The sequence below is a fragment of the Pantoea phyllosphaerae genome (assembly GCF_051025595.1).
Lineage (GTDB): Bacteria > Pseudomonadota > Gammaproteobacteria > Enterobacterales > Enterobacteriaceae > Pantoea.
The window spans coordinates 1-113,709 of the sequence record NZ_JBPFDE010000009.1 but is presented as its reverse complement, the minus strand read 5'-3'; the positions used below and the strand labels follow the sequence as shown (position 1 = coordinate 113,709).

Here is a 113,709-nt window from a genome sequence, read left to right as displayed (position 1 = left end):
CACGTTGACGGTCGAGAGGGACTCGAAGATCTGGCGCGCCAGCGTACAGGCGGCAAAGGCGACCGACACCGCGCTGGCGCCGATTTCCGTTTCGGTGCGCACGCGTTTGGCGACCGAGAAGGTTTTCTGGAACATCCGCTCCAGCTCGCTGCTCAGCGCATGGCCGCGCTGCGAGTCGGCGAAGGCTTTTTTCACCTGGCCGAGAATTTGCGGTTCGCCCAGCACCAGCGAGTCGAGGCCGCTGGCTACGCGCATTAAATGGCTGACCGCCGCGTTGTCCTGATGCCAGTAGAGACTTTGACGCACGTCCTCTTCATTGAGATGGTGATAGTCACACAGCCAGCGCACCAGGCGCTCCTGCAGATCCGCCTGCTGCTCTACGCTCAGGTAGAGTTCAGTGCGGTTGCAGGTAGAGAGAACGACGCCGCTCTGCACCATCGGCTGGGAAAGCAGGCTGTCGAGCGCCTGTTCCAGCACGTCCGGCCCGAACGCGACGCGTTCGCGCAGCGCGACAGGTGCAGTTTTATGATTGATTCCGAGAGCGAGCAGCGTCATGGCGATAAAAGTTGGGATGTCCCAATAATGTCAGGGTTTTGTGATGCGCATTCTACAAGATGCGGCAGATCATGAAAAGCCATACAAAGGCTATGACTGTAATAAGATTAAACTGATCGTGCGCAATTTTACTCTTATCACCATTGACGGTTTATAAGCGGATCGCTAGCGTTAACCGTTACGAATTAAAAACGTGTCCGAGGAGATGACCACGTGATGACCTGTTCCCCACGCACTATGCTGCGCCTTTTGCCGCTGGCGAGCGTTCTGCTCACCGCCTGCGCCGTTAATCAGCCGCAGGGCCCAGGCCCGAGCACGACCGCGCCGCAGTGGCAGCAGCATCAGCAGGAGGTGGCGAAAGTCACGCACTACCAGACACGCGGCGCCTTCGCCTATCTTTCCGACAAGCAGAAAGTCTACGCGCGCTTCAACTGGCAGCAGACCGCCCCGGACCGCTATCGCCTGCTGCTGACCAACCCGCTCGGCAGCACCGAGCTGCAGCTCGACGCGCAAGGCGACACCGTACAGATCGTGGATAACAAAGGCAAACGCTACGTCAGCAACGACGCGGAGAAGATGATCTCTCAGCTGACCGGCATGGATATCCCGCTCGCCAACCTGCGTCAGTGGATGATGGGCCTGCCGGGCGACGCCAGCGACTATCAGCTCAACAGCAACTATCAGCTTAAAAGCCTGAACTACAGCAGCAACGGCCAGAAGTGGCAGGTGGCGATTCAGGATTACGACAGCAAATCCACCCCGCCGCTGCCGGCGAACCTCGAGCTGCGCGAAGGCGACCAGCGCATCAAACTGCGTATGGATAGCTGGACCCTGCAATGATCACCACCTGGCCTGCACCGGCAAAGCTCAACCTGTTTCTCTATATCACCGGCCGTCGCGCAGACGGCTACCATAACCTGCAGACGCTGTTTCAGTTTCTCGACTACGGCGACAGCCTGCATATCACGCCGGACAGCAGCGGCCGCGTTAGCCTGACCACGCCGGTCGAGGGCGTCGCCCATGACGACAACCTGATTGTTCGCGCGGCGATGGCGCTGCGTCAGGCGGCGCAGGCGCAACAGCGGCTGCCAGCCGACGCCGGGGCGCAGATCGCCATTGAAAAGCGGCTGCCGATGGGCGGCGGGCTGGGCGGCGGCTCCTCGAACGCCGCCACCGTGCTGGTGGCGCTGAATCACCTGTGGGGCGTCGGTTTCTCTCTCGAGGCGCTGGCGGAGCTAGGGATTAAGCTTGGCGCGGACGTGCCGGTGTTCGTCAGAGGTTTCGCCGCTTTCGCGCAGGGCGTCGGCGAGCAGCTCCAGCCCGCCGATCCGGCGGAAAAATGGTACCTGGTGGCGCATCCCGGCGTAAGCGTGCCGACGCCGCGGGTGTTTAACGATCCGCAGCTTACGCGCGATACGCCGGTGCGTTCGCTGGCGGCGCTTTTATCGACACCCTTTCACAATGATTGTGAGGCAGTGGTAAGAAAACGTTTTCGTGAGGTTGATGAGCTTGTTTCCTGGCTGCTAGAATACGCGCCGTCGCGCCTGACTGGCACTGGCGCTTGCGTGTTTGCCGAATTTGACACCGAGTCAGCCGCTCGTCAGGTGCTGGAACTCGCCCCGAAATGGGTATGCGGATTTGTCGCGCGAGGCGTTAACGTCTCGCCTCTGCATCGCACCCTTTCCGGGCTGTAAGCGCATGTGTGACAGTGTCACCCTGTTCCAGACGCTGCACGCTGTGCATTAACACACCCGTATGAACATGCGCTGCGGTATGCGCCGGTTACCGTAACGCCGTTCATTCTCTGGACGCCAAGCCTGAGGTTCTTCTCGTGCCTGATATGAAGCTATTTGCTGGTAACGCCACCCCGGAACTAGCACAACGTATTGCCAACCGCCTTTACACCAGCCTCGGAGACGCCGCAGTGGGCCGTTTCAGCGATGGCGAAGTGAGTGTACAAATCAATGAAAATGTACGCGGTGGTGATATTTTCATCATCCAGTCCACCTGTGCTCCCACCAATGATAATCTGATGGAACTGGTTGTGATGGTCGACGCGCTGCGTCGAGCTTCTGCTGGTCGTATTACCGCGGTTATTCCCTACTTCGGCTATGCCCGCCAGGATCGCCGCGTGCGCTCCGCTCGCGTGCCGATTACCGCTAAAGTGGTCGCGGATTTCCTTTCCAGCGTTGGCGTCGATCGCGTTCTGACGGTCGATCTTCACGCCGAGCAAATCCAGGGCTTCTTTGACGTCCCGGTTGATAACGTTTTCGGCAGCCCAATCCTGCTGGAAGACATGCTGCAAATTGGTCTGGAAAACCCGATTGTGGTTTCCCCGGACATCGGCGGCGTCGTGCGTGCTCGCGCGATTGCCAAGCTGCTCAACGATACCGATATGGCTATCATCGACAAACGTCGTCCGCGCGCGAACGTTTCTCAGGTGATGCACATCATCGGTGACGTGGCGGGCCGCGACTGCGTGCTGGTCGACGATATGATCGACACCGGCGGCACGCTGTGCAAAGCGGCGGAAGCGTTGAAAGAGCGCGGCGCGAAACGCGTCTTCGCCTACGCGACCCACCCGATTTTCTCCGGCAACGCAGTGGAGAATCTGCGTAAATCGGTTATCGATCAGGTTATCGTCTGCGACACCATCCCGCTATCTGAAGAGATGAAGTCGCTGCCGAACGTGCGTACTCTGACGCTCTCCGGCATGCTGGCTGAAGCGATCCGCCGTATCAGCAACGAAGAGTCTATCTCGGCGATGTTCGAGCACTGATTTTCGTCTAATAAAAAACCGGGCCAGGCGCCCGGTTTTTTTATGGCTGCAAAAGCGGATCAGTGGTGCGGCGTGCGGCGGCAGCGCTCGTCATAATGGCGGTGCCAGAAGTAGCGGTCTTCGATTTTTTCGCGCCCGCTGACGCGCGCACCGGCGAGCCACAGCAGCGCCCCGATAAAGATGCCGAGGATGGCGCCCTGTGCCAGCAGCGCCGGCATCTGAATGCTCGGCAATTGATTCAGCACGGAAAAGATGATGCTGGAGACCATCACGACCAGTCCCACGATCATCAGGGCGTTTCCTGCTTTGCGACAATGTTGATGTTTCATCATTCACCTCTGTCCATATGAACAAGCCAGACAAACCGCACATAATGTTAACTTGTCATAAGTTTAAGCAATGACCCGCGGACAAATTGCGTCCAGGATCACAAACTCTACTAAATGCTGGCCTGCATTCACCTTCAGAAGCTTGATTTAAATAACAAAATAGTTAATCACGCGACGTAACCATATCGCTTTAGCTAAGTTTGTTCTCTTCCCTGCCGCGAAGTACACTAACGCCTTTTCACCACCTGAGCAGGATAATCATCGTGAGCAGCATTAAACTGATTGTGGGCCTGGCCAATCCCGGCGCGGAGTACGCCGCCACGCGGCATAACGCAGGCGCCTGGTATCTCGATTTACTGGCGGAGCGTCATAATCAGTCGCTAAAAGAAGAGGCGAAATTCTTCGGCTATACCGCGCGTATCAGCCTGGCGGGCGAAGATGTGCGTCTGCTGGTGCCGACCACCTTTATGAACCTCAGCGGCAAGGCCGTGGCGGCGATGGCGACCTTTTTCCGCATCGCGCCGGAGGAGATTCTGGTGGCGCACGATGAGCTCGATCTGCCGCCTGGCGTCGCGAAGTTCAAACAGGGCGGCGGTCATGGCGGCCACAACGGCCTGAAAGACATCATCAGCAAGCTGGGCAACAACAATAACTTTCACCGCCTGCGCATCGGCATCGGCCATCCGGGCGATCGCAACAAGGTGACGGGATTTGTGCTGGGCAAGCCGCCCGCCAGCGAGCAGAAGTTGATTGACGACGCCATTGATGAAGCGGCGCGCTGTACCGAAGTGTGGCTGAAAGAGGATCGCCTGAAGGCGATGAACCGGCTGCACGCGTTCAAGGCGAGCTAAACGCCCTGCCCGCGCGATTTCTGTGTATAATGCGCCAAATTTTTCGTTTCCGGCAATGCCTGCAGCAGGCGTTGCACCTCAAGTTAGAAGGGTAACCAACCATGGGATTCAAATGCGGTATCGTGGGCCTGCCGAACGTCGGTAAATCCACCCTGTTCAACGCGCTGACTAAAGCGGGCATCGAAGCGGCTAACTTCCCCTTCTGCACCATTGAGCCCAACACCGGCGTGGTGCCGATGCCGGATCCGCGCCTTGATCAGCTGGCGGAGATCGTCAAACCGCAGCGCCTGGTGCCGACCACCATGGAGTTCGTCGACATCGCCGGCCTGGTAAAAGGCGCGTCGAAAGGTGAAGGCCTGGGCAACCAGTTCCTGACCAACATCCGCGAAACCGAAGCGATCGGCCACGTAGTGCGCTGCTTTGAGAACGAGAACATCATTCACGTCGCGGGCAAAGTGGATCCGGCGGAAGATATCGACGTCATCAACACCGAACTGGCGCTCTCCGATCTGGAAACCTGCGAGCGTGCCATTCAGCGCGTGCAGAAAAAAGCCAAAGGCGGCGATAAAGACGCGAAGGTCGAGCTGGCCGCGCTGGAGAAGTGCCTGCCGCATCTGGAAAACGCCGGTATGCTGCGCGCGCTGAAGCTGGACGCCGATGAGAAAGCGGCAATCCGCTACCTGAGCTTCCTGACGCTGAAGCCGACCATGTATATCGCCAACGTCAACGAAGACGGTTTCGAGAACAACCCTTACCTCGACCAGGTGCGCGCCATCGCCGAAGCGGAAGGCTCCGTGGTGGTGCCGGTTTGCGCCGCCGTTGAGTCCGACATCGCCGAGCTGGACGATGAAGATCGCGCCGAGTTTATGGCCGAGCTGGGTCTGGAAGAGCCAGGCCTGAACCGCGTGATCCGCGCCGGTTACGCCCTGCTGAACCTGCAGACCTACTTTACCGCGGGCGTGAAAGAAGTGCGCGCCTGGACCATCCCGGTTGGCGCGACCGCGCCGCAGGCGGCGGGCAAGATCCATACCGACTTCGAGAAAGGCTTTATCCGTGCGCAGACCATCGCGTTTGAAGACTTTGTCGCCTATAAAGGCGAACAGGGCGCGAAAGAAGCGGGCAAGATGCGTTCTGAAGGGAAAGAGTACATCGTTAAAGATGGCGATGTGATGAACTTCCTGTTTAACGTCTGAGCCGCGGTTGTCTGATGAGGGACTAGTGCCTCTCAGGACAAAATGGCCGCTTTAAAATCCACGCGCATGCGTGGATTTTTTATTTCAAAATACCTCAAGTTGTAGCGCGTTAGCGCCAACAGAGCTCCCTTTCTTCTTGCCTATGTCATAGTCCTTAAAGGCTACCGGCTTCGCGTTTTTCACACTCTGCGCATCAATGATCAAGAACACACTTGAGGCGTTTCGCCCTACCTCCCTACTACCGGGACGAGTTCATGTTCACACCTTCATTCGCCCGCTATACATTTCATCGGGTGCATCACAGCGTTTATTGCTGGGTTACTCTATAAAGAGTTTGCTTCATCATCTTGTTTACTTGGGGGACCAGAGGCATATCCCCAGCCAAAAATGAACGGATCGCACTGTCGATTATCTCGCGAGTGAGCACCGACTCCTCCACGATGACTTGCAAACCAATGCCGCTACGATAGCCAGATTGAATACGATAGCCAGGAGTAACTACAGGCGGATTGTCGCGCATGACTTCGGCTGAGCGTTTATCGATGTAGTCGAAATAGGTTAATCCACCGAATTGAGGATAAGAAACGCGGGTACGTTCTACCACCGTATAGCTAACCACCTTCCCTTTCGCATTGTAGTTTGGGGTTGTATCCATGCGGGCTTCATCTTGCTGCTGGTTTGGGCTCAACATGGCATGAGCTTCTTCAAACACCAGATTTTCCACAACATCCGCACGCGCTACGTCAAGGGTAATAATCTCCGCGTTCCAGTACACATCTGGCGAATTACCCAAGAATAAAACATCGCTCCAGGTCCACACCCAACCCGCAGCAATGGCCTCTGCATTTTCAGAATCGCAATCATCATAATGCACTCCTCCGCAGCGGTGACGCTCGCGGTGGATCAGATTCTTGACGTGTTGTGTCCGGGCACGACGCCGACGGCGGGAAAGAGTATTAAATGGTTTGTCTCTGCGGATCATGGTTCGCTCTGCGCGTGCTCGCTGGGAGGAATCCAGCCGCACAGTTTAGCTAATGGGAATAAGGAAATCTATTCCGCCATAAGCAATGTGTTCAGGACAATCTCTTTTGTCATGCGGGGTTGCATTGACCAGACGATAATTTTGGGGAAAACAGGTCAACCACCACGGCCAGATACAGCCAGCCTTCGTGGGTTCGGATGTAGGTTATGTCTGTAGTGGTCAACTAAAACTGGCCAACGATTTAGAGTTTTTCCAGTATCGGTTTTTCGATTCGTCTGGGGGTAACCTACCGTTATAGCCATGCGGCCTTAGCGAGTTGTAAACCCGACGATATAGTCTGTAATCGCATGAGCAGCCTCGCTAAAGTTTATATAACCTGTCGCTGACACCCACTCGTTTTTAAAACTTCTGAAGAGGCGTTTTATCGGGCTATTGTCCCAACAGTTTCCCCGTCGACTCCTACTCTGCCTGATCTGGCAACGCTACAGTAACTGCCAGATCTGTCTGCTTGTATAGTGGCGACCCCGGTCACTGTGGAAAATCACTCCGGTTGGTTTATTGCGAGCTCCTACGCCATTTCCAGCGCTCTGATGATCAGCTTGCTATCTAGCGAAAATGACATTGCTCAGCCCACAAGTTTTGTTGCGAACAGATCGGGAACAACATTTTTACGGTTTAACGTCTGAGCCGCGGTTGTCTGATGAGGGGCCAGCGCCTCTCATACAAACCGCTCGATATAAAAATCCACGCCTGCGCGTGGATTTTTTTGCCCGCAAAAGAGACCGACCAATCAGTATGCTGTAACTAAGTAGAGCTATACTCTATCCCCCTCACCCCGCTTCGCGCTAAAACCCTTTGCAAAGCCCACCAGAAAGGGATAATACCCCACCGCTTTCCGACAAAGGACCGACGATGCGCGATACCCCGCAAGGCTACCGGACCCGCAAAAAACCTATGAAGCTCAGCACGCTGGTGACGCTGATGATCGGCGCGGTCGTCACCTTCGTGCTGCTCAGCGTGCATCTGCTCTACTTTTTTCAGATCGGCAACGCCACGCAGAAGCAGCTGGAGGACAAGGCGATGGCCGTGGCGCGCACCCTGGCGGACGTGCCTGCTATTCAGCAGGCGCTGGGCGGGCCGCCGGACGCTGGCATCATTCAGCCCATCGCCCGCGCGGCGCAGCAGCACAATAATCTGCTGTTCGTGGTGGTGACCAATATGCAGGGCATCCGCTACTCTCACCTTAATCCGGCGCTGATCGGCCAGCACTTTATCGGCGACGACATCAATCCGGCGCTGCAGGGCAAAGAGAACGTCTCGGTAAATCGCGGCTCGCTGGCGGAGGCGCTGCGCGTCTTTACGCCGGTCTATAACGCGCAGCAGAGGCAAATAGGCGTGGTGTCGATAGGCATCTCGCTGGAGGCGGTCAGCGATCAGATCAACCAGAGCCGCTGGAGCATTATCTGGACCATCCTGATCGGCGCACTGGCGGGCACGCTGGGCACGCTGGCGCTGGTGAAAACCCTGAAGCGCATCCTCTTCGGGCTCGAACCCTGGGAGATCTCCTCGCTGTTCGAGCAGCGCCAGGCGATCCTGCACTCGGTCAAAGAGGGCGTTATCGCGGTGGATGCCCAGGCCGAGGTGTCGCTGATCAACGAGGCGGCGCAAAAGCTGCTGACGGAAGAGAGCTCCGGCAGCATGGAGGAGGCCAGCGTTATTCACGCTCAGCTGCAGGAGACGCTGGCCACCGGCCGCGCGCGGCGCGACGAAGAGCTGAATATCAACGGCCACGTGCTGCTGAGCAACACCGTGCCGGTCTACAGCCAGCAGCGGCTTATCGGCGCGGTCTGCACCTTCAGGGATAAAACCGAAATCACGCGGCTGCTGCAGCGGCTGAGCGGCATGGTAAACTACGTCGACGCGCTGCGTGAGCGCTCGCACGAGTTTATGAATAAGCTGCACGTGATCCTTGGCCTGCTGCACATGAAAAACTATGCGCAGGTCGAAGCCTATATTTTAAAAACGGCGAACAACTACCAGACCGAAATCGGTTCGCTGCTCGACAAAATCAAGTCGCCGGTGATCGCCGGCTTCCTGCTGAGTAAAATCAATCGCGCCTCGGACAGCGGCCATCGTCTGACGCTGAGCGACGCCAGCTTCCTGCCCGATATCGGCAACGAGCAGCAGATCGCCGTGCTGATCACCGTGCTCGGCAATCTGATCGAGAACGCGCTCGACGCGCTGGGCAGTGAACACAACGGCGATATCCATGTGATGCTGCACTACCAGAACGGCTGGCTGGCGTGTGAGGTCAGCGACGACGGGCCCGGCATCCCGACCAACCAGCTGGATGCTATCTTTGATAAAGGCTTTTCAACCAAAGGTGAGGAGCGCGGCGTCGGGCTTTATCTGCTGAAGCAGCAGACGGAAAGCCTCGGCGGCAGCGTCAGCGTGGAGTCGGAACCCGGCGTATTTACCCAATTTTTTGTACAACTTCCCTGGGATGGAGGCAACAAAACCGCATGATCAATGTGTTAGTGGTCGATGATGACGCTATGGTCGCCGAGCTGAATCGCGTTTACGTCGGGCAGGTGCCGGGCTTTCACTGCGTCGGCACGGCGTCGACGCTGCAGCAGGCGAAAGAGATGATCCTTCACAGCGAGCCCGCCGTGGATCTGGTGCTGCTCGATATCTACCTGCAGCATGAGAACGGGCTGGATCTGCTGCCGGAGCTGCGCGAGGCGAAGCAGCCTGTCGAGGTGATCATTATTTCATCCGCCGCCGACGCCGCCACCATCAAAACCTCGCTGCACTACGGCGTAGTGGATTACCTGATCAAACCCTTCCAGTTCCCGCGTTTTGAAGAGGCGCTCACCAACTGGCGGCAGAAGAAGTCGCTGATGGATAACCATCTCTACTACCAGCAGGCGGAAGTTGACCAGCTGATCCACGGCAACCCGCCCACCACCAACGACAGCAAGCGGCTGCCGAAAGGGCTGACGCCGCAGACGCTGCGCACCCTCTGCCAGTGGATCGACGCCCATCCCGGCAGCGAGTTCTCCACCGACGAGCTGGCGGCGGAGGTGAATATCTCGCGCGTCTCCTGCCGCAAGTATCTGATCTGGCTGGCGCAGATCAATATCCTCTTCACCAGCATTCACTACGGCGCGACCGGCCGTCCGGTCTATCGCTACCGCCTGCAGCCGGAATACCATTCGCTGCTCAGGCAGTACTGCCAGTAGTCAGCCGGTAGCGGCGGTCGTGCAGACGAAACGCGAACTGACGCGACGAGGAGCAGAGCACCTGCTGGTCGCGCGTCACGAATATCGCCTCAATGTGCGGCGCGTCGCGCAGCGCCGCGAGGCTCTGCTCCACCCCCAGCCCGTAGAGCAGCGTGGTGTAGATATCGCCATCTATCGAGCGGTCGGAGATCACCGTGACGCTCAGCAGTTCATTGTCGAGCGGATAGCCGCTGCGCGCGTCGAGGATATGGTGATAGAGGCGCCCGTCCAGCTCGAAGTAGCGCTCATAGACCCCAGAGGTCACCACCGATTTTCCCGCTACCTCGATCACGCCGATTAACTCGTCAGCCTGGCCGAACGGCGCTTTCAGGCCGACAGCCCATCCGGCGGCCTGCGGCGGCGCGCCGAGCGTCTGCACGTTGCCGCCGAGGTTAATCAGCGCCCTTTCCACCCCCTGCTGGCGCAGAAAACTGCGCACCAGGTCGGCGATATAGCCTTTGGCGATGGCGCCCAGGTCGATCTCCATGCCCGGCTGGCGCAGAAACACGCTGCGCCGCTCAGGATCCAACACCACCTCGCGCGGATCGGTCAGCGCCATCAGCGTTGCCAGCTCGCCCTGCGGCGGCACGCTGCGCCCCTGAAAGCCGATCTTCCAGCGCTTGACCAGCGGTCCGATGGTGAAATTGAACAGGCTGTGCGGCAGCAGGCTCACCTGGTGCGCGCACTGGATGAGGTCGAACAGGTCGCGGCTGACGCAGACCGGTTCTTTGCCAGCGGCGTGGTTAATCGCCATCACCTCGGAGTGGGCGCGGTTGACGGTGAGGATATTCTCCTGATGGCGGATAAGGCGGAAGACCTGCGCGGCCAGCGCCGCATTATCCTCGAAAAGCTTAAGCAGAATGGGCGAACCCATCAGAACTGCGGAATAGGCGTAAACGCCTTCGTCGGCTGACATACTCGCCTCGACTGTTGAAGTGGGCCGGCAACGGCGTGCCGGAGCTGTTACCCGGTGCGCCGTCACCGACAGCGGACTAGCCGCGCGCCAGCGCCGCCGCGTTACGTCCGGCAAGGATACCAAAGATGATAATATCCGCCACGGCGTTGCCGCCGATACGGTTGGCGCCGTGGATGCCGCCGACCACTTCCCCCGCCGCCCAGGCGCCGCGAATCACCTGTTTGTTGCTGTCGAGCACCGCGGTGTCGGTATTAATGGTCACGCCGCCCATGGTGTGATGCACCCCAGGCGCGATGCGGATGGCGTAGAACGGCCCCTGATTTAGCGGATGACGCAGCGCGGTGGTGCGGCCGAAATCCTCATCCTTCTGATCCACCACGAACTGGTTGTAGCGCGCCAGCGTCTCCTCAAGGGTGGTGTGCTCCATATTCAGCTTCACCGCCAGCTCGCCCACGGTCGGCGCGCTGATCACAAAGCCTTTGGCGATATACTCATCGGCCGCTTTGTTGTTGGCCCGAACCTGTTCGTCGAAGACTACCCAGGCGCTTTTCTCCGGCAGCGCGATAATCTGCGCGGAAACCTTGTCGCGGGTCTCCATCTCGTTGAAGAAGCGCCTGCCCGCCTGCGACACCAGGATGGCACCGCCGCCGCGAATCGATTCAGAGATCAGATAGGAGGTGGTCTGCTCCACGGTCGGATGGATCTGGATTTCGCCCATATCCACGGTATCCGCGCCCAGCTTCTGCAGCATGGCGATGCCGCTGCCGGTCGCGCCTTTGTGGTTGGTGGTCACGAAGCCATCCAGCTCAGGGCGGTATTTCACCACCATCTCGCGGTTGGCGCTGAAGCCGCCGGTGGCGACAATCACGCTTTTCGCATAGAGGATGCGGCTGTCGTAGTACTCATCCACCACCTTCACGCCGGTTACCGCGCCGTTCTCGGTGAGGATTTCAGCGACCGAGGTATCCAGCAGCACCTCGATATTGCGCTTGTTGATGTTTTTCACCAGCCCGCTGATCAGGTAGCCGCCTACCGCCGAACGGTCCGCAGGGCGGTGGGTGCGGTCGATGCTCATGCCGCCGGTGATGGTGATATCGTTCAGCTCGATGCCGTGATCCGCCAGCCAGTCGATCGCCTCCGGCGCCAGCTCGACGAACTCGCGCAGCAGCACCGGGTTATTTTTATGCTGGCCCCCTTTCAGCGTCTCCTGATAGAAGAGCTCTTTGCTGTCTTTGATGCCCTTCATCGCCTGGAAGCGGGTCTCCGCCGCGTTCATGCCCACCGAGGCTTTGATGGTATTGCCGCCGATAGTCGGCATCTTCTCGATGATCACCACGCGCGCGCCTTCGTCGTGCGCCTGAATCGCCGCCGCCAGGCCAGCGCCGCCGCTGCCGATCACCACCACGTCGTAGTTCTGCGGCGCAGCGGGGTTGCCGCCCTCTTCAATCACATACTCTTTGCTGGAGGTGGAGAGCGCGCGCGATACCGCTTTTTTCAGCGCCTCGCTCTGGGTGGTGGCGCCGCTGATGGCGTCGACGTGCGGGCTGTTAGCCACCAGAATACGGTTACGCAGGCTTTCAAAGGTCTCGGTAAAATCGACGTCCAGCGTATCGTCCGGCACCATCGAAATATCGGTGATGCGGTCGGTGTCGAGGGTAACGTTGATTTTGAGCTTCAGCGCTTCCGCCTCGACTTTCTCCTGATAGACGCCCGCCTTGTATTTGCGGCCCGGCGCGCTGACTTCGCGGATCATCGCGTCCACCAGCGAGAAGCGCCACAGCGGCTCCGGGATCATCAGCGCTTCGCGCTGGGTGCTGTCGATATAGAGGTCGAGATGCTCGTTGTTCAGCACGCGATCCGCCCAGTCCGGATAGGCGATGCAGGCTTTGCCGATCGCCACTAAATCGTAGCCGTGCTCCAGCGCCCCCTCTACGTCGGCTTTGTTCACCACGCCGCCGACGCCGATCACCGGCACCTTCGCCAGGCGTTCGGAGCGCTGCGCAATATATTTATCGATCAGCGGCGTCGGGTCGCGGGTATCGACGATAGAGGGACGCAGCAGCTGGCCCATGGAAAAGTGCACGTAGTCGAGGCCGCGCTCCGCCAGTTTTTCCAGCAGATAGAGCGTGTCGGCAAAGCGAATGCCGGGCACTTCGATCTCTTCCGGCGAGAAGCGATAGCCGATGATAAAGGTGTTGTGCGCGATGCGCTCCGCCATTTTATGGGCGATATCCAGCACCGCCAGCGGGAAACGGGCGCGGTTTTCGCGGCTGCCGCCCCACTTGTCGTCGCGCTGGTTAGAGTTGGGGGAAAAGAACTGCTGGATCAGATAGGTGTTGGCGCCGTGCAGCTCAACGCCATCGAAGCCCGCCTTGATGGCGCGGTTTACCGCGTCGCCAAATTTGGTAATCATCACCTCGACGTCATCGGCGGTCAGCGCCTGTGGCGTGGTGGCGCCTTCGCGCGGTGCGGCAATGGCGCTGGGACCCACCGGCGTTTTGCCGCCGATCAGCCCCGGTTCCACCATACGACCGCCGTGGTAAATTTGCAGGATAGCGGTTGAGCCCTGCGATTTAATCGCGTCGGCGATTCGCGCAAGCCCAGGGATCTTGTTGTCGCTGTCGATGCCGATAGCGCCGGGAAAAGCGGGACCTTTGTTATCGATAAAGCAGGACTCGACGATAACCGTACCCAGCGTGCCTGCGCGTGCGCGATAGTACTCCACAAGCTCGCTGGTCACGGTGCCGTCGTAGAATCCTGTACAGGTAGTCATTGGCGCCATGACCAGCCGATTTTTTAATACCGCGCCGTTGGGCAACGTCAGCGGATTTAAAAGCGGGGTGCGAGTATTCATTTAGATTAACTCCGGAAATTAAAAGCTGAGGAATTCTGCGGACGGGGCACTCTGGCGATAATTAAAAGGTCCGGCTTGATGCCACTAATATACCAGTAACTTTGGCTACAAAAGTAATGAATATAGTTTTAAAACTTTTTGAATTAGCAGGGCTATTTATTTTGCAAAGGCGACTATTTTAGTTATAGTAATGTTAGCGAAAGCGCTGAAAAAATCAAATTAGTGTTAAATAAAAAAATTAACCTATACTTTTCAGCGAGGTAAAAGGCGCAGGATTTGCAGAAAAAAGCGCCAGCAACGTTATTTTTCACTTAGGAACCTTCTTAAGAGCTCAGAATGAATTTTAACGTCGTTAATGCAATTAAAAGCCAGACTCACTCTTTGATCTAGATCAAAATTTACTATTATGGCTGGCGCATCATATAGCCATTAAGCAAAGGTTTATTTAATAAAGTTGTCACATGAAGACGTTATTCAATAAGGTTTTGCTGAGGCGTTCTCCGCGCGAGAATAATAAACAGCGCATCAACAAAGCCGACACCCTCTTCTTTTTAACTTGCAGACCTTCACTATGAACATGAAAACGACGCTGAACGAAGCCGCGCAACCTGCGCCCGTCCCGCCGCCGGGACAACATAAACGCTGGATCATGCTGGCCCTGCCTGTCGTGGTCGCCGCCCTGCTGCTGCTGGTGCCCACACCCGCCGGACTTGAACCTTATGCCTGGCACTTTTTCGCCATTTTCGTCGGCGTGATTGTCGGCCTGATCTTCGAGCCGCTGCCGGGTGCGGTCATCGGCCTGACCGGCGTGGTGGTCATCGCCCTCTTCAGCCAGTTTGTGCTGTTTAGCCCCGCCGAGCTGGCAAAGCCAGGCTTTAAGGTCGCCACCGAGGCGTTTAAATGGGGCGTCAGCGGCTTCGGCAACTCCACCGTCTGGCTGATTTTCGGCGCCTTTATGTTTGCCGCCGGCTACGATAAAACCCAGTTCGGCCGCCGCCTGGCGCTGATTCTGGTGAAGTATCTTGGCCGTCGCAGCCTGACGCTCGGCTACGCCATTACCTTCGCCGATCTGCTGCTGGCGCCATTTACCCCGTCGAACACCGCGCGCAGCGGCGGCACCATCTACCCGATTATCGCCAACCTGCCGCCGCTCTACGGCTCTAAACCCAATGACCCGAGCGCGCGCCGCATCGGCTCCTATCTGATGTGGGTCGCCATTACCGCCGCCTGTATCACCAGCTCTATGTTCCTGTCGGCGCTGGCGCCGAACCTGCTGGCGCTGGCGCTGGTGAAAAGCGTCGTGGGCTTTGATATCTCCTGGGGCATGTGGTTTCTCGCCTTCCTGCCGCTCGGCGTGCTGCTGATCCTGACCATGCCGCTGCTGGCGTACTGGCTCTATCCGCCGGAGGTGAAGGTCAACGACGAAGTGCCGCGCTGGGCCACCGCCGAGCTGCAAAAGCTGGGCAAACTGTCGCGCAACGAGATTCTGCTGCTGATTTTCGTGGTGTGCGCGCTGCTGATGTGGATTTTCGCCACCGCCTGGATCGAGCCTGCAATGGCTGCGCTGCTGGTTATCATACTGATGCTCTGGACTGGCGTGCTGAACTGGAGCGACATCACCAGCAACAAAGCGGCGTGGAACACCTTCGCCTGGTTCGCCACGCTGGTGGCGCTGGCGGATGGCCTGGCGCGCGTCGGCTTTATCGCCTGGCTGGGCAAAGAGGGCGGCATGCTGCTGCAGGGTTACGACCCACAGGTCTCCGCGGTAGTGTTGCTTATCGCCTTCTATCTGCTGCACTACCTGTTCGCCAGCACCACGGCGCACACCACCGCCCTGCTCCCCGCGATGCTGACTATCGCCGCGGCGATCCCAGGCATCAATATGCCGGTGTTCTGCCTGATGCTCTGCACCTCGCTTGGCGTGATGGGGATTATTACCCCTTACGGCACCGGCCCCAGCCCGATTTACTACGGCAGCGGCTATCTGCCGACCAAAGACTACTGGCGTCTGGGGACCATTTTTGGCCTGCTGTTCCTGGTGCTGCTGATGCTGATCGCCTACCCGTGGATGGTATTGATGTTCTAAAGCAGGCGACGAAACAGGTTAATAAAGTGTAAAATCCTTTCCCTGCAGCTTACGCCAGCCGCGTTCCGCGCGGCTGGCGGAATAAAAACCAACAATATTTGCGGCTGTCTGCCTCGCGCTGCGCGAGTCGTCGCCGCCGCATAAGTGAGCCGAGATGTCGAACAAACCTTTCTACTATCAAGAGCCCTTTCCGCTGTCCCACGATGATACCCAGTACTATCTGCTGACGCGCGAGCACGTCTCCGTCGCCCGCTTTGAAGGCGAAGAGGTGCTGAAGGTCGATCCCAAAGCGCTGACCCTGCTGGCGCAGCAGGCATTTCACGACGCCTCTTTTATGCTGCGTCCGGCGCACCAGCAGCAGGTCGCCGCTATCCTCGCCGACGATGAAGCGAGCGAGAACGATAAATATGTCGCCCTGCAGTTTTTGCGCAACTCAGAGATCGCCGCCAAAGGGGTGCTGCCGACCTGCCAGGATACCGGCACGGCGATTATTATGGGCAAAAAAGGCCAGCGCGTCTGGACCGGCGGCGGCGACGAAGCCGCCCTGTCGCAGGGCGTCTATAACACCTTTATCGAAGACAACCTGCGCTATTCGCAGAACGCCGCGCTCGATATGTATAACGAGGTGAACACCGGCACCAACCTGCCGGCGCAGATCGATATCTACAGCACCGACGGCGACGAATATAAGTTCCTCTGCATCGCCAAGGGCGGCGGCTCAGCCAACAAAACCTATCTCTACCAGGAGACGAAAGCGCTGCTTTCGCCCGGCAAGCTGAAGAACTATCTGGTGGATAAGATGATGTCGCTCGGCACCGCCGCCTGTCCGCCCTATCACATCGCGTTCGTGATCGGCGGCACCTCGGCGGAGGCGACGCTGAAGACCGTGAAGCTCGCCTCGACGCACTACTACGATAGCCTGCCGACCAGCGGCAACGAGCATGGCCAGGCGTTCCGCGATCTGGCGCTGGAGCAGGAACTGCTGGCGGCGGCGCAGCAGCTCGGCCTCGGCGCGCAGTTCGGCGGCAAATATTTCGCGCACGATATCCGCGTGATCCGCCTGCCGCGCCACGGTGCCTCCTGCCCGGTGGGCATGGGCGTCTCCTGTTCGGCGGACCGCAATATCAAAGCGAAGATCAACCGCGACGGCATCTGGATTGAGAAGCTGGAGGACAACCCGGCGCAGTATATTCCGGAAGCGCTGCGCCAGCAGGGCGAAGGCGGCGTCGTGAGCGTCGATCTTAACCGACCGATGAAAGAGATTCTGGCGCAGCTCTCCGCTTATCCGGTCTCGACGCGTCTGTCGCTGAGCGGCACCATTATCGTGGCGCGCGATATCGCGCACGCCAAACTGAAAGAGCGTATCGACAGCGGCGAAGGGCTGCCGCAGTACGTGAAAGATCACCCGATCTATTACGCCGGTCCGGCGAAAACGCCAGAAGGCTACGCCTCAGGCTCGCTCGGCCCGACCACCGCTGGCCGCATGGATTCCTACGTCGATCTGCTGCAGTCGCACGGCGGCAGCATGATTATGCTGGCGAAGGGCAACCGCAGCCAGCAGGTGACGGACGCCTGCCATAAGCACGGCGGGTTTTATCTCGGCAGTATCGGCGGCCCGGCGGCGGTGCTGGCGCAGCAGAGCATCAAAAAGCTGGAGTGCGTGGAGTATGCCGAACTGGGGATGGAGGCGATCTGGAAGATTGAGGTTGAGAATTTCCCGGCGTTTATCCTGGTGGACGACAAAGGCAACGACTTCTTTAAGCAGATTCAGGACAGCAGCTGCGCGCGCTGCGTGAAATAGCACTGAAGCAGACTCTTAAAAACCGCACCACGTTTTGATAAGCGGGCGGCAGGGTCTGAAGAGCAAAGCGTCCCGCGACAAGGATGTCGCGGGCCGAGCGAGCATGGATGCCTTGAGCGACTTTGCGATCAGACCCTGCCGCCCGCGTCTGCGCAACGGCCAAAGGCGCCCTTACAGCAAACTATTTTTACCAGAAACGCGGCACTTCCGCCGCATCGCTCGCTTCTCCCGCCCGCAGTCGAGCGGCGGCATCGCCATCGCGCAGCGAAACCGGCAGATTAACCGCAATAATGCTGTACTCCAGCCCGTCCAGCACCTCGTCATATTCAGTCAGCACGTTATAAAATTCGTTCATCAACATTCCTTATTCAGTTCGGCCTCAGGCCCGTCAGGAACCACCGTCCTGACCATGCCATTGCAATCTTACAGGGCGATGACAGTTAACAATGGGTCGAAAAAACGCGAAATGCGCCGGGATTAATATGAAACAAAAACGGCGCGTTGCCCAGAGAGCAGCGCGCCGCAGATTGCGAAATCAGAAGAAACCGAGCGGCTGAACGCTGTAGCTCACCAGCAGGTTTTTGGTCTGCTGATAGTGGTCCAGCATCATCTTGTGCGTCTCGCGTCCGATGCCCGATTTTTTATAGCCGCCGAAAGCGGCGTGCGCCGGATAGAGGTGATAGCAGTTGGTCCAGACGCGCCCCGCCTTGATGGCGCGACCGACGCGGTAGGCGCGGTTGATATCGCGCGTCCAGACGCCGGCACCCAGCCCGTAAATCGAGTCGTTGGCGATAGCGATCGCTTCCGCCTCATCCTTAAAGGTGGTGATGCCGACCACCGGCCCGAAAATCTCCTCCTGAAAGACGCGCATGCTGTTGTCGCCCTTCAGCAGCGTCGGCTGAATGTAGTAGCCGCTGGCGAGCGAGCCTTCCAGCGTCTCTACGCCGCCGCCGGTCAGCACCTCTGCCCCTTCCTGACGCGCAATCTCCAGATAGGAGAGGATCTTGTCGAACTGCTGCTGCGACGCCTGCGCGCCGACCATGGTTTCGCTGTCCATTGGATCGCCGCGCTTGATGGTTTTGATGCGCTTCATCACCGCCGCCATAAAGGGCTCGTAGATGGACTCCTGCACCAGCGCGCGCGACGGGCAGGTACACACCTCGCCCTGATTCAGGAAGCCGAGCACCACCCCTTCAGCCGCCTTCTCGATAAAGCTCTCCTCCGCCTGCATGATATCTTCGAAGAAGATGTTCGGCGATTTGCCGCCCAGCTCGACGGTCGAGGGGATCATGCTCTTCGCCGCCAGCTCGAGAATATGGCCGCCGGTCGCCGTGGAGCCGGTAAAAGCTACTTTGGCGATGTCGGGATGAGAGGCCAGCGCCTCGCCCGCCTCTTTGCCGTAGCCGTGCACCACGTTCAGCACACCGGGCGGCAGCAGATCTTTGATCAGCTCGACAAACAGGGTAATGCTCAGCGGCGTCTGCTCGGCGGGCTTCAGCACCACGCAGTTGCCCGCGCCCAGTGCTGGTGCCAGCTTCCATGCCGCCATCAGCAGCGGGAAGTTCCAGGGGATAATCTGCGCCACCACGCCGAGCGGCTCATGGAAATGGTAGGCGGCGGTAAACTCGTCGATCTCGGCGGCCGTGCCCTCCTGGGCGCGCACGCAGCCGGCGAAATAGCGGAAATGATCCACCGCGAGCGGCATATCGGCGGCCAGGGTTTCGCGCACCGGCTTGCCGTTATCCCAGGTCTCATTCACCGCCATATATTCCAGATTTTGCTCCAGCCGATCGGCGATCCTGAGCAGCGCCAGCGATCGCTGCTGCGGTGAGGTTTTACCCCAGGCTTCGGCGGCGGCGTGCGCGGCGGCGACCGCTTTATCCACATCCGCCTTGTCCGAGCGCGGGAATTCCCCCGCCACCGAACCGTTGACCGGCGACGTGTTGGTAAAGTAGTTGCCGTTCACCGGCGTCACAAATTCGCCGTTAATGAAGTTGCCGTAGGTTTTCTGCAGCTGAATCAGAGAACCCTGTTCCCCGGGAGAGGCGTAACGCATGGTGAATCTCCTTAACATGGCTGGAATTGAAACAACGATGAAACTTATTGTTAACAATGAATGAACAAACCTAGCCTGTCAGATGTTGCAGTCGGAAACTGTGACCGCTGCAAAGGAAAAGCGCGCCGCCCGTGCGCACGGATAATTCTGAGAATAAGCCGAGGCGGCAAAAAAAAGCGAAACCTCAGGCCGAAACAGGGTCAACAGAAAAGGTTAATCACAGGAGAGAGTGACATGCTGGCTTCGGCTTTTACCCTTATGCGCGCAAAAGCAGACTTTATACATCAGTTTATTCGCCATCCGCGCAAGATGGGCAGCATTACGCCCTCGTCGGCGGCGCTGTGCCGCGCCATGAGCGACAGCGTCTGCTGGCGCAGTGCCCTGCGCGTCGCCGAACTTGGCGCGGGCGACGGCGTGCTGACGCGTCATCTGCTGGCGCGTATGCAGCCGCAGGCGACACTGGATGCGTTTGAGATCAACGCGCCGCTGGCGGATAAGCTGCGCGCGCTGGAGGATGCGCGCCTGCAGGTGCGCAACTGTTCGGCGGCCTCTCTGACCGGCGAATATGACGCGATCTTTTCCGGCCTGCCGCTGCTGTCGCTGCCGCCGACGCTGCGCGACGAGATTCTGCGCGCCGCGTTCAATGCGCTCGGCCCGGACGGCCTCTTCGTGCAGTTTCAGTACACCTCGATTACCCAGCCCGATCTCTCGCGCTACTTTATCTGGCAGCGTCAGCGGGTGCTGAAAAACGTGCCGCCCGCCTGGGTTTATCGCTGTCGGCGCAGCTACGCGCCCTGAGCCTGGCTCGCCTGCGGGCGCGTCTGCAGCCAGAACGCCGTCAGCAGCTGCCGCGCCCAGTCCGCGCCCTCAATATCCGCGCCGCTGTCGCTGACGCCCGGAGGCAGGCAGGCGCTCATAATGCGGCGTGAGAATTCCGGGTGAAACTGCACCGACAGCGCCTGCGGCGAGTAGCGCAGGATCTGACAGGGATCTTTCTCCGAGGTGGCCAGCACCTGCGCCTGAGGCGGCGGGGCGATCACCGACTGACGATGCGACAGCCAGGCGCTGAAGCGTGCCGGCAGCGCCGAAAGCAGCGCATCGCGCTGCATCGCCGGGTTGCACGTCAGCGGCAGCAGGCCGCGCTCCCAGCCGTTGGGGTTGTCCGCCACCTTCCCGCCCAGCGCATAGGCCATCAGCTGGTGTCCGTAGCAGACGCCCAGCAGCGGCAGCTCAGCCTCGATCGCTGCCCGCACCCACGCCGCGCTACGCTCGCTCCACTCGGCGTGGTCAGTCACCATCGCCCAGGAGCCGCTCAGGATAGCACCGCTGATCTGGTCAAACTGCGGCAGCGATTCGCCAAGGTGCGGGCGTACAATGAGGTACTCATCAGGTTGCAGATCAAGCGCGTCAATAAACCAGCGCGGCTGCTCGCCGATACGTGCGGCAACCTCGGCAGGCGGGACTTCTAACTGAATCAGGGCAAGGGGCAAAACGGAAGTGGATGTCATACCGAATCGGATCCTCTACGGGTGAACGTCTCGGTGAGTCAGTCTGACAGCAAAGCGGCGCCCTGTCTTATGATTTTCCTGCTGCTGTCATAACAGAAAAATATTTGTCATCGCCTGTCGGCCTCTTCCCCCTTCGTGCCATCATTAGAGCGTGGCGAAAAACAACAGCGAAGGACGGGATTGTGGCTCTGCGGCATTTTTTTCTTATCTTGATGGTGGTTTCTATCTGGGCATTCAATAACGTGGCGGTGAAGTGGGGCCTGCTGGAGCTGCCGCCGCTGTTTCTCACCTGCATGCGCTTTGTGGTGGTGGCGATTGTGCTGATCCCCTTCTGCCGCATCACCCGCCAGCAGCTTCCCTGGCTGCTGGCGCTCGCCTTTACCTTCGGCTTTATGCACTTCTCGCTGCTGTTCGTCGGCATGCGCTATACCGACGCCGGCACCGGCGCGATTGTGGTGCAGCTCGGCACGCCGATCGCCATGCTGCTGGCGATGGCGGTGCTGAAAGAGCGGCTGAGAGCGATTCAGCTGGTCGGCATCGCTATTTCCCTGTGCGGCGTGGCGGTGCTCTCCGGCAGCCCGACCATCCCCGCCTGGTGGGTGCTGGCGATCCTGCTCTGCAGCGCCACCGGCTGGGCGGTCAGCAACCTGATTGTGAAAAAATCGCCGCCGATCAAGCCGCTGACCATGACCGGCTGGATCGCCTTTCTGGCGGTGCCCATCGTCGGCCTGTCGAGCTTCGTGATGGAGTCGCACCAGTTCTACGCTCTGAGCCAGGCGGGATGGCGCGGCTGGTTCGGCATTCTCTACAGCGCGCTCGCCTCGTCGATTGTTGCCTATACCCTCTGGTATGGGCTGCTGAAGCAGTACAACGTCAATCTGATTATGCCCTACTCGCTGCTGACGCCGGTGCTGTCGGTGCTGATGGGCATCGTGGTGCTGGGCGACAGCCTCAACAGTTTTAAAATCATCGGCGCCTCGCTGGTGGTGTGCGGCACGGCGATAGCGGTTATCAATCTGCGCAGCCTGCGCATGCACGCGCGCTTTCCGCGTCTGCGTCGCCGCTGAAAAAGCGGTGCTATGCTCTGGATACCGTCTGTTTCTGGAGAATGCTTATGGATTATCAGCTTGCCGCGTCGCTGTGGCAGCAGCTGTGGCAAGGATTGCGTGGCCCCGGCGACGCAACCGCCCCACCTACCTTTCTTGATACCGCGACCTTCTCATCCGCTTTCGCCGTCAGCGAGCTGGCGGCCGCCAGCATCGGGCTGGCAACCCAGGCGACGGCGGATTTTATCGGCGCCCGCCAGCCGGTGAGCGTCAATGTACGCCTCGCCTCGCGCTGGTTTCAGACCAGCTTCTTTCCCCGCAATCGCCCTGCGCCCGCGCTGTGGGACGCCTTTGCCGGCGACTATCGCAGCGCCGACGGCTGGATCCGCCTGCACACCAACGCGCCGCCGCATCGCGCGGCAATGGAGCGCGTACTGGGCCAGCATCCTGACCGCGATGCGCTGGCGCGGCAGGTGGCGCGCTGGCAGGCTGACGCGCTTGAGCAGGCGGTGGTCGACGCAGGCGGCTGCGCCGCAACGATGCGTGGCGAACAAGCGTGGCGGCAGCATCCGCAGGGCCAGGCGGTGCGCGAAGAGCCGCTGATCGCCTGGCGAAAGGGCGCCGCTGCGCCCGCGCGCAGCTGGCCGATGCTCGCTGCGCGACCGCTGCTCGGCGTGCGGGTGCTGGATCTGACGCGCGTCATCGCCGGGCCGGTAGCGACCCGCTTTCTCGCCAGCCTCGGCGCGCAGGTGCTGCGTCTCGACCCGCCCGGCTGGCGCGAGCCGACGCTGGATGAAGAGATCGCCTGCGGCAAACGGCGCGCCGTGGTGGATTTTAAAACGGCGGCGGGCCGCGAGACGCTGCGCGCGCTGCTGCAGCAGGCGGACGTGCTGGTGCACGGCTATCGCGCCGATGCGCTGGAACAGCTGGGATTCGACGCTGAGGCGCGCGCCCGGCTGGCGCCCGGCCTGGTGGACGTGAGCCTGAACGCCTGGGGCTGGCACGGCCCGTGGCGCAACCGCCGCGGCTTCGACAGTCTGGTGCAGATGGCGTGCGGCATCGCCGAGAGCGGTATGCGCTGGTCGCAAAGCGAGAAGCCAACGCCGCTGCCGGTACAGGCGCTCGATCACGCCACCGGTTATCTGATGGCCGCCGCGGCGCTGGAGGGACTGCGCCAGCGCCACACGACCGGCCACGGCGTGGAGGCGCGGCTGTCGCTGGCGCGTACCGCCCTGCTGTTGCAGCAGCATCCCAGCCGGGGCGCGGCTCTGTCAGCGGGAATTCAAGCGCATGCGCACGATACGCTGCCGACGGTGGAGCTGACGCCCTGGGGCATCGGAGAACGGCTGCGCGCCGCTGCGCGGCTGCCCGGCACGCCGCAACTCTGCGCCACGCCAGGCTACGAGGCTGGCACGCACCCGGCGTGCTGGTAAAGGAGCGGGCGGGGTCAGGCTTCGCCGCCCTCTTCGCCGCCCTCTTCGTCGGCCTCGTTCAGCTCATCCCACATCGCCTGGATAGCCTCACGGCTGAGCATCGCCAGCGTGCGGTAGAAGGCGGTGGTGGCGTGCGCCTCGACCTTGCCAAGAAAGGCGCCGCACCAGGGGAGCAGATAGCTGTCGAACAGGGCGCACTGCGCCGCGCTCTCATCTTCCGCCGACTGATCTTCCAGCCAGGAGGCCGCCAGCATCAGCACGCCGAAGTGGTCGGCGGGCGCGTCGCTGAGCGGCATGCCGCGCGAGGCGAGAAAGGCGCGCACCTCCGGCTCCGGCTTGCCTTCCGGCCACTGTGAGGCGTAAGGCGGCACCTTACAGTCGGGGCCGACGAACAGCGCGTTGTAATCCGCTGCCAGCGCCTGCGGATCGCTGTTCTGCTGCAGGCGCTGCAGCAGCTCCTCCTGCTCAAGCGGCCACTGCGCGCCAAGTTTGCCCTCGCGCAGCAGCGTAAACAGCGGAACCAGCAGCGGATCCTGCGGCTGACGGTTAAACAGGGAGCCGATCACGCGGCAGAGGATGGAAAACTCGTTCATGCACTATTCCAGAGGCAAAAGGGTTAGAAATCCGCCAGTTCGGCAATCTGCTTGCCGGTACGCTGCTCCAGAAAATCGAGCAGGCGGCGCGGCGTGACATTTAACACGCGATCCTCGGGAAAATCCACTGCGCGCGTGATGCGCAGGCAGTGCTCGAAGTCGCCCAGCGTAAACGCGGTGTGGGAGTCGGAGCCGAAGGCCAGTTTGCCGCCCGCGTCGCGCACCGCTTCGGCGATGGCGCGGCAGTTCGGCTCGCTGCCGGGACGTGAGGTGGTAAAGAGGCAATTATTGATACATCCCGTTCCAGGCGCACGCGGAAATACCATTAAATAAACCGTCTTATCTCTGATTTCTTATGCACAAGACTAAGGCACAGAGCAATCATCATCCTTACTTCCTGATATTTCCTGTTGAACAATTTAAGTCTGCCTGGCCGATCAGACAATGGGCAGGGATATGTTCATTTATTTTGCAATTTTGGTAGAAAGCACTTTTGAAATCGTCTCATCGGGGAGTAAGAAAGCCTGCTGATTGGTATCTTGTATCTTCAGTTTACTGAATATTACCGAAAAATAATCTGGACTCACAATAACTCTTATTAATTGTGTGGTTATTATTTATAAAATAAACTAAATTGGCTTTTTCAAGAACTTACCTGTCTATCAGCAAAGGATTATGCAAATGGATATCTGTTTTCCTGCCAAAAAAGCAAACGACGACCATTACTCCACAGTCGATGAAATTATGGCCCGTATACTTCAGGAGCCTCATGGTTCCTGGCTTGCCGGGACAAATGCCATGTGGCATGGCGGACTTCATATTACAGATGTAAGTGCGCCCGAATCGGTACTCACTCGCGAAACAGCAGATACCGCCGTCCCGCTTCAGTTTATGGCAGGAGGCGAGGTGGTGGCCTGGCGACTGAATCAGGACTATCTCTCCAGCGATTACATGGGGAATGCGTTGCAGTATTCCAGCACTTTTGTACTGGTTAAATCCACCTGCACGCCGGATACTGAAAAACCGGAAAATGCCCTGGATTTTTACGCGCTCTACATGGGGCTTGCCCCGCTGTCTGCCTTTCCTGTGCATCAGATATATCAGGTCACGAAGCGGGGAAATAAACTGCGGAAACGCCAACAAATCGGGCAGGAAAAAACGGGAGAGCACTCTCTCGAGCCATCCGTAGGGCATCTTAAGACAGGTGATCGCGTGGTGGTGCTGCGGGAAAACACGTTTGAACTGGACGGCGTGCACCAGCGGTTCGGGCTTGCCCGGAAGCTGAACAGTAAGTCAGAGATGAACGGCGCGGCATTCTGGGTATCGCTTAATCCAGCGTTTATGCGCCCGGATGGCCAGCAACGGTCGCACTTGCCCGCGTGGATGCAACAGGCTATCGCGGAGGGAGCTTATGATAAAGCGATCACGCTCACCACTAAATACACTGTTGCCGCCGGGGATGCTGTGGGATATCTGGCGGAGGACATTGCGCCGAATGGGATGCAGGGGGTGGAAAAAAGCAACTTTGTACATATCGAACTCCTGAGCACCGACAGCCGTATGCGGGATTTTCTTAACAACACCGCCCGAGTAAAACGTGGTCAGACATATATGCATATCCAACCGGGGAGCTACCTGTACCAACGCAGCGGCGACACGTTTATCCGTACAGCCGTACAGGTAAAAAAAGATATTCACAAAATCATGCCGCAGGAAAAATGCCATTCGTTCAACGACAACAGCGGGAAACGCTGGTTTGAGATCGAGGAAGGTGCCTGGCTGAGTGAGGCGGATGTTGATGTAGACATTGCTCAGTACGATCTGATAAAGCTCGGTTTCTCGGCTTTTGAAGAACCACCTACGGCTGACATGACACAATCCCTGCGTGAGGGCTGGATAAAATCAGCATTTACGCACCTTGCGGAGTGGGTGAGGCCTGAACGCAGCATTCAGGAAAAACAGGTTTCCACCTGGTATAAGGCTATCCTCCGAAAAATGGACGGTGACAACAGTGACGACCTGTCCGGGGCGGAGCTGTATCACGCGGTCCACTTTCCGGAGATGGATGTAAGGGATATCGCGGCGCGGATGGTAGTGAAACATGACAGTGAATGGTTTGGCGGCAGTCAGCATCATCGCTGGAAAACCTTTCTGCAACGCATCGATCGCCTGTATGTGGAGTATGTGCGCCAGTGGTTTGACAATATGGAATGGATGAAACAAGTAGCAGCGTTTAGCAGTGGTGAGCCTGTCTGGCATATGCACCCGGTTGTGTTTTTGGACGCGATAAAGTTTTCTGCACTGTCTCTCGCAGAAGCAAGGGTAAGAGCATTCATGCGTATGCTTCGAGTTAGAGAAGGAACTGTTGGTGAATCTGGCTATGAAACTTTGTTCGGTGGACAGTCGTTCATTAGTGATTACCATAAAAACTTTAGCAATCACCCGCAAATTTCTATTACCAGGGGCAATCTAACCTCATCAGCAGCAGGAGCATACCAGGTAATGGGATATACCTGGAGTGATCCCACAATGGTTTCTCGTCGGGCCGATAGGGACATTACTGATTTTACACCTAAATCCCAGGATGAATTTTGTGTTTTGATTTTTAAATATAAAAGAAAACACGCTTTAGACAAAATCATGTCTGGTGATATAGAAGGGGCGTTAGATATACTGAGCTACGAGTGGGCGAGCCTTCCTCCGGGTAGATATGGACAGCCTGCAAAATCAGAACAAGAAGCACTTTCATTGTACAACCATTACCTTGAGGAAGAATTAGCAGGACGGTCAGACCTTCATCTTGATATTGGATTTATTTCAACCATTGCGGAGTCTATACAATGAAACGCTGGACAATTTTTCTATTATTCATTTCTATGGCAACACATGCCAGCCCAGGCTTGGGTTTGTGGGGTACCACGTGTGACGGAAAAGGCTTCTCTATAGAGATTAACAATAAGCCTAATACACTTATTATTAATGACAATCAAATAGTTATTAATTTTCACTTAAAAGAAGTCGATAATAATAATTTTAATATTTTTTATGATGGTGTTGCAGACCTCGGTAGAGGAGGTATGAATCTCGACTGGAGAAATATAAGCCTCATAAAACCAGTCGCAGAACTCAGTATTATCAATCAACATGGCAAGTTGCACTGGAAAGGCTTTTACGATGATAAGAAAATGAAATATTTTTGGACCAACGATCCCGATTTTGTGCAGTCTTATGCTGAAGATGGCGTTATTAATTTACATAAATGTGAAAAATAATTTTCACCTGGCCTTAGCCTTACAACTGCAACATTTCTCAGGACTACCGATAAAAAACTGGCACGTCAGATATTTTTATATCTCAGTGGAGCTTTTCTTTTTTTGGATAGGGATACCCTATGGTATCCCCTCTTCTACTTTCCAAATTTATGTCATTGGCTTTGAATCTCACCTTTACCAGTCATAATACCAGCAAGGCATCACTCTTCCTTAAACGCCTTCCTGCACCGCTTATCAGGCTTGCCCTGGGGTACTCAGACAATCACAGCAGCACTGACCACTCCTTTATTCCCATCGCCCTTTTGCCTGATCTTGCCTCTCTGCCAAACGTAACGCCCTTGCAGTAAGGGTCAGAAATCCGCCAGTTCGGCAATCTGCTTGCCGGTACGCTGCTCCAGAAAATCGAGCAGGCGGCGCGGCGTGACATTTAACACGCGATCCTCGGGAAAATCCACTGCGCGCGTGATGCGCAGGCAGTGCTCGAAGTCGCCCAGCGTAAACGCGGTGTGGGAGTCGGAGCCGAAGGCCAGTTTGCCGCCCGCGTCGCGCACCGCTTCGGCGATGGCGCGGCAGTTCGGCTCGCTGCCGGGACGTGAGGTGGTAAAGGAGGAGTTATTGATCTCCAGCGCCACGTTGTAGTGCGCGGCCGCTTCGGCGACGGCGCGGATATCGACCGGGAACTTCGGGTTGCCCGGATGGCTGATAATATGCGCCACGCCGTTCGCCATGGTGGCGATCATCGCATCGGTGTGATGGCTCTTGTCGCGCGGCGCGTAAACCGGCTCATGAAAACCGGCGATAATCAGATCCAGCGAGCCGAGCATCGGGCCGGAGCAGTCGATTTCGCCCTGCTGATTTTTAATATTGGCTTCGATACCGCGCAAAATGCCGACGCCGTCGATGACGCGCGGCCAGATTTTCATATTGACGAAGTGCCAGTAGTGCGGCGCGTCGGCCATGTCGGGGCCGTGGTCGGTAATGGCGAACAGCCTGATGCCGTTATTTTTCGCCTGCGCGACGTAGTCGTGCAGCGTGCTGTAGGCGTGGGTGCTGGCGACGGTATGCATATGCAAATCAACGGGGTACATTATTTTCTCCTCTCTGCCGTCCGCTCGAACGGCCAGTCAGTTAACCGGAATTCAATAGCCGCGCTGGCGATCGACGCAGCCTGAGGGCCGTTCGCCCGCCTCGATGGCGCGGATGGCGCGGGTAATGGTGTCCATCGCCTCATCTGCCAGGGTCAATGCCGCAATATGCGGGGTGATGGTGACGCGCGGATGACGCCACAGCGGATGCTCCTGCGGCAGCGGCTCCTGCTGAAACACATCGAGCGCGGCAGCGCGCAGCTGCCCGCTCTCCAGCGCCGCCAGCAGATCCGCCTCCACCACCTGCGCGCCGCGCGCCATATTGAGGAAGCAGGCGTGCTGAGGCAGCTGGCTCAGGGTGCGCGCGTCAAACAGGTTGAGGGTTTCCGGCGTGGTGGGCAGGAGATTGATCGCTACCTGCGCGCCGCGCAGAAAGTCGTCAAGGCTTTCGCGTCCGGCAAAGCTCTCGACGCCCGGGATGCGCTTCGGCGTTCGGCTCCAGACGCGCAGCGGGAAGCCCCAGGGCCGCAGCGCCTCAATAACGCTCTGCCCCAGCACGCCTGCGCCGAGCACGCCGACGCTGAACCTCTCGCGCGTCGTCGGCGGCAGAGGGTGCCACTGCGCCTGCTGCTGCTGTCTGGCGTAGTCGTCGAAGCGGCGGAACCAGCCCAGCACGCAGCAGAGCGCATACTCCTGCATCTGCCGCGCCATACCGCTATCCTCCAGGCGAACCAGCGGCACCGACGGCGGCAGCATATCGGGATAGCGCGCCAGCCGGGTGAGCATATCGTCAACCCCGGCGCCCATCACGAATACGCCCCGCAGTCCGGCGCGATGCGCCAGCATCTCGCGCGGCGGCTGCCACAGAATAGCGTAATCGGCGGGTGCCTCGTCACCGGGCTGCCAGCGCCGCACCTGCGCCTGCGGCAGACGCCGCCGCAGACCCGACAGCCAGATTTCGCCGTCCTGCGTCGGGTGATACCAGATAATATCCATCTCAATCCTCGTTTTTTGCCCTCAGCCTCCGGCAAAAGCGCCGCCAGGGCAAGCAAAAACCACCTCTTCGCCCTCACGCTTACGCCTGGTCTGCTTCACATTTCCGCAGCGTCGCCGCGCCACGTTGTCAGATTGCGACTAAAGTTGTTTGAGTGGTCAATGCGTTACGCGCGGCCGCCTTTCGGACAAGGAGAAAAACCGATGAAGAAAACTGTCGTAACCGCGCCTGTCGGGCGTCATGGAGTCGCGCCAGTGCTGCTGACGCTGCTGCTGGGTCTGCCTGCGCTGACGGCGCACGCAGAGGATAACTCACGCATGCTCAGCAGCCAGCCGCAGCCGCCGGACGTTCGGCTGGGTCCGTTGTTCAACGCGGTGCAGCAGGCGCAGTTCTATCCCGACCAGAAAACCTTTGCTGACGCGGTGCCGAAGTTCGATCCCGCGTCGATTCTGGCAGACTGGCAGATGCAAAAAAATCAGCGCAACTTCGATCTGAAGCGCTTTGTCGACAGCAACTTTACCCTGCCCGCCGCGGGCGAAAAATATGTGCCGCCCGCCGGTCAGAGCCTGCGCGCACATATTGACGGCCTGTGGCCAGTGCTGACGCGCACCGCCAAAAGCGCCGGGCGCTACGATTCGCTGCTGCCGCTGCCGAAACCCTATGTGGTGCCGGGCGGCCGCTTCCGCGAGGTTTACTACTGGGACAGCTATTTCACCATGCTCGGCCTGGCTGAAAGCGGCCACTGGGATCGCGTACAGGATATGGTGGATAACTTCGCCTGGGAGCTGGATACCTACGGTCATATTCCCAACGGTAACCGCAGCTACTACCTCAGCCGCTCGCAGCCGCCGTTCTTTAGCCTGATGGTCGATCTGCTGGCAACGCACGCAGGCGACGCGGCCTACACCAAATACCTGCCGCAGCTGCAGAAAGAGTATGACTACTGGATGGCGGACAGCGATAGCGTCGCCGCTGGTCAGGCGAGCAAGCGCGTGATGAAGCTGGCGGACGGCACCGTGCTTAACCGCTACTGGGACGCCCGCGACGCGCCGCGCACCGAATCCTGGCTGGATGACGTCAAAACCGCGAAGAACGCGCCGCAGCGCGACAAAGGCGAACTCTATCGCGATCTGCGTGCCGGCGCCGCGTCCGGCTGGGATTTTAGCTCGCGCTGGTTCAGCGACGCGCATAATCTCGCCTCAATCCGCACCACTCAGCTGGCACCGGTGGACCTCAACAGCCTGATGTTCCATCTGGAACAGACGCTGGCCAAAGCGTATCGCCTCGATAAGCAGCAGGATAAGGCGAAGCAGTTCGCCGATCGGGCGGAGAAGCGCCAGGCGGCGGTCAACCGCTACCTGTGGGATGAGAAGCAGGGCTGGTACGCCGACTACGACAGCAAAACGCGCCAGGCCAGCCCGCAGCTGACCGCCGCAGCGCTCTTCCCGCTCTATATGCAGCTGGCCAGCGACAAGCAGGCTGACCGCACCGCCTCGGCGGTAGAGAAACAGCTGCTGAAAGCGGGCGGTCTGCTCACCACCACGGTGAACAATGGCCAGCAGTGGGATGCCCCTAACGGCTGGGCGCCGCTGCAGTGGGTGGCGGTAGAAGGTCTGGAGCACTACAACAAGCCGCAGCTGGCGCAGCAGGTCGGCATGCGCTTCCTGCAGAACGTTCAGACCACTTACGACAAAGAGCATAAGCTGGTTGAGAAATATGTGGTTGATGGGCCGAATCTCGGCGGTGGCGGCGGCGGCGAATATCCGCTGCAGGACGGCTTCGGCTGGACCAACGGCGTGACGCTGATGCTGCTCGATAAATACTGTCCGAAAGAGAAAACCTGCAACAGCGCGCAGGATATTCCTCAGGCCGCGGCAACAGCGAAGTAACCTCCCCCCAGACGAAGGGCTGCTCTCGGCCCTTCGTTCTCTTTTTTACCTGTTCCTGTACAACAAACCTTGAAACACTTTTCACATATCGATAATAATTCTCACTCTGATTCTGAGACGCTTTATCAACATGTGCCGCCTGCTGAGGGCGGACCGAACAAGGACAGGACATGACGCTGCCGTTTCCCACTCACCGCTGTGCGCTGCTCTGCGCGCTGGCGATTGCTCTGCCCGCCGCCAGCCTGGCGGCCGACACGCTGACGGTGACCGCCTCGCCACAGGAGCGCGCCGACGGCCCGACGCAGGGCTATCTCGCCACCACCAGCGCAGGCGCCACCAAAAGCGATCGCCCGCTGGTCACCACGCCGCAGTCGGTCTCGGTGATTACTCGCCAGCAGATCGACGATCAGGGCGCAATCGATCTCAACCAGGTGCTGAACTATACGCCAGGGGTGTTCTCCAACTTTGGCGGCGCGGCGACCCGCTACGACACCGTTTCGCTGCGCGGCTTCCACGGCGGCGACGTGGATAATTCCTTCCTCGACGGCCTGCGCCTGATGAGCGATGGCGGCAGCTATAACGTGTTGCAGGTCGATCCCTGGTTTCTGGAGCGCGTCGACGTGATCAAAGGCCCCTCCTCTGCGCTGTACGGCCAGACGGTGCCGGGCGGGCTGGTGAACCAGACGACGCGCCGCCCGCAGTTCAGCGAGGCGGGCCACTTCCGGCTGACGGCGGGCAGCCAGGATACGCGCGGCGCGGCCTTCGACTACACCAACGCCATTAACAACGAGTGGGCGTTTCGCCTGACCGGCATGACGCGCAACAGCGATACCCAGTATGACCACACGCGCGAGGAGAAGTACGCGCTGATGCCGCAGCTGCTGTGGCAGCCTACGGAAGATACGCAGCTGCTGCTGCGCGCCTATCTGCAAAAAGATCCGTCAGGCGGCTACCACGGCTCGGTGCCGGGAGACGGCGCGCTTAGCGCCCACAACGGCGCGAAACTCAGCACCGGTTTTTACGATGGCGATCCCTCCCTTGACCAGTTCAAGCGGCGCGAGCAGATCTACAGCTACGATTTCCAGCACCGCTTTAGCGACGTCTGGTCGTTTTCCTCGACCGGCAGCTACAGCCACTCAAACGTCGATCTCGACCAGGTTTATCAGGTCGGCTGGCAGGCGCCCAACAGCACTATCCTGAATCGCTACTACTCCGGCGAACGCTCGTCGCTTTCCGCGTGGGCGACGGATAACCGCGTCACGGCGGAGTTCGACACCGGCGAGCTGGCGCACCGCCTGTCGCTCGGCGCCGAATATCATCGCTATAAAAATGATTTAAGCGACGCGGGCGGCGCAGCCAGCGCGCTCAACGCCGATACCGGCGCGGCGCTCGGGCCGATGCCGGACTATAGCTGGACGCGCAAGACGCGCCGCTACTACCAGACCGGCCTCTACCTGCAGGATGAAATGAGCTGGGATCGCTGGCATCTCGATCTCTCCGGCCGCTACGACCGCATCGTCGCCGACAACAGCGGCACGGCGCGCCGGCAGGACGATCACGTCAGCGGGCGTGCGGCGCTGCTCTACGCCTTCGACAACGGCGTCTCGCCTTACGTGAGCTACAGCCAGGCGATCACGCCGACCGCGCTAACCGGCACCGACGGCAACCTGCTGAAGCCGACCACCTCGGAACAGTATGAGACGGGCGTAAAATATCAGCCGGCAGGCACGCGCGATCTCTATACCCTGGCGCTCTACGATCTGACGCAGAAGGATGTCGCCACGCGCAATATCGTCGACTCCACCTATACGCCGACCGGCAAAGTGCATTCGCAAGGCATCGAACTGGAGGCGCGCAATCAGCTGACGCCGCGCCTGAGCACGGTGGCGGGCTATACGCTTAACCACCTGCGCTATAAAGAGACGGTAGACGGCAATGATGGCCACACGCCTTACGTCACGCCGAACAGCATGGCATCGTTCTGGGGCCACTATCAGTTTGACGGCGGCATCAGCGCGGGCGCGGGCGTGCGCTATATCGGCAAACAGTGGGCGGACAATGAGAACAGCCGACGCGTGCCGTCGGTGACGCTGTTCGACGCCTCGGTGCGCGCCGATCTCGGCGTCTGGAACAGCGCGCTGCGCGGCGCGTGGCTCCAGGTCAACGCGAATAACCTGACCGATCGTCACTATGTGGCGGCCTGTTACGGCACGGGCTACTGCTACTGGGGCGCGGAGCGTTCGCTGCTGGTGTCGGTGGGATACGATTTCTAGCGGGGAGAGTAAAACGGGACGACCATGTCGTCCCGTTGCAGTTCTTAGGCTATGCGTACTAGCTACGGACTTTACGGTAGATAAACAGCACGACCAGGGCGCCGATGACCGCCACCACAAAGCTGCCGAAGTTAAAGCCGTCTACTCGGCCGAAGCCAAACAGGGTACTGATCCAGCCGCCGACTACCGCACCGATGATACCCAGAATAACGGTTACGATAAAACCGCCGCCATCTTTACCAGGCATGATCCATTTAGCGAGAATACCGGCGATTAAACCAAAGATGATCCATGAAATGATACCCATCTACGACTCCTTGCTTATTGTTTAGGTTGTGACCGCCTGATTAATCAGGAGAATTACAGGGCTAAGTATAGACAGGAAATCATGTAATGCAGGCTAAACCGCGACAAAAATTGACTTAAAACGTAAAGCTTTTATCCCCACCGCCGATAACGGAGAGAGAATAAAGCATTAGATAACAGTTAATTTACCCTGTTTTGGAGCCAGTAAGTGAAAGACGCCGACAAAGAACAGTATCTCAAACGTGGCACGCTGGCGGTTCTCGGCGTGATAAAGGATTTGCTACGGTTTCAGACGCCTTTAATGGTCACTTTTTCGCGCGGACAGTTTATCAGCCGTATGCTGGATGCCGACGAGGATCGCATCGTTTTCGACCTCGGCAGCAATAATCTCGACAACGAGTATGTGCTTTCCTGTGATGATGTGAACATCTTCGCTGAAACCTACGGCGCCAAGGTCGAGTTCAGCCTCGCGTCGCTGGAGAGAACCACCTTCGAGGGGCTGCCCGCCTTTAGCGCGCCGCTGCCCGACCTGCTGTGGCAGATCCAGCGCCGTGAGTTTTTCCGTATCTCTGCGCCGCTCGATCCGATCTTTTACTGTCACAGCGAGTGGCCTGACGGCCAGAAGGTGCGTTTTCGCCTGCAGGATTTGTCGCTGGGCGGCATCGGCGTGCTGGTGGACGAGGCGCTGCCGGAGGGGCTGAGCAGCGGCGACAAGTTTAACAAGCTGCGCGTCGAGCTGGGCGAATATGGCCAGTTTGAGGTCGGCGCGCAGCTGCTGCATATCGGCGAGCGCAGCGTGGTGACCAGTAAAAACGAAACGCGCGTGACCCCACGTCTCAGCTTTCGTTTTACCGCCATCGAGCCGCTGCAGGAGCGTCAGCTGCAGCAGGTTATTTTCGCCCTTGAGCGCCTTGCGCGCGACAAAGCGAATCGATTTCAGTAATTATTCAATGATTTGCGCTACCTCCTGACGCATCCAGGCTATGCTTCTCCTTGCTCTCTTTTTTAAACCGGCTCCCAGCAAGGAGAAACTCCCCAATGGAAAACTGGCTCTCATCTGGCTATTTTCAACGTCTTTTTCTGAATCAAACTTTCTGGATCAATAGCGCTATCGTGGTCGCGGGCACGCTGGTGATCTACTGGCTGCTGCGCAGCGCCATCCGCTTTATCTCTGGCCGCATCGCGCGCTACAGCGAGCAGCGCCACGTGCGCTTCACCTCGATTCTGGTGGAGATCCTGCGCAGCACCAGCCAGCTGCTGCTGCTGATTTTTTCGCTGCTGATCGCCCTGCGTTTCGTCGACGTGCCCGCCAGCTGGGACGGCTTTATTTCTCACGGCTGGTTCCTCGCGTTCGCGGTGCAGTTAGCCATGTGGATCGACTGCGGCATCCGGCTGTGGCTGCATAATCTGCTGCGCGATCCGGTGCACGTGCGCAATCCGGTGACCACGGTGATCCTCGGCATTTTGCTGCGCGTGGTGGTGTGGGTGATGATGCTGCTCGCCATTCTGTCGAATATGGGCATCAATATCACCGCGCTGGTGGCGAGTCTCGGCGTGGGCGGTATCGCCATCGCGCTGGCGATTCAGACGGTGCTGAGCGACGTTTTCGCCTCGCTGGCGATCGGCTTCGACAAGCCTTTCGAGCACGGCGATTTTATTGTGTTTGGCGATATCGCCGGATCTATCGAGCATATTGGCCTGAAGACCACGCGCCTGCGCAGCCTGAGCGGCGAGCAGATCGTCTGCTCCAATACCATTCTGCTGCAGCAGACCATCCACAACTACAAGCGCATGCAGCAGCGGCGCATCGTGTTTCGCTTCGGCCTGAGCTACGGCACGCCTTCGGCGCAGGTGCGCGAAGTGAGCGATCTGGTGAAGTCGATTATTCAGGGCATCGAGCTGACCCGCTTCGACCGCGCACATTTTTTCGCGTTTGAGGATTCGAAGCTGACCTTTGAGGTGGTCTACTTTGTGCTCGACGCCGACTACAACAAATACATGGATATCCAGCAGGAGATTAACCTGCAGCTGATGGCGGCGCTGGAGCAGCGCGATGTGCGCTTCGCCTTTCCAATCCGGCAGGTGGAGTTCAGCGGCGGCCGTATTCCGCCGGTGGAGATGCTGCGCGCGGATAACGACGAGGAAGAGGCGCGGCGGGCCTGATTTCTCAAAACCGCACCGCTGCTTCAGGGGAAAGGACGTTTCGGCCGAAGAGCAAAGCGTCGCGGGCCAGGGATGGCCCGCGCCGAGGCGCAGGGATGCTTTATGCCGTCTTTGCGATCGGCCGAAACGTCCTTGACCCCGCACTGCCCCTGTAGCAGAACCACTCTTTTAAACGCCCTGTCTAACATTCATACCGGCTGAAACCGGCAGCGCGCCACCGCCTCTACCCAGCCCTGATAGCTCTCCTGCATCGCCTGCGCCTGCTCGCGGCGCGGCTCGACGCGCGTGCCGCCCTGCAGCGCCTGCATCTCACTGCCCTGCTGCCACCAGCCCAGCACCTTGCCGGCCAGCAGCGCCGCGCCGAGCGCGGAGACCTCCGCCGTGGGCGCGCGCAGCAGCGGGCGCTGTAAGAGGTCCGCCTGCAGCTGCATCAGCCAGTCGTTGGCGGTGGCGCTGCCGTCCACGCAGAGCGCCGAGAGCCGCTGGCCGCTCGCCTGCTCCATGGCGAAAAAGACGTCTGCGATCTGAAACACGATCGACTCCAGCGCCACGCGCGCCAGCACCGCAGGCGTGGCGGCGTCGGTCAGGCCGCACACCATGCCGCGCGCCTGCAGATCCCACCAGGGGGCGCCCAGCCCGGAAAGCGCCGGCACAAAATAGACGCCCTGATTGCTGTCGGCGGTGCGTGCCAGCGCGGTCAGCTCGCGCGGATCCTGAATGCCGAGCATCCTGCCCAGCCAGGCCGCGCCGGAGCCGGTATGGGTGATATTGCCTTCGAAGGCGAAGCGCAGCGCGCCGTCGTGCCAGGCAACGGTGGTGCTCAGGCCGTTATCGGTCAGCAGCGGCGTCGCCATCGACATCATCAGCGACGAGCCGGTGCCGTAGGTCGCCTTCACCACCTCTTCGTCGCCGCGCCGCTGCGCCTGCAGCGCCGCATGGGAATCGCCGATGCGCGCCAGAATCGGCGTGCCCGGCGCCAGGCCGGGAATATCGCTAATCGCCACCGCGCCCTGTGCGCTGGCCGACGGCACGATAGTCGGCAGCGCGGCGCGCGGCAGCTGAAACAGACCCAGCAGCTCATCGTCCCAGCCGCCGCTGTGCAGACTATAGAGCTGGGTGCGCGCGGCGTTGGCGTGATCGGTCACAAACACCTCGCCCGCGCTGAGCTGCCAGGCAAGCCAGCTGTCGACCGTGCCGATGCAGAGTTCGCCCGCCGCCGCACGCGCCGCGCCGTCCGGGATCGCCGCCAGCATGCCGGTGAGCTTCGCCGCCGGGAACATCGGATCCACCGCCAGCCCGGTCAGCCCGGTGATGCGCGAGGCGTTGCCCGCGGCGCGCAGATCGCGGCAAAAGGCTTCCGAGCGACGATCCTGCCAGCTCACCAGCGGCGTGAGCGGCTTGCCGTCGCGCCGCTGCCAGATCAGCACCGACTCGCGCTGATTGCTGATTGCCACCGCCGCCACCGGCGCGCCATTGCACTGCGCCAGGCAGTCGGCTACCGCCTGCTTCACCGCCTGCCAGATAGCGAGCGCGTCCTGCTCCGCCAGCCCCGGCTGCGGATGCGACAGCGTCAGCGGCTGACTGCCGCGCGCCACCACGCGGCCCTGGCGACTGACGGCGATCGCCTTGGCATTGGTGGTGCCTTCGTCAATCGCCAGAATAAGGGCGTCTTCCATGTTCAGGCTCCCGCGCAAATGCGCACTGCGCTGTTGACGACGCTCGCGGCGTCGATGCCGTGATACGCGCGCGTGGAGGCGCGATCGCCCGCGATGGCGTACTCGCCGTCCGGGATGCCGAGGCGCAGCAGCGGAATGGCGCAGCCCCCTTCCGCCAGCACCTCGGCCACCAGACTGCCGACACCGCCGTTAACGTTGTGCTCTTCCACGCTGATAACGGCTGGATAGTGATTTAGCAGGTTGCGCAGCTGTTGGGTATCGCAGGGTCTGATGGATGGAACGCTGATCACACCCGCCGAGATCCCTTTCTCCGCCAGCTGCTCCGCCGCGTGAACGATCTCATGCACCGTCGAGCCCATCGCCACCAGCGCGATATCCCTGCCTTCGCGCAGCTGGTCGATTTTACCCGGCTCGAAGCGGTAGTCGTCGCTGTGCAGCTGCGGCAGATCTTTGCCGTCGAGGCGGATATAGACCGGGCCGACGTGCTCAAGCGCATAGTCGATAATCTGGCGGCACTCCAGCGGGCAGGCGGGCGCGTAAATTTCGATGTTGCCGAAGCCGCGCATCACCGCGATATCGTCGATGCTGTGGTGGGTGCTGGCGAGCGGGCCGTAGCTGGCGCCGGCGTTCAGGCCGAAGAGCTTCACGTTGGTGTTGTTGTAGCAGACGTCGACCTTGACCTGCTCGTTGGCGCGCGACACCAGGAACGGCGCGGCGTTGCAGGTTACGGCGATCTTGCCGCCCAGCGCCAGCCCGGCGGCGGTGCCGACCAGCGTCTGCTCGGCGATGCCAACGTTTACTAGGCGGTCGGGAAAAGCCTTAATGAAAGGGGCGATTTTCGCGGTTGAGGTGGAGTCCGCCACCACCGGCACCAGATCCACGCCGCGATTCACCGCGTCGATAAAGGCGGTCACCATTACGCTGGCTAAGTGTTGTGCATTACTCATCTTTCAGTTCCTCCAGGGCCAGTTCGATCTCTTCGCCTTTCGGCACGCGGTGATGCCACTCCGCTTTACTCTGAATAAAAGAGACGCCATAGCCTTTTTCGGTATGCGCCACGACGACCTGCGGCTTGCCGTTCTGCGGCAGGCTTTCAAGGGTGTCGACCACCTGCGCCATATCGTTGCCGTTGCACTCCGTCACCTCCAGGCCGAAGGCGCGCCACTTTTCCGGCAGCGGGTCGGTGTTCATGATGTCGCGCGTCGCGCCCGCCAGCTGCAGCTTATTCTTGTCGTTGATAATGATCAGGTTGTCGAGGCCGTAGTGCGCCGCGACCAGCGCCGCCTCCCAGTTGCTGCCCTCCGCCAGCTCGCCGTCGCCGGTCACCACAAAGATGCGCCGCTTGCTGCCATCTTTTTTCGCCGCCAGCGCCAGCCCCACCGCGACCGGCAGGCCGTGGCCGAGCGCGCCGGTATTCAGCTCCACGCCTGGGGTTTTCTGCCGCACCGGATGGCCCGGCAGAGGCGAATCCGCATGCTGGTAGCTGGGCAGCCAGTCGACCGGAAAATAGCCCGCCTCCGCCAGCACGCAGTAGTAACCGCCGACCGCATGGCCTTTGGACTGGATATAGATGTCGCGCTGCGGATCCTCGGTGCGGTCCGGCGCGCAGTCGAGAATGCGGAAGTAGAGCGCGGTTAAAATATCCGCCTGGGACAGATCTGCGCCGGTATGGCCGCCGGCCGGGCTGCCTGCATTAAGCTGGATAATGCGGCGGCGCACGGCGCGCGCCTTACGCTGCAGTTCGTCGACCGGAAGTTTGAAAGGGTTCATACATCACCTCTGAATTAAAAATCACACTCGAATATATATTCGAAAGGGGTAAAAAAAAGGGGGTGCAGCAAAACCACCCGCCTGCACCGCCACCGATTAACTTTTTGCCTCTGCGCCCTCCTCGATCAGCGCCTTCTGCGCCACCACCGCCGCCTTCTGCTGCATGCGGTTTTGCATCTGGTCGATGATGACGGCGATGATAATCACGATGCCCTTGATCACCATCTGCCAGAATTCGCTGACCCCCATCATGATCAGGCCGTCGGCGAGAAAGCCGATAACAAAGGCCCCGACCAGGGTACCGAGAATGGTGCCGCGTCCGCCTGCCAGCGACGTGCCGCCCAGCACCACCGCCGCAATGGCGTTCATCTCGAACGAGGTGCCGTTGGCCGGATGACTGGCGACCAGCTGCGACGACACCACGATGCCCGCTATCGCCGCGCAGAAGCCGGAGAGCGTGTAGACCCAGATTTTCACCTGCTTCACTTTGACGCCGGAGAGCTCCGCGGCGCGCTCGTTGTCGCCGATGGCGTAGACCTGGCGGCCGAACGGCAGGCGACGGGCGATATAGGCGATCGCCAGCGCCAGCACGATCATCATCCAGATGGCGTACGGCAGGCCGAGCAGCGACCCGGCGCCGATGCGGTCAAAGCCGGTGTTGCCGAGCAGCGGATTGCCCTGCAAGCCGGGGAAGGTTTCGCCGCCCGAGGTGAGCATCGCCGCGCCGCGCAGGATATACATGGTGCCGAGCGTGCAGATAAAGGGGGCGACGTTGTAGCGGGTGATGATCCAGCCGTTGGCCGCGCCAATCACGCCGCCCACCAGCAGCACCAGCGGCACAATCACCCAGACGCTGGGAAAGATGGCGATGCCGAACATCGGCAGCACGATCCCTTTGGTGATCAGCCAGCCGGCGATCATGCCGCACAGCCCCAGCGTCGCGCCGATCGAGAGGTCGATGCCGGCGGTGATAATCACGAAGGTAATGCCCAGCGCCAGAAAGGCGTTGATGGCGATATGCTTCACCATAATCACCAGGCTGCCGAGCGCGAGAAAGTCCGGCACGGTGATGGCGAAGAAGCCGACAATCAAAAACAGCGCGATAAAGGTGCGCAGCTTCAGCAGCAGCAGGATAATGCTTTCGCGCGAGTTGAACGCCTTCGCCGGTTGCCCTGCCATCGTCATAGCGTTATTGCCTTTCATGCTCAGAACCCCTGTGCGCTTGCTTTTACCAGCGCTGACTCTTCCGCGTCGCCGCGCGGAATATCAGCCGTAAGTTTGCCGCCCGACATCACCAGGATGCGATCGGCCACCGCCATGATCTCTTTCAAATCGGAGGTGGAGAAGAGCACCGCAATGCCCTGCTCCGACAGCTGCACCATCATGCGAAACACTTCCCCCTTGGCGCCGACGTCGATACCGCGGCTTGGTTCGTCCAGCAGCAGCAGGCGCGGGTTGGTCAGCAGCGAGCGGCCAATCACCACCTTCTGCTGATTGCCGCCGCTCAGGGCGCTGATCGCCACCTCCGGCGAGGAGATTTTGATCGCCAGATTACCGACGGTGCGCGTCACCGCTGCGCGCTCCTCCTGCTGCGCAATGGCGAAGCGGTGCGTCAGGCGGCGCCACAGGCTGGCGATGGTGAGGTTGCTCGCCACCGAGGAGCCCGGGAAGATGCCGGCGCGCTTGCGATCTTCCGGCACCAGGCTCATGCCCATACGAATGCGCTCGGCGGGCGGCAGCCGCGTCGGCACCGGCTTGCTGTCGAGCCAGATTTTGCCCAGGTAGTTGCGTTCGCTGCCGAGCAGGCACTCGAAGAGTTCGGTGCGCCCCGCGCCCATCAGCCCATAGATGCCGACGATCTCCCCGGCGCGCACGTTAAAGGTGACGTCGTCCACCAGGGTGTTGCCGTTGGGGCTGACGCAGGTAATGTGCTCCGCCTCCAGCACCGCCGCGCCGAAGGTGCGTCCGTCCGGCAGAAAGTTGCTCATCGGCTCGCTGCCGAGCATTTCGCGCACGATCCAGGGCACATCGATATCGCTGACCTGCGCTTCCGCCTGAAAGCGGCCGTCGCGCAGAATGGTGATCACGTCGCCGATCGCCATCAGCTCTTCGAGGCGATGCGAGATATAGATCAGGGTGACGCCCTGCCGCGTCAGCTCGCGGATGACGCGGAACAGGATCTCCACTTCGGTTTTGCTGAGCGCCGAGGTGGGCTCGTCGAGGATCAGAATATCGGCGTCTTCCGCCAGCGCCTTGGCGATCTCCACCAGCTGCTGCTGCCCGACCTTGAGATTGCCGACCGGCTCTTTCGGCGAAATCGGCTGGTCAAGGCGCGCCATCAGCGCGGCGGCGCGGCGCTCCTGCTCCGCCTCGTTGATGGGGCGGATGCCGCGCTGCAGCTCGCGGCCAAGAAAAATGTTCTCCGCCACCGACAGGTTTTCAAACAGGTTCAGCTCCTGATGCACCATGCCGATACCGAGCTTTGCGGCGGCGCGCGTGCTGCTCAGCACCACCTTCTCACCGTTGAGGAACAGCTCGCCGCTGGTGGGCTGCTGCACCCCGGCGAGGATTTTCATCAGGGTCGATTTGCCCGCGCCGTTTTCGCCGATAATCACGTTGACTTTGCCGCGCCAGACGCGGTAGTCGACGCGGTCCAGCGCCAGCGTGCCGGGAAAGAGCATGGTGATATTGCTGGCCTGCAGGATGATGTCGTCGCTCATGGCGCACCTCCCTGCTTCAGCGCTACCGCCATCACGTCGTTGACCACGCCGTGGCCCATCTCGACCGCCAGCAGCGCCTGCGCCGGTTTGCCGACCCAGCTGGCGTCGACCTTCGGCAGCTGCTGCACCGCGTGGCGGTTAAGCGCGCGCGTCAGCTGCGCATACTGCACCTGATTGGTGAACTCCTCGAAGCGGAAACCCGCCGCATCGCGCAGCGCGTTGCTGCGGATCACCGGCCCGAGGCTCACTTTGACCGGCTTGCCGTTCAGGGTCAGCGTCAGGGTGCGCTCGCGGCTGTTGCTCTCGTCCACCGCCTCGACCATACCGCTGGCGCGCACAAAGACGCTTTCGCTGCCGCCCGCCTTCACCGTCTCGCTTTTGGTCTCCATATCGGCCCAGCTCATGGCGCGCTGCTGCGCGGCGTCGAGCACCCGGCTCTGCCAGCTCGACTCTGCGATCTGCTGCGGCGTCTGGCTGCTGTAGCTCGGTTTCGCATGGGGATCTTTCGGCATGATCGGGTTGCCGCTGGCGTCGAGATCCACCACGGTACAGCCGCTTACTGCGAACGCCAGGGTGATGGCCAGAAGGGCCCCAGTCCGTTTCATGCCGCCTCCGGTCACTTCGCCAGGTTAAAGTTTTTCAGCTTCGACGCGTTGCTGTCGTCAATCAGTACGCAGTCCATCAGCTGCTTCTCTTCTTTCTGTGCTTTGCCGTTTTTCAGGTAGTAGTCCGCCTGCTCGACCGCCATCTGCGCCTGCGCCCAGCCCGGCTGCAGCACCGTCGCCTTGATGTTGCCTTTGTTAAGAATGGAGTCGCGGGTGTAGTCGCTGCCGTCAAAGCCCACCACGATAACGTTGGTTTTGCCCGCCGCCTTCAGCGCCGCCTCCGCGCCCAGCGCCATGGTATCGTTGCCGGAGATTACGCCGACGATGTTGGGGTTCTTCTGCAGGATGGTCTCCATGCGGCTGAACGCCTCGGTCTGACTCCAGTTGGCGCTCTGCTGCGCCACCATCTTCATGTCGGGGTAGTCATCCAGCACGTCGTGATAGCCCTGCGAACGGACGCCTGCGTTGGTGTCGGACTCTTTGCCCAGCAGCTCGACGTAGCTGCCTTTGCCGTTCAGCAGTTTGGCGAACTTCTCTGCGCCGAGCTGCGCGCCCTGATAGTTGTTGGAGACGATCTGCGCCACGGCGATGCCGGTTTTATTGATTTCGCGGTCGATAAGAAAGGTGGGAATGCCGGCATCTTTGGCTTTCTGCACCGGGCCGACGGTGGCGTCCGCCCCGGCGTTATCGAGAATAATCGCTTTGGCTTTGCGCGCGATGGCGGTTTCGATCAGCTGGTTCTGTTTGTTTACGTCATCGTCGTGCGACGCCACCAGCGTGGCGTAGCCGAGCGCCTTAGCCTTTTCCAGCGCGCCGTCCGCTTCCGCCTTAAAGAAGGGGTTATCGTGCGACGGGGTGATGATCGCCAGCAGGCCTTTATCGGCGGCAAGCGCGGCGGTCGAGAGAGCCATCAGTGAAGCCAGTAGGGTAATTTTGACGAGAGGTACGTTCATCAGTTATTCTCCGCTTGAATAAATATTCAATTGCGATTTTATATGCAAGATGACTATGCACCTGCTTCAGGCGGGCGCGCAACCCCGATTGTTTAAAAAGCGAAAAGGATCACAAAATGTCCCGCGTTGTGATTTCTCCCATCCTGGTTAACAATACCAGGCCGACACAGAGAGGAAGGATGAATGGCGAAACAGGATGAGCAACGGCTGATGGTGAAGATTGCCACGCTTTACTACAGCGAAGGGATGAAACAGTCAGATATCGCGCAGATGCTGAAGTTATCGCAGTCGTTTGTCTCGCGCATTCTCAACCGCAGCGTGAAAGAGGGCGTGGTGAAGATCAGTGTCGTGCCGCCCGCCAATATCTTTCCGGCGCTGGAGAAGGCGATCGAGCAGACCTATGGGCTGCCGCAGGCGATTGTGGTCGACGTGCCGGAAAACGCCTCCTCATCGCAGATCAAGCAGGCGATCGGCTCAGCGGCGGCGCACTATCTGGAGACGCGGCTGCGCGCCGATGAGCTGATCGGCATCTCCTCCTGGAGCGGCACCATCCGCGCCATGGTGGATGCGCTGCACCCCTTCAACGCCGCCTGCAAAGGGGTGATCCAGCTGCTGGGCGGCGTCGGCGCCAACGGCAACGTGCAGGCGACGATTCTGACGCAGAATCTCGCGGCGCTGCTGAACTGCCCTTCCTGGCTGCTGCCTTCGCAGTCGATCGAGCATTCGGTGCAGGATCGCCAGCGGCTGGCGGCCAACCCGGACGTTGCCGAGGTGCTGGAGAAGTTTGATCAGGTGGATCTGGCTATCGTCGGCATCGGCGATCTCGAGCCGTCGGCGCTGCTGCGCAACTCCGGCAACTATTATGACGAGGAGATGCTGCGCACCCTGGCGCAGCGCGGCGCGGTAGGCGATATCTGCCTGCACTACTTCGACGCGCAGGGCGAACCGGTGCTGAGCCCGGAGGAGGATCCGGTTATTGGCATGGAGCTGGCGCAGGTGCGCAACTGCCCGCAGGTGGTGGCGCTGGCGGGCGGCAAAGAGAAGGCGCACGCCATCCGCGGCGCGCTGCGCGGCGGCTACGTCAACGTGCTGATCGTCGATTACCCCACCGCGCGGCTGCTGGTGGAGTAGCCGTTAAATGGTGCGGTACGCCGTGGTGACCTTCCACAGGTAGCGCGGCGCCTGCGCGGCGGGATGCTTGTTCTGCACGTGCTGGTAGAACTCGTCCGGCGACATGGCGTTGATCATGGCGATAGCCCGGTCGCGGTCGCGGGAAAAGGTGCGCAGCAGCGCGCCCGCGCCGTTGGCGTAGGAGACGATGGTGGCGTAGCGCAGCGTCAGCGGGTCGCGAATGCCGGAGAGCGCCGACTCCTGCAAGATTTTGATATAGGCGGCGCCGATATCGATATTTTTCGCCGGATCGCGCAGTTCAGCGTTCGACGGCTGACCGCGACGCCCCTGCATGCGATAGACTTCCCTGCCCGCCGTGGCGGCTTTAATCTGCATCAGTCCCACCGCATTGGAGCGGCTGACGACGCCGGGATTACCGCCCGATTCGACAGTGATAATGGCGCTGAGCAGTTTCTCATCAACGCCATAATGACTGGCAGCATCTTCGGTGAACATCGCCCAGGTGGCGTTGATATTCGACGGCGGCGCCTGAGTAAGCGGCGTATTGCGTTGCTTAACGACCTGTTTTGAGGGTTCGCTGGCGCAGCCCGCCAGCAGCAGCACAGAAAGGGCAAGGTATCGAAATTTCACCAATTTTTTCATCCTGATGCAGTATGGTCGCAGGCTATCATACCTGGCGCGCGCCGCAGCAAAATTACCGTTTATCCTAATTGCGTAAAAAAGCGTGTCGCGCAGTGACTTCCGTCGCGCTTTTCGTCATTATCGGCCCGTTAATCGCCCGCTAACCGCAGGAATAGCCTTATGATTTCTCGTTCCGTTCATCTCATTTCGCCCTCCGGATATTGTCATAACCAGCCTGCCGCCTGGCGCGGCGTCGAACGACTGCGCGCGGCGGGCCATCAGGTCGATAATCTGGAAACCATCGGCCGCCGCTTTCAGCGTTTCGCCGGCACCGACGCCGAACGCCTCGCCGAATTCAACCGGCTGGCGCAGCTTGAGACGCTGCCCGATATCGTGCTGGCGGTGCGCGGCGGCTACGGCGCCAGCCGCCTGCTGGCGCAGATCGATTACGTCGGGCTGCAGCGCCGCCTGCTGAATCAGCCGCTGGCGCTGTGCGGCCACAGCGACTTCACCGCGCTGCAGCTCGCCCTGCTGGCGCAGACCGGCCTTATCAGCTTTAGCGCGCCGATGCTGGCCGGCAATTTCGGCGCGGAGGTTTTATCTGATTTTACCCTGACGCACTTCTGGCAGGCGCTGACTTCGCCTACAGTCAATGTTGGCTGGCGCAGCGAGACGCCGGACGCCGGCGAATGGCACGGCACGCTCTGGGGCGGCAATCTGGCGATGATCTGCTCGCTGATCGGCACCCCGTGGCTGCCGCAGTTCGACGACGGCATTCTGGTGCTCGAGGATGTCAATGAGCATCCGTTCCGCATCGAGCGCATGCTGATCCAGCTGCAGCAGAGCGGCATTCTGGCGCGGCAGCGCGCTATCATCACCGGCAGCTTTACCAGCAGCGCGCTCAGCGATTACGACAATGGGTTTGACTTCGCCAGCGTCTGGCGCTATCTGCGCGACGTCACCGGCCTGCCGGTGATAAGCGATCTGGCCTTTGGCCACGATGCGGATACCGTCACGCTGCCGCTCGGCGCGCGCGCCCGTCTGCGCGTGGCGAACCATCAGGCCGAACTGCAGGCCACTGGCCATCCCGTATTACCCGAGCATTAAGCCGTTCTCAGGGAGATCGCCATTGAAGCCGCTGTACGACGATTTGTGGATCTCCACGCCGGAATTTCCGGCGGAAGATGCCGTTAATGATTTAATGATGCACGGCTTTATGCTGCGCCATCCGCGCGGCAACCTGCTGATTGGCCGCGTGGAGCACCCGCTCGATCACGAGGTGCTGGCCGACGAAGGCGGCGTGATCCGCCACTACCTGACGCACTGGCACGAAGCGGCGCCCGGCGCCGTGGCGATCCAGCAGCGCTTCAACAGCGCGCTCTACTGCCACAGCCGCTCTCTCGGCCCCGTTAGCCGGGTGCTGGAGCCGGACGACACCTTTAGCCAGCAGGAGACGCACTTCGGCGATTTCCACCTGCTGCCGACGCCGGGCCATACGCCTGGCAGCAGCAGCTTTCTCTACCATTCACCGCTCGGTCGCAGCTATCTGTTTGTCGGCGACACCCTGACGCGCGATCATCATCGCTGGATCACGGTACTGGTGGCGGAGAGCAATCCGCACGAGCTCAGGCAGTCGCTGGAGTTTTACCGCACGCTGCGGCCCGACGTGGTGCTGATGAGCACCACGCGCGGCCATCTTTCCTGGGTCGAGGTCACGCTGCAAAGCTGGCTGGCGGCGATTGACGAAGCGGAGCAGCAGCCGCTGGATATGCGCCAGCAGCCGCTGTTTTAACTACAGCGCCTTGCTGAGATAGTGGCGCTGATGGTGACGCGGATAGTTATCCAGGCTGAAACGCAGGCTGTAGCCTGACTTTTCATAGAACGGGCGCGCCTGAAAGCTGGCGGTATCGACCTGCGCATAGCGGCAGCCGCGTCGGCGCGCCTCCTCTTCCGCCGCCCTGATCAGCTGCGTGCCGACGCCCTGCCCGCGCAGCGCGTCGCTGACCCACAGCATATCGATACGCAGCCAGTTGCCGGCGGTCGAGCCGGTCAGCCCCGCCCGTTTTTTGCCGTTCTCGTCGGTGACAAACACGCCGATGGCTTTGATCTCGTCGATATTGATAAAGCGGCTGTTGAAGGCGTTCAGGCCGAGGCGTACCTCATCCAGATCCTGATGCGTGACCGCATCGGTAACGTTCAGTTGCATAGACTCTCCGGCTAAAGCGGGTCAGGAGTGCGGGTGGGCGCGATCGTCGTAAGGCTCCAGCGACAGCTGATCGACATCGCGCGTTTCGCTGCGGCTACAGGGTAACAGCCGGTCGCTGTCGCGGTAAACGAAGAAGGTCTCCTCGCTCGCTTTATTGACAATCAGCTGGTCACCGTTGCGAAAGCGAGTGATGGCGACGCGGTCGCCGCCCTGTAGCCGGGTGTGCTGCTCGCCGGCGGCAATCTGAAAATGGTGCTGCGGCCAGGTCAAGGTGCTCAGCCCATAGGCAGCGCGTGAGATGGTCATGGTGGAACGGCCGGGACAGGTGATCTGAAACTGGGTTTCGCTCCAGGCGGGCGCAATGGCGCAGCTCAGCAGGCCGAGCGTGAACAGAGTGGCTTTCATTTTCGGGCTCCGTCGAAGTTATGCTCTGATTTGTTTAACAATTCTCAGAGTAACACATCAGACGACGGGAAAAAGTGGAACGGCCCGCGCGGGGCGGGCCGAAGTGTGACAAAAGCTGTCGTTACTCCCCAACCTGCGACATATCTTTGATGCTGTCGCGATTAATTTGCTGCTCTTTGCCGTAGACATCTTTGTAGGTGATCATACCGGTGTCGTCATCCACCTTCGGCTTGCCCTGCGCTACAATGGTGCGGCCATCGTTGGTGTGCAGCACGTGGTCATTGGCGCAGCCGGCCAGCATCAGGCCCGCGCTCAGGATACCGATTGCTATAACTGTTTTTTTCATCTTTCCTCCTTCCTGGGTTCGCTTTAGGTTTAGCACAGCCTCGCCAAAGCGAAACCAGGATGAGGCCTAAAACGCATTGATTCCTAAAGGAGATTGTATGGACCGCCAGGATGCCCTGTTTCAGCGGCTGGCGCAGTCGCCGTTTCGGCGGCGCTTTCATCTGGGCGTGAAGGAGCGTGAATATTGTCTGGCGAAAGGGCCGGAGGTGATCGATCGGCATGCGGCTGATTTTGTCGCGCAGCGTCTGGCGCAAGCGGAGCCGAAGAATGACGGCAGGCAGACGCCGATGCGCGGCCATCCGGTGTTTATTGCCCAGCACGCTACGGCGACCTGCTGTCGCGGCTGCCTGGCGAAGTGGCACGGCATCGCGGCTCACCAGCCGCTGGATGACGCGCAGCAGGCGTGGATTGTCAGCGTGATCCACCGATGGCTGGTAAGTGAGATGAACCGCTAAACGCCCGGCGCCGCATCATGCAGCACCGGGCTGAAGATTATTCCGCCGCAACCTCGGCGGCGACCAGCATTAACGCCAGCGAGGCGTCCTCTTCGTCGTATCCCTGCATAACATCGCGGATGGCCGCCACGCAGGAGATCACCTGCTGCTTCTTTTCCGCTTCAAGCCTCTCGATCGCATGACGGATAATCATTAGACTGGCTTCTTCTTCTTTCATTCAGTTTCCCTTAAATCGCCCAACTGGTGCGCAAAGATGGCAAGAATACCTTTAATGTGCTACTCAAGTCACCCTCTGGCACGTTTAACGCTTAACTATTAATCGAACTACAAATGGGACGCCGCGCCAGACCTGCTATGATCACAATAGCCGCGACGCAACGCGTCAAAATCAGCGCCACGGGATAACCAGGGATTGAAGCAGGTACAGGATATGTTGCGACTCACCGTTTTCATTTTTATTACGCTGCTTGCCGGCTGCGCCTCCGGCCCGAAAGGGGTCGAGTGCGCTGGCGAAGTCACTACCCTCTACGGCCAGCCGATGGGACAGACTCAGGCGAAGATTTTCGATCTCGTCAGCGCCTTTACCGTCAGCCGCGATGGCGTTCAGGTGCAGAGTGGGACACTGCAGTCGCTGGATCGTTTCAAATATGTTCCCTCGGCTGTGACGGCCGAAGGCTACTACGCCCAGCGGCTGTCGGATAAGCAGTTCCGCCTGATCAATCCATACCAGGACACCATGATCACCTGGACGTGCCCTTAGGCGTGCGTCCGGCGGCGAGATCGTTTATTGTCGTGGCTCGTCAGGCTGCAGGCTCACCCTCCATGGAAAAGCGACTGGACAACAACGGCTACATCGATTTCCCCTTTCCCGCCACGCGTAACGAGGACGGCTCTCTCAACCCGTGCGGCATCGATCTGACACTGCAGACCGAGCGTATCGACGAGATTGCGGTGCTGACGCAGTCAACAAATCTGCGGCGTCTGCTGGAAGAGATTAATCTGCAGGATGGGCTGTTTATGACGCTGGCCTGTGACTGGCAGCAGCGCGCCGATGCGGTATGCGGCTTTATCGATTTCGCCTTTCGTCCCGATCTGCCGGTCGACCGGCAAGAGACGCTGACCCTCGACCAGGCGTTCGGACGCTACCTGCGCGAGCAGGCGACGCAGCACGATATGCAGCCAGACGTGTTGATCAACTACGCCCGCTGCGTGCTGGACTGGGGCTGGTCGCCGCTGCGCCAGCGCGCACGCGAGTATGAAAAGGTCACGGTGATGTACTACTGCCAGCAGCGCGACGAGGCGGAGTGGTGCCTCGATCATCTGCGGCATTTTCTGGTGAGCTGGTACCCCGCCAGCCGGCCGGGGCTGCTGGCCCAGCAAGCGTAGCATTATCTCTGCCGCACCGCCTCCCAGCTTAAATCAAAACGCTTGAGGTATTTTCGCAAGCGATCCGCATCGTTGGGCTGCTTTTTTTGCTGGCGGGAGTGGGCGAAAAGCTCACGTCCGGCTTCCGAGAGCGAGGCTGAGCGTCGGCACACGGCGATGACCGTTTCCAGCTGCGCGCGATCGAACAGGTCGATAGCCTGCTCAACCGGCAGAGTGGCCTGCATCTGCTCAGCGGGCTGCCATGTGGTTTGCAGTCGGTTAATCTCCTCCTCCACCAGCGCTGCGGTGATGCGACCGTTTTCAGCGAGCGTGGCCATCCGCGCGACGCTCGCCCCCAGCTCACGAAAGTTGCCGGGCCAGGCGGCGGCCTCTGAGCTGGCGAAGCGCAGGTAGCGGGCGCGCGCCTCTTTGTCGAAGCGTATCTGGCTGCGATTGTCGCGAATAAAGCGCTGCAGTTCATAATCGACGTTAGGCTCAATATCCTCTCGCCGGTCAGCGAGGCCCGGCAGCCGGAATGTCCACATATTGATACGCGCGTAGAGATCTTCCCGGAAGCGCCCTTCCCTGACCCACTGACGCATATCCCGGTGGGTACCGGCGATCAATTGAAAATCGCTGCTCACTTCGCGGTCTGCGCCAAAAGGAAAAAAGCATTTATCTTCAATCGCGCGCAGCAGCATGGCTTGTTCATCCAGCCCCAGCTCGGCAATTTCATCCAGAAACAGAATGCCGCCGTCAGCCTCGCGCAGCAGACCCGCGCGCGCTGCCAGCGCGCCGGTAAAGGCGCCTTTCACATGGCCAAACAGCGTAGACATGGCGTTATCCCCGCGCAGCGTCGCGCAGTTTACCGCCACAAACTTTCCCTGCACCTGATGCCGTGTCTGCCGCAGCTGGAAAATGCGCCCGGCCAGAAAGGATTTACCCGCGCCCGTTGGCCCGGTTAGCAGCACTGGGGCGCCCGATCGTTGCGCAACGCGTTCAATCTGTTCGATAAGCGCGTTAAAGGTGGGGTTACGCGTTTCAATGCCCGATTTGAGAAACGAGACTGAGCTCTGCTGCTCGCGCTGAAAACGGCTGGTTAACGTCGCATAGCGGCTCAAATCGAGATCGATAACCGAATAGACGCCCTGCGGCGTGGCCTCTCCCTGCCGCCCCGGGCCGGTCTGTAACAGACTGGCTGGCAGGTAGTGTGCTTCAGTAAGCAAAAACCAGCAAATCTGCGCCACATGCGTTCCGGTGGTGATGTGCACCAGATACTCTTCGTTCTCGGTATCGAAAGCATAGCGGGTAGCGAAATCGAGAAACGCGCTGTACACCTCTTCAAAATCCCAGGGATCGTTAAGGCTCACCTCATGCAGAATCACCGTTGTGTGCGGCGAGACGGCGGCAATATCTTCTGTCAGCCGCTGCGCCAGGCTCAGGTCGCCCGGCTGATGCAGCAGTTCAAAACGGTCAACGGGCAGATCATCGTGCTGACATAACGCGACGCTAGGGCGCCACTTCGTCCAGCGATGTTGGCGCTTGCCGCGCCTGTCGAGCTGCGTGCCCAGAACGCCAATAACAACGCGCTTTTTCATGCTTTATCCTGCTGTATAAATCCCTGTCCAGAAAGATAAGATTATCCGTCTGCGCGCTGTCTGGCAAATCCTCCTTTTAAAATCATCTCGTTTAAATACAAGAGATTAGATTTATTTCTTGCCAGCTCCGCACTCTGGCACGCTATTCGCTATCTATTACGTCATGCCGATAGCAAATGATGAGAAAAATGATGAACATTCAGTTTGAACTGCTCCAGTCTGGCGCGGGCGCGCCGATAAAAATGTGGACACAAGGGGTCCCTGTCGAACCTGAAGCTAAACAGCAGCTGCTCAATACGGCCAGCATGCCGTTTATTTTTAAACATATGGCCGTTATGCCTGATGTGCATCTGGGTAAAGGCTCTACGATTGGCAGCGTGATCCCGACGCTGGGCGCCATTATTCCAGCGGCGGTCGGCGTCGATATCGGCTGCGGCATGATTGCGGTGCGCACCTCCCTGGTCGCCGCCGATTTGCCTGACAGCCTGCTGGGCCTGCGCAGCGCCATTGAGCAAGCCGTGCCACACGGGCGCAGCAGTAGCCGCAGCAAACGGGATAAAGGCGCATGGCACCAGACGCCGTCTGACGTCGATGCGCACTGGTCGCAACTGGCCGGGCGGTTTACGCGCCTGACGGAGCGCTATCCGCAGCTGCTGAAAACCAATCATCACCAGCATCTGGGAACGCTCGGCACAGGCAACCACTTTATCGAGATCTGCCTCGACCAGGCCGATCGCGTCTGGGTCATGCTGCACAGTGGCTCGCGTGGCGTGGGCAACGCGATCGGCACCCTGTTTATTGCGCTGGCGCAGAAAGATATGCAGCAGCATATTGCCCACCTTCCCGACCGCAATCTCGCCTATTTCCGGGAAGGCAGCCGTCATTATGACGACTATCTGGAGGCGGTAGGCTGGGCGCAGGATTATGCGCACCACAACCGCGAGGTCATGATGAATCGGGTGTTGGCAGCGCTGTCCGCCACCATTACTAAACCTTTCGCCACCCATCAAGAGGCGGTGAACTGCCATCACAACTATGTGCAGAAAGAGAAGCATTTCAATCAGCAGGTACTGATTACGCGCAAGGGCGCGGTGTCGGCGCAAAGGGGCGAGATGGGCATCATTCCCGGCTCAATGGGTGCCAAAAGCTTTATCGTGCGCGGCCTGGGCAACGAAGAGAGCTTCTGCTCGTGCAGCCACGGTGCGGGGCGCACCATGAGCCGCACCGCCGCTAAAAATCGTTTCACTCTCGACGATCAGATCCGCGCCACGGCCCACGTTGAATGCCGCAAAGATCGTGACGTCATAGATGAAATCCCTATGGCTTACAAAGACATTGATGCCGTGATGGCGGCGCAGTCCTCGCTGGTGGAAATCGTTCACACGCTGCGCCAGGTGGTCTGCGTAAAAGGATAAAAGGAAAAGAAGGATGAAAATAGAAACGGGATTACACGGCGTTGACGAACCGATGCGCGCCCGCGTTCGCGCTGTTCTGGCGCAAACGGAAGCTGAGCACGATATCCGGATAGTATTCGCCTGCGAATCAGGCAGCCGGGGCTGGGGCTTCGCCTCCCCGGACAGCGATTATGATGTCCGTTTTCTCTACGTGCACAAACCTGAATGGTACCTGCGCGTTGAGTCGCCGCGCGACGTTATTGAAAAGCCCATCGATGCCGAACTTGATCTCTGCGGCTGGGAGTGGCGAAAGGCGCTGGGTCTTTTAAAGCGCGCCAACCCGACGCTGATCGACTGGCTCGATTCGCCCGTTATCTATCGGCAGGACGAGGCGGTTATGACTGGCTTGCGGGCGCTCGGCGAGCGTTTCTTTTCGCCCGAGCGGGCGCGCTGGCACTACCGCTCAATGGCCCACAAGAACTTCCATCACTATTTGCAGAGCGATACCGTCAGGCTGAAAAAGTACTTTTATGTGCTGCGTCCGCTGCTGGCGGTACGATGGATAGAAGCGGGCAAAGGCGCACCGCCTATGCGCTTCGATCGGTTATTAGCGGGCACCGTGCAGGCGGGACCGTTACTTGAGGAGATCGCGGCACTGCTTAGCGCCAAACAGCGCGCCGGCGAGGCGCAGTTTGGGCCGCGCCGCCCCGTGCTGCACGCCTTTATCGAGCATGAACTGGCGCGTGATGAAACCACGCTCGCGCCGCCGCCTCACCAGCGCGATGATGCATTACTGGATGCACTGCTGTTTAACACCGTCATGGGCAAGATGACTTAAAAGGGAATGCAGATGAAAAGCTGGCTTGTCAGGTTGCTGAACATCAAAACAAAAGAGACTTTTCCGGTGGTATGGGATGCGCAACGGCCCTCCCTCTACGCACGTCTCGAACAGACGTATGAGCAGGCACACCCCCTGCCCTGGGATAATAACGTGCTGCCATGTCAGCCTTTGGAGGGATCGGATGAAGTATTCTGGGCGCCGGGCGCGCTTGAAGGCACCATGATTTATCACTTCGGCTCAGGCGGTGGCGATACTGGCGCAGAAGAGATTTTGTCCCGTTTGCAGCAGGCGACAGGGAAACCAAATGCAACAACGATGCAGGCGCTGTATGACTTAATTATTCAGGGCTCTCCGCTGCATTATATCGATGAGCTGCTAAAAGCTATCCCCACCGCAGAGGGCCTGCGAGCGGACCGGCTCAATGCACTGCTGTTATTTCTGTGCACCCGCAGTCCGGATCAAAATGCGATAAAGTTCGCTATGGCTCTGCTGGCTTTCTTTCCGCAGCAGCAAAGCGTGGATCTCTTACAGGTGCTGGGACGCCACGATGAGTTCACGCTTTACGCGGTTGTGGCGCTGCGTTCTATGCTCACTCCAGAGCACTATGCAGAGCGCTGGTTCGCGATGGCACAACGCGTAGACGGCTGGGGCCGGGTTCATTTGATGGAACGTATGCCTGAGATGCTGGATGACAAGATGCGCGGCTGGCTTTTACGCGAAGGGTTCTCTAATTCAGTTATGAATGAATACACTGCGGTGAATTGCGCGGTTCACGGCGAACTGTGCAAAGCCCTGGCGAGCGAACATGACGATGCGCTTCTACTGAGTGCGGCCGAGATAGTGTGCGCTTTGTTAAATGAAGATTCGGTTCCCGGCATGTCGGTTTATGACGACGCGGTGGAAACCTGCCAACGCTATTTACAAAACGTGATTGCCCAGCAGCCAGCGCATCCTTTGCACTACCTTACGGCCAAACGTATTGGTGAGTGGGCACGGCAGGAAGCCTCGCTCGCTCCCTCACTCTCCGCCCAATTGGTGACAATGAGTGCTGATATTCTGGCATTAAATCTCTGGGATGACGTCACCCGACAAGCGCTGGCGGGTGACGCAGGTTATCTATTCAATCTGGCGATCGACGTATGCCGCGATCGTCAAAAAGATCCCTTTCCCCTCCTGTTTGCACGCCAGCGTGATATGCCTGAGTCAACCCTCTGGTATCAACTTATGCAAACTGAGGATATCAACCAGGCTATTCAGGTCTGTTCTCTGGCTGAGACGCAGTTTGACCTTAATGCCCTCGCGAGCGGGCCGACGCTTAGCAGCGGTACAGGACCCAAATGGAACGTTCACCGCCATCTGGATTCGCTATTACAGGAATTAAAGCGCTTTCCGGAAACAGGCTGGCCTTTACTTAAAGCAGCACTCCGGAGTCCAGTGATAAGAAACCGTCAAATGGCGCTCAATGCTCTTGAAGCATGGCCACTAAATAGCCTGTCTGTTCATCTTCACTACATTGAAGAATGCGTTGAAAGTGAACCGTACGAAGAAGTGCAGCAACGACTAAAGGGCCTGCGGGATCGCTTGTGCCAACACGGCTGACCGACAGGCAAGGTCCGCTTTCAGCGGGCTTTTATTCAGTCGTGAAGTGCAGCTGCGCCGCCAGCATCTAAGGCTTAACCAGACGGATCGCGTGCTCCAGCATCCGCTGCTCATCGCGCTCGCTGTGGGAGCGGTGCTGCCGCGCGCGTTTCAGCAGCGCGGAAATCTCTTCCCGTTTGGTCTCATGGCCCGATTCAGCCAGCACCACCACCGCATCGCCAATGACCCGGCAGACTTCGTCATAATCCTCTTCATTTAATGCATCGCGCTTCATCGCTCCTCCTGCCAGGCTTCGCCAGTCGTCGTAAAAGAGTACTCAGAAACAGTAGTCAGGATCGTCGCGCGCCGCAAACCCGCGGCGGGCGGAACCGCATCTGAGGCTTAGGGCTTCGCTTCGCCACCGGCGCAACTCTTCTCCAGAGAGCTGCGCCGGTTGTGCCTTACCGGCGGGTTGAGAGCGTTTGCAGCACTTTCAGCTCCGCCACCGCTTCCTGCATGGCGTCCATGCCAGCGGTCAGGGTGCGCAGGCTATCCAGCTGTTTCGTCATGTCTGCGCGCTCCTCGCGCGTGCGATGGCTCATCGCCGCGATGGTATCGGCCGCGTGGATGCTGCGCTCGGCCATATCGGTGGCGGTTTGCACCGTATTGGTGGCCACGTCGCGAATGCGTGAAATGGTGCTCACCGCATCGTTGATATTGCTTGCTGTGGCTTCCGCCTGCTCTTTAGACGAGTGGGCCAGACGGCGCACTTCGCCCGCCACCACGGCGAATCCCCTGCCCGCTTCGCCCGCGCGCGCCGCTTCAACCGCCGCGTTCAGCGCCAGAATATTGGTCTGGAACGCGATATTGCTGATGCCATGCGTAATGACATTGATGCCGTTTGATATCTCCTCCAGATCGTCCAACCCTTCGCCTAATCGGCCCTGTGCCTGCTGGCTTTCTCTGGCGAGATCGCTGATGGCGCGGATAGCGCTTTCAGCCATGGTAAGCGCTTCGTTCTGGCTCTGGGTCGCCGCCTCCAGCACCGGCAGCGCCTTCACGATAGGCGCCAGCTCCTGCTGATAATTCACCACGCGCGCCAGCACGCCGGACTGCACGCGGTTCAGCGCCTCCCAGCGACGCAGCGCGCGCTGGGCGTAATGCGCCGCATAGCTGGCATACTCCACGGGAAATTGCGCCATCGCATTGGCGTCGTGATTAAAAAACACCAGCGCAGAGAGGGTCTGATTGATCGGCACCCCCAGGATTTCGCCGAAGCTGGAGAAGCCGGCGGCGGGAATGCCTTTAAAGAAGTGGGCGTCGTGTAGCCGATCGGCGTTGCCGACGCGGCGTAGTATGCAGTCGTTCATCAGGATCGCCGCCGGTTTGCCGTGGCGTGCGGTGAACGCCTGCCAGTCGCGCAGCGTCGCCTGCTTAAAATCGGTTTCGCGCATCAGATAGAGCCGGTCGCCGAATTCCAGGTCGCAAAAAAACTGCACGCTGTGGCTCGTCATTTTCGCCACGGAGCGAATAAAGAACGCCTCGCCCACCTTAACGGCGAAGGTCAGCCCCTTCAGCCGCTCGGTAAGCTGCTGTTCGTTGCACGCCAGATGTTCCGCCAGCGCCTGGGTAAACGGCTGCTGCTGCCCCTGCTGATTGAACACCGAGGTCAGGGTGCGGGTAACGGGATCCGCTTCCGCAATTAGCCAGCTCTTATTCAGCGGCTCAAAGTTCTGGCTTTTAAAAGGCGCAAAGGATTTGCCCGCCGCCATGCGACAGAAAACGATCACCGCTTTCCCCTGCAGCACGCGACCGCCTACGCCGATCCAGGTGCCGTCAAAGTTAACGCGCCCGCCCGCCGAGCCACCAATCGCCAGGCAGGGAAAGCGATCGCTGTTGTACCACGCCTGCATCAAAAATCCTTCCGACGCCGACAGCCCGTCGCAGTAGATCATGGCAAAGGTGCGATCGGCAGAGAGCGGCATGCGCAGCCTGATCGCGGCCAGCTCCTGCTCAATCGCGCTGATACGATCGGTCGCCGTGTGGGTGTCACTGAGATGCAGGTCAACGATATGGGTTTCATGTTCCGCGATCAGGCTGCGCGGCAGCCAGAGCCAGCTTCCCTCCTGGCTATCCCCTTTGCAGTAGGTTGTCTGCCTGCCGCTGGCGCTGAGCGCGCCGTTAGAGGAGAGGGTAATGACGGTTAAATCCGCCGAGGTAAAGCGCTGCCAGGCCTGGCTGACCCTCTGAAAATCGGCCTCGGGCGGCACGAACGTCAGTAATACCCCTGCCGCGCGCGGGCTGAGGCCTGCCGCAGCGAGCGAGGCCGGCAGGCTCTCGCAGTTAAAAATGTTGTTAGCGGGCTGAGACGCGCCTGCGAAACCTGAACCGAAAAAGCGTTTACCCATTGCCTTGAGAGCAGACATATTGTTATTTCCACTGTGATTAAAAGTTGTGCATAGGCTGGTGTTGTAAAAAAGGAGGGCTAAAAGCAGGTCCGTTCGCAATCAGTACTCATGATCCCTGGTCAGCGTCAGAAAATGCGCTGAGCAAGGGGTTATCGACCTGTGGAGCCAGAGCTTCAGCGATTAATGTGACTGGCATCACTGATAAGAGGAGTTAAATATGTATTGGAAAGAGGCATTCGCGCGTGCTTTTAGTGGTTACTTCCGCATTTAATTACCTGCTTCGCGCTTTACCTTATATTGCTCTGCGCCTCCCCGCCTTCACATCATAAGCTGACGAATTAAACAGTCTGGTAACATTTGGCTTGCCGCCGCCAGATAATAATTTTATTAATATTTAGTCAGTTATGTTAATCAGCGTTTCAGCGTGTTAATAAAAACCATTACAGGGATAACGTATGCCGATTAAACACGCCGCTGCCGCGAGTGCAGATCCGGGTCTGTTCCAGACGCTAAAATCCTTCCCGGCGGCTGTCCATGCGCTGCTCTTTTTTACGCTTGTTATACGGTTTAGCTATTTTATGGCGTGGCCGTTTATCGCCGTCATCATGACGCAAAATTATCACCTGTCGCCGGTCGCCATAGGCATGGCGATGACCAGCAGCGCGCTCTTCTCGGTGGCGCTGGGTATGTACGGCGGCCAACTCTCGGACCGGCTGGGACGACGCGTGATTTTGCTGCTGGGCTGCGCCTTCTCCGGGCTGGGCTATATCATCCTGGCGCAGGCCACCGGGCTGGGGCTGTTTATCGTTGGCCTGATGATTACCGGCGTCTCCTTTGCGTGGGTTGATCCCCCTTTGCGCGCGCTGATGAGCGATTTGCTGGGCGATCGCCGTCGCCGTGCGCTTGCGCTGCAAATGCGCTACTACCTGATTAACGTCGCGGCGGTGTTTGGTCCGCTGGTGGGGATCGTCTTTGGCCTGACCTCACAAAAGGGAACCTTTCTGATCACTGGGCTGAGCTACCTCCCTTTTTTCGCTTACGTGCTGCTGTTTATCCCGGCGGGCAAACTGCTGAGCGAGCAGCAGGCTGGCAATGAGCCGCCGGTAAAGCTGAACCAGATGGTGGCGATTATCGCCAGAGACAGAACCTATATGGCAGCGCTGCTGTGCAGCATTTTATGCAGCGTGGTGTTTATCCATTATGAAGCGATACTGCCTCAGTACCTGCTGTTGCTTGACGGCAACGCGGCAGTGAAGCTGATCACCCTGATACTGGTCACCAATGCCTCTACCGTGCTGCTGTTTCAGACATTTATTGTGCGGTTTATGGCGCAGATGACTCTGCCGAAACGCATTCTGTTGGGCGGGCTTATTTTCGCTCTGTCGCAGCTCCTTTTCTTTTCCGTGCGCTCAACGGAAATCTGGCTGTGGCTCGCGGTGACCGGCGTCTTTAGCCTGGGGGAAGCGATTCTTATGCCGAACCTGAATATCCTGCTCGATCAGCTGGCGCCGGCAAAGCACAGAGGCGCCTATCTGGGCGCCTCTATGCTGACGACGCTGGGGATCGCGGCCGGGCCGTTGATTGGCGGCGTTATGCTGGCGCTGACCGGTGCTGGCGTCTTTCTCTGCACCGCCCTGCTTAGCCTGATGCTGTGCGCGCTAATTTACCTCTTCAGGATCAGCATTCTGAGCCGTTTACAGGATGTTTAGCTGCGTCGCTTACCCCTCTGCGATCGGCGAGCCCGTCTGCCTGGTGGACGGGCCGAAACGATCCCGCCCCTGAGCCTCCCTGTAATATGCCCCTTGCCAAAGACGAAGCAGACCGCCGCAGGCAGATATCACCTTCCTGTCTGGAGTCGCTTTCTAAATATGAGGTGAAGATGAAATAACCGGCCGGGAAACGGCTGCTTAGCTGAAACGATTTAACAAAACACCTCTTTTTCGGTTCTCTGCTGCTTAAAGCGCGCTGTATCGATGGTTTATCAAGCGAAAACCTGTGACGCAGATCTGATTTATTTCATCCTCCCGACGAAAAATCGTGTCAGGTGAAGCTCATCACGTTTTCATACGGCCGCAATTAATACTCTTGGCCGACTCAAGCTAAATCAATTCAGCAACGGGATGCATAAAATGAAAAAGGCACTTTTAGCAGGCATGGTTATGGCGGTAATCAGTGGTCAGGCAGCAGCGCAAACGTGGGTGCTGACGGATGCTGAAGCCGGTGCGGACAAGGGAAACTGGCAGATTGACAGTAAAGCGCTGAAGCTCTCTGGCGACGACTTCAGCTTACAGCAGAAAGTCCTGCACGGCGGCAAACAGGAAGGTTCAAAGGTGCTGACCATCACCAGCAAAAATGGCCTGACTATCGCCCTGAGCCCGACGCGCGGCATGGATTTGCTGCACGTGAATAGCGATGGCGTTCGTCTGGGATGGGATTCGCCGGTCAGCGAGGTGGTCAACCCTGCCTATATTAATCTTGAAAGCCGCAACGGATTGGGCTGGCTGGAAGGATTCAATGAAATGATGGTGCGCTGCGGCTATGAGTGGACCGGGCATCCCGTGACGAAAGATGGCAGAATCTATACCCTGCACGGGAAGGCGGGCAATACGCCAGCCTCACGCGTTGAAGTCGTCATTGATGATAAGGCGCCGCATGAAATTCGCGTGCGCGGTCTGCTGAAAGAAAGCACCTTTAAAAAAGCGAATCTGGAAACCTGGACCGAACTGCGTTATGTGCCCGGCGCGAAATCTTTTACCCTGCATGACGTGCTGACCAACCGCGGCGACTATCCGCATGACTATCAAATTATTTATCACAGCAACTTCGGCACGCCGATTCTGGAAAAAGCGGCGCGCTTTATCGCCCCGCTGAAGTCGGTTTCGCCTTTTAATGACTATGCAAAAAGCGGCCTGAAAGCCTGGAATATTTACGACGCGCCGACCAAAGATTTCGACGAGATGGTGTTTAACCTGGTGCCAAAAGCGGACAGCAGCGGCAAAACGCTGGCGGCGGTGATCAACAGCAAAGGCGATAAAGGCGCCTCGATTGAGTTCGATACCCACCAGCTTCCCCTGCTGACGATGTGGAAGAACACGGATACGCTGAAACAGGGCTACGTCACCGGCATTGAGCCGGGCACCAATTACGCCTACCCAGTCACCATTGAAAAAGAGCAGGGTCGCGTGAAGCAGTTAGCGCCGGGCCAAAGCACCACCTTTGAGCTGACCTATACCCTGCTGAGCAGCGCCAGCGCGGTTAACGCAACCGAACAGCGCATTAAGCAGATTCAGGGCGATGAACAGCCCACGGTGGATGAGAAACCCATCGCCGTAGAGTAAGGCTGGCGGGCAGATCGCCATCGCTGCGGTTTGCCTTTTTGCAGGACGCCTGAACGCGGCGTTCAGGATCCTCAGGACGCTTTTCTGAGTCACAAAAGGTCACCTGTTCAATAAAGTGTTTCTATTATTAGGTTAATTAACCGGTTATCCGTTAACACCTACGCTTTTACAGGAGATCACGATGAAAGCAGTCACGCTCAAGGCGCCCGGCGGTCTGGAAAACATTACCCTGACTGATATTGCCGACCCCGGCAGGCCTGGCAAAGGCGAAATTCGGGTGGCGATTCAAGCCAGCTCGCTCAACTTTCACGACCTGATTGTGGCCAGCGGAGAGTTCCCCACCCAGGATGGCCGCGTCCTGCTGTCAGACGGCGCAGGCGTTGTGGAAGAGGTGGGAGAAGGCGTTGAAGCGTTCAAGGTCGGCGACCACGTCGTCTCTACCTTTTTCCCCATCTGGCCGGCAGGCAAACCGCTGCCCGCAGCAGGCAACTTTGCCCATACGCCCGGCGACGGCATTGATGGTATGGCGAGCGAATATGTTGTTCGCCCGGAAAGCGCCTTCACCCATGCGCCGCAAGGCTGGCGCCATGCCGAGTCAGCCACCATCACCACTTCCGCCCTGACCGCCTGGCGCGCGCTGGTGACAGATGGCCAGCTTAAAGCGGGTGAAACGGTGCTGGTGCAGGGAACCGGCGGCGTCTCCATCGCGGCGCTGCAGATCGCCAAAGCGATGGGCGCCAGGGTGATTGCCACCTCCTCCTCCGACGAAAAGCTCGCCGCCGTACGGGCGATGGGCGTCGATGAAACCATCAACTACAAAACCACGCCGCAGTGGGGCGACAAAGCGCTCGCGCTGACGCAGGGGGTCGGCGTCGACCACGTGGTGGAGGTGGGCGGGCCGGCCACCCTGAATGAATCCCTGAAGGCGGTCAAAGTCGGCGGCCATATTGCGCAGATTGGCATCCTCTCCGGCGATAAAGCGGATATCTCCGTGCTCTCTCTGCTGGCAAAGCAGGTTCAGCTTAAGGGCCTGATTGTGGCCAGCCGCCAGGACCAGGTCGATTTTGTGAAGGCGCTGGAGATCATGGGCAAGAAGCCGGTGATTGACCGGACCTTCAAATACGCCGAGCTCGGCGACGCCTTTCGCTACCAGCAGAGCGGCGCCCATCTGGGCAAAATTTGCGTCGAGTGGTGATAGCGCAGGCCATTGCGCGCGCCCTTATCGCCCTGCTGTAATGGCACCCGCACGCCCTTTAGCCGGGCCGTGCCGGTGCCCGAAGCTATCCCTCTTATCCCGCGCCGTTACCCCGCTTCGCCAGAGGCCACGCCAGTTGACAGACTACCGGTGCCGGGACAATCAGTAACCGTGAACAGGAGACAAGATGGCCGACTTCGATTTTCATAAGTTTCTGATTAACGATCTGCCTTATACCTTTCTTTTTGAAGTCGTCATTCGCGTGTTTATTGCCTACAGCGTGGTGTTTATTTTCCTCAAAATTTCTGGCAGACGAGGCGTTCAGCAGCTGTCGCTTTTTGAGGTGGTCATTATTTTGACGCTGGGCTCCGCTTCTGGTGACGTGACATTTTATGACGATGTGCCGGTGCTGCCCGTCATCATGGTTTTTATCGTGCTGCTTGCGCTTTACCGTCTGACGACCTGGGCTATGTCGCGATCGACCACGCTGTCGACCCTGATTGAGGGAAACGTCGTCACCCTTATTTCCCAGGGGAAGTATGTCTCCAGCAATCTCGACAAACTCAATATTTCTGAAGATGAGTTTTTAATGGAGCTGCGCCATGCGGGCGCAGAACATCTTGGTCAGATTCGCCTGGGACTGGTCGAAGTGGATGGCCAGCTCAGCCTCTATTTCTATCGAGACGAAGATGTCGTGCCCGGTCTGTCCGTTCTGCCGGCTGAGCATCGTCCCTGCTTCACCTTAATCCCTCAGGACGGCTTATATGCCTGTAAGCGCTGCGGCCTGACCCAGCAGATGCATCGCGGTGACAAAGGTAACTGCCCCGAATGTGGTCGGGATATATGGTCGCTGGCGCTGCATTCGCGTCGGACATAAATCGCGGGCCGCTTGCTCCTGGTGCCTCGCCTGGCCCGCCGGCCCCTCTCCCGCGACGCTTTCAGCCGTTTTTTTAGCCAGACGGCGCTTGTGAAACAGCTGGTAATGATTTTTTTACTCGGCTCGGCGCGCATACCGCTACGGCCTGCGCGCCACGTTCGCACACCGCGCCAGCGCCGCCACATGCGCCCAGCGGGCAACAGCCTGCTGGTGCGCCGGGCGGCAGCGGCCCGGTTGGTCAGCTTGCGTCATAAGATGAAAAAAGCGTAAGCCTCCAGCATAACCGCCGGGCTTTGCTACGCTTTTAGTGAACGCCAACTCAAAGGAGACGAACTATGTCAGGAAAAATCGAAGATACCGTTAAAGAAGTTGCTGGTGCCGCTGAGCAGCAATGGGGCGAAGCCACCGATTCACCGCGTCATCGCGTTCGCGGTGCCGCACGTCGTTATTCCAACCAGGCGACCTACGCTGCGCGCGACGCGGCAGACACCATTAAAGACCAGGTCCAGTCAAACCCGCTTGCCGGTCTGGCAGTCGCCGCTGGCGTCGGCGTCTTTATCGGCTTCCTGCTGGGGCGTAAATAAGCCCGCGCCGCTTTCCGCATAACGCGGAAAGAACGGGAAGGGACGCCTGTCCCTTCCCGTCAGTCAGGCTCCCTTCTCTCTCTACTCCGCATCGCGCTTTCCAGTTCCCGTACAGGGTAAAAGCTGTCATCCTCTTTTCTCGCGACCGCCTGACTCGCCGCATTGCCCGTTCGGCTGCTGCTAACTGTCAGCGTTTTTCAGGCTCTTTGAGGAAAAAACGTGCTCTGGCTTATCTCAAAACAGACGATTGTTAAAACGGTTCGGCATTGCGCTGATGTAGAGGCTACAGCCGCTGCTGAGCCTCGCTGTTTTTCAGCGTCATCAGCGCGGGAATAGTGACCAGCGCGGTGGCCATCATGTACCAGGTCGGGATATCAGGATTGCCGGTCTGCTTCATCAGGCCGGTGATAATCAGGCCAGCGCAGCCTGAAAAGATGGCGTTCGACAGCGAATAGGCGAGCCCCAGCCCGGTGTAGCGCACATGGGTGGGAAACATCTCCGCCAGCATCGCGGGGCCAGGCCCTGCCAGCATGCCGACAATGCCGCCGGCGATAAACACCACCAGCGCGCGCAGCGCGGTCGAGGTGGTGTCAGCCTGCAACAGGTTGAGCAGCGGAAACGCGAGCAGCAGCAGCAAGACGCTGGCGGTGAGCATCACACGGCGGCGGCCGATTTTATCGCTGAGCCAGCCGGCCGGTAAAATGGTGGCCGCAAAGCCTAAATTAGAGATCACCGCGCTCAGCAGCGCCTGACTAAAGCCGGTATGCAGCGCCGCCTGCAGATAGCTGGGCATAATCACCAGCCAGGTATAGCCCGCCGCCGACCAGAGCATCACCCGCGCAATCGCCAGCAGGATAATTTTCAGCGTCTGCGCGGCGCTCGCCTGCGGACGGGTCTGCTGGTGCTGGCGAATAAAGCTCGGCGTCTCCTCGATGCTCAGCCGCAGCCACAGCGCAATCAGCCCGAGCGGCAGCGCCAGCAGGAAAGGCACGCGCCAGCCCCAGGCGAGCATGGCGTCGGGGCTGAGCAGCCCCGACAGCAGCGCCACGACGCCCGCGCCCGCCAGCAGCCCCAGCGCCACGGTAAAGGATTGCCATGCGCCGTAGAGCCCGCGCCTGCCCGGCGGCGCGAATTCGGTCATCAGCGCCACCGCGCCGCCATACTCGCCGCCCGCGAACAGCCCCTGCAGAATACGCAGCCCGGTGAGGATCAGCGGCGCGGCGATGCCGAGCGCGGCGCTGGTCGGCACCAGGCCAATCAGGGTGGTCGCCAGCGTCATCAGCAGCAGCACCGCGATCAGCGTCGGCTTGCGGCCGATCCGATCGCCGATGCGGCCGAAGATGACGGCGCCCAGTGGACGAAAGAAAAAGGCGATGGCGAAGGAGGCCCAGGTCAGGATCAGGCTGCTGAGCGCCGAAGCGCCGGGTAGCTGAAAGAAATTCTGCGCGATCAGCGTCGTGAGAAAGCCGTAAACGGCGAACTCATACCATTCAATAAAGTTGCCGACCGAACCGGCAAGTAACGCGCGTCGCTGACGCTGCGCCAGCAGTTGAGGATTTTCCACAGGCCTCTCCTGATAACGGATCCTTTAATGCGTCAAGTATAGGATTGCAACGCGCGTTCGGCCTCAGCGCGCCGCAAAGCGGCGCGGTTTTTCCATGCGAAACCCCAGGCCGAGCAGCCGCCCAAAGACAAAGCGCAGGAACGGCCATTTGCGCAGCATGCCCGGCATCGGGTTTTTCCCGCCTCCGCCCGGCCGTTTACGGCTCATTTTGATCTGCAAAAACTGGGTAGCCACGGTGGGAAACTGACGTCGTTTCTGCACCCGGGCCAGATCGCGCAGCGTGACGCGGCCACGCTGTAGCGGCCGGGTCAGCAGATTGGCGGCGGCCACCGCATCCTGAATCGCCAGGTTGACGCCGACCCCGCCAACAGGCGACATGGCGTGCGCCGCATCGCCGATACAGAGCAGTCCGGGCCGCATCCACTTATCCAGCCGGTCGATACGAATCGACAGCAGCCGGATCTGCGACCAGTCGTCGATCGCCTCCAGCCGTCCGGCGTCGAACGGCAACACCGCGGCGATGCGCTGCTTAAGCGCCCCCAGCCCGTCACGCTGCAGCGCCTCAAACTCCCCCTTCTCGATCGTGAAGCCGCACTGCCAGTAGTCGCCGCGATCGATAACGATAAGGTTGTTGCGCGGGCCGCTGTGGCCGGTGCCCATCGCGGGATCGTCAGGCTGCTTGTCGAGTCGAAACCAGATCACGTCGCGCGGCGTGCCGAAGGCGCGGCTGGTCAGCCCCGCCTGCGCCCTGACCGCCGAATGCCGCCCGTCGGCGCCAATGACCAGCTGCGCGCGGAGGGTCAGCAGCTGGCCGTCGCGCAGCGCGGTGACGCCGCACACCCGCCCCTGCTCGACGATCAGCTCGCTGAGGGTGGTCGAGGTCATGAGCCTGAAGCCGGGAAAGGCGGCGCACTGGTCGGCAAGAAAGTTAAGAAAGTCCCACTGCGGCATAAAGGCGATAAAGCGGCAGCGCACCGGCAGGCGCGAAAAATCGGCCATCGTCACCGCTTCTCCGCCCATTTCCGCCTGCAGCTGTTCGGCGCGCTGATGCGGCAGCGCCAGCAGCTTATCCAGCAGGCCCAGGTGATGCATCACCTCCAGCGTGGAGGGGTGAAGGGTGTCGCCGCGAAAGTCGCGCAGAAAATCGGCGTGTTTTTCAATAACGACCACCTGCAGGCCGGCGCGCGCCAGCAGGTAGCCGGTCATCAGGCCCGCCGGACCGCCGCCGACGATGCAGCAGTCAGCGGAAAGCGTCTGTGATGGCATAGTCACTCCTCGGTTAGTGCCTGACAGTGTAGGCCAGCTGTCAGGCATAAAGTACAGACTTATTGCAGGGATTTTGCCGTCTGGCTTGAACGATCTCATCTGGCTGCCAGGCTTAAAGGTAATGTCAAACACCCCACCATAAGGAGAGAACATGTCGAGATTTACAGGAAAAGTGGTCGTTGTCACCGGAGCGGGTTCGGGTATAGGTCAGGCTACGGCACAACAGTTTTCCCGTGAAGGCGCCGCCGTGGTGCTGGTTGGCAGAACCGAAGAGAAGCTACAGAAAACGCTCGCGATGCTGGCGTCAGGCGATCACCTGGTGGCGCCGTGCGATGTCGCCGAGGTCGATCAGGTTAAGGCGCTGCGCGATCGCGTGGCGGAGAAATATGGACGCGTCGATGTCCTCGTCAACAACGCGGGCAGCGTAGTACAGGGCCGCATTCACGAGGTGCAGCCGGATGACTGGCACAAGCTGATGAAGGTCGATCTTGACGGCGTTTACTACTGTATTCACCACTTTATGCCCGACCTGCTGAAAACCCAGGGCAACGTGGTCAATATCTCTTCAGTGTCCGGCCTGGGCGGCGACTGGGGCATGAGCGTCTACAATGCGGCGAAAGGCGCGGTGACCAACTTTACCCGCTCGCTGGCGATGGACTACGGCGCCGACGGCGTGCGCGTCAACGCCATCTGCCCCGGCCTGACCTTCACCGACCTCACTGAAGAGATGAAAAACGACGAGGCGCTGATGGAGCGCTTCTATGACCGCATCGCGCTGCGTCGCGCTGGCGAGCCGGACGATATCGCCATCGCGGTGCTGTTTATCGCCAGCGACGACGCGCGCTACATTACCGGCGTCAATCTGCCGGTCGACGGCGGCATTACCGCCTCGAACGGGCAGCCGAAACAGGCATAGCGCCACCGACGGCATCGCGCTGTGCGATGCCGCTCACCCTCAGGAGAGACTATGAACCAGGATTATCTGATTTTCGGCGCCGGCTATCACGGCGAGGTCAAAAGCTTTGCAGCGGGCCAGGTAGAAGTTGAGGTTGAGATCAAAGCGCCTGAAGAGACGGAGAGCAGCACCTCGCCGAACCGCGAGGCGCTACAGCGCTACGTGCTGCCGGTGACGGTGATTGCGGTGGACGGCAAACGCTACAACGTGGCGACGGAAGAGAATCCCAGTGAAGATGAGGTCAGGCAGGCGGTTGAGCGCGCCCATGCGCAGCCGATTCAGACCGACGAACTGCTGTAACTCTCGGGGCGCGGCGTCAGCCTCGATCAGACGCCCGCCTCAGCCTTCTGCATCTCCACCAGCACCAGCGGACATTTCCTCACTTTGCAGGCGTGGTTATAGGCCAGCGCGCACACCGAACAGAGATCGCCCTCCGACTCATATTCATACTCCGTGAAATAACGGACGCCGGCGCGCTGTGACTGCGCGGCGCGGAATGACGCTTCAGCCAGAATCGCATCCAGCTCCCGGAAGGTCAGCGCGGAGGGATTATGGAATCCCACTTTGATTCGATAAGTAGCCATGCTGAGATTATTCCCGGCTGGCGCGCCGGCCGCCAGACGGTAATAGTATTTGGTGTGATAGCTGCGGATTATCAGCGGGATAATCCGCAGCTTGCGCCTAGGCCGCGTCGCTGGCGGCAACGTTATCCGTTTCGCCGAAACGCTCGCGCATCAGGGTTTCGATCTGCTCCAGTGATTTGCCGCGCGTCTCCGGCAGCATCAGGGCCACAAACGCCAGCGACGCCACGTTAATCGCCGCAAAAATAAAGAAGGTGCTGTTGCCCGCCAGCGCCAGCAGCGGCGGAAAGACGAAGGCGACCGCCGCGTTGCAGATCCACTGGAAAGAGACGGCGGTGCCGGTCAGCACGCCGCGCACCTTCATCGGGAAGAGCTCCGACATCAGCAGCCAGTAGACCGGCGAGATGCACATCTGCATAAAGAACAGGAACAGCATGATGCAGGCGAGCGCCAGCAGGCTCTGCGTCAGGTTCTGCGGCATAAAGACCAGCACCGCGCCCAGCGCCAGCTGCGCCGCGATCACCACGCACAGCCCGGTTATCAGCATCGGACGGCGACCGAAGCGCCCTACCGCGCGGATCCCCGCCATCACCGCCAGCACCGACACCACGCCGTTGCCGATGGTGGCGGCAATGGAGGCGCTGGTGCCCATGCCGGTCGTTTTCAGAATAATCGGCGTGTAGTACATAAAGGCGTTAACGCCGGTAAACTGAATGACGATGCCCATGCCCGCGCCGAGCAGCAGCAGACGCACCACCCATTTCTCGCGCAGCAGCTCACCGGCCGACGGGCCACGCTCCACTGCGCGCGCCTGTTTGCGCATCTCCGCCATCTCTTTACGCACCTCGCGCGGCGTTTCGCGCAGCTTCTTCATCACGCGCATCGCCTCTTTGATACGCCCCTCCGCCACCAGCCAGTGCGGCGAGGCGGGAACAAAGAAGGTGCCGATAAACAGCAGCGCGCCGGGGATCATCGCCAGCGCCAGCATATAGCGCCACATTTTCGGATCGTGCAGCAGGTAGCTCATCAGCGCGCTGACCACATAGGCGAGCAGCTGGCCGGAGACGATCATCAGCTCGTTGCGGCTCACCAGCGGCGCACGGTGGCGCGGCCCGGCAATCTCGGCGATAAACACCGGCACCGTTGAGGAGCCGCCGCCGACCGCGATGCCGAGCAGCAGTCGCATCGCGACCATTATCTCGACGTCAGGCGCAACGGCGGTGCCGATAGCGCCGGCGACAAAGAGCAGCGCCAGGCTGCGCAGGGTGATGCGGCGGCCGAAGCGGTCGGAGACATAGCCGCTGAGAAACGCGCCGATCGCGGCGCCGAAGATCAGGGAGGAGGTCACCAGCCCTTCGGTGAAGGGGGTGAGGTCAAGACCGCCCTGTGCGGGCGGCAGCGTCATATAGGGCAGCGCGCCGGAAATAATGCCGGTGTCGTAGCCAAAGGCGAGTGCGCCCATGGTTGCCACCAGCACCACAAAAAAGAGCCGCTGCCGAACGGTATCGGCCGACGGCGCGCTGCTGTCGTTTGATTCAGGTTTATTCTGCTCCACATTCACTCCATGAGTTTTAATACCCTGAATTTGCTTATAATTTCACCAACTCAGGCAAGAGTAACAAGTATAGTTGCCCTTTTGAATTTGTGACGCGCGTCACCTGATTTTCCCTTTGCGCGCGGCAATAGCCGCTTTCACGCCGCACGCCGCTCCGGCAACTCTTCCAGCGTGAACTATGATTGATTTTCGTATGGCGTCGTAAAGAGCCGGTTACGCCACCGCCGCATCCCGCCGCGGCGGGCACGCTCTCTCCGCCAGCGACGCGTCAAATACGTTTCCGTCTTACCTTTTGTTGCCTGCATCGCCGGACCTGTGCCGCGCGGTGTGGTTTATCGATCACATTTGATTCAGACGAGGTTATTGAATGGAGTCAGCATCATTTACCAAAAGCTGGGGCGCTGAATATGTCGCCAACGATGCGGTCCGCTTTCGTCTCTGGGCGCCCGGCCAGCATAGCGTGAGCCTGCGCCTTAACGGCAAAGAGACGCAAATGAGCCCGACCGAGGATGGCTGGTTTGAACTGCTCTCGACCGGCGTCGCGCCCGGCAGCGAATATCATTTTGTGCTGCCCGACGGTACGGTGGTGCCCGATCCCGCCTCGCGTGCGCAAAAAGATGAGGTGAACGGCCCCTCGCTGGTGGTGGATCCCAGCCGCTACGCCTGGCAGCATCAGGCGTGGCAAGGCCGCCCCTGGGAAGAGAGCGTGGTCTATGAGCTGCATATCGGCACCTTTACGCCGGAAGGCACCTTCCAGGCGGCGATCGAGAAGCTGCCCTGGCTGGCGGAGCTCGGCATTACCATGATTGAGGTGCTGCCGGTATCGCAGTTCGGCGGCAACCGCGGCTGGGGCTACGACGGCGTGCTGCTCTATGCGCCGCAAGCCGCCTACGGCACGCCTGACGACTTCAAAGCCTTTATCGACGCCGCACACGGCCACGGCCTGTCGGTGGTGCTGGATATTGTGCTGAACCACTTCGGCCCGGAAGGCAACTATCTGCCGCTGCTGGCGCCGGACTTTTTCCATAAAGAGCGCGTGACGCCCTGGGGCGCAGGCATCGCCTACGACGTCGACGCGGCGCGCCGCTATATCGTCGAGGCGCCGCTCTACTGGCTGCAGGAGTACCGCCTTGACGGCCTGCGCTTCGACGCCATCGACCAGATTGAAGATACGTCGGAGAAGCATGCGCTGATCGAGATCGCCGAGCGCATCCGCGCGGAGATTTCCGACCGCCCGATCCATCTCACCACCGAAGACAGCCGCAACGTGGTGTTCCTGCATCCGCGCGATGAACAGGGCAACGCGCCGCTGTTCAGCGGCGAATGGAACGACGACTTCCACAACGCGATTCACGTCTTCGCCACCGGTGAAACCCACGCCTATTACCAGGATTTTACGCCGCACCCGGAAAAATATGTCGCCCGCGTGCTGGCGGAGGGCTTCGCCTATCAGGGCGAAGTGTCACCCCACAGCGGCGAGGCGCGCGGCGTCGACAGCCGCGGCCAGCCGCCTGCGGCGTTCGTCGATTTTATCCAGAACCATGACCAGGTGGGCAACCGCGCGCTGGGCGAAAGGCTGATTAGCCTTATCGGCGCCGATCGCAACAAGGTGCTGCTCGCGACCCTGCTGCTCTCGCCGCATATTCCGCTGCTGTTTATGGGCGAAGAGTATGGCGAAACCAATCCCTTCCTCTTCTTTACCGATTTCCACGGCGATCTGGCCAAAGCGGTGCGCGAAGGCCGCGCGAAGGAGTTCGCCGGTCACGCCGGGCATGAAGGCGAAAGCGTGCCGGATCCCAATGCCGAAGAGACCTTTACCCGCTCGAAGCTCGACTGGCGCAAGCCGCAGAGCGACGAGGGCAAGGCCTGGCTGGCGCTGTCGCGCCGCCTGCTGGCGCTGCGCCAGCAGCATATCGTGCCGCTGCTCGCCACCGCAGGCGGCCACGCCGGACGCGTGGAGCAGAGCGAGGAAGGCTTTATCCAGGTGAGCTGGCGCTTCCCCGCCGGCACGCTGTCGCTGGCGCTGAATATCGGCGAGAAGAGGCAGCCGCTGCCCGATCAGCCCGGCGAAACGATTTTCGCCTGGCCGGAGAATCGCCCTGACCTGCCGCAAAACGCCATCGTCGTGCGCCTGGCCAAAGGAGATGCCCAATGACTATTCCCGCTTCAACTTACCGTATTCAGTTTCGCAACGGCATGACCTTCGACCGCGCGGCGGCGCTGGTGCCCTATATTAAACGGCTCGGCATCACCCATCTCTACGCCTCGCCGATCTTTACCGCCACCAGTGGTTCGACCCACGGCTACGACGTGACCGACGCCAACGCCATCGATCCCGCCATCGGCGGCCGCGCCGGTTTCGATCGGCTGGTGGAGACGCTGAAGCAGGCGGGCCTCGAGCTGATTATCGACATTGTGCCGAACCATATGGCCGCCTCGCTGGAGAACGCCTGGTGGCGCGATGTGATTGAGCATGGCGAGCAGAGCCGCTACGCGCGCTACTTCGATATCGACTGGTCGCGCCGCCTGACGCTGCCCTTCCTGGGCGACAGCTTTGACGCGGCGCTGGAAAACGGCGAAATCGCGATCAAAGCCGATCCTGACAGCGGCAAACCGGCGTTCGCCTATTACGACAGCTTTTATCCCCTCTCGCCGGCGAGCTATCAGGGACGCGAAGCCGAGGTGCTGGCGCTGAGCGATAAGGCGCAGATCGCGGCGCTGCATGACCGCCAGCCCTACCGGCTGATGTCGTGGCGCGACGCGCCGCGCGACCTCTCCTACCGCCGCTTTTTCGAAATCACCGGGCTGGCGGGCGTCCGGGTGGAAGATCCGCAGGTGTTTGACGACAGCCACCGGCTGATTCTGGAGCTGGTGCATTCGGGCGCGGTCAGCGGGCTGCGCGTTGATCACGTCGACGGGCTGGCCGATCCCAAAGGCTATCTTGAGCAGCTGCGCCAGCATGCGGGCGCGGACTGCTACATCACGGTGGAGAAAATCCTCGGCGAAGGCGAACAGCTTCCAGCAGACTGGCCGGTTTCCGGCACCACCGGCTATGAATTTATCGCCTCGCTCTCCGATGCGCTGGTGGATGGCCGCCAGATCGCCGCACTGCGCCAGGCTTACGATCAGACGGTGGGCGAGCCGGTAGATATGCGCGCCCAGCTGCGCGCCGCCAAGCTGCTGATGGCGGATAAAAACTTCGAAGGCGAATTCACCACCCTGCTGAAGCTGGCGGGTGCTATCGCCAGCGCCTCCGGCGTCACGCTGCCGGAGAGCGATCTGCGCGCCGCGCTGCGCGAGCTGCTGGTGGCGTTTCCGGTCTATCGTAGCTACGGCACGCCGGAAGGCATGCCGCCGGAGGGCGCGGCCCTGCTGCAGCGCGTGGCGGAAACGGTGCGCCGCGACGCATCCGGCCTCTCGCCTGCGGCGCTCGACCTGCTGCTGCGCATCATGAACAACGATGTCGACGCCGCCGTCGCGCAGGATGCCGCCACCTTCCGTACCCGCTTTCAGCAGCTGACCGGCCCGCTGATGGCGAAGTCGGTGGAGGATACGCTCTTTTTCCGCCAGCATATGGCGCTGGCGCTTAACGAAGTCGGCGCCGAGCCGCTGCCGCGCGCCTTCTCGCTGGCGCGCTTTCACGATGAGATGCAGATCCGCCGCGAGCGCCAGCCGGACGGCCTGACCGGCACCTCGACGCACGATACCAAGCGCGGCGAAGATGCGCGCGCGCGCCTCTATACCCTGACGGAGTCGCCGCAGCGCTGGGCGCAGCATGTGGCGCGCTGGCGCCAGATGAACCGCAGCGCAGTAGTGGCGCTTGAGGGCGGCCCGGCGCCGGAACCGGCGGTAGAGTGGATGCTTTACCAGGCGCTGGCAGGCGTCTGGCCCGCCTCCGGCGCGGCGAACGCTGACCAGCTGGCGGCTATCGAACCGCGCTTTACCGCCTTTGTTGAAAAAGCGCTGCGCGAGGCCAAACTGCGTACCAACTGGGCGGATGGCGACGAGGCCTACGAAACGGCGGTGCTTGAGTATGCGCGCCGCCTGCTCTCGCCGGATAACAACGAATTCCTCGCCGACTTTAGTCAGGCACTGCTGCCCTTTATCGCGGCTGGCCTGATTAACTCCCTCAGCCAGACGGCGATTAAGCTGACCGCGCCCGGCGTGCCCGATATCTACCAGGGCAGCGAAGCGCTCAACTTCAGCCTGGTCGATCCCGATAATCGTCTGGAGCCCGACTTCGACGCGCTGCAGCGCATGCTGGGCGAACGCGGCGATTTCTCTTCGCCCGAAGGCTGGCAAACCGGTCAGCTTAAACAGCAGACCATCGCCACGCTGCTGCCGCTGCGTCAGCAGTATTACGACCTGTTCCGCCACGGCGACTATCTGCCTCTGGTGGTTAACGGCACCGAAGCCTCACAGGCGATCGCCTTCGCCCGTACCGATGCGCAGCACGCGCTGATCGTTGTGGTGCCGCGCCTGGCTTTCGCCCGTCAGCGCTACAGCGAGGCCACCTCGATTACCCTGAAAGACCCCCTGGCGCTGCGCCGTTACCGCAATGTCTTCACTGGAGAAATGTGTGAGCTCACCGATCGGCTAAGCCTGGAGGCGCTCAACAGCGGTGCGCCGCTGGTGCTGATCGGCATCTGAAGAAAGGAAAAAAGGTCATTCAATGCGGTTGTTGTGGATAACATTTTACTGAATGGAGAGGGATAAATGTCTGAAGCTACAGGGTTTACTATTACGTCGGGTTCGGGCCAGCAGCTGGGCGCCAACTACGACGGCGAAGGGGTGAATTTTGCCATCTTTTCCGCCCACGCCGAGCGTATCGAGCTCTGCCTGTTTGATGAAAGCGGTAAGAATGAGATTGCTCGTCTGGCGCTGCCGGAGTTCACCCACGAGGTGTGGCACGGCTATGTGCCGGGCCTCAAGCCCGGCGCGCTTTACGGCTATCGCGTTTACGGCCCCTACGATCCAGAGAACGGACACCGTTTTAACCCCAATAAACTGCTGATCGACCCCTACGCGCGCGAACTGGCGGGCGACATCGAGTGGAACGAGGCGCACTTCGCCTATGAGCTGCTGCATGAAGATAAGGATCTGACGTTCGACACGCGCGACAGCGCCCCTTTTATGCCTAAGTGCCGGGTTATCGACCCCAACGAGTTCGACTGGCAGGACGATAACCGTCCGAGCATCGCCTGGCCGAACACGGTGATCTATGAGACGCACGTGAAGGGGTTCACCCAGCTGAATCCGGCGCTGCCGGAGGTGCTGCGCGGCACCTATGAGGGCATGGGGCATCAGGCCACGGTCGACTATATCAAAAGCCTGGGCATCACCTCGGTCGAGCTGCTGCCGGTGCACTGGTTCCCGGACGATCAGCATCTGCTGGACCGCGGGCTGAAAAACTTCTGGGGCTACAACTCCATCGGCTTTTTCGCTCCCGCGCCGCGCTACTACGGCCCGCGCGGCATTCAGGGCTTCCGCGACATGGTGCGCGCCTTCCACGACGCGGGCGTCGAGGTGATCCTCGATGTGGTCTATAACCACACGGCGGAGGGCAACGAGCTTGGGCCGACGCTCTCCTTTAAGGGCATCGACAACTTCTCCTACTACCGCACCCTGCCTGGCCAGCATCGCTACTACATCAACGATACCGGCACGGGCAATACGGTGAATACTTCGCATCCGCGCGTGCTGCAGATGGTGATGGATTCGCTGCGCTACTGGGCGGAGTCGATGCATATCGACGGTTTTCGTTTCGACCTCGGCACTATTCTCGGACGCGAGCCGGAGGGCTTCGATCAGCGCGGCGGCTTCTTCGACGCCATTATGCAGGATCCGGTGCTGTCGAAGCTGAAGCTGATCGGCGAACCCTGGGATATCGGCCCCGGCGGCTATCAGGTTGGCGGCTTCCCGCCGGGCTGGGCGGAGTGGAACGATAAATATCGCGACACGGTGCGCGAATACTGGAAAGGCGATAACGTCTCGACCGACTTCGCCGCCCGCCTGCTCGGCTCTGGCGATCTCTACGATCAGCGCGGCCGCCGCCCCTGGGCGAGCGTCAACTTTATCACCGCCCACGACGGCTTCACGCTGAACGACCTGGTCTCCTACAACGAAAAGCACAACGACGAGAACGGCGAGGATAACAACGACGGCCACAACGACAACCGCTCCTGTAACTACGGCGCGGAAGGCGCGACCGAGGATGAAGGCATTAACGCGGTGCGCGAACGTCAGAAACGCAACTTCCTCGCCACCCTCTTCTTCTCCCACGGGACGCCGATGCTGCTGGCGGGCGACGAGTTTGGTCGCAGCCAGCTGGGCAACAACAACGGCTACTGCCAGGACAGCGAGATCTCCTGGGTGCACTGGGAGAACCTCCCCGCCAGCGCGGAGGCGCTGCGCGAGTTTACGCGCCACGTTATCCGCCTGCGCGCCGAGCAGCCGCTGCTGCGCCGCGAAAACTGGCGCGACGGCATGGAGATCCAGTGGTTCAACGCCGGTGGCGGCTTCCAGCAGGCGGAACAGTGGGAAGAAGGCTCGACACTGGGCGTCTATATCGGCCGTCCTGATCTGCAAACCGAGGAGGGCATCTGGCACGACGTGCTGATGCTGATCAACCCGTTTGAGGGCACGGTGCCGTTCCGCATTCCGCAGTTTGGCGAAGGCGGCTGGGTACTGGAACTGACCACCTCCGACAACGACAATAAGGGGCTGGTGATCACCAAAGAGAAGGATTTTGAGCTGGAGGGGCGCAGTCTGGCGCTGTTCCGTCGACCCTAAACCGCAACGCTAGCTAGAGAGGCGCAGCGCCCCGTTTTGGGCCGCTGCGCTTTTTTATTATGTGCGGCATCAGAAGCAGACCTCCTTTTCGTGATATCGATCACAAATCAGCACTAACGGTTAAATTGTACAACTATATTTAAAATTGTACATATTTAGTTAAATTTTCTTTAGCTGATATAGAATTAGCCGTCGCTTTTTTTTGCACGGTTATTTCCGGCAGCGAGAAAAGCAAATAGTCATCTCAAATGTCACATTGCCAAATCGCCATTCTCCTTACATAGTTAAAGTGCATTGAGACTCTTTTAATTATTATTATTTTATACAGAGAGGAATTGATATGACTCAGCGACGTGGTGGAGCAGGTAATTTTGCTGAAAACCCCGACAGAGCGCGGGAAGCGGGTAAAAAAGGCGGGCAGATGAGCAGCGGTAACTTTAAATATAACCGCGAGCGCGCGGTCGAGGCAGGACGCGTTGGCGGCAAGCTCAGCCGCCGCTCCGCCGCGGATAAAAGCGCCAGTTAAAAATAAAATTTCGCCGGGAAGAGGCTTCCCGGCTTTTATTTACTTTATCCTTTTCACCGCATCCTTTTATTCTGCACACCCCATCCCTTTAAATAACACCAGACTCACTATGTAGATAATTAACCGCGTTCAGTGCGACAGCCGCCGTTATTTTGCTGCACGCGTTTCGGCAATAGGTATCGGCTGCCGTAGCCGCTCGGCTGAGACGCCAGTACCCGGCGCAGTACCTGCACATAATCCATGACCAGGCCCGGCGTCCAGGTCATGCCCTCCGCCCGGCTGCGGATCAAACTCAGCAGCCAGAAGTCGGGATCGAGCAGCGCCGCGTAGCCCTTCATGCCGCGCAGCCCCAGCAGTCCCTCTGTGGCGACGTCCAGCGCCTGCATCACGCTGGTGGAGCAGTTGCGCGACGTCAGGTTATAGCGGCAATCCTGACCGTGACGCGCCCAGTAGTTGAGCAGCGCCTGCTGGTTGTAATGCGGCAGCGAAAGGCGCTTGTCGGGCAGACACCACTCTTTGATCTCCCGTTCAAGGGAGCGCTGGTGAAAGCCAGCAACATCATTCTCTTCACGCGCGTGCAGCATTTGCAGCACGCCGCTCAGGGTGCCGGTCATATCCTCGACCGGATAGAGGCTGACGTAGAGGGCGTCGCCCATCGCCAGCGAGGTATGGCCGGTGGAAACCTGTCCGCGATGATCGATAGCCGCAACCCAGCGGTCAAACCAGGGGCGCCGTCCGGCAACGCTGCCCGAGCCCAGCGGCGTCCAGATATAGATGGTGAGCGGTTCGCTGGCGGGCGCGGCGTCGCAGGGAACGTGACGATAATCGAGCCCGTGCGGTTTACGCACGCCCTTTCGGGTAAAGAGCGGCAGCGCCGCTACGCTGGTTTCCGGCGGCAGCGCACGAATTTGCCAGGCCATCTGCAGCAGCGAGAGCGCCCAGCCCAGCAGCACCAGAGCGAATCCCATCGGGATCAGCACGCGATGGGGCAGCGGCCAGTCGGTGACGATCATCAGGCTGAGCAGCCATTCGCCGCCGCCGATCGCCAGCTTGCTGTGCCAGCGGCGACAGCGCATCAGCGTGCAGGCGATGATGCGAAAGCCGCCATCCAGTAAAAAGGCGAGCGCAAACAGCCAGGCGACGCAGCTGCCCTTCTCGTGCGGCGCGGCCAGCAGCGCCGCGCCGAGCAGTATCAGCGTCAGCGCTTTGCTCTGCGCCGCCCAGCCGCTGTCGAACCCGGTTCGCGCGCGCCAGGCCTGTATCACACCTTCGGAGAGGAGGAAAATGCTCAGCAAACAGAGCGGCACAGCCAGCGTGCCGTGGTACAGGCTCTCCAGCACGATACCCGCGCTGGCGGCAAGGCAGAGCGTGCCGGCCAGCAGCAGACCTGGCCAGCTGGCGCGCAGCATCGGCCCGCCCATTAATAAAAAAAGCAATCGCAGCAAAGAGAGTCGCTCCCGTCGAAACAATCAACGTCTGGTTTGCCGGACAACATGCGCGACGGCACCGGGCATTCCTTCTCCCCTGGGCAGGATCCTGACCTGGCGTTAGCAGTGCGTGCAGCCTACGGACTAAAGATTAGTTTTCGCTTAATTTTGTCGCGCCGTGTCGCAACTCGTTTTTGTGCGACAGAAAAAAGGCCTGAGGCGGCATTGCGCGTCAGGCCTGGAGGTTGACGTTTTGTCGCTTAGTTGCCGCGATAGGTGGAGTAGCCGTAAGGGCTAAGCAGTAGCGGGATGTGGTAGTGCTGGCTGGCGTTCTCGATCGTGAAAATCACCGGGATCTCCGGGAAGAAGGTTTTTTGCTTCACGCTGGCATAGTAGTCGCCGGTTTTAAATACCACTTTATAGGTGCCCTGCTCCGCCTGTTTGCCCGCCGGATAGAGCGCGCTGATGCGGCCGTTGGCGTCGGTGACGCCGCTAGCAAGCCTGACCCAGTCGCCGTTGCGGTTTTGATCCAGCTCGACCGTGACGCCAGCGGTAGGAATGCCAGTTTGTAAATTCAGCACGTGAACGCTGATCGGGTTTTTCATCGCGGCAGGTTCCGCCGCCGTGGCGGAGAAAGCGAAAGCCGCCAGCGCGGCGGCACCAAACATTGAGAGAGATTTCATAAGTCGTCCTTTTTTATGTTGAGGACCACAGGTTAAGCCAGCATGCAGCGCGACCTCTCCTTTTTCGTTGCATATCTGAAATTTCCGAGACGTGCAGCGCGGGATATTTCCCTTCTGGTGTGGTTAATAAAAATGATTATTTAGCCTGCTTTTTTCCCTGCCCCGTCTTTTTCTGACCTGTTTGATTCTGGACGCCCGCAGCGGTGCGACGTTTTTATTTTTTCCTGCCGCGCGCGGTTATGATAATTTGGTAGCAAATATTCTCCTAAGTTAAGCGATGACCTTATCCCGTATCCCCGCCGCGCCCGCCAGAGAGCGTGGCAGACCAAGAACTTTCGATATCGATATCGCCCTGGATAACGCCATGATCGTCTTCCGGCAGAAAGGCTTCCACGCCTCGTCGATCGCCGATCTCAGCGAAGCCATGAATCTGACGGCGGGCAGTATCTACAAGGCTTTCAAAGACAAACGCAGCCTGTTCCTGCGCGTGTTCGAACGCTATATCAGCGTGCGCGGCGCCGACCTGCGCGCGCGCCTGCAGCACTATCCTACCGGCAGGGCGCGCATCGCCGAAATGCTGCAGTTTTATCTCGACTCCGCCCGTGAAATCGAGGGGCGGCGCGGCTGCCTGGTGGTCGGCAGCACCGTCGAGCTGCAGAGCCTGGACGAAGAGCTTTCCGAGCTGGTGCGCCAGGCGGTGCTGCGCAACCGTAATTTTCTTATCGCACTGATTCGCGAAGGCCAGGAGGACGGCTCGGTTTCTGCCGCGCTGGATGCGGAGACGGCAGCAGGCCTGTTATTGTGCGTGGCGTTCGGCATGCGCGTAGTGGGGAAAGTTCAGGATGTGACTAATGGAGCAGAAACGATTAATATGCTGCTTGGCATTCTGGATTAACCTGCTTGCCCTATTAGGAAATATTTATTTCCTAAATGCAGGGTAGCAGCGCGTTTTTCTCAGACGATCGTTCTGTTTGTGCTTTATTCCGGTTAAATAGTTAAAGAGATAATGCGTTCAAAATTACCCATTCGTCATCGCTTTTCAGGAGACAGAGTGAACCACAATGAAACTGCTGATAATCAGGACGTTTACGCTCTGCTTGGCCGGGTGGTGGCGCAGCTCCTGCAGCCTGGCGAAGCCCTTCCCATCCAGGAAATTATTGGCGCGCTCTATCGCGCTGGCGCACGCGCAGAAGATCCAGAAATCAAGGCCGCCTGCGAGCGCGCAATTCGGCTGCTGGCCAGTAAATTAAACTGACACCAGGCTGTTATCTGCTTACCAGTCTGACCAAAATTTTTCCTAACCCGTTGTTAATACTGGCAGCATAGTGAAGTTCAAAAAATAAACGTCGGCCTGCACAGGTAATCCTGTACAACCCCGTAAAAATTGTATAACTTTAGGCCTGACTTAACTGATTATCTTTTAATCATACGGACTTTAAGGGTTGTTTATGCGTCAGACTGGAGACAGGCCAACCACAGGCAGTGATATCGCCCACTACTTCAAGAAGGCGACGCTGCCATGCGAGCAGGAAACCCTGGGGCGGATCGTGGTCGAGATCCTGCGCGCGGGTAAACAGCTCAACAGGAAGACGCTCTGCACCAAACTGCTGGCCCGTCTTGAGGTTGCATGCAGCCCGGAAGAAGAGCAACATTATCAGAAACTTATAGGCTTATTGTTTAAGCGTTAATTATAATTTGCAGGCTGACCATTGCGTTCATCCCCTGCCCGCAGCATGATTCACAGTGGAACGTGTCAGGGAGAGCATTTTGACGGATACAGGCCGCAGGCGAGAGCTCGCATAGCCGGTTTTGCGTCTGACCACTCTCTCCCGTCAACGGGCAAACACTGTAACAAGAGATGCGGGTATGCACAGAAGTAAGATTGAAAAACTCACCGATTACCTGATTGGCGAAGCCGTCGCCGCGCTGCTTGAGCAAAATGCCTCGATTTCGGGCGCCTCGCTGGCGAATCGCCTGAAAGCCATGGCACTGACGGAGCACGACAGCGAAAGAAAACAGGCGCTGGCGCTGGCGCTGGCGGAGATACGCCAGGAGTTTCCTTCGGCGCGCGCCGTCAGTGAACCGCCGCGCGGCTATCCGGAACCGCTTTCGTCCAGCGCAAAGAAACACTGAGGCTTCAGGCCGATCGCTTATCTGACGATCGGCAAATCTGAAAAGCGGGTGGTATAGGCTGGTGACAGCATATCGCGCTTCATCGCCCAGCTCTTTTCAATGCCCTGCCCGGCAAACCAGAGTGTTCCCCTGCCCGCCTGATTGATTTTATCTACCACCTGCATCAGCGCTTCGCTATTGGCTCGCGGCCCACAGGCGTCAAACAGATGCAGCTGCGCCACGTTCTGGCTGAAAAAATCGCCCAGCATGACGCCCGCCTTCATGTAGCGGTAGCCGTCCAGCCAGATGCGATCCAGCGCCTCTGTGGCGATGCGGACGATATCACGCGTATCGTTGGAAGGGGTCAGCAGCTGCCCCATCGCCTGATTGCCATAATAGGCTTCATTGGCCGCGTGCGGGCTGGTTTTCAGAAACACGGCGATCTGCCGACAGTACTGATTCTCCTGCCGCAGCTTTTCCGCCGCCCGCTCGGCATACTGACAAACCGCCTGCCGCACCGCGCTGTAATCGGTGAGGCGCGTGCCAAACGAGCGCGAGCAGACGATTTGCTGTTTCGTCGGCACCATCTCTTCCAGATCCAGGCAGGCTTCGCCGCGCAGTTCGCGCACCGTGCGCTCCAGCACCACGTTAAAGTGCTTGCGGATGACCCAGGTAGAGCTGTCTGCCAGCTGCAGCGCGTGCTCAATGCCCATCTGATGCAGCTTTTTAGCGATACGCGCGCCGACGCCCCACACCTCTTCTACCGGCACCAGCGCCATCAGCTTACGCTGCCGCTCGGCGTGTGACAGGTCGACCACACCTTGCGTACCGCGATATTTTTTCGCGGCGAAGTTGGCCAGCTTCGCCAGCGTCTTGGTAGGCGCAATCCCGACCCCTACCTGCAAATGCAGTTCCTGCTTCACGCGCGCCTGCACGGCGCGCCCAAACGCCTCAAGCGGCTGGCAAAAGCTGACGCCGCTCAGGTCCAGGAAGGCCTCATCGATACTGTACATTTCTACCGCTGGCGCCATCTCCTCCAGCGTGGTCATAACCCGCAGGCTCATATCGGCATAGAGCGCGTAGTTAGAGCTAAAAACCTGCACCCTGTGCTGGCGCAGCGTTTCTTTCAGCTTAAAAAAAGGGGCGCCCATCTTAATGCCGAGCGCCTTAGCCTCTGCGCTGCGGGCGATCACGCAGCCGTCGTTATTGGAGAGCACCACCACGGGCACGCCGCGTAAGTCGGGACGAAAGACGGTTTCACAACTGGCGTAGAAGCTGTTTACGTCCACCAGCGCGTACATATTAGTGCGTCGATTTAATAACGTAGGTCACGACGCCAAACACCTGAAGTCCTTCGGGCGCGTTAATGGGGATCGGGCTGTGTTTGCTGTTGGCTGGCATCAGCAGCAGAGAAGGATGGATGCGAAGCTGTTTAATAGTAAATTCGCCATCAACGGCGGCGACGATAATATCGCCATGCTTCGCCGTAAGAGAGGAGTCGACGACAATCATATCCCCCTCGCCTATGCCTGCGTCGATCATCGAATCGCCGCTGACGCGGAGAAAATAGGTTGCGCTAGGGTGCTGCACCATCAGGTCATTCAGGTCGATGCGTTTTTCGATGTAATCCTGCGCGGGCGACGGAAAACCGCAGGGCACACGCTCAATGTAAAGCGGCAAAGAGAGCAGGTCGCGGACTTCCGCGGGGCGATATAACTTCATGAGAAAGGCTCCTTCTTCTGAATACTGTATATAAATACAGTAATATCAAACTCATGATTTAATCAAGGCGCGGCGGTGGTAAAAATGGTAAACCCACTGACGCTGAAGGGATTATTTTTTGTAAGGCCGGGCGCTTCATCGGTGCCATGAGCAAAATATCGCCTTAATTCAAACTGATATGATGATAATATGAGCACTGAAACCTGAATAAAACGGGCTTTCGCCGGGCTTGTGTTTTCATCATCTCACCCCTTTTCAGAGTGTCATCTGCTTTACCTGGCAGTGACGGCCGCGAGGCGCCCCCTCCCCTTTTCCGCATCGCTTTTGATGCTCTGATGGTTAAATGTTTACTCGACCGTCCAAAACGGATTCTGGCTTTTTTACCCTGAAGAGGGGCAGTCGCTCTTTGTAAGAGATATAAATCAGCGCATCGTTTTTTTAAAAACGATTAAAACGCTATATTAATAGCAGCTAAATAACAGCATGCGCGTGAAAGGTAGGTCTCTAACCGTTAGAGATGAAGGTATTTATTTATTTTAAATCAGTGGCGGCGTTTATTAACTATGTTATGCTTAAAATGAATTCTGAGCCCAAGCCTCCACCAGAGATATTGCTCTACGAGTCCGTTTCATATCCAATATGACTCCCCCCTGCACTGCAGGGGAATTTTTTATTTCGCTTTATTAAATATCACTATCCTTCTTCCCTCTCTGTTTCCCCTGGCTATGCGCGGCGTGACCGGTGCAGGCGCGTCTCTACAGAAAAGAGTGGCCTGTCCAGAGCAGCTTAGTTACCGTGCTGCCAGATATAAGTTGCAGACCATTCTTAGTAATCGTTTTCAGATATAAAAAACCACTACAATTCAATCACTCCCTTTTATCAGCAACCTAATCATTAGAAATCTAAATTTATAATATGGCCCGTCGGAAAGGCAATTATCGCTGACGTTGACTATGTTTAAGCGGCTCGGTAATGAAATCCACAATGCTTACTGAGCGGCTGTTACTCCAACCCCTTGCCCCCTTTTGGGGGCTTTTTTTTTGGCCGAAGCGCCCCTGGCGCGATGGGGCCGCCGCTGCTGCGCAGTATCCCGAAAGGGGCCCTGATAAGCCGATACAGGGCCCGTCATCCCGCATGCAGGCGCTGTGCGACAGCGGCAAAAAACCAGTAACAGCAAAGGCCTACAGCCTGTACTGCTGACGGACCTTTCGCGGCCTGCTCAACAGATCGACGGACCCTCAACGTATGTCAGCCATACTCAAGCAAGCGAAACGCAAATGAGTCTGGCACGAACGCTTTAGCGTGCTGCCTGCCGCGCCGGAACAGAGGCCGCTACCCGCTGACGGCGCAGAGAGACAGCACTGCTCATTTCGACGCAGGCGCTGCCGGCGTCGCTACTCCTGCTGCTGCAGCGCCTCCCTCATCATCTGTTCATTGCTGAGGCGTTTGCGCACAAGGCTGTTATATTTCGTCAGCCACACGGAATATTGATCAACCTTTTTTTGCGCGTCCGCTTCATTTTCAGCGTAGCAGAGGAAAATGCGGCTTTTAGTATTGCTGTGTTCATCAACGGCGTACACTTCAAAATCCACGCCATATTTACTGTATATAATGGCGGTAAAAGAGATTTTCTCCCAGGATTCAATTTTATTTTCAAACTGCTTATAGTTCACGTTATTCACCTGACAATAATTAATGCTCGCGCCCGGCCAATAGCCGGGCACGAGCATTATAACGTCAGCAGAAAAGCATAATTGTTTAAAAAAGTCATTTCACATTTAACCCTTCATAAAATATGCGTGACTTTGCTTTAAATCAAATCAAGCGACACTATTAAAGCGAGCGACCTTTTCGCCGCTGCATCGTGACAGACACAGCGCCCTCTTTACCGCTTCGTTTTTACCGTTTCGCTTTAGACGATCACGACATATTATTTGTCGAGTCAAAAGGTGAAGGCGGCAATAAACGGCTGCCGACTATTTCAAAATCCATTTGGCGAAAATAGGTGGCCGTTATCGGAATGGCGCTTTGCGGCCGATACCAGCCGAACTGAGATAAGTAGTACCAGACCTGTAGCGGTTCGTTTCCCGATTTAACCCAGTAGAAACCTTCTTTCATAAGTGACTCGCTCAGCGAATGCTGTTTTAAAGACACTCATGCATGTCTAATCGTGAGCGGCGCCTGAATTTAGCGCCGCAGCGGGTTTTCCTGCGCTCATGACAACGTACCCAGAACTTAAAGCATAGCACTCTTTAAGCTGAATGACCGATTAATAAAACAAGGAGACCATTTCCTGCCGCGAACCTGCCGTTTATTCTGTTAATTGGTGGCGCTTAATCAACGCATTTATCTCGCCTTTTCAGCAGATATCATTAATGCGCCGCCTGGTTAACTTTGCCTGATAAAAAACCTCGCCAGATAGCGAGGTTTTTACCTATCGTCACGCCGGGTAATAATTAATCTTTACTCTGTAGCAGGAAGCGGTAAATAAGCCCGCCGATACAGCCACCGGCAATCGGCACCAGCCAGAACAGCCAGAGCTGCTGCAGCGCCCAGGTTCCCTGAAAAAGCGCAACCGCCGTACTGCGCGCCGGGTTGACCGACGTATTGGTGACCGGAATGCTGATCAGATGAATTAGCGTCAGCGCCAGACCAATGGCGACGGGTGCAAAGCCCGCTGGCGCTTTTTTGTCAGTGGCACCGTGAATAACGATCAGGAAGAATGCGGTCAGCACCAGTTCGACTATAACGGCTGACTGCAGGGAATAGCCGCCAGGCGAATGCTCACCGAAGCCATTAGAAGCGAAGCCGCTGGCGGTCGCGTCGAAGCCTGCTTTGCCGCTGGCGATAAGATAAAGGACGCCAGCCGCCGCAATACCGCCAATAACCTGTGCAATGATATAGGGCACGACGCCTTTCGCGCTAAAACGGCCGCCCGCCCACAGGCCCAGCGTGACCGCAGGATTAAAATGGCCGCCGGAGATATGGCCGACCGCATAGGCCATGGTCAATACCGTCAGACCAAATGCGAGCGCCACGCCGAGAAAGCCGATACCTAATTGCGGCCAGGCAGCGGCGAGCACTGCGCTTCCGCAGCCGCCGAATACCAGCCAGAACGTGCCGAAAAATTCAGCCGCAGTTTTTTTTAACATCATCTCCCCCTGGTTTTTTGCAACGTTGCAGCGGGCGTAAATGGCCTGCCCGCCAGTATGAAAAAAAGATAAATAGCTACTGGCTTGAACGTTTAAATAACGCCTGCCGATTTTCACGCTCTACTACTTTCTCGTGAGGCTGAAAACTGGCAAAAAAAATACCCTGAATAAACAGGGTAAGTTTTAACAAGCCAAGAATACAAAGATTACATTTTAAGAGGTTGTTTGAGCCGGGTCACTTAACAACACACGCGCTAATAATATTCCTCTCTGCGCTTTACTTTATGATCCCGGTCAATTTTAACCGCCCCGGCTTTTCGTCATTATTCTCAAATGGGAAGATTGGTTGCGGACACGTAATTAATCAGGCTTTACGTAGCAAAAAAGTGTATTAACGCTGGCAAGAGAGCGGGCTATTCCACAATTAACCGCCCATGCAAAGGCTGCAGCGGCCGGTTATTACTCGACTTCAGCGCCTGGCGGAAAGCGTCCAGCTGTGCCTGCGACAGCGTAACGGGCTGTTTCATGACCAGCCAGCGCAGCCCTTCACTACACGGCGGCGTCGTCAGGGAGCCGCTAAAGCGATAATAGTGCAGGTCGTCAGGAAAGAGCGGACGGAGATCGACCCGCCGGTCGACGGTCACGGTGTGATGGCGCTGCGCCGGGATCACAGCCAGAAGCGGATTAAGCGCCGGGTTCGCTTTCCCGACCTCAAACATGACGGCCACTACCGCCAGCTCGCCTGCCGCATTGCTGTGGACAAAATGCGCCTCCAGCGGAAAACTGCGCCCCTCTATCTGGTTCTCGCTAGGGGTATGGAAGTGATACTGCTTCAGCTGAAAGATTTCGCCGTCGAGCCTGAAATCATCTTCATCCTCCACGCTGACCTGTATGGTATGGCCATTATTCACCAGGGTTTCGGCAGAGGTGTGGAACTCCAGCCCCAGCGGCGGCAGCTGGCCGTCAATGGCGTTTTTAATATCGATCGGCGACTGGAACTGCCCCTGGTGACAGGTCTGATAATCCGCCGCCAGCTCGCCCCAGTGCGCCGGTCCCGCTTTGCCCTCGTAGCTCCAGTGCGGTGCCGATGCGCAGGCGGTGCCGATAGCGCTCAGCGCCATTAACAGCGCCGCCAGTCCGGTTTTTTTCATCGTTTATCTCCCTTCATTGTTGAACATCATTGTCGCCCAGCGATGTTATTCTCGTCCGGTTTGCCGCAACAAGGCGCTTGTGTGCGCTGGCGCGCTAAAGGAAGTCCAGAATGACGATAACGCGGCGGCACACTAATTAGCCTATAAAAGGCTCACGTCAGTGAGCCTGGCTCTGTCAAAACGGAGGGTTAATTGAGGCGCGCTGCGTCAGCCTGCGCCTGGGCTAATTCGCTCTTTGCTGATTCTACCTTTAGTTTTTTCTCTGCGACCTTGTGCGTCTTTTTAGAAATTTTATCCAGGCGTCCGTCTGCTTTCGCCTCTTCCAGCTCCTGCTGCGCTTCCTGCAGCTCAAGCTCCGCCTTTTTCACCTTTCGCTGCTGCTTGCTGACATCCTGATTCGCTCGCTGCGCCTGACGATCCTCGGTGCAATACGTTTTTACCTTCTCCCGTGCGATATTAAGCCGGGAGAGTTCTGCGCTGTTGTTATATTTCTTAGCCTGCTCAATTTTACTATTCAGCGCGGAAAGTTGATCGCTGCAGGAATCGGTAGACGCAAAAGCAAATAGCGGCGCGGCCGCGAGAAATAATACAACCATTTTCTTTTTCATATATAAGTTAACTCCTTGTTAAAAACACATATATGGATTTATCCGGCGCCACTATAACCTGGATTTGACGGTAAAAATCAAAGCCTGCTTTAAATAAAAAGAGAGGAAAAAATAGAAAAACAGATGAATTACTGGCTGACGCTATTTATTCCGCGGGACACAGGCAATTGTATATGGTTTTTACAGAGCAGCGGACGCGAGAAAAAGACACGATAAGTTAAAAAAAGGAAAAGGCATCAGGGAAAAGCGCGGTGAAGAACAACTCCGATCGCCGCAGGGGCGATCGGAGAGAGGTCTGTTACATATTTTCGATGATCGCGTCACCAAACTCTGAACATTTCAGCAGTTTAGCGCCTTCCATCAGACGTTCGAAGTCGTAGGTCACGGTTTTGTTAGCGATCGCGCCTTCCACACCTTTAACAATCAGGTCGGCCGCTTCGAACCACTGCAGGTGACGCAGCATCATCTCTGCAGAAAGAATAACGGAACCTGGGTTCACTTTATCCTGACCAGCATATTTCGGCGCGGTGCCGTGGGTCGCTTCGAACAGCGCGCATTCGTCGCCGATGTTCGCGCCCGGTGCGATACCGATGCCGCCAACCTGCGCCGCCAGGGCGTCGGAGATGTAGTCGCCGTTCAGGTTCATACAGGCGATAACGTCATACTCCGCCGGACGCAGCAGGATCTGCTGCAGGAACGCATCGGCAATCACATCTTTCACGATGATATCTTTACCGGTGTTCGGGTTCTTAATCTTCATCCACGGGCCGCCGTCCACCAGCTCAGCGCCGAACTCTTCTTTCGCCAGCTGGTAGCCCCAGTCTTTGAACGCGCCTTCGGTGAACTTCATGATGTTGCCTTTGTGCACCAGCGTCAGCGAGTCGCGGTCATTCGTGATCGCATACTCAATCGCTGCGCGCACCAGACGTTTGGTGCCCTCTTCCGAACACGGCTTCACGCCGATGCCGCAATCCTGCGGGAAGCGTATTTTCTTCACGCCCATCTCGTCGCGCAGGAACTTGATCACTTTGTCCGCTTCGGCAGAACCGGCTTTCCACTCGATACCGGCGTAGATATCTTCTGAGTTCTCACGGAAGATCACCATGTCGGTATCTTCAGGACGTTTAACCGGGCTCGGCGTGCCTTTGTAGTAGCGAACCGGACGCAGGCAAACGTAGAGGTCGAGCTCCTGACGCAGCGCCACGTTCAGAGAACGGATGCCGCCGCCAACTGGCGTCGTCAGCGGGCCTTTGATGGCGACGCGATACTCTTTGATCAGGTCGAGGGTTTCCTGCGGCAGCCAGACGTCCTGGCCGTAGAGCTCTACCGATTTCTCGCCGGTGTAGATCTCCATCCAGGAGATTTTGCGCTCGCCGTTGTAGGCTTTTTTCACCGCAGCGTCGACGACCTTCAGCATCACCGGAGAAACGTCAACGCCGATGCCGTCGCCTTCAATGTAAGGAATGATCGGGTTATTCGGCACATTGAGTTTGCCCTGATCCAGGGTGATTTTCTGACCTTCCGCCGGAACAACTACTTTGCTTTCCATTAACCTCTCCTGGGCGTTTTGTTAATAAATTGTAAGATGTGGGGTCATGATACTTGAATATTTACGCCGCGCCAATCGTCACTGTTTCGCGTTATAATGCGCCGATTGTCACCGACTGCAAAGCTCATGCGAAAAAGTTCTCAGCAAATTCACCAGCATAAACGCCCTGACCGCGCGCCACGCGGCGCTCAGCGCAAACCATCGCGCGCGCGCGGACCGCGACGCGTCATATTATTTAACAAACCATTCGATGTTCTGCCACAGTTTAGCGATGAGGCTGGCCGCCAGACGCTGAAGGATTTTATCCCGGTCGCCGACGTCTATGCTGCCGGTCGTCTCGACCGCGACAGCGAAGGCCTGATGGTGCTGACCAACGACGGCGCGCTGCAGGCGGCGCTGACCCAGCCCGGCAAGCGCACCGGCAAAATTTACTACGTTCAGGTCGAAGGCGAGCCGCAGGAGGCGGATCTTGCGGCGCTGCGCAGTGGCGTTAATCTGAAAGATGGCCCTACGCTGCCTGCGGGCGTCGAAAAGGTCGACGCGCCGGCCTGGCTGTGGTCGCGCCAGCCGCCAATCCGCGAACGTAAAGCGATCCCTACCTGCTGGCTAAAGGTGACGCTCTACGAGGGCCGCAACCGCCAGGTGCGCCGTATGACGGCGCATATCGGCTTTCCAACGCTGCGCCTGATCCGCTATGCGCTGGGTGACTATCGGCTCGACGACTTAGCGCCGGGCGCGTGGCGCGACATAACCGATTCGGCCTAAGCATTGCTGCCCTTTTCGATAACGTCAGGTTAACAATCCCGGAGGATCGATGTTTAAACCTCATGTCACCGTCGCCTGTATCGTGCAGGCCGAAGGCGAACTGTTAGTGGTGGAGGAGCGGGTAAAGGGCCGCGCCACCTGGAATCAGCCCGCCGGTCATCTCGAAGCGGACGAAACGCTGCTGGAGGCGGCGCGGCGCGAGCTGCGCGAAGAGACCGGCCTTGAGTGCACGCTCGACTATTTTCTCGGCGTCCAGCAGTGGATCGCGCCGGACAATACGCCTTTCGTGCGTTTTCTGTTTGGCGTCGACCTGCCGGAAAAGCGCGCGACCGCGCCGCAGGACAGCGACATTGACCGCTGCTGGTGGCTGACGCCTGAGCAGATTATCGCCGCAGATAACCTGCGTTCGCCGCTGGTCGCCGAAAGCGTGAGGCTGTGGCAACAGGGCGCGCGCTATCCGCTGCATCTGATTGCGCCGTTCCAGTGGCCGTTTCGCGAGGGTGCGCGCCACGCCGACGCGTGATAGAATATGCCGCCTGTTTTTTTATCGTAATCAAGAGTGCGTCATGTCTGACAACAGCCAGAAAAAAGTGATCGTCGGTATGTCCGGCGGCGTCGATTCTTCCGTTTCCGCCTGGCTCCTGCAGCAGCAGGGCTATCAGGTAGAAGGCCTGTTCATGAAGAACTGGGAGGAAGACGACGGCGAGGAGTATTGCACTGCCGCGGACGATCTGGCGGACGCGCAGGCGGTGTGCGACAAACTCGGCATCAAGCTGCATAAAATCAACTTTGCCGCAGAATACTGGGACAACGTCTTCGAACACTTCCTTGAAGAGTACAAAGCGGGCCGCACGCCCAATCCCGACATTCTCTGCAACAAAGAGATCAAATTCAAAGCCTTCCTGGAGTTCGCGGCGGACGATCTTGGCGCGGACTACATCGCCACCGGCCACTACGTGCGCCGGGCGGACGTCGACGGCAAAAGCCAGCTGCTGCGCGGCCTCGACGGTAATAAAGATCAGAGCTACTTCCTCTATACGCTGAGCCACCAGCAGATCGCCCAGAGCCTGTTCCCGGTCGGCGAGCTGGAGAAGCCGGAGGTGCGCCGCATCGCCGAGCAGCTCGACCTCATCACCGCAAAGAAAAAAGATTCCACCGGCATCTGCTTTATCGGCGAACGCAAGTTCCGCGACTTCCTCGGCCGCTATCTGCCGGCGCAGCCGGGCGCGATTGAAACCGTAGACGGCCAGGTGGTCGGCGAGCATCAGGGGCTGATGTATCACACCCTGGGCCAGCGCAAAGGGCTGGGCATTGGCGGGCTGAAAGAGAGCAATGACGATCCCTGGTATGTGGTGGACAAAGATGTGGCGCGCAACCGCCTGATCGTGGCGCAGGGCGCCGATCATCCGCGCCTGATGTCGGTGGGCCTTATCGCCCAGCAGCTGCACTGGGTCGATCGCCAGCCGATCGCCGCCCCGCTGCGCTGCACGGTGAAGACCCGCTATCGCCAGACGGATATTCCCTGCGAAATCGTGCCGCGCGGCGACGATCGCATCGAGGTGCGCTTCGACGCGCCGGTCGCCGCGGTAACGCCCGGCCAGTCCGCCGTGTTCTATCTCGGCGACCTGTGCCTCGGCGGCGGCATTATCGAAGAGCGCCTGCCGCTGAGCGCAGACTAAGTCGGCACGGCTGACGCGTAGACAGGAGTAACCGTGGCTAAAAATTATTACGACATTACGCTGGCGCTGGCGGGCATCTGCCAGTCGGCGCATCTGGTTCAGCAGCTGGCGCATCAGGGCCAGTGCCAGCCGGACGCGCTTAACGTTTCGCTACGCAGCGTGATTGATCTCAATCCCGGTTCGACGCTGGCGGTGTTCGGCAATGACGAAGCTAACCTGCGCCTCGGGCTGGAAACGCTGATGGCGGTGCTCAACAGCAGCAGCCGTCAGGGCATGGGCGCGGAGCTGACGCGCTATACGCTGAGCATGATGGTGCTGGAGCGCAAGCTGAGCGGCAACAAAAGCGCGCTTGATACCCTGGCGCAGCGCATCAGCCAGCTCGATCGCCAGCTGGCGCACTATGAACTCGGCTCGGAAACCATCACCAGCGCCATGGCGGCCATCTATGTCGACGTCGTCAGCCCGCTTGGCCCGCGCATTCAGGTCACCGGCTCGCCCGCCGTGCTGCAGAATCCGCTGCTGCAGAGCAAAGTGCGCGCCACGCTGCTGGCGGGCATTCGCGCGGCCGTGCTGTGGCAGCAGGTCGGCGGTGGCCGCTTCCAGCTGATGCTCTCGCGCCAGCGTTTGCTGCGCGAGGCGAAAACCATTTTATCCCGGCTCTCCCCGGCTTATTAAGTCGATGAGGCCCATACTGTTAACGATTCAGGAGTTGCACTGATGGAATTATCCTCTCTGACCGCCGTCTCACCCGTCGATGGTCGTTACGGCGATAAAGTCAGCCCGCTGCGCGCTATTTTCAGCGAATACGGTTTGCTGAAGTTCCGCGTTGAGGTTGAAGTACGCTGGTTACAAAAACTGGCGTCCACCGCAGAGATCAAGGAAGTTCCTGCATTTGACGCTGACGCAAACGCTTTCCTCGATGCAATCGTCGCCAGTTTCAGCGAAGAAGACGCGGCGCGTATTAAAACCATTGAGCGCACCACCAACCACGACGTAAAAGCGGTCGAATATTTTCTCAAAGAGAAAGTTGAAAGCGTGCCGGCGCTGCACGCGGTGTCGGAATTCATTCACTTCGCCTGCACCTCCGAGGATATCAACAACCTGTCGCACGCGCTGATGCTGGAAAGCGCGCGCCGCGACGTGATCCTGCCCTACTGGCAGCAGATCATTGAGGCGGTTAAGCGTCTGGCGCACGAATACCGCGATATTCCCCTGCTGTCGCGTACCCACGGCCAGCCAGCCACGCCCTCTACCATGGGCAAAGAGATGGCAAACGTCGCCTACCGCATGGAGCGCCAGCTGCGCCAGCTGGGCAAAATCGAGATTCTGGGCAAGATCAACGGCGCGGTGGGCAACTACAACGCCCATATCGCCGCCTATCCAGAAGTCGACTGGCACCAGCTGAGCGAGCAGTTCGTCACCTCGCTGGGCATTACCTGGAATCCCTACACCACCCAGATCGAGCCGCACGACTATATTGCCGAGCTGTTTGACTGCATGGCGCGCTTCAACACCATTCTGATCGACTTCGATCGCGATATCTGGGGCTACGTCGCGCTCAACCACTTCAAACAGAAAACCATCGCGGGCGAAATCGGTTCCTCTACCATGCCGCACAAGGTCAACCCAATCGATTTCGAAAACTCCGAGGGCAATCTGGGCCTGGCAAACGCGGTAATGCAGCACCTGGCGAGCAAGCTGCCCGTTTCGCGCTGGCAGCGCGACCTCACCGACTCGACGGTGCTGCGCAACCTCGGCGTCGGCGTCGGCTATGCGCTGATCGCCTATCAGGCGACGCTGAAAGGCATTTCCAAGCTGGAAGTGAATCGCGAACGTCTGCTGGACGAGCTGGATCACAACTGGGAAGTGCTGGCGGAGCCGATCCAGACCGTGATGCGCCGCTACGGCATCGAGAAGCCGTACGAGAAGCTGAAAGAGCTGACGCGCGGCAAGCGCGTTGACGCGGCGGGCATGCAGACCTTTATCGACAGCCTCGCGCTGCCGGAAGAGGAGAAAACGCGCCTGAAGCAGATGACGCCAGCTAACTATCTCGGCCGCGCCGTGCAGATGGTTGACGATCTGAAATAAGCGCAGACGCAGGCGGGTCGGACCCGCCTGCGTTAAGCTGTTGTTTAAATGTTTTTGCGTATACTTTATCTTTACTTAACTGCTCTGAGAGTAAGGAAAAGCCATGCGTGTTTTGGTTGTGGAAGATAATGCTCTGCTGCGCCATCATCTTGCCGTTCAGCTGCGAGAAATGGGCCATCAGGTAGACGCCGCAGAGGACGCAAAGGAAGCCGACTATTTTTTACAGGAGCATCTGCCCGATATCGCGCTGGTCGATCTTGGCCTGCCGGATGAAGACGGCATGTCGCTGATCCGCCGCTGGCGCGGGCAGTCGGTGCGTCAGCCGATTCTGGTGCTTACCGCGCGCGAAGGCTGGCAGGCCAAAGTTGAAGCGCTGGAAGCGGGTGCCGACGACTACGTCACCAAACCTTTCCATATCGAAGAAGTGGCCGCGCGCCTGCAGGCGCTGATGCGTCGCAACAGCGGACACGCCTCGCAAATCATCGATATGGCGCCCTTTCAGGTCGATCTCTCGCGCCGCGAGCTGACCATCCACGACCAGCCGGTGAAGCTGACCGCCTTTGAGTACACCATCGTTGAAACGCTGATCCGCAACGCGGGCAAAGTGGTGAGCAAAGACTCCCTGATGCTGCAGCTCTATCCCGACGCCGAACTGCGCGAAAGCCATACCATCGACGTGCTGATGGGCCGCCTGCGTAAAAAAATCCAGGCGCTGCATGCAGATGAGGTGATCACTACCGTACGCGGTCAGGGATACCGCTTCGATCTCTGATGAGCTGGTTTCAACGCTACCGTCCCCTGTCGCTGCGCGCCCGCTTTTTGCTGGCCTGTTCCGCTATCGTGCTGTTTCTTTCGCTCTCCTACGGCATGGTGGCGGTAATCGGCTACGTGGTTAGCTTCGATAAGAACACCTATCGCGTGATGCGCGGCGAAAGCAATCTCTTCTTTACGCTGGCGCAGTGGCAAAATAACCGCCTGACCATCGCGCAGCCGGAGCGCATGACGTTTAACTTTCCGACGCTGGTATTCATCTACGATGAACAGGGCAAGCTGCTGTGGCAGCAGCGCGACGTGCCGGAAATCCGCGCCAAAATCCAGCGCGAGTGGCTGCTGAAGCCCGACTTCTACGAAATCGACACCAGCAACCGCACCAGCGCCATGGCGATTGGCAACGATCAGTCGGCGCAGCAGCGGCTGCACGCCATCGATAACGACAGTAACGACACCTTTACCCACTCCGTCGCGGTCAATCGCTATGACGCCACCACTAACCTGCCTGCGCTGACCATTGTGGTGGTCGACTCGATACCGCAGGAGCTGCAGCATTCGGACGTGGTCTGGTCCTGGTTCAGCTACGTACTGGCCGCCAACCTGATTCTGGTGATCCCGCTGCTGTGGCTGGCGGCGCACTGGAGCCTGCGCCCGATCGGCCATCTCGCCACGCAGATACGCGAGCTGGAAACCAGCCAGCGTGAGAATCTCGACGATGCGCCGCCGCAGGAGCTGCGCAGTCTGGTGCGCAACCTCAATTTGCTGCTGAGCAACGAGCGCCAGCGCTATACGCGCTACCGCACTACCCTTTCCGACCTGACCCACAGCCTGAAAACGCCGCTGGCGGTGCTGCAGAGCACGCTGCGCTCGCTGCGCAACGGCAAAGATCTCACCATCGAGCAGGCCGAGCCGGTGATGCTGGAGCAGATCAGCCGTATTTCGCAGCAGATCGGCTACTATCTGCATCGCGCCAGCATGCAGGCGGATCACAACCCGCTGCTGCGCGACCTGCATCCGGTGTCGGCGCTGCTCGACAGCCTCTGTTCGGCGCTCAATAAAGTTTATCAGCACAAAGGCGTGGAGATTACGCTGGACGTTTCGCCGGAGGTGACCTTTATCGGCGATAAAAATGACTTTATGGAGGTGCTGGGCAATGTGCTGGACAACGCCTGCAAATATTGCCTGGAGTTTATCGAGGTGAGCGCGCGGCAGACCGATCAGGCGCTGCATCTGTTTATCGACGACGACGGCCCCGGCATTCCCGAAAGCAAGCGCGATCTCGTCTTCGTGCGCGGCCAGCGCGCCGATACGCTGCGGCCCGGCCAGGGGCTGGGCCTGGCGGTAGCGCTCGATATTCTGGAGCAGTATGAGGGCCAGATTATCGCCACCTCCAGCCCGCTGGGCGGCGCGCGCATGGAGGTGATTTTTCGCCGACAGGAAGTCGAACATCGCCGCGAGTAGAAAGGCGCGCAGGCTGTTATACTTGGCTGCATTTACAGCCCTGCATGGAACCACCCTATGGACTATCAGCTCGATCTTAACTGGCCCGACTTTATTCAGCGCTACTGGCAAAAACGTCCGGTGCTGCTTAAGCGCGGTTTTAAAAACTTTATCGATCCCATCTCTCCTGACGAGCTGGCCGGACTGGCGATGGAAAATGAGGTGGACAGCCGTCTGGTCAGCCATAACGACGGCAAGTGGCAGGTGAGCCACGGTCCTTTCGAAAGCTACGATCATCTGGGCGAAAACAACTGGTCGCTGCTGGTGCAGGCGGTGAACCACTGGCATGAGCCCTCTGCGGCGCTGATGCGCCCGTTTCGCTTTTTACCTGACTGGCGCATCGACGATCTGATGATTTCCTTCGCCGTGCCGGGCGGCGGCGTCGGCCCGCACTTCGATCAGTACGACGTGTTTATTATTCAGGGCACCGGCCGTCGTCGCTGGCGCGTCGGCGAGAAAGTGCCGATGAAGCAGCACTGTCCGCACCCCGACCTGCTGCAGGTCGAGCCGTTCGACGCCATTATTGACGAAGAGATGGAGCCCGGCGACATTCTCTATATTCCGCCGGGATTCCCGCACGAAGGCTATTCGCTGGAGAATGCCATTAACTACTCTGTCGGCTTCCGCGCGCCGAGCGGCCGCGAGCTGATCAGCGGCTTCGCCGACTACGTGCTGGCGCGCGAGCTGGGCAGCTACCGCTACAGCGATCCTGAGGTGCCGGCGCGCGACTGCCCGTCGCAGATTCTGCCGCAGGAGATTGAAGGCATTCGCAAGGTGATGCTCGACGTGATCGATCAGCCGGAGCATTTCGCCAGCTGGTTCGGGGAGTTTATCTCCCAGTCGCGTCACGAGCTGGACGTCGCCCCGCCGGAGCCGCCCTATCAGCCCGATGAGATTTACGACGCGCTGCAGCAGGGCGATACGCTGTCGCGTCTTGGCGGCCTGCGCGTGCTGACCATTGGCGAGGCGGTGTTTGTCAACGGCGAGCGCGTCGAGTGTTCGCAGCCGGAAGTGCTGACGGCGCTGGCGCACCGCCATACGCTAAGCCTGGAGGATTTCGGCGAGGCGCTGGACGATCCGTCGCTGCTGGCGCAGCTTGCCGCGCTGGTGAACGCCGGATACTGGTACTTTGGCGACGCCGAGTAGAACCACCAGACGACTCAAAAGCTCAAACGCGGGTGGCATGGAGCGAAGAGCAAAGCGTCCCACGCCAGGGATAAAAACGCCGGGAGCGTTTTTAAACAACGCAGCGCGTTGGCCCGGTAACGGCGCACCTCAGGGATGAGGCGCGTAGCTACGCGGGCCGAGCGAGCAGGGATGCGTTTAGCGACTTTGCGATCGCTCCACGCCGTCCGCGTAAGCGCTGCGCCTACTGACGGGGACGTTTTTTACCCCTTTTTCTCCGCCGCCAGCTCCGCCAGCCGGACAATCACCTCCACCGACTGCGCCATAATATTGAGCGAGGCGAACTCGTGCTTGCCGTGGTAGTTATAGCCGCCGGTAAAGATATTCGGGCACGGCAGTCCTTTCCACGACAGCGCAGATCCGTCGGTGCCGCCGCGAATCGGCTTCACCTTCGGCTCGATGCCGCAGTCGCGCATCGCCTGCAGCGCCAGCTCGATAATATGCGGATGCGGCTCTACCTTCTCGCGCATATTGCGATAGCTGTTGCTGATCTCGACCGTAATAGAGCAATCTTTGTGCAGCCCGGCGTTAAGGCGCTCGGCGATCGCCGTCAGCACCTGCTTGCGCTGCTCAAAAGAGGCGGTATCGAAATCGCGAATAATGTACTGCAGCTCGGCGTGCTCAACCGTGCCCTTCATCTGATGCAGATGGTAAAAGCCCTCATAGCCGTCGGTAAACTGTGGACGCTCTTTCGCCGGCACCTCGGCATGAAACGCCGTCGCCACGTCGAGCGCGTTCACCATCACGCCTTTCGCCGAGCCGGGGTGCACGTTATTGCCGACGATCTTCACCACCGCCGAGGCCGCGTTGAAGTTCTCATATTCGAACTCGCCGAGATCGCTGCCGTCGATGGTATAGGCCCAGTCGGCGGCGAAGCCTTCGACGTCGAAGTGCGAGGTGCCGCGGCCAATCTCTTCGTCAGGGGTAAAGGCGACGCGAATGGCGCCGTGCGGAATATCGCTTTTGGCGAGGCGCGCCATCGCCGTCATGATCTCGGCGATGCCCGCCTTATCGTCAGCGCCGAGCAGCGTCTTACCGTCGGTGGTGATCAGGGTATGGCCGATCAGCTTATGCAGGATCGGGAACATCACCGGTGACAGCACCTCTTCGCCCGTGCCGAGCGCGATATCGCCGCCGCGATAGTTCTCAATAATCTGCGGGTTTACATTCTTCGCGGTAAAATCGGGCGAGGTATCCATATGGGAAATAAAGCCGATTACCGGCGTTGGCCAGTCGACGTTGGCGGGCAGCGTGCCCATCACGCAGCAGTGATCGCTGAGCGAAACGTCGATAAAGCCGAGCGCAATCAGCTCTTCCTGCAGCTTGCGCGCCAGCGTCCACTGCCCTTCGCTGCTCGGCACCTGACGCGCCTGCGGTTTTGCCTGCGTCTCTACCGCCACGTAACTTAAAAAACGTTCAAGTAACTGATCCATATGCCATCCTTCAAAAGAAGCCGACCATCATTATCAACAGTCGCGTTCGACGCGTGTTGCGTCATATCATTATCTGACAGGTTAACCTGCGCTGTGCGTTTGCAGAAGAATCTTTTAACAGGACTGTTAACATAAGTGGTCAGGGAAGCGGAGAACAGCCCAGTCGCCTCTTTTCACCGCCAAAACATGGCATTGCCCTGTTTTTCAGGTATCATCGCGCCCTCTCGCTGGCTGGCCGACGTAAACGGCTATGCTGTAACCTGTTCGACCCTATTACCGACTGAGTGACTAAAATGACGCAAACACGCGCGCAGCAGGCGCTGGTTACGCTTTCTGGCATCAGTAAAGCTTTCGACGGCAAGTCGATTATCAGCGACTTCAACCTGACCATCGACCACGGCGAATTTATCACCCTGCTTGGCCCGTCGGGCTGCGGCAAAACCACTATTCTGCGGCTGATCGCCGGGCTGGAAGAGGTCGACAGCGGCCGCGTGATGCTGGATGAGAGCGATATTACCGATACGCCCGCCGAGCATCGCCACGTCAACACCGTCTTTCAAAGCTACGCCCTCTTCCCGCACATGTCGGTGTTTGAAAACGTCGCCTTTGGCCTGCGCATGCAGAAAACGCCCAATGCGGAGATCGCCGCGCGCGTCAGCGAGGCGCTGGCGATGGTGCAGCTGGAGAGCTTCGCCGATCGCCGCCCGCATCAGCTTTCCGGCGGTCAGCAGCAGCGCGTCGCCATCGCGCGCGCGGTGGTGAACCGCCCTAAAGTGCTGCTGCTTGATGAATCGCTTTCGGCGCTCGACTATAAGCTGCGCAAGCAGATGCAGAACGAGCTGAAGGCGCTGCAGCGCAAGCTCGGCATCACCTTTGTGTTCGTGACGCACGACCAGGAAGAGGCGCTCACCATGTCCGACCGCATCGTGGTGATGCGCGACGGTAAAATCGAGCAGGACGGCACGCCGCGCGAAATCTACGAAGAGCCGAAGAATCTGTTTGTGGCGCGCTTTATCGGCGAAATCAACGTGTTTGATGCCGACGTCCTCGACGCCAGCGCCGCGCCGCGCGTGCGCGCCCGCGTCGAAGGCCGCGAGTGCGATATCCACTGCCCCTTCCCGGTCAGCGTGGGCGATCGCCTGCATGTGCTGCTGCGCCCGGAAGATCTGCGCGTCGACGAGGTGCACAGCGACCAGGCGGTAGAAGGCCTGATCGGCTACGTGCGCGAGCGCAACTACAAAGGCATGACGCTGGAGTCCACCGTCGAGCTGGAGAACGGCAAGCTGGTGACGGTCAGCGAATTTTTCAATGAGGACGATCCTGACTTCGATCACTCCCTGAATCAAAAGATGGCGGTGAACTGGGTTCCCAGCTGGGAGGTGGTGCTGCCCTATGAAGCTGATGCGTAACCGTTTCCAGAAAGGCGTCACGGCGCTGATCGTCGGCTGGCTGGCGCTCTTCGTGCTGCTGCCGAACCTGATGATCTTCGTTACCAGCTTTCTGACGCGCGACGACGCGCACTTCGTCCGTATGGCGTTCACCCTCAGCAACTATACGCGGCTGCTCGATCCGCTCTATGGCGACGTGCTGCTGCACTCGCTCAATATGGCGGTTATCGCCACGCTCTGCTGCCTGCTGCTGGGCTATCCCTTCGCCTGGTGCCTGACAAAGCTGCCGGCGCGCCTGCGCCCGCTGATGCTGTTCCTGCTGATCGTGCCCTTCTGGACCAATTCCCTGATCCGCATCTACGGGCTGAAAATCTTTCTCAGCACGCGCGGCTGGCTGAATGACTTTCTGCTGTCGCTCGGCGTTATCGAGACGCCGTTTCGCATCATGTATACGCCGCAGGCGGTGATCCTCGGCCTGATCTACATTCTGCTGCCCTTTATGGTGCTGCCGCTCTACTCCAGCCTGGAAAAGCTGGATCGCGCCTGCCTGGAGGCGGCGCGCGACCTCGGCGCCAGCAAAACGCAGACCTTTTTCCGCATTATTCTGCCGCTGACCATGCCGGGCATCGTCGCGGGCTGTTTGCTGGTGCTGATCCCGGCGATGGGGCTGTTCTACGTGGCGGACCTGATGGGCGGCGCGAAGAATCTGCTGATCGGCAACGTCATCAAGAGCCAGTTCCTCAACATCCGCGACTGGCCATTCGGCGCGGCGACCAGCATCGTGATGACGCTGCTGATGGGGCTGATGCTGCTGTTTTACTGGCGCGCCGCGCGCCTGCTGAATAAAAAGGTGGAGCTGGAATGATCGCACGCCTGCTACGCGGCGGCTTTATGGCCGCGATTTACGCCTGGTTTTATATCCCTATCGCCATTCTGATCGTTAACTCGTTCAACGCCTCGCGCTTCGGCATCAACTGGCAGGGCTTCAGCACCCAGTGGTACAGCCTGCTGGTGAATAACGACAGCCTGATTCAGGCGGCGCAGCACTCGCTGATGATGGGGGTGCTCTCTGCCAGCTGCGCGACGCTGATCGGTTCGCTCACCGCCGTGGCGCTCTACCGCTATCGCTTTCGCGGCAAGCCCTTCGTCAGCGGCATGCTGTTCGTGGTGATGATGTCGCCCGATATCGTGATGGCGATCTCCCTGCTGGTGCTGTTTATGCTGCTCGGCATTTCGCTCGGCTTCTGGTCGCTGCTCTTTTCGCACATCACCTTCTGCCTGCCCTTTGTGGTAATTACCGTCTACTCGCGGCTGAAGGGGTTTGACGTGCGCATGCTGGAGGCGGCCAGGGATTTGGGCGCCAGCGAAACCACGATTTTACGTAAAATTATTCTGCCGCTGGCGATGCCGGCGGTGGCGGCGGGCTGGCTGCTGAGCTTTACCCTGTCAATGGATGACGTGGTGGTCTCCTCGTTCGTCACCGGGCCGACCTTTGAGATCCTGCCGCTGAAGATCTATTCGATGGTGAAAGTCGGCGTTTCGCCGGAGGTGAACGCGCTGGCGACGATTTTGCTGCTGCTGTCGCTGCTGTTAGTCGGCATCAGCCAGCTGTTGCTCCGTGATAAAACCAAATAGAGGATTGATGATGAAAAAATGGTCTCACTGGCTGGCGGCTGGGGCGCTGGCGCTGGGCATGCAGGGCGCGCAGGCTGACGAGGGCAAGACGCTCTATTTCTACAACTGGACCGAATATGTGCCGCCGGGGCTGCTGGAGCAGTTCACCAAAGAGACCGGCATCAAGGTGATCTACTCCACCTACGAGTCCAACGAGAGCATGTACGCCAAGCTGAAGACCTGGAAAGATGGCGCCTGGGATCTGGTGGTGCCCTCGACCTACTTCGTGGCGAAGATGCGCAACGAAGGCATGCTGCAGAAGATCGACAAGGCGCAGCTCAGCAACTTTAAAAATCTCGACCCAAATCTGCTGAATAAGCCGTTCGATCCCAATAACGACTATTCGATCCCCTATATCTGGGGCGCAACGGCGATCGGCGTCAATACCGACGCGGTGGACGCGAAGTCGGTGCAGAGCTGGGCCGATCTCTGGAAGCCGGAGTATAAGCAGAGCCTGCTGCTGACCGATGACGCGCGCGAAGTGTTCCAGATGGCGCTGCGTAAGCTGGGTCTCTCCGGCAATACCCGCGACCCAAAAGAGATCAATGCCGCCTATGAAGAGCTGAAGAAGCTGATGCCGAACGTGCTTGCCTTTAACTCCGACAATCCCGGCAACCCCTATATGGAAGGGGAAGTGAATCTTGGCATGATCTGGAACGGTTCCGCCTATGTGGCGCGTCAGGCGGGCACGCCGCTGGAAGTCATCTGGCCGAAAGAGGGTGGCATTTTCTGGATGGATAACCTGGCGATTCCGGCTAACGCGAAAAACAAGGCGGGCGCGCTGAAGCTGATTAACTTCCTGCTGCGTCCCGACGTGGCGGCCAAAGTGGCGGAAACCATCGGCTACCCGACGCCGAACCTCGCGGCAAAGGCGCTGCTGCCGAAAGCGGTGGCGAGCGATCCGTCGCTCTACCCGTCAGCCGAGGTGATTAAGCATGGCGAATGGCAGAACGATGTCGGCGACGCCAGCGTGCAGTATGAGACGCTGTTCCAGAAGCTAAAAGCGGGTCGGTAACAAAAAGGCGGCAAAGCCGTCTTTTTGTTGAACCGGTGCCAACGCGGGTAGCCTGGTCCGATCGCAAAGTCGCTCAAGGCATCCCTGCGCGCTCGGCCCGCGACATCCTTGTCGCGGGACGCTTTGCTCTTCGGACCAGGCTACCCGCTTGCTAACATTTGTGCGGCCTGACTAAAAAGCCATTACTTATACAAACTCCGCAAAAAACCATCCACAAACTGCGGCACTTCCTGGCTCGCCAGCCCGTAGTGACGCTCGGCGAACTCGTTGCCCACCTGGCTCGGCTCCAGATTCAGCTCCACGGTATGTGCGCCCTGCAGTTTGGCCTCATGCACAAAGCCCGCCGCCGGATAGACATGCCCCGAGGTGCCGATGGCGACAAAAAGATCCGCCTTCTCCAGTGCATGGTAAATCTCCTCCATGCCGATCGGCATCTCGCCGAACCACACCACTTGCGGACGCAGCGGCGCAGGAAACTGACAGCAGGTGCAGCGATCGTCCGTCGTCAGATCCTTATTCCACTCAATCACCTGACCACTGCTGGTGCAGCGCACCTTCAGCAGCTCGCCGTGCATATGCAGCACGCGACTGTTGCCCGCGCGCTCGTGCAGATTGTCGATATTCTGCGTCACCAGCAAAAAGTTATCGCCCAGCACCTGCTCCAGCTCGGCCAGCGCCTTGTGCGCGGCGTTGGGCTGGATCTCACTGGACTGCAGCGCGCGGCGGCGCGCGTTGTAAAAACGCTGCACCAGCTCAGGGTTGCTGCGATAGCCTTCCGGCGTCGCCACATCCTCTACGCGATGCTCTTCCCACAGGCCGTCGGCGGCGCGAAACGTCTGGATACCCGACTCGGCCGAAATGCCCGCGCCGGTCAGCACCACCACGAACGGCTGCGGATGGGCCGCCAGCTCAACCTGGCGATCGCGCTCGAAAATACGCTGGCGAAAACGCTGGTGCACCTTGCGGCGGGTCTTCTTATAGCGGGCGAGGCGCAAGCGTCGACGCGGTGTGCGCATAAAAACTCCTTATGGGCGACGTCGAGCGCCGCCAGAAATCTCAAGTGTAGCGGCCGCGTATGACAGCGCGATGCCGCCGTTTTCGCCGTGCTACTGCCCGCTGAGCACGCGCGCCGGATCGATGCGGCTGGCGCGCCGCGCCGGATACCAGCTCGCCAGCAGGCTCAGCACGATGGCCGTCAGCAGCACGAAGCCGACATCGAGCCAGTGCAGCTCCGAGGGCAGAAAATCGATAAAGTAGATATCGCCCGCCAGCAAATGATGGCCGGTCAGCGATTCCAGCCCGCGCACCAGAGGGGTGAGATTGAGCGCCACCAGCACGCCGATGACCACGCCGCTGACGCTGCCGAGCAGCCCAGCCAGCAGGCCGTACCAGATAAAGATGGCGCGGATCAGGCCATCTTTCGCGCCCAGGGTGCGCAGGACGGCAATGTCGCTGCTCTTCTCCTTCACCGCCATCACCAGCGTCGAAACGATATTGAAACAGGCTACGCCAATCACCAGCACCATCGCCAGATACATGATGGCGCGGATCATCTGAATATCGCGGTACATATAGCCGAAAGTGCCAATCCAGCTGCGAATATAGACGTAGCCGTGGGTCGCCTCGCCCGCGTCGCGCACCAGCTTCACCGCCTGAAAGGGATCCTGCATCTTCAGGGCGATACCCGTGACACTGTCACCCATATCGAGGTATTTTTGCGCGTCCGCCAGCGGCACCAGCGCCAGACTGTGGTCCAGCATGCCGCTCAGCTGCAGAATGCCGCTCACCTGCAGGCGAATGCGTTTCGGCTGTAGCAGCTTCGTGCCGCCATCGTTATTGGGGATCAGGATAGTAATCCAGCTCCCCTGCCTGACGTTCAGCGTGCGGGCGATGCCGCCGCCTAAAATAATCTGCTGCTTGCCGGCGGCGAAGGTTTTCCAGCCGTCGCCTTCAACGAACTGCGGCAGCGCGCTGAGGCGCGGCTCCTGGGCCGGATCGACCCCTTTCACCTGCAGCGCCTGCAGCTTTGCCCCGCTCTCGATCAGCCCGGTAAAGTTCACATAGGGCGCGGCGGCGGCGATGCCGGGTACCTGCTCTACAGGCACAATCAGCGACTGCCAGTTGCGGAACGGCTGATTCACCGCCTCAATCTCGCCATGCGGCACCACCGCCAGAATACGGTTGTTCAGCTCGCGTTCGAAGCCGTTCATGGCGCTCAGGCCGACGATCAGCACCGCCACGCCCAGCGCGATGCCGAGCGTCGAAATAATCGAGATCAGCGACACCATGCCGCCGCCGCGGCGACCGCGGCTGAAGCGCAGCCCTAACAACAGGGATAACGACGAACCCATCAGAGCGCTCCTGCTAAGGTCACCTGCTCGCTAAGCTGACCGTCACGCATCTCCATCTGGCGCGACAGGCGCTGCGCCAGATGCAGATCGTGCGTCACCACCAGAAAGGCGGTGCCCTGACGGACATTCAGCTCGCCCAGCAGTTCAAAAATGGCGTCGGCGTTGCGCGCATCGAGGTTGCCGGTCGGCTCATCCGCCATCACCAGGCGCGGACGGTTGACCAGCGCGCGGGCGATAGAGACACGCTGACGCTCGCCGCCCGACAGCTCTGACGGACGATGATGCGCGCGCTTCTCCAGCCCCACCGCCGCCAGCATTTCGCGCGCGCGCTGCTGCGCCTCCGCCTTGCTGACTTTGCCGATCAGCAGCGGCATCGCCACGTTTTCCAGCGCGTTGAAGTCGGGCAGCAGGTGATGGAACTGGTAGATAAAGCCCAGCTCGCGGTTGCGCAGCGACGCTTTCGCAGAAGAGGACATGGCGTTCAGCGACTTGCCGTCAAACACCACGTCGCCGGCGGTCGGCGCGTCCAGGCCGCCCAGCAGATGCAGCAGCGTACTTTTGCCGGAGCCGGAGCTGCCGACAATCGCTACCAGCTCGCCGGGCTGCAGGCTAAAGGTGACGTTGCGCAGCACGTCGGTCTGCACGCTGCCTTCCTGATAGCGTTTGCACAGCTCGCGGCACTGCAACAAAGGGGTGTTACTCATAACGTAAAGCCTCAGCGGGTTGAACGGCGGCGGCGCGCCAGGAGGGATAGAGCGTCGACAGCAGCGCGACGACCATCGCCGTAACGGCGATGGTCACCACCTGCCAGACATTGATGTCGACCGGCAGCGCCGCGCCATCTAAAAACAGGCCAATAACCGGCATCAGATTATTGAGCTGGCTGGCCAGCAGCACGCCCAGCAGCGTGCCGAGCAGCGCGCCGATAATCCCGGCGCTGGCGCCCTGCACCATAAAGACCGCGACAATCTGCCGGCGCGTCAGCCCCTGGGTTTGCAGGATCGCTACCTCGCCCTGCTTCTCCATGATTAGCAGGCCAAGCGAGGTAATAATATTAAAGGCGGCGACGGCGACGATCAGGCTCAGCAGCAGCCCCATCATGTTCTTCTCCATGCGCACCGCCTGGAAAAGATCGCCCTTGCGCTCGCGCCAGTCTTTCCACACCAGTCCGGCAGGCAGCGCCTGCTGGCTCAGCGCATCCACCGCCAGCGGTTTGTCGAGCCACAGACGCCAGCCGGTGATGTTGCCCGCCGGATAGCGCATCAGGCGCGAGGCGTCCTGCTGGTTAACCAGAATCTGGTAGCCGTCCACTTCGCTGTTGGCGGCGTAGGTGCCCGCCACGGTGAAGAGACGCTGGCTTGGCACGCGGCCCATCGGGGTAAACTGGCTGACCGACGGCACCATCAGGCGCAGCTCGTCGCCGCGCTTAACGCCAAGCTGCGTCGCCAGCTGCTCGCCGAGGATCACGTTGTACTGGCCCGACTGCAGCACGCTTTGCGGCGTGTTGACCAGATAAGGCGTGAGCGGATCTTTCTCGTCGGGCTGAATGCCGAGCATCACGCCAACCGAGACGTTATGCGCGCTCTGCAATACCACGTCGGCAGTGGTGAGCGGCGCCATGCGGCTGACGCCCGCCAGCTTGAGGCTTTCAGCGGGCTGCTGCTGCGGGTTGATGCTGCCCTTCTCGCTGGTCACCAGCGCCTGCGGCATCAGGCCGAGAATATTCCCCTCCAGCTCGCGTTCAAAGCCGTTCATCACGGACAATACGGTGACCAGGGCCAGCACACCGAGCGTGATGCCGATAGTGGAGAGCCAGGAAACGAAGCGACCAAAGCGATCCGATGCTCGCCCGCGCATATAGCGCAGGCCGATAAATAGCGCGACAGGTTGATACATGTATTCCGTCTTGGCAGTTGCCTGAAAGTAGACCAGTGATGATAAAGGAGGCGTTCGGTTTATGAAACCTCTAACCCGCTGAGTACGCGGCAAAGTGTGGCCGATTTTCGTCAAAAAGAAATCCCGCCAGACTCGTCTGTACGTTTAATCACCTGCCGTGCGGTTAGGCTACACTTTAAGGTGGAGTCAGCAACCTGCTCCTGAGGCGCTGGAGGAAACACCATGTTCAAATATCCCAAAGGCAGCATTGTGAAACATAAGTCGGGAGAGATAAAAGGCGAGATTGTTAACGTTTTTGAACAGGGAGACGCGCCCACCGGCTACTACGTTAAGTGGGACGACGGCAACCACAGCTACCATCTGGAAATGGAGCTGAGCTGGGCGAACGTCGATCGTCCGCGCATGCACTATACCCAACCATCCGCTAAATAACTCGGCCACCGCGCAAAGGAAAAACCGCCGCAGCAGGTGATCGCCAGGGCGTAATGTGGAATCATGACGCCCTGGAAAAAATGGAGAGAACCACAAGATCCCATGTCCGAACAGATCCGCTATGCCCTGCCCGTAAAATCCGGCGATCGCCGCCAGCTCGGTCAGCTGATCGGCGCCGCGCACGCGGTAGAGTGCGCCAGCATAACCGAGCGCCACGCCGGTCCGGTGCTGATGATCACTCCCGATATGCAAACCGCGCTGCGCCTGCTGGATGAAATCCGCCAGTTCACCGATCTTCCCGTCAGCCATCTCGCCGACTGGGAAACGTTGCCCTACGACAGCTTCTCGCCGCATCAGGACATTATTTCGGCGCGCCTGTCGACGCTCTACCAGCTGCCCACCATGACGCGCGGCATGCTGATTATGCCGGTAAATACCCTGATGCAGCGCGTCTGTCCGCATCCTTTTTTACACGGCCACGCGCTGGTGATGAAGCAGGGGCAGAAGCTGTCGCGCGATCGCCTGCGCGATCAGCTGGAGCAGGCGGGCTATCGTCACGTCGACCAGGTAATGGAGCATGGCGAATATGCCACGCGCGGCGCGCTGCTCGATCTCTTTCCGATGGGCAGCGATCAGCCCTACCGCATCGACTTTTTCGACGACGAGATCGACAGCCTGCGCCTGTTCGACGTCGACAGCCAGCGCACGCTGGAAGCGGTGCCGGCGATTAACCTGCTGCCAGCCCATGAGTTCCCGACCGACAAAGCGGCAATTGAGCTGTTCCGCACCCGCTGGCGCGAGCTGTTCGACGTGCGCCGCGAGCCGGAGCATATTTATCAGCAGGTGAGCAAAGGCACCCTGCCCGCCGGCATCGAATACTGGCAGCCGCTCTTCTTCGAGCAAGAGCTGCCGACGCTGTTCAGCTACCTGCCCGACAATACGCTGGTGGTGAACTGCGGCGATCTTAACGGCAGCGCGGAGCGCTTCTGGCAGGACGTCGAGGCGCGCTATGAAAATCGCCGCGTCGATCCCATGCGTCCGCTGCTGACGCCGACCTCGCTCTGGCTGCGGCCAGATGCGCTGCTGGGCGAGCTGAACCGCTGGCCGCGCGTGCAGATGACCAATGAGGCGCTGCCGGAAAAAGCGGGTAATACCAATCTCGGCTACCAGCCGCTGCCCGATATCGCCGTGCAGGCGCAGGCTAAGGCGCCGCTCGATCCGCTGCGCCAGTTCCTCGATGGCTTTAGCGGCCAGGTCACCTTCTCGGTCGAGAGCGAAGGCCGCCGCGAAAGCCTGCAGGAGCTGCTGGCGCGCATTAAGCTGCGTCCGCAGACGGTGCGACATCTCGATGACGCCAGCAGCGAGCGCTATACCCTGATGATCGGCGCCAGCGAGCGCGGCTTTGTCGATACGCAGCGCGACCGCGCCCTGATCTGCGAAAGCGATCTGCTGGGCGAACGCGTCAGCCGACGCCGCCAGGATACGCGCCGCACCATCAACCCCGATATTCTGATTCGTAACCTGGCTGAGCTGACGCCCGGTCAGCCCGTGGTGCATCTGGAGCATGGCGTCGGACGCTACATCGGCCTGACTACGCTGGAGGCGGGCGGCATCATGGCGGAGTATCTGATGCTCTCCTACGCCAACGACGCCAAGCTCTACGTCCCGGTCTCCTCGCTGCACCTCATCAGCCGCTATGCCGGCGGCGCGGATGAAAACGCCCCGCTGCACAAGCTGGGCAGCGACGCCTGGACGCGCGCGCGGCAGAAAGCGGCGGAGAAAGTGCGCGACGTCGCCGCCGAGCTGCTGGATATCTACGCCCAGCGCGCGGCGAAAGCGGGCTACGCCTTTAAGCACGACCGCGAGCAGTATCAGCTTTTCTGCGAGAGCTTCCCGTTTGACACCACACCGGATCAGGCGCAGGCGATCAACGCGGTGCTGAGCGACATGTGCCAGCCGCTGGCGATGGACCGCCTGGTGTGCGGCGATGTCGGCTTCGGCAAAACCGAAGTGGCGATGCGCGCCGCTTTCCTCGCGGTAGAGAACCATAAACAGGTGGCGGTGCTGGTGCCGACCACGCTGCTGGCGCAGCAGCACTACGACAACTTCCGCGACCGCTTCGCCAACTGGCCGGTGCGCATTGAGATGCTGTCGCGCTTCCGCAGCGCTAAAGAGCAGACGCAGGTGCTGCAGGCGGCGAGCGAAGGCAAAATCGATATCCTGATCGGCACCCACAAGCTGCTGATGAGCGACCTGAAGTGGCACGACTTAGGGCTGCTGATTGTCGATGAAGAGCATCGCTTTGGCGTGCGCCACAAAGAGCGCATCAAGGCGATGCGCGCCGATGTCGATATTCTGACGCTTACCGCAACGCCGATTCCGCGCACTCTGAATATGGCGATGAGCGGCATGCGCGACCTGTCGATTATCGCCACGCCGCCCGCGCGCCGCCTGGCGGTGAAGACCTTCGTGCGCGAATACGACGCGCTGGTGGTGCGTGAGGCGATCCTGCGCGAAGTGCTGCGCGGCGGTCAGGTTTACTACCTCTACAACGACGTCGAGAATATCGAAAAGGCGGCGCAGCGGCTGACGGAGCTGGTGCCGGAGGCGCGTATTGCCATCGGCCACGGCCAGATGCGCGAGCGCGACCTTGAGCGGGTAATGAACGACTTCCATCACCAGCGTTTCAACGTGCTGGTCTGCACCACTATTATTGAGACCGGCATCGATATCCCGACCGCCAACACCATTATTATCGAGCGCGCCGACCACTTCGGGCTGGCGCAGCTGCATCAGCTACGCGGCCGCGTAGGGCGTTCGCACCATCAGGCTTACGCCTGGCTGCTGACGCCGCACCCTAAAGCGATGACCCCCGACGCGCAGAAGCGTCTGGAGGCGATCGCCTCGCTGGAGGATCTGGGGGCGGGCTTTGCGCTGGCGACGCACGACCTGGAGATCCGCGGCGCGGGCGAGCTGCTGGGCGAGGAGCAGAGCGGCCAGATGGAGACGCTGGGCTTCTCGCTCTATATGGAGCTGCTGGAGAACGCGGTAGAGGCGCTGAAGGCGGGGCGCGAGCCGTCGCTGGAGGATCTCACCAGCAATCAGACTGAAATCGAGCTGCGCATGCCTGCCCTGCTACCGGAGGAGTTTATCCCCGACGTCAATACCCGACTGTCGCTCTACAAGCGCATCGCCAGCGCCGACAGCGAAGAGGAGCTGCAGGAGCTGAAGGTGGAGATGATTGACCGCTTCGGCGTGCTGCCGGACGCGGCGCGCAATCTGCTGGATATCGCCGCGCTGCGGCTGGTGGCGCGCAGTCTCGGCATTCGCAAAATTGAGGTGAGCGACAAAGGCGGCTTCTTCGACTTTGCGCCGCAGAACAGCGTCGACCCTGGCTGGCTGATTAGCCTGCTGCAGAAAGATCCGCAGCAGTGGAAGCTCGATGGCCCGACTCGACTGCGCTTTACGCGCGATCTGGCCGAGCGCAAGCTGCGCATGGAGTGGGTGCAGAACTTTATGGCGCAGCTGCGCGAAAACCGCGTGTAGCGGTGCGACAACGTCTCCCGCCAGCGGGAGACGTTACTTCCCTTACTTCAGCGCCATCGCATCGCGCAGCGTAAAGAAGAGATCGGTCTGGTCGGTCAGCCCCACTACGTTAGCCGCCCAGGGGCCGTAGGCCGCGACGCGCAGCTGCGTGCCGGTATGGCCCTGCGAATCGGTATCGGAGTTGCCGTAGCTGAGGGTCATCACCGCGCCGTCTTTGGTATTTAGCGCCTGCGTCAGGCCGGGCGCCTTCGTCCCGTTAGCGATGATCTGGCTGCTGTGCGCATGATCCGCCGTCACCACCACCAGCGTATTGCCCTCTGCGCGCGCAAACGCGAGCGCCTGCTGCACCGCCTCGTCGAGATCCACGGTTTCACCGATCTGCCCGCACGGGTTCGCCGCGTGATCCTGTTTATCTATGGACGCGCCTTCGACCTGCAGGAAGAAGCCGTTCGGATTGGTTTTCAGCAGATCGATCGCTTTGGCGGTCATCTGCGACAGCGTCGGGGTGGCGACCGGGCGATCTTTGTTCACCTCGCAGGTCACTGCTGCTTGCTCGATGTTGCCATAATGACTCGCCTTCGGCCCTTTCCAGCGCACCGGCATATTGCCGTCGGCAAACAAACCGAGCAGCGGTTTGTCTTTGTCGGCCGCGGTAACGGCGTTGAGTCCCTGCCAGTCGCTCACCAGCTGGTATCCCAGCGCCTGCGCCTGTTCACGCAGCGTTTTGCCCTGGTAGTCGCCCGCTTTCGCCACCTCGTTAAAGGATTTCGCGCCGCCGCCCAGTACGACGTCGGCGCGGGTTTTCAGTATCTGCTCGCTGATTGAGCCTTTACCGCCCTGCTCCAGCGCGTTGCTGGCGCACAGCTCGCTGGTTTCCTCCGGGCCGTAGCATTTGCGGCTGGTGACGTGCGCCATCAGCGCAGCGGGCGTGGCGTCCTGCAGCTCGGCGGTGGAGACGTTGCCGGTCGCTTTGCCTGCCGCTTTGGCGATCTCCAGCAGGGTTTGCTGATCCTTGCCGTTGACGTCAACGCCGATGGCACCGTTATAGCTCTTGGTGCCGGTGGCCCACGCGGTGGCGGATGCGGCGGAATCGGTCACGTAATCCGGCTTATGGGTTTTCTTGTCCAGCGAGTAATGGGTGTACTGGCCGGTAAGCGGCAGCGCATCAATGCCTTTAAAGAAACCGCCTGCGCCCTCGGCCAGGTTACGCGCGGCGGTAATTTCCGAATCGCCCATGCCGTCGCCAATCAGCAGAATAACGTTTTTCGCCGTAGTATTGCGCAGCGACGCTTTCAGCGCCTCGGTCTGGTCGCCCGTCAGGCGACGCGCGCCGCCGTGCTGGGTAATGTCGCCGGTGGCGGCGCGCATGTAGCCTGCGTCTGCAGGCGCGCTGGTGGTTTCAGCGTGCGCTGAGAGGCTAACCAGTGAGGCAAGAAGCGATAAAGTGAAGAGGCGCATCGGTTTCATCTTGTGTTCCCTTATAAGAAAAATTTACCAGAAGTTTCAGGGGGTAAGTCTGTGATGCTTTGGTGACATTTTTGTGGCTGAGAGATTTCTTTTTGATGACAATATGACCGGAACGCGCAGGGATAAATCGATTCGAACAGAGCTTAAGCGGATAGAAAAAAAGAGAAAAATAGTGCTTGACCCTTTTGGGCCGACTCCCTATAGTAGCGCCCCGTTGACCCAGCAAGGTCAGCGGAAAAAATGTGGTGAGGTGTCCGAGTGGCTGAAGGAGCACGCCTGGAAAGTGTGTATACGGCAACGTATCGGGGGTTCGAATCCCCCTCTCACCGCCACAAATTGCAGAGAAAAGCCTGAGCGAAAGTTCAGGCTTTTTTCGTTTATATTCCTCGATGAGAGGGGTATGAGAACCCCCGCCGGGGTTCGACAACGGGCGCAGCCCGTTGGACAGCGGAGCCTGCGACGCTGCCCGCAGGGCGAGCGCAGCGAGTCAATCCCCCTCTCACCGCCACAAATTGCAGAGAAAAGCCTGAGCGAAAGTTCAGGCTTTTTTCGTTTATATTCCTCGA

103 protein-coding genes, 1 tRNA gene, 1 other RNA gene and 3 pseudogenes (1 of these 108 only partly in view) are annotated in these 113,709 nt (G+C 59.3%); 58 read left to right on the top strand and 50 right to left on the bottom strand.

What is annotated here, in order from left to right:
* Positions 1–555 carry the beginning of a glutamyl-tRNA reductase gene (hemA, locus tag ACR6A7_RS13645; RefSeq protein ID WP_434125438.1) on the bottom strand. 702 nt of this gene lie to the left of the window's left edge, so 555 of the gene's 1,257 nt are visible here — the first part of the coding sequence; its start codon is at positions 553–555; its stop codon lies off the left edge, out of view.
* A 216-nt stretch (positions 556–771) separates the two neighbouring features.
* Here hemA and lolB point away from each other — a divergent pair, with 216 nt between their 5' ends.
* The 3 genes from lolB to prs all read left to right on the top strand — a co-directional run bounded on the left by lolB (position 772) and on the right by prs (position 3,334).
* Complete coding sequence (gene lolB, locus ACR6A7_RS13640; RefSeq protein WP_434125437.1) at positions 772–1,395, top strand: lipoprotein insertase outer membrane protein LolB; 624 nt, start codon at positions 772–774, stop codon at positions 1,393–1,395.
* Positions 1,392–2,249 (top strand): 4-(cytidine 5'-diphospho)-2-C-methyl-D-erythritol kinase, encoded by an 858-nt coding sequence (ispE, locus tag ACR6A7_RS13635; RefSeq protein WP_434125435.1) that lies wholly within the window; start codon positions 1,392–1,394, stop codon positions 2,247–2,249. Before lolB ends, ispE begins: the two co-directional genes overlap by 4 nt.
* A gap of 137 nt (positions 2,250–2,386) precedes the next feature.
* Positions 2,387–3,334, top strand: coding sequence for a ribose-phosphate diphosphokinase (prs, locus tag ACR6A7_RS13630; protein WP_006118899.1), 948 nt, complete (start codon positions 2,387–2,389; stop codon positions 3,332–3,334).
* 59 nt (positions 3,335–3,393) lie between these two features.
* On the opposite strand, the gene ychH is transcribed toward prs, so the two are convergent.
* Positions 3,394–3,663, bottom strand: a complete 270-nt coding sequence (ychH, locus tag ACR6A7_RS13625; protein ID WP_434125433.1) for a stress-induced protein YchH — start codon at positions 3,661–3,663, stop codon at positions 3,394–3,396.
* A gap of 263 nt (positions 3,664–3,926) precedes the next feature.
* Here ychH and pth point away from each other — a divergent pair, with 263 nt between their 5' ends.
* Both pth and ychF read left to right on the top strand, forming a co-directional pair.
* A complete protein-coding gene (gene pth, locus ACR6A7_RS13620) occupies positions 3,927–4,514 on the top strand; it encodes an aminoacyl-tRNA hydrolase (RefSeq protein WP_033747682.1) in 588 nt (195 codons plus the stop codon).
* Between the two features lie 101 nt (positions 4,515–4,615).
* Positions 4,616–5,707: a redox-regulated ATPase YchF gene (gene ychF / locus ACR6A7_RS13615; RefSeq protein WP_434125431.1), complete on the top strand. Its 1,092-nt coding sequence runs from the start codon at positions 4,616–4,618 to the stop codon at positions 5,705–5,707.
* A gap of 307 nt (positions 5,708–6,014) precedes the next feature.
* Here the strand turns inward: ychF and ACR6A7_RS13610 are convergent, their stop codons facing one another.
* The 3 genes and pseudogenes from ACR6A7_RS13610 to ACR6A7_RS13600 all read right to left on the bottom strand — a co-directional run.
* A complete protein-coding gene (locus tag ACR6A7_RS13610) occupies positions 6,015–6,689 on the bottom strand; it encodes a hypothetical protein (RefSeq protein ID WP_434125430.1) in 675 nt (224 codons plus the stop codon).
* 74 nt (positions 6,690–6,763) lie between these two features.
* Positions 6,764–6,903, bottom strand: a pseudogene (locus ACR6A7_RS13605) (DDE-type integrase/transposase/recombinase); the annotation flags it as partial.
* 5 nt (positions 6,904–6,908) lie between these two features.
* Positions 6,909–7,353: pseudogene (locus tag ACR6A7_RS13600) on the bottom strand (DDE-type integrase/transposase/recombinase); the annotation flags it as partial.
* A 248-nt stretch (positions 7,354–7,601) separates the two neighbouring features.
* On the opposite strand from ACR6A7_RS13600, the gene ACR6A7_RS13595 reads away from it, so the two are divergent.
* Positions 7,602–9,215 carry a sensor histidine kinase gene (locus ACR6A7_RS13595; RefSeq protein ID WP_434125428.1) on the top strand — a complete coding sequence of 538 codons (1,614 nt, stop codon included), beginning with the start codon at positions 7,602–7,604 and terminating at the stop codon, positions 9,213–9,215.
* The gene (dcuR, locus tag ACR6A7_RS13590) at positions 9,212–9,931 is read left to right on the top strand and encodes a two-component system response regulator DcuR (RefSeq protein ID WP_033747696.1); all 720 of its coding nucleotides are present in this window, start codon (positions 9,212–9,214) and stop codon (positions 9,929–9,931) included. The genes ACR6A7_RS13595 and dcuR overlap by 4 nt, the downstream gene beginning before the upstream one ends.
* On the opposite strand, the gene ACR6A7_RS13585 is transcribed toward dcuR, so the two are convergent.
* Positions 9,912–10,886, bottom strand: a complete 975-nt coding sequence (locus ACR6A7_RS13585) for an FAD:protein FMN transferase (RefSeq protein WP_434125427.1) — start codon at positions 10,884–10,886, stop codon at positions 9,912–9,914. The two genes, dcuR and ACR6A7_RS13585, sit on opposite strands and share 20 nt — an antisense overlap.
* Before the next feature lie 76 nt (positions 10,887–10,962).
* Positions 10,963–13,740: a flavocytochrome c gene (locus tag ACR6A7_RS13580; RefSeq protein ID WP_434125425.1), complete on the bottom strand. Its 2,778-nt coding sequence runs from the start codon at positions 13,738–13,740 to the stop codon at positions 10,963–10,965.
* 577 nt (positions 13,741–14,317) lie between these two features.
* Here ACR6A7_RS13580 and ACR6A7_RS13575 point away from each other — a divergent pair.
* Complete coding sequence (locus ACR6A7_RS13575; RefSeq protein WP_434125533.1) at positions 14,318–15,826, top strand: anion permease; 1,509 nt, start codon at positions 14,318–14,320, stop codon at positions 15,824–15,826.
* A gap of 154 nt (positions 15,827–15,980) precedes the next feature.
* A complete protein-coding gene (gene fumA, locus ACR6A7_RS13570) occupies positions 15,981–17,627 on the top strand; it encodes a class I fumarate hydratase FumA (protein ID WP_434125424.1) in 1,647 nt (548 codons plus the stop codon).
* A gap of 187 nt (positions 17,628–17,814) precedes the next feature.
* On the opposite strand, the gene ACR6A7_RS13565 is transcribed toward fumA, so the two are convergent.
* Both ACR6A7_RS13565 and exaC read right to left on the bottom strand, forming a co-directional pair.
* Complete coding sequence (locus ACR6A7_RS13565) at positions 17,815–17,982, bottom strand: hypothetical protein (RefSeq protein WP_434125422.1); 168 nt, start codon at positions 17,980–17,982, stop codon at positions 17,815–17,817.
* Between the two features lie 180 nt (positions 17,983–18,162).
* Positions 18,163–19,683 (bottom strand): acetaldehyde dehydrogenase ExaC, encoded by a 1,521-nt coding sequence (gene exaC, locus ACR6A7_RS13560; RefSeq protein ID WP_434125420.1) that lies wholly within the window; start codon positions 19,681–19,683, stop codon positions 18,163–18,165.
* 234 nt (positions 19,684–19,917) lie between these two features.
* Here exaC and ACR6A7_RS13555 point away from each other — a divergent pair, with 234 nt between their 5' ends.
* Positions 19,918–20,481 (top strand): class I SAM-dependent methyltransferase, encoded by a 564-nt coding sequence (locus tag ACR6A7_RS13555; protein WP_434125419.1) that lies wholly within the window; start codon positions 19,918–19,920, stop codon positions 20,479–20,481.
* Here the strand turns inward: ACR6A7_RS13555 and ACR6A7_RS13550 are convergent.
* On the bottom strand, positions 20,469–21,191 hold the full coding sequence (locus ACR6A7_RS13550; RefSeq protein WP_434125417.1) for a glutamine amidotransferase: 723 nt from the start codon (positions 21,189–21,191) through the stop codon (positions 20,469–20,471). The two genes, ACR6A7_RS13555 and ACR6A7_RS13550, sit on opposite strands and share 13 nt — an antisense overlap.
* 182 nt (positions 21,192–21,373) lie before the next feature.
* Here ACR6A7_RS13550 and ACR6A7_RS13545 point away from each other — a divergent pair, with 182 nt between their 5' ends.
* The gene (locus tag ACR6A7_RS13545; protein WP_048784790.1) at positions 21,374–22,258 is read left to right on the top strand and encodes a DMT family transporter; all 885 of its coding nucleotides are present in this window, start codon (positions 21,374–21,376) and stop codon (positions 22,256–22,258) included.
* A gap of 47 nt (positions 22,259–22,305) precedes the next feature.
* Positions 22,306–23,670: a CoA transferase gene (locus ACR6A7_RS13540; RefSeq protein WP_434125415.1), complete on the top strand. Its 1,365-nt coding sequence runs from the start codon at positions 22,306–22,308 to the stop codon at positions 23,668–23,670.
* A 14-nt stretch (positions 23,671–23,684) separates the two neighbouring features.
* Here the strand turns inward: ACR6A7_RS13540 and ACR6A7_RS13535 are convergent, their stop codons facing one another.
* Both ACR6A7_RS13535 and ACR6A7_RS13530 read right to left on the bottom strand, forming a co-directional pair.
* The gene (locus ACR6A7_RS13535; RefSeq protein WP_434125413.1) at positions 23,685–24,263 is read right to left on the bottom strand and encodes a TorD/DmsD family molecular chaperone; all 579 of its coding nucleotides are present in this window, start codon (positions 24,261–24,263) and stop codon (positions 23,685–23,687) included.
* Positions 24,264–24,286: 23 nt separating this feature from the next.
* Positions 24,287–24,556, bottom strand: a pseudogene (locus ACR6A7_RS13530) (phosphatase); the annotation flags it as partial.
* 388 nt (positions 24,557–24,944) lie between these two features.
* Here ACR6A7_RS13530 and ACR6A7_RS13525 point away from each other — a divergent pair.
* Together ACR6A7_RS13525 and ACR6A7_RS13520 are read left to right on the top strand one after the other, a co-directional pair.
* On the top strand, positions 24,945–27,107 hold the full coding sequence (locus ACR6A7_RS13525) for a glycoside hydrolase family 24 protein (protein WP_434125411.1): 2,163 nt from the start codon (positions 24,945–24,947) through the stop codon (positions 27,105–27,107).
* A complete protein-coding gene (locus ACR6A7_RS13520; RefSeq protein ID WP_434125410.1) occupies positions 27,104–27,535 on the top strand; it encodes a hypothetical protein in 432 nt (143 codons plus the stop codon). Before ACR6A7_RS13525 ends, ACR6A7_RS13520 begins: the two co-directional genes overlap by 4 nt.
* Positions 27,536–27,885: 350 nt before the next feature.
* Here ACR6A7_RS13520 and ACR6A7_RS13515 read toward each other — a convergent pair whose 3' ends face one another.
* Positions 27,886–28,623, bottom strand: coding sequence for a phosphatase (locus ACR6A7_RS13515; RefSeq protein WP_096073005.1), 738 nt, complete (start codon positions 28,621–28,623; stop codon positions 27,886–27,888).
* A gap of 51 nt (positions 28,624–28,674) precedes the next feature.
* Entirely contained in the window at positions 28,675–29,616 is a 942-nt protein-coding gene (gene ghrA, locus ACR6A7_RS13510) for a glyoxylate/hydroxypyruvate reductase GhrA (protein WP_434125408.1), read from the bottom strand.
* A gap of 201 nt (positions 29,617–29,817) precedes the next feature.
* On the opposite strand from ghrA, the gene treA reads away from it, so the two are divergent.
* Positions 29,818–31,503 carry an alpha,alpha-trehalase TreA gene (treA, locus tag ACR6A7_RS13505; protein WP_434125407.1) on the top strand — a complete coding sequence of 562 codons (1,686 nt, stop codon included), beginning with the start codon at positions 29,818–29,820 and terminating at the stop codon, positions 31,501–31,503.
* A gap of 170 nt (positions 31,504–31,673) precedes the next feature.
* Positions 31,674–33,776 carry a TonB-dependent siderophore receptor gene (locus tag ACR6A7_RS13500; protein WP_434125405.1) on the top strand — a complete coding sequence of 701 codons (2,103 nt, stop codon included), beginning with the start codon at positions 31,674–31,676 and terminating at the stop codon, positions 33,774–33,776.
* Positions 33,777–33,834: 58 nt separating this feature from the next.
* Here the strand turns inward: ACR6A7_RS13500 and ACR6A7_RS13495 are convergent, their stop codons facing one another.
* Positions 33,835–34,083, bottom strand: a complete 249-nt coding sequence (locus ACR6A7_RS13495) for a GlsB/YeaQ/YmgE family stress response membrane protein (protein WP_033747725.1) — start codon at positions 34,081–34,083, stop codon at positions 33,835–33,837.
* Between the two features lie 207 nt (positions 34,084–34,290).
* On the opposite strand from ACR6A7_RS13495, the gene ACR6A7_RS13490 reads away from it, so the two are divergent.
* Complete coding sequence (locus ACR6A7_RS13490; RefSeq protein ID WP_434125403.1) at positions 34,291–35,025, top strand: flagellar brake protein; 735 nt, start codon at positions 34,291–34,293, stop codon at positions 35,023–35,025.
* A 95-nt stretch (positions 35,026–35,120) separates the two neighbouring features.
* Positions 35,121–36,245 carry a mechanosensitive ion channel family protein gene (locus ACR6A7_RS13485; RefSeq protein WP_434125401.1) on the top strand — a complete coding sequence of 375 codons (1,125 nt, stop codon included), beginning with the start codon at positions 35,121–35,123 and terminating at the stop codon, positions 36,243–36,245.
* 188 nt (positions 36,246–36,433) lie between these two features.
* Here the strand turns inward: ACR6A7_RS13485 and ACR6A7_RS13480 are convergent, their stop codons facing one another.
* The 7 genes from ACR6A7_RS13480 to ACR6A7_RS13450 form a co-directional block, all read right to left on the bottom strand.
* Positions 36,434–37,921, bottom strand: a complete 1,488-nt coding sequence (locus tag ACR6A7_RS13480) for an FGGY family carbohydrate kinase (RefSeq protein ID WP_434125399.1) — start codon at positions 37,919–37,921, stop codon at positions 36,434–36,436.
* A 2-nt stretch (positions 37,922–37,923) separates the two neighbouring features.
* Entirely contained in the window at positions 37,924–38,868 is a 945-nt protein-coding gene (locus tag ACR6A7_RS13475) for a transketolase family protein (protein WP_434125398.1), read from the bottom strand.
* Complete coding sequence (locus ACR6A7_RS13470; RefSeq protein ID WP_434125397.1) at positions 38,861–39,691, bottom strand: transketolase; 831 nt, start codon at positions 39,689–39,691, stop codon at positions 38,861–38,863. Before ACR6A7_RS13470 ends, ACR6A7_RS13475 begins: the two co-directional genes overlap by 8 nt.
* 96 nt (positions 39,692–39,787) lie before the next feature.
* Positions 39,788–40,894 carry an ABC transporter permease gene (locus ACR6A7_RS13465; protein ID WP_434125396.1) on the bottom strand — a complete coding sequence of 369 codons (1,107 nt, stop codon included), beginning with the start codon at positions 40,892–40,894 and terminating at the stop codon, positions 39,788–39,790.
* A gap of 2 nt (positions 40,895–40,896) precedes the next feature.
* On the bottom strand, positions 40,897–42,411 hold the full coding sequence (locus ACR6A7_RS13460; RefSeq protein WP_434125394.1) for a sugar ABC transporter ATP-binding protein: 1,515 nt from the start codon (positions 42,409–42,411) through the stop codon (positions 40,897–40,899).
* Positions 42,408–43,016 (bottom strand): DUF2291 family protein, encoded by a 609-nt coding sequence (locus ACR6A7_RS13455; RefSeq protein ID WP_434125393.1) that lies wholly within the window; start codon positions 43,014–43,016, stop codon positions 42,408–42,410. The genes ACR6A7_RS13460 and ACR6A7_RS13455 overlap by 4 nt, the downstream gene beginning before the upstream one ends.
* Positions 43,017–43,027: 11 nt before the next feature.
* On the bottom strand, positions 43,028–43,969 hold the full coding sequence (locus ACR6A7_RS13450; RefSeq protein ID WP_434125392.1) for a D-ribose ABC transporter substrate-binding protein: 942 nt from the start codon (positions 43,967–43,969) through the stop codon (positions 43,028–43,030).
* A 183-nt stretch (positions 43,970–44,152) separates the two neighbouring features.
* Here ACR6A7_RS13450 and ACR6A7_RS13445 point away from each other — a divergent pair, with 183 nt between their 5' ends.
* A complete protein-coding gene (locus tag ACR6A7_RS13445) occupies positions 44,153–45,100 on the top strand; it encodes a sugar-binding transcriptional regulator (RefSeq protein ID WP_434125391.1) in 948 nt (315 codons plus the stop codon).
* Positions 45,101–45,103: 3 nt separating this feature from the next.
* On the opposite strand, the gene emtA is transcribed toward ACR6A7_RS13445, so the two are convergent.
* Entirely contained in the window at positions 45,104–45,742 is a 639-nt protein-coding gene (gene emtA, locus ACR6A7_RS13440; protein ID WP_434125390.1) for a membrane-bound lytic murein transglycosylase EmtA, read from the bottom strand.
* Positions 45,743–45,901: 159 nt separating this feature from the next.
* On the opposite strand from emtA, the gene ldcA reads away from it, so the two are divergent.
* Both ldcA and ACR6A7_RS13430 read left to right on the top strand, forming a co-directional pair.
* Positions 45,902–46,828 (top strand): muramoyltetrapeptide carboxypeptidase, encoded by a 927-nt coding sequence (gene ldcA / locus ACR6A7_RS13435; protein ID WP_434125389.1) that lies wholly within the window; start codon positions 45,902–45,904, stop codon positions 46,826–46,828.
* A gap of 22 nt (positions 46,829–46,850) precedes the next feature.
* Positions 46,851–47,513 (top strand): MBL fold metallo-hydrolase, encoded by a 663-nt coding sequence (locus ACR6A7_RS13430; RefSeq protein ID WP_434125388.1) that lies wholly within the window; start codon positions 46,851–46,853, stop codon positions 47,511–47,513.
* Here the strand turns inward: ACR6A7_RS13430 and ACR6A7_RS13425 are convergent, their stop codons facing one another.
* The 3 genes from ACR6A7_RS13425 to ACR6A7_RS13415 all read right to left on the bottom strand — a co-directional run bounded on the left by ACR6A7_RS13425 (position 47,514) and on the right by ACR6A7_RS13415 (position 48,678).
* Complete coding sequence (locus ACR6A7_RS13425; RefSeq protein ID WP_434125387.1) at positions 47,514–47,927, bottom strand: GNAT family N-acetyltransferase; 414 nt, start codon at positions 47,925–47,927, stop codon at positions 47,514–47,516.
* 21 nt (positions 47,928–47,948) lie between these two features.
* Positions 47,949–48,332: a hypothetical protein gene (locus ACR6A7_RS13420; protein WP_434125386.1), complete on the bottom strand. Its 384-nt coding sequence runs from the start codon at positions 48,330–48,332 to the stop codon at positions 47,949–47,951.
* A 121-nt stretch (positions 48,333–48,453) separates the two neighbouring features.
* A complete protein-coding gene (locus tag ACR6A7_RS13415) occupies positions 48,454–48,678 on the bottom strand; it encodes a YgdI/YgdR family lipoprotein (protein WP_434125384.1) in 225 nt (74 codons plus the stop codon).
* A 97-nt stretch (positions 48,679–48,775) separates the two neighbouring features.
* On the opposite strand from ACR6A7_RS13415, the gene ACR6A7_RS13410 reads away from it, so the two are divergent.
* A complete protein-coding gene (locus ACR6A7_RS13410; RefSeq protein WP_434125383.1) occupies positions 48,776–49,132 on the top strand; it encodes a DUF4186 domain-containing protein in 357 nt (118 codons plus the stop codon).
* A 37-nt stretch (positions 49,133–49,169) separates the two neighbouring features.
* On the opposite strand, the gene ACR6A7_RS13405 is transcribed toward ACR6A7_RS13410, so the two are convergent.
* The gene (locus ACR6A7_RS13405) at positions 49,170–49,349 is read right to left on the bottom strand and encodes a hypothetical protein (RefSeq protein WP_033747773.1); all 180 of its coding nucleotides are present in this window, start codon (positions 49,347–49,349) and stop codon (positions 49,170–49,172) included.
* Between the two features lie 213 nt (positions 49,350–49,562).
* On the opposite strand from ACR6A7_RS13405, the gene ACR6A7_RS13400 reads away from it, so the two are divergent.
* Together ACR6A7_RS13400 and ACR6A7_RS13395 are read left to right on the top strand one after the other, a co-directional pair.
* The gene (locus tag ACR6A7_RS13400) at positions 49,563–49,892 is read left to right on the top strand and encodes a hypothetical protein (protein ID WP_434125381.1); all 330 of its coding nucleotides are present in this window, start codon (positions 49,563–49,565) and stop codon (positions 49,890–49,892) included.
* A 62-nt stretch (positions 49,893–49,954) separates the two neighbouring features.
* Positions 49,955–50,518 carry a hypothetical protein gene (locus ACR6A7_RS13395; RefSeq protein ID WP_434125380.1) on the top strand — a complete coding sequence of 188 codons (564 nt, stop codon included), beginning with the start codon at positions 49,955–49,957 and terminating at the stop codon, positions 50,516–50,518.
* A 2-nt stretch (positions 50,519–50,520) separates the two neighbouring features.
* On the opposite strand, the gene rtcR is transcribed toward ACR6A7_RS13395, so the two are convergent.
* Entirely contained in the window at positions 50,521–52,095 is a 1,575-nt protein-coding gene (gene rtcR, locus ACR6A7_RS13390) for an RNA repair transcriptional activator RtcR (protein WP_434125378.1), read from the bottom strand.
* 191 nt (positions 52,096–52,286) lie between these two features.
* Between rtcR and ACR6A7_RS13385 the strand changes: the two genes are divergently transcribed.
* Genes ACR6A7_RS13385 through ACR6A7_RS13375 form a run of 3 tightly spaced genes read left to right on the top strand, consistent with a single transcriptional unit; the run spans position 52,287 to position 55,929 of the window.
* Entirely contained in the window at positions 52,287–53,510 is a 1,224-nt protein-coding gene (locus ACR6A7_RS13385) for an RtcB family protein (protein ID WP_434125377.1), read from the top strand.
* 13 nt (positions 53,511–53,523) lie between these two features.
* A complete protein-coding gene (locus ACR6A7_RS13380) occupies positions 53,524–54,327 on the top strand; it encodes a nucleotidyltransferase domain-containing protein (protein ID WP_434125375.1) in 804 nt (267 codons plus the stop codon).
* A gap of 12 nt (positions 54,328–54,339) precedes the next feature.
* A complete protein-coding gene (locus tag ACR6A7_RS13375) occupies positions 54,340–55,929 on the top strand; it encodes a hypothetical protein (RefSeq protein ID WP_434125374.1) in 1,590 nt (529 codons plus the stop codon).
* Between the two features lie 67 nt (positions 55,930–55,996).
* Here ACR6A7_RS13375 and ACR6A7_RS13370 read toward each other — a convergent pair whose 3' ends face one another.
* Both ACR6A7_RS13370 and ACR6A7_RS13365 read right to left on the bottom strand, forming a co-directional pair.
* Positions 55,997–56,203: a DUF2767 family protein gene (locus ACR6A7_RS13370; protein WP_103795540.1), complete on the bottom strand. Its 207-nt coding sequence runs from the start codon at positions 56,201–56,203 to the stop codon at positions 55,997–55,999.
* A 166-nt stretch (positions 56,204–56,369) separates the two neighbouring features.
* The gene (locus ACR6A7_RS13365; protein WP_434125372.1) at positions 56,370–58,334 is read right to left on the bottom strand and encodes a methyl-accepting chemotaxis protein; all 1,965 of its coding nucleotides are present in this window, start codon (positions 58,332–58,334) and stop codon (positions 56,370–56,372) included.
* Positions 58,335–58,771: 437 nt separating this feature from the next.
* Between ACR6A7_RS13365 and ACR6A7_RS13360 the strand changes: the two genes are divergently transcribed.
* The 5 genes from ACR6A7_RS13360 to ACR6A7_RS13340 all read left to right on the top strand — a co-directional run bounded on the left by ACR6A7_RS13360 (position 58,772) and on the right by ACR6A7_RS13340 (position 64,310).
* On the top strand, positions 58,772–60,025 hold the full coding sequence (locus ACR6A7_RS13360) for an MFS transporter (RefSeq protein ID WP_434125370.1): 1,254 nt from the start codon (positions 58,772–58,774) through the stop codon (positions 60,023–60,025).
* Between the two features lie 420 nt (positions 60,026–60,445).
* Positions 60,446–61,654 (top strand): aldose 1-epimerase family protein, encoded by a 1,209-nt coding sequence (locus tag ACR6A7_RS13355; RefSeq protein WP_434125369.1) that lies wholly within the window; start codon positions 60,446–60,448, stop codon positions 61,652–61,654.
* A gap of 181 nt (positions 61,655–61,835) precedes the next feature.
* Positions 61,836–62,849, top strand: a complete 1,014-nt coding sequence (locus tag ACR6A7_RS13350) for a zinc-dependent alcohol dehydrogenase family protein (protein WP_434125368.1) — start codon at positions 61,836–61,838, stop codon at positions 62,847–62,849.
* A gap of 187 nt (positions 62,850–63,036) precedes the next feature.
* Positions 63,037–63,726, top strand: a complete 690-nt coding sequence (locus tag ACR6A7_RS13345; RefSeq protein ID WP_434125366.1) for a DUF421 domain-containing protein — start codon at positions 63,037–63,039, stop codon at positions 63,724–63,726.
* A gap of 335 nt (positions 63,727–64,061) precedes the next feature.
* Positions 64,062–64,310, top strand: coding sequence for an ElaB/YgaM/YqjD family protein (locus ACR6A7_RS13340; protein WP_033747813.1), 249 nt, complete (start codon positions 64,062–64,064; stop codon positions 64,308–64,310).
* Between the two features lie 283 nt (positions 64,311–64,593).
* Here ACR6A7_RS13340 and ACR6A7_RS13335 read toward each other — a convergent pair whose 3' ends face one another.
* Together ACR6A7_RS13335 and ACR6A7_RS13330 are read right to left on the bottom strand one after the other, a co-directional pair.
* Positions 64,594–65,874: an MFS transporter gene (locus ACR6A7_RS13335; protein ID WP_434125365.1), complete on the bottom strand. Its 1,281-nt coding sequence runs from the start codon at positions 65,872–65,874 to the stop codon at positions 64,594–64,596.
* Between the two features lie 63 nt (positions 65,875–65,937).
* Positions 65,938–67,140: an FAD-dependent oxidoreductase gene (locus tag ACR6A7_RS13330; protein WP_434125363.1), complete on the bottom strand. Its 1,203-nt coding sequence runs from the start codon at positions 67,138–67,140 to the stop codon at positions 65,938–65,940.
* A gap of 151 nt (positions 67,141–67,291) precedes the next feature.
* On the opposite strand from ACR6A7_RS13330, the gene budC reads away from it, so the two are divergent.
* Both budC and ACR6A7_RS13320 read left to right on the top strand, forming a co-directional pair.
* On the top strand, positions 67,292–68,056 hold the full coding sequence (budC, locus tag ACR6A7_RS13325) for a meso-2,3-butanediol dehydrogenase (protein ID WP_434125361.1): 765 nt from the start codon (positions 67,292–67,294) through the stop codon (positions 68,054–68,056).
* 51 nt (positions 68,057–68,107) lie between these two features.
* On the top strand, positions 68,108–68,395 hold the full coding sequence (locus ACR6A7_RS13320; protein ID WP_434125360.1) for a hypothetical protein: 288 nt from the start codon (positions 68,108–68,110) through the stop codon (positions 68,393–68,395).
* 26 nt (positions 68,396–68,421) lie between these two features.
* Here ACR6A7_RS13320 and ACR6A7_RS13315 read toward each other — a convergent pair whose 3' ends face one another.
* Both ACR6A7_RS13315 and ACR6A7_RS13310 read right to left on the bottom strand, forming a co-directional pair.
* Positions 68,422–68,679, bottom strand: coding sequence for a hypothetical protein (locus ACR6A7_RS13315; protein WP_434125359.1), 258 nt, complete (start codon positions 68,677–68,679; stop codon positions 68,422–68,424).
* Between the two features lie 97 nt (positions 68,680–68,776).
* Positions 68,777–70,231 (bottom strand): sugar porter family MFS transporter, encoded by a 1,455-nt coding sequence (locus ACR6A7_RS13310; RefSeq protein ID WP_434125357.1) that lies wholly within the window; start codon positions 70,229–70,231, stop codon positions 68,777–68,779.
* Between the two features lie 367 nt (positions 70,232–70,598).
* On the opposite strand from ACR6A7_RS13310, the gene treZ reads away from it, so the two are divergent.
* The 4 genes from treZ to ACR6A7_RS13290 all read left to right on the top strand — a co-directional run bounded on the left by treZ (position 70,599) and on the right by ACR6A7_RS13290 (position 77,549).
* Complete coding sequence (treZ, locus tag ACR6A7_RS13305) at positions 70,599–72,386, top strand: malto-oligosyltrehalose trehalohydrolase (RefSeq protein ID WP_434125355.1); 1,788 nt, start codon at positions 70,599–70,601, stop codon at positions 72,384–72,386.
* Entirely contained in the window at positions 72,383–74,881 is a 2,499-nt protein-coding gene (gene treY, locus ACR6A7_RS13300) for a malto-oligosyltrehalose synthase (protein ID WP_434125353.1), read from the top strand. The genes treZ and treY overlap by 4 nt, the downstream gene beginning before the upstream one ends.
* Positions 74,882–74,947: 66 nt before the next feature.
* Positions 74,948–77,023 carry a glycogen debranching protein GlgX gene (gene glgX, locus ACR6A7_RS13295; protein WP_434125352.1) on the top strand — a complete coding sequence of 692 codons (2,076 nt, stop codon included), beginning with the start codon at positions 74,948–74,950 and terminating at the stop codon, positions 77,021–77,023.
* 340 nt (positions 77,024–77,363) lie between these two features.
* Positions 77,364–77,549: a con-10 family general stress protein gene (locus ACR6A7_RS13290; protein ID WP_033747833.1), complete on the top strand. Its 186-nt coding sequence runs from the start codon at positions 77,364–77,366 to the stop codon at positions 77,547–77,549.
* A 119-nt stretch (positions 77,550–77,668) separates the two neighbouring features.
* Here ACR6A7_RS13290 and ACR6A7_RS13285 read toward each other — a convergent pair whose 3' ends face one another.
* Positions 77,669–78,994, bottom strand: coding sequence for a DUF4105 domain-containing protein (locus tag ACR6A7_RS13285; RefSeq protein WP_434125351.1), 1,326 nt, complete (start codon positions 78,992–78,994; stop codon positions 77,669–77,671).
* A gap of 242 nt (positions 78,995–79,236) precedes the next feature.
* Positions 79,237–79,659: a hydroxyisourate hydrolase gene (uraH, locus tag ACR6A7_RS13280; protein WP_434125350.1), complete on the bottom strand. Its 423-nt coding sequence runs from the start codon at positions 79,657–79,659 to the stop codon at positions 79,237–79,239.
* A gap of 277 nt (positions 79,660–79,936) precedes the next feature.
* Here uraH and ACR6A7_RS13275 point away from each other — a divergent pair, with 277 nt between their 5' ends.
* The 4 genes from ACR6A7_RS13275 to ACR6A7_RS13260 all read left to right on the top strand — a co-directional run bounded on the left by ACR6A7_RS13275 (position 79,937) and on the right by ACR6A7_RS13260 (position 81,792).
* Positions 79,937–80,554: a TetR/AcrR family transcriptional regulator gene (locus tag ACR6A7_RS13275; RefSeq protein WP_434125349.1), complete on the top strand. Its 618-nt coding sequence runs from the start codon at positions 79,937–79,939 to the stop codon at positions 80,552–80,554.
* Between the two features lie 156 nt (positions 80,555–80,710).
* On the top strand, positions 80,711–80,914 hold the full coding sequence (locus ACR6A7_RS13270) for a hypothetical protein (RefSeq protein WP_434125348.1): 204 nt from the start codon (positions 80,711–80,713) through the stop codon (positions 80,912–80,914).
* Between the two features lie 193 nt (positions 80,915–81,107).
* Positions 81,108–81,347 (top strand): regulatory protein YcgZ, encoded by a 240-nt coding sequence (gene ycgZ / locus ACR6A7_RS13265; protein ID WP_434125347.1) that lies wholly within the window; start codon positions 81,108–81,110, stop codon positions 81,345–81,347.
* 178 nt (positions 81,348–81,525) lie between these two features.
* Positions 81,526–81,792, top strand: coding sequence for a hypothetical protein (locus ACR6A7_RS13260; RefSeq protein WP_434125346.1), 267 nt, complete (start codon positions 81,526–81,528; stop codon positions 81,790–81,792).
* Between the two features lie 17 nt (positions 81,793–81,809).
* On the opposite strand, the gene umuC is transcribed toward ACR6A7_RS13260, so the two are convergent.
* The 8 genes from umuC to icd form a co-directional block, all read right to left on the bottom strand.
* The gene (gene umuC, locus ACR6A7_RS13255) at positions 81,810–83,072 is read right to left on the bottom strand and encodes a translesion error-prone DNA polymerase V subunit UmuC (protein ID WP_434125345.1); all 1,263 of its coding nucleotides are present in this window, start codon (positions 83,070–83,072) and stop codon (positions 81,810–81,812) included.
* Between the two features lies 1 nt (position 83,073).
* Positions 83,074–83,493: a translesion error-prone DNA polymerase V autoproteolytic subunit gene (gene umuD, locus ACR6A7_RS13250; RefSeq protein WP_434125343.1), complete on the bottom strand. Its 420-nt coding sequence runs from the start codon at positions 83,491–83,493 to the stop codon at positions 83,074–83,076.
* A 1,394-nt stretch (positions 83,494–84,887) separates the two neighbouring features.
* Positions 84,888–85,223, bottom strand: a complete 336-nt coding sequence (locus ACR6A7_RS13245; protein ID WP_434125341.1) for a hypothetical protein — start codon at positions 85,221–85,223, stop codon at positions 84,888–84,890.
* Positions 85,224–85,413: 190 nt separating this feature from the next.
* Positions 85,414–85,611, bottom strand: coding sequence for a hypothetical protein (locus ACR6A7_RS13240; protein ID WP_434125340.1), 198 nt, complete (start codon positions 85,609–85,611; stop codon positions 85,414–85,416).
* A 338-nt stretch (positions 85,612–85,949) separates the two neighbouring features.
* The gene (gene aqpZ / locus ACR6A7_RS13235; RefSeq protein ID WP_434125338.1) at positions 85,950–86,645 is read right to left on the bottom strand and encodes an aquaporin Z; all 696 of its coding nucleotides are present in this window, start codon (positions 86,643–86,645) and stop codon (positions 85,950–85,952) included.
* A 413-nt stretch (positions 86,646–87,058) separates the two neighbouring features.
* Positions 87,059–87,796: a carbonic anhydrase gene (locus ACR6A7_RS13230; protein WP_434125336.1), complete on the bottom strand. Its 738-nt coding sequence runs from the start codon at positions 87,794–87,796 to the stop codon at positions 87,059–87,061.
* Between the two features lie 188 nt (positions 87,797–87,984).
* Positions 87,985–88,404 (bottom strand): DUF1090 family protein, encoded by a 420-nt coding sequence (locus ACR6A7_RS13225; protein WP_434125334.1) that lies wholly within the window; start codon positions 88,402–88,404, stop codon positions 87,985–87,987.
* 298 nt (positions 88,405–88,702) lie between these two features.
* On the bottom strand, positions 88,703–89,953 hold the full coding sequence (gene icd, locus ACR6A7_RS13220; protein ID WP_033789611.1) for an NADP-dependent isocitrate dehydrogenase: 1,251 nt from the start codon (positions 89,951–89,953) through the stop codon (positions 88,703–88,705).
* Between the two features lie 96 nt (positions 89,954–90,049).
* Between icd and rluE the strand changes: the two genes are divergently transcribed.
* From rluE to ACR6A7_RS13180, 8 genes are all read left to right on the top strand, one after another.
* The gene (gene rluE / locus ACR6A7_RS13215; RefSeq protein ID WP_434125333.1) at positions 90,050–90,718 is read left to right on the top strand and encodes a 23S rRNA pseudouridine(2457) synthase RluE; all 669 of its coding nucleotides are present in this window, start codon (positions 90,050–90,052) and stop codon (positions 90,716–90,718) included.
* Between the two features lie 49 nt (positions 90,719–90,767).
* The gene (locus tag ACR6A7_RS13210; protein WP_434125332.1) at positions 90,768–91,241 is read left to right on the top strand and encodes an NUDIX domain-containing protein; all 474 of its coding nucleotides are present in this window, start codon (positions 90,768–90,770) and stop codon (positions 91,239–91,241) included.
* A 43-nt stretch (positions 91,242–91,284) separates the two neighbouring features.
* Complete coding sequence (gene mnmA / locus ACR6A7_RS13205) at positions 91,285–92,397, top strand: tRNA 2-thiouridine(34) synthase MnmA (protein WP_434125331.1); 1,113 nt, start codon at positions 91,285–91,287, stop codon at positions 92,395–92,397.
* 33 nt (positions 92,398–92,430) lie between these two features.
* Positions 92,431–93,072 carry a high frequency lysogenization protein HflD gene (hflD, locus tag ACR6A7_RS13200; RefSeq protein ID WP_434125330.1) on the top strand — a complete coding sequence of 214 codons (642 nt, stop codon included), beginning with the start codon at positions 92,431–92,433 and terminating at the stop codon, positions 93,070–93,072.
* A gap of 42 nt (positions 93,073–93,114) precedes the next feature.
* The gene (purB, locus tag ACR6A7_RS13195) at positions 93,115–94,485 is read left to right on the top strand and encodes an adenylosuccinate lyase (RefSeq protein WP_434125328.1); all 1,371 of its coding nucleotides are present in this window, start codon (positions 93,115–93,117) and stop codon (positions 94,483–94,485) included.
* 103 nt (positions 94,486–94,588) lie between these two features.
* Positions 94,589–95,257: a two-component system response regulator PhoP gene (gene phoP / locus ACR6A7_RS13190; protein ID WP_033747880.1), complete on the top strand. Its 669-nt coding sequence runs from the start codon at positions 94,589–94,591 to the stop codon at positions 95,255–95,257.
* Entirely contained in the window at positions 95,257–96,717 is a 1,461-nt protein-coding gene (gene phoQ, locus ACR6A7_RS13185; protein WP_434125327.1) for a two-component system sensor histidine kinase PhoQ, read from the top strand. The genes phoP and phoQ overlap by 1 nt, the downstream gene beginning before the upstream one ends.
* Before the next feature lie 57 nt (positions 96,718–96,774).
* Positions 96,775–97,902, top strand: coding sequence for a ribosomal protein uL16 3-hydroxylase (locus ACR6A7_RS13180; protein ID WP_434125326.1), 1,128 nt, complete (start codon positions 96,775–96,777; stop codon positions 97,900–97,902).
* Positions 97,903–98,144: 242 nt separating this feature from the next.
* On the opposite strand, the gene pepT is transcribed toward ACR6A7_RS13180, so the two are convergent.
* Positions 98,145–99,374 (bottom strand): peptidase T, encoded by a 1,230-nt coding sequence (gene pepT / locus ACR6A7_RS13175; RefSeq protein WP_434125325.1) that lies wholly within the window; start codon positions 99,372–99,374, stop codon positions 98,145–98,147.
* 293 nt (positions 99,375–99,667) lie between these two features.
* Here pepT and potA point away from each other — a divergent pair, with 293 nt between their 5' ends.
* The 4 genes from potA to potD are packed head-to-tail and all read left to right on the top strand — an operon-like array spanning position 99,668 to position 103,451.
* Positions 99,668–100,783, top strand: a complete 1,116-nt coding sequence (gene potA / locus ACR6A7_RS13170; RefSeq protein WP_434125324.1) for a spermidine/putrescine ABC transporter ATP-binding protein PotA — start codon at positions 99,668–99,670, stop codon at positions 100,781–100,783.
* The gene (potB, locus tag ACR6A7_RS13165) at positions 100,767–101,627 is read left to right on the top strand and encodes a spermidine/putrescine ABC transporter permease PotB (RefSeq protein ID WP_434125323.1); all 861 of its coding nucleotides are present in this window, start codon (positions 100,767–100,769) and stop codon (positions 101,625–101,627) included. Before potA ends, potB begins: the two co-directional genes overlap by 17 nt.
* Positions 101,624–102,397 (top strand): spermidine/putrescine ABC transporter permease PotC, encoded by a 774-nt coding sequence (gene potC, locus ACR6A7_RS13160; RefSeq protein WP_434125321.1) that lies wholly within the window; start codon positions 101,624–101,626, stop codon positions 102,395–102,397. Before potB ends, potC begins: the two co-directional genes overlap by 4 nt.
* A 10-nt stretch (positions 102,398–102,407) precedes the next feature.
* Complete coding sequence (potD, locus tag ACR6A7_RS13155; RefSeq protein WP_434125319.1) at positions 102,408–103,451, top strand: spermidine/putrescine ABC transporter substrate-binding protein PotD; 1,044 nt, start codon at positions 102,408–102,410, stop codon at positions 103,449–103,451.
* Positions 103,452–103,633: 182 nt separating this feature from the next.
* Here the strand turns inward: potD and cobB are convergent, their stop codons facing one another.
* The 4 genes from cobB to lolC form a co-directional block, all read right to left on the bottom strand.
* The gene (gene cobB / locus ACR6A7_RS13150) at positions 103,634–104,467 is read right to left on the bottom strand and encodes a Sir2 family NAD+-dependent deacetylase (RefSeq protein ID WP_434125318.1); all 834 of its coding nucleotides are present in this window, start codon (positions 104,465–104,467) and stop codon (positions 103,634–103,636) included.
* Between the two features lie 90 nt (positions 104,468–104,557).
* Positions 104,558–105,802, bottom strand: coding sequence for a lipoprotein-releasing ABC transporter permease subunit LolE (gene lolE, locus ACR6A7_RS13145; RefSeq protein WP_434125317.1), 1,245 nt, complete (start codon positions 105,800–105,802; stop codon positions 104,558–104,560).
* Positions 105,802–106,506: a lipoprotein-releasing ABC transporter ATP-binding protein LolD gene (gene lolD, locus ACR6A7_RS13140; protein ID WP_434125315.1), complete on the bottom strand. Its 705-nt coding sequence runs from the start codon at positions 106,504–106,506 to the stop codon at positions 105,802–105,804. The genes lolE and lolD overlap by 1 nt, the downstream gene beginning before the upstream one ends.
* Positions 106,499–107,698: a lipoprotein-releasing ABC transporter permease subunit LolC gene (gene lolC / locus ACR6A7_RS13135; RefSeq protein WP_434125313.1), complete on the bottom strand. Its 1,200-nt coding sequence runs from the start codon at positions 107,696–107,698 to the stop codon at positions 106,499–106,501. Before lolC ends, lolD begins: the two co-directional genes overlap by 8 nt.
* Before the next feature lie 222 nt (positions 107,699–107,920).
* On the opposite strand from lolC, the gene ACR6A7_RS13130 reads away from it, so the two are divergent.
* Both ACR6A7_RS13130 and mfd read left to right on the top strand, forming a co-directional pair.
* Complete coding sequence (locus ACR6A7_RS13130) at positions 107,921–108,130, top strand: hypothetical protein (protein ID WP_033747909.1); 210 nt, start codon at positions 107,921–107,923, stop codon at positions 108,128–108,130.
* 102 nt (positions 108,131–108,232) lie between these two features.
* Positions 108,233–111,676, top strand: coding sequence for a transcription-repair coupling factor (gene mfd, locus ACR6A7_RS13125; protein ID WP_434125311.1), 3,444 nt, complete (start codon positions 108,233–108,235; stop codon positions 111,674–111,676).
* A 42-nt stretch (positions 111,677–111,718) separates the two neighbouring features.
* Here the strand turns inward: mfd and phoA are convergent, their stop codons facing one another.
* Positions 111,719–113,143: an alkaline phosphatase gene (gene phoA, locus ACR6A7_RS13120; RefSeq protein WP_434125310.1), complete on the bottom strand. Its 1,425-nt coding sequence runs from the start codon at positions 113,141–113,143 to the stop codon at positions 111,719–111,721.
* A gap of 244 nt (positions 113,144–113,387) precedes the next feature.
* Between phoA and ACR6A7_RS13115 the strand changes: the two genes are divergently transcribed.
* Positions 113,388–113,475 (top strand) — tRNA-Ser (locus ACR6A7_RS13115).
* Positions 113,476–113,522: 47 nt separating this feature from the next.
* Positions 113,523–113,651, top strand: a non-coding RNA gene (locus ACR6A7_RS13110) — RtT sRNA.
* Positions 113,652–113,709: the final 58 nt, after the last annotated feature.

Coding starts and splice junctions, on each gene's coding strand:
- lolB (WP_434125437.1), top strand. CDS start 772: ATGACCTGTTCCCCACGCACTATGCTGCGCCTTTTGCCGCTGGCGAGC.
- potB (WP_434125323.1), top strand. CDS start 100,767: ATGAAGCTGATGCGTAACCGTTTCCAGAAAGGCGTCACGGCGCTGATC.
- ACR6A7_RS13260 (WP_434125346.1), top strand. CDS start 81,526: ATGCACAGAAGTAAGATTGAAAAACTCACCGATTACCTGATTGGCGAA.
- ACR6A7_RS13370 (WP_103795540.1), bottom strand. CDS start 56,203: ATGAAGCGCGATGCATTAAATGAAGAGGATTATGACGAAGTCTGCCGG.
- rtcR (WP_434125378.1), bottom strand. CDS start 52,095: ATGAAAAAGCGCGTTGTTATTGGCGTTCTGGGCACGCAGCTCGACAGG.
- ACR6A7_RS13400 (WP_434125381.1), top strand. CDS start 49,563: ATGTTGCGACTCACCGTTTTCATTTTTATTACGCTGCTTGCCGGCTGC.
- ACR6A7_RS13540 (WP_434125415.1), top strand. CDS start 22,306: ATGGATTATCAGCTTGCCGCGTCGCTGTGGCAGCAGCTGTGGCAAGGA.
- ACR6A7_RS13385 (WP_434125377.1), top strand. CDS start 52,287: ATGAACATTCAGTTTGAACTGCTCCAGTCTGGCGCGGGCGCGCCGATA.
- ACR6A7_RS13425 (WP_434125387.1), bottom strand. CDS start 47,927: ATGCAACTGAACGTTACCGATGCGGTCACGCATCAGGATCTGGATGAG.
- ldcA (WP_434125389.1), top strand. CDS start 45,902: ATGATTTCTCGTTCCGTTCATCTCATTTCGCCCTCCGGATATTGTCAT.
- ACR6A7_RS13210 (WP_434125332.1), top strand. CDS start 90,768: ATGTTTAAACCTCATGTCACCGTCGCCTGTATCGTGCAGGCCGAAGGC.
- ACR6A7_RS13415 (WP_434125384.1), bottom strand. CDS start 48,678: ATGAAAAAAACAGTTATAGCAATCGGTATCCTGAGCGCGGGCCTGATG.
- potD (WP_434125319.1), top strand. CDS start 102,408: ATGAAAAAATGGTCTCACTGGCTGGCGGCTGGGGCGCTGGCGCTGGGC.
- emtA (WP_434125390.1), bottom strand. CDS start 45,742: ATGAAAAAATTGGTGAAATTTCGATACCTTGCCCTTTCTGTGCTGCTG.
- ACR6A7_RS13350 (WP_434125368.1), top strand. CDS start 61,836: ATGAAAGCAGTCACGCTCAAGGCGCCCGGCGGTCTGGAAAACATTACC.
- aqpZ (WP_434125338.1), bottom strand. CDS start 86,645: ATGTTAAAAAAAACTGCGGCTGAATTTTTCGGCACGTTCTGGCTGGTA.
- ACR6A7_RS13360 (WP_434125370.1), top strand. CDS start 58,772: ATGCCGATTAAACACGCCGCTGCCGCGAGTGCAGATCCGGGTCTGTTC.
- fumA (WP_434125424.1), top strand. CDS start 15,981: ATGTCGAACAAACCTTTCTACTATCAAGAGCCCTTTCCGCTGTCCCAC.
- mnmA (WP_434125331.1), top strand. CDS start 91,285: ATGTCTGACAACAGCCAGAAAAAAGTGATCGTCGGTATGTCCGGCGGC.
- lolD (WP_434125315.1), bottom strand. CDS start 106,506: ATGAGTAACACCCCTTTGTTGCAGTGCCGCGAGCTGTGCAAACGCTAT.
- ACR6A7_RS13445 (WP_434125391.1), top strand. CDS start 44,153: ATGGCGAAACAGGATGAGCAACGGCTGATGGTGAAGATTGCCACGCTT.
- ACR6A7_RS13345 (WP_434125366.1), top strand. CDS start 63,037: ATGGCCGACTTCGATTTTCATAAGTTTCTGATTAACGATCTGCCTTAT.
- ACR6A7_RS13130 (WP_033747909.1), top strand. CDS start 107,921: ATGTTCAAATATCCCAAAGGCAGCATTGTGAAACATAAGTCGGGAGAG.
- phoP (WP_033747880.1), top strand. CDS start 94,589: ATGCGTGTTTTGGTTGTGGAAGATAATGCTCTGCTGCGCCATCATCTT.
- lolE (WP_434125317.1), bottom strand. CDS start 105,802: ATGGGTTCGTCGTTATCCCTGTTGTTAGGGCTGCGCTTCAGCCGCGGT.
- ACR6A7_RS13480 (WP_434125399.1), bottom strand. CDS start 37,921: ATGGAAGACGCCCTTATTCTGGCGATTGACGAAGGCACCACCAATGCC.
- ACR6A7_RS13555 (WP_434125419.1), top strand. CDS start 19,918: ATGCTGGCTTCGGCTTTTACCCTTATGCGCGCAAAAGCAGACTTTATA.
- ychH (WP_434125433.1), bottom strand. CDS start 3,663: ATGAAACATCAACATTGTCGCAAAGCAGGAAACGCCCTGATGATCGTG.
- ghrA (WP_434125408.1), bottom strand. CDS start 29,616: ATGGATATTATCTGGTATCACCCGACGCAGGACGGCGAAATCTGGCTG.
- potC (WP_434125321.1), top strand. CDS start 101,624: ATGATCGCACGCCTGCTACGCGGCGGCTTTATGGCCGCGATTTACGCC.
- ACR6A7_RS13420 (WP_434125386.1), bottom strand. CDS start 48,332: ATGAAAGCCACTCTGTTCACGCTCGGCCTGCTGAGCTGCGCCATTGCG.
- uraH (WP_434125350.1), bottom strand. CDS start 79,659: ATGAAATCTCTCTCAATGTTTGGTGCCGCCGCGCTGGCGGCTTTCGCT.
- treY (WP_434125353.1), top strand. CDS start 72,383: ATGACTATTCCCGCTTCAACTTACCGTATTCAGTTTCGCAACGGCATG.
- ACR6A7_RS13405 (WP_033747773.1), bottom strand. CDS start 49,349: ATGAAAGAAGAAGAAGCCAGTCTAATGATTATCCGTCATGCGATCGAG.
- ACR6A7_RS13535 (WP_434125413.1), bottom strand. CDS start 24,263: ATGAACGAGTTTTCCATCCTCTGCCGCGTGATCGGCTCCCTGTTTAAC.
- purB (WP_434125328.1), top strand. CDS start 93,115: ATGGAATTATCCTCTCTGACCGCCGTCTCACCCGTCGATGGTCGTTAC.
- ACR6A7_RS13240 (WP_434125340.1), bottom strand. CDS start 85,611: ATGAAAGAAGGTTTCTACTGGGTTAAATCGGGAAACGAACCGCTACAG.
- ACR6A7_RS13245 (WP_434125341.1), bottom strand. CDS start 85,223: ATGCTCGTGCCCGGCTATTGGCCGGGCGCGAGCATTAATTATTGTCAG.
- dcuR (WP_033747696.1), top strand. CDS start 9,212: ATGATCAATGTGTTAGTGGTCGATGATGACGCTATGGTCGCCGAGCTG.
- ACR6A7_RS13365 (WP_434125372.1), bottom strand. CDS start 58,334: ATGTCTGCTCTCAAGGCAATGGGTAAACGCTTTTTCGGTTCAGGTTTC.
- potA (WP_434125324.1), top strand. CDS start 99,668: ATGACGCAAACACGCGCGCAGCAGGCGCTGGTTACGCTTTCTGGCATC.
- ACR6A7_RS13500 (WP_434125405.1), top strand. CDS start 31,674: ATGACGCTGCCGTTTCCCACTCACCGCTGTGCGCTGCTCTGCGCGCTG.
- umuD (WP_434125343.1), bottom strand. CDS start 83,493: ATGAAGTTATATCGCCCCGCGGAAGTCCGCGACCTGCTCTCTTTGCCG.
- ACR6A7_RS13355 (WP_434125369.1), top strand. CDS start 60,446: ATGAAAAAGGCACTTTTAGCAGGCATGGTTATGGCGGTAATCAGTGGT.
- ACR6A7_RS13465 (WP_434125396.1), bottom strand. CDS start 40,894: ATGAAAGGCAATAACGCTATGACGATGGCAGGGCAACCGGCGAAGGCG.
- phoA (WP_434125310.1), bottom strand. CDS start 113,143: ATGAAACCGATGCGCCTCTTCACTTTATCGCTTCTTGCCTCACTGGTT.
- ACR6A7_RS13515 (WP_096073005.1), bottom strand. CDS start 28,623: ATGTACCCCGTTGATTTGCATATGCATACCGTCGCCAGCACCCACGCC.
- ACR6A7_RS13485 (WP_434125401.1), top strand. CDS start 35,121: ATGGAAAACTGGCTCTCATCTGGCTATTTTCAACGTCTTTTTCTGAAT.
- ACR6A7_RS13475 (WP_434125398.1), bottom strand. CDS start 38,868: ATGAGTAATGCACAACACTTAGCCAGCGTAATGGTGACCGCCTTTATC.
- ACR6A7_RS13585 (WP_434125427.1), bottom strand. CDS start 10,886: ATGTCAGCCGACGAAGGCGTTTACGCCTATTCCGCAGTTCTGATGGGT.
- ACR6A7_RS13315 (WP_434125359.1), bottom strand. CDS start 68,679: ATGGCTACTTATCGAATCAAAGTGGGATTCCATAATCCCTCCGCGCTG.
- ACR6A7_RS13580 (WP_434125425.1), bottom strand. CDS start 13,740: ATGAATACTCGCACCCCGCTTTTAAATCCGCTGACGTTGCCCAACGGC.
- ACR6A7_RS13330 (WP_434125363.1), bottom strand. CDS start 67,140: ATGCCATCACAGACGCTTTCCGCTGACTGCTGCATCGTCGGCGGCGGT.
- glgX (WP_434125352.1), top strand. CDS start 74,948: ATGTCTGAAGCTACAGGGTTTACTATTACGTCGGGTTCGGGCCAGCAG.
- ACR6A7_RS13550 (WP_434125417.1), bottom strand. CDS start 21,191: ATGACATCCACTTCCGTTTTGCCCCTTGCCCTGATTCAGTTAGAAGTC.
- ACR6A7_RS13340 (WP_033747813.1), top strand. CDS start 64,062: ATGTCAGGAAAAATCGAAGATACCGTTAAAGAAGTTGCTGGTGCCGCT.
- ACR6A7_RS13180 (WP_434125326.1), top strand. CDS start 96,775: ATGGACTATCAGCTCGATCTTAACTGGCCCGACTTTATTCAGCGCTAC.
- phoQ (WP_434125327.1), top strand. CDS start 95,257: ATGAGCTGGTTTCAACGCTACCGTCCCCTGTCGCTGCGCGCCCGCTTT.
- ACR6A7_RS13380 (WP_434125375.1), top strand. CDS start 53,524: ATGAAAATAGAAACGGGATTACACGGCGTTGACGAACCGATGCGCGCC.
- ACR6A7_RS13470 (WP_434125397.1), bottom strand. CDS start 39,691: ATGAACCCTTTCAAACTTCCGGTCGACGAACTGCAGCGTAAGGCGCGC.
- ACR6A7_RS13290 (WP_033747833.1), top strand. CDS start 77,364: ATGACTCAGCGACGTGGTGGAGCAGGTAATTTTGCTGAAAACCCCGAC.
- budC (WP_434125361.1), top strand. CDS start 67,292: ATGTCGAGATTTACAGGAAAAGTGGTCGTTGTCACCGGAGCGGGTTCG.
- ispE (WP_434125435.1), top strand. CDS start 1,392: ATGATCACCACCTGGCCTGCACCGGCAAAGCTCAACCTGTTTCTCTAT.
- umuC (WP_434125345.1), bottom strand. CDS start 83,072: ATGTACGCGCTGGTGGACGTAAACAGCTTCTACGCCAGTTGTGAAACC.
- ACR6A7_RS13395 (WP_434125380.1), top strand. CDS start 49,955: ATGGAAAAGCGACTGGACAACAACGGCTACATCGATTTCCCCTTTCCC.
- ACR6A7_RS13375 (WP_434125374.1), top strand. CDS start 54,340: ATGAAAAGCTGGCTTGTCAGGTTGCTGAACATCAAAACAAAAGAGACT.
- rluE (WP_434125333.1), top strand. CDS start 90,050: ATGCGCCGATTGTCACCGACTGCAAAGCTCATGCGAAAAAGTTCTCAG.
- ACR6A7_RS13225 (WP_434125334.1), bottom strand. CDS start 88,404: ATGAAAAAGAAAATGGTTGTATTATTTCTCGCGGCCGCGCCGCTATTT.
- cobB (WP_434125318.1), bottom strand. CDS start 104,467: ATGCGCACACCGCGTCGACGCTTGCGCCTCGCCCGCTATAAGAAGACC.
- ACR6A7_RS13565 (WP_434125422.1), bottom strand. CDS start 17,982: ATGAACGAATTTTATAACGTGCTGACTGAATATGACGAGGTGCTGGAC.
- exaC (WP_434125420.1), bottom strand. CDS start 19,683: ATGCGTTACGCCTCTCCCGGGGAACAGGGTTCTCTGATTCAGCTGCAG.
- pepT (WP_434125325.1), bottom strand. CDS start 99,374: ATGGATCAGTTACTTGAACGTTTTTTAAGTTACGTGGCGGTAGAGACG.
- ycgZ (WP_434125347.1), top strand. CDS start 81,108: ATGCGTCAGACTGGAGACAGGCCAACCACAGGCAGTGATATCGCCCAC.
- ACR6A7_RS13410 (WP_434125383.1), top strand. CDS start 48,776: ATGGACCGCCAGGATGCCCTGTTTCAGCGGCTGGCGCAGTCGCCGTTT.
- ACR6A7_RS13610 (WP_434125430.1), bottom strand. CDS start 6,689: ATGATCCGCAGAGACAAACCATTTAATACTCTTTCCCGCCGTCGGCGT.
- ACR6A7_RS13520 (WP_434125410.1), top strand. CDS start 27,104: ATGAAACGCTGGACAATTTTTCTATTATTCATTTCTATGGCAACACAT.
- ACR6A7_RS13595 (WP_434125428.1), top strand. CDS start 7,602: ATGCGCGATACCCCGCAAGGCTACCGGACCCGCAAAAAACCTATGAAG.
- lolC (WP_434125313.1), bottom strand. CDS start 107,698: ATGTATCAACCTGTCGCGCTATTTATCGGCCTGCGCTATATGCGCGGG.
- treA (WP_434125407.1), top strand. CDS start 29,818: ATGAAGAAAACTGTCGTAACCGCGCCTGTCGGGCGTCATGGAGTCGCG.
- mfd (WP_434125311.1), top strand. CDS start 108,233: ATGTCCGAACAGATCCGCTATGCCCTGCCCGTAAAATCCGGCGATCGC.
- ACR6A7_RS13275 (WP_434125349.1), top strand. CDS start 79,937: ATGACCTTATCCCGTATCCCCGCCGCGCCCGCCAGAGAGCGTGGCAGA.
- treZ (WP_434125355.1), top strand. CDS start 70,599: ATGGAGTCAGCATCATTTACCAAAAGCTGGGGCGCTGAATATGTCGCC.
- ACR6A7_RS13455 (WP_434125393.1), bottom strand. CDS start 43,016: ATGAAACGGACTGGGGCCCTTCTGGCCATCACCCTGGCGTTCGCAGTA.
- icd (WP_033789611.1), bottom strand. CDS start 89,953: ATGGAAAGCAAAGTAGTTGTTCCGGCGGAAGGTCAGAAAATCACCCTG.
- ACR6A7_RS13495 (WP_033747725.1), bottom strand. CDS start 34,083: ATGGGTATCATTTCATGGATCATCTTTGGTTTAATCGCCGGTATTCTC.
- ACR6A7_RS13460 (WP_434125394.1), bottom strand. CDS start 42,411: ATGAGCGACGACATCATCCTGCAGGCCAGCAATATCACCATGCTCTTT.
- ACR6A7_RS13230 (WP_434125336.1), bottom strand. CDS start 87,796: ATGAAAAAAACCGGACTGGCGGCGCTGTTAATGGCGCTGAGCGCTATC.
- ACR6A7_RS13525 (WP_434125411.1), top strand. CDS start 24,945: ATGGATATCTGTTTTCCTGCCAAAAAAGCAAACGACGACCATTACTCC.
- ACR6A7_RS13575 (WP_434125533.1), top strand. CDS start 14,318: ATGAAAACGACGCTGAACGAAGCCGCGCAACCTGCGCCCGTCCCGCCG.
- ACR6A7_RS13320 (WP_434125360.1), top strand. CDS start 68,108: ATGAACCAGGATTATCTGATTTTCGGCGCCGGCTATCACGGCGAGGTC.
- ACR6A7_RS13450 (WP_434125392.1), bottom strand. CDS start 43,969: ATGAACGTACCTCTCGTCAAAATTACCCTACTGGCTTCACTGATGGCT.
- ychF (WP_434125431.1), top strand. CDS start 4,616: ATGGGATTCAAATGCGGTATCGTGGGCCTGCCGAACGTCGGTAAATCC.